Annotated in this window: 84 protein-coding genes and 1 pseudogene; 43 read left to right on the top strand and 42 right to left on the bottom strand. The window is 72.4% G+C overall.

The window, feature by feature from the left end:
• Window positions 1–244: 244 nt before the first annotated feature.
• Window positions 245–466 carry a Sec-independent protein translocase subunit TatA gene (tatA, locus tag ABZ948_RS21230; protein ID WP_359761721.1) on the top strand — a complete coding sequence of 74 codons (222 nt, stop codon included), beginning with the start codon at window positions 245–247 and terminating at the stop codon, window positions 464–466.
• Here the strand turns inward: tatA and ABZ948_RS21225 are convergent.
• Both ABZ948_RS21225 and ABZ948_RS21220 read right to left on the bottom strand, forming a co-directional pair.
• On the bottom strand, window positions 463–900 hold the full coding sequence (locus ABZ948_RS21225; RefSeq protein ID WP_359761719.1) for a DUF6114 domain-containing protein: 438 nt from the start codon (window positions 898–900) through the stop codon (window positions 463–465). The genes tatA and ABZ948_RS21225 overlap by 4 nt on opposite strands.
• Window positions 900–1571 carry a DUF6230 family protein gene (locus tag ABZ948_RS21220; protein ID WP_359761718.1) on the bottom strand — a complete coding sequence of 224 codons (672 nt, stop codon included), beginning with the start codon at window positions 1569–1571 and terminating at the stop codon, window positions 900–902. The genes ABZ948_RS21225 and ABZ948_RS21220 overlap by 1 nt, the downstream gene beginning before the upstream one ends.
• A gap of 622 nt (window positions 1572–2193) precedes the next feature.
• Between ABZ948_RS21220 and ABZ948_RS21215 the strand changes: the two genes are divergently transcribed.
• Window positions 2194–2835, top strand: coding sequence for a Tat pathway signal sequence domain protein (locus tag ABZ948_RS21215; protein WP_359761716.1), 642 nt, complete (start codon window positions 2194–2196; stop codon window positions 2833–2835).
• An 18-nt stretch (window positions 2836–2853) separates the two neighbouring features.
• On the opposite strand, the gene ABZ948_RS21210 is transcribed toward ABZ948_RS21215, so the two are convergent.
• A complete protein-coding gene (locus ABZ948_RS21210) occupies window positions 2854–3711 on the bottom strand; it encodes a lytic polysaccharide monooxygenase auxiliary activity family 9 protein (protein WP_359761714.1) in 858 nt (285 codons plus the stop codon).
• 361 nt (window positions 3712–4072) lie between these two features.
• Between ABZ948_RS21210 and ABZ948_RS21205 the strand changes: the two genes are divergently transcribed.
• From ABZ948_RS21205 to ABZ948_RS21195, 3 genes are all read left to right on the top strand, one after another.
• Window positions 4073–5872: a S8 family peptidase gene (locus tag ABZ948_RS21205; protein WP_359761712.1), complete on the top strand. Its 1800-nt coding sequence runs from the start codon at window positions 4073–4075 to the stop codon at window positions 5870–5872.
• Between the two features lie 289 nt (window positions 5873–6161).
• Window positions 6162–6809, top strand: coding sequence for a ScbR family autoregulator-binding transcription factor (locus ABZ948_RS21200; RefSeq protein ID WP_359761710.1), 648 nt, complete (start codon window positions 6162–6164; stop codon window positions 6807–6809).
• Window positions 6810–6983: 174 nt separating this feature from the next.
• Window positions 6984–8171, top strand: coding sequence for a damage-control phosphatase ARMT1 family protein (locus ABZ948_RS21195; protein ID WP_359761708.1), 1188 nt, complete (start codon window positions 6984–6986; stop codon window positions 8169–8171).
• Between the two features lie 61 nt (window positions 8172–8232).
• On the opposite strand, the gene ABZ948_RS21190 is transcribed toward ABZ948_RS21195, so the two are convergent.
• Window positions 8233–9474: an endonuclease/exonuclease/phosphatase family protein gene (locus ABZ948_RS21190; RefSeq protein WP_359761706.1), complete on the bottom strand. Its 1242-nt coding sequence runs from the start codon at window positions 9472–9474 to the stop codon at window positions 8233–8235.
• A 181-nt stretch (window positions 9475–9655) separates the two neighbouring features.
• On the opposite strand from ABZ948_RS21190, the gene cyc2 reads away from it, so the two are divergent.
• Window positions 9656–11821 carry a germacradienol/geosmin synthase Cyc2 gene (gene cyc2, locus ABZ948_RS21185; protein WP_359761704.1) on the top strand — a complete coding sequence of 722 codons (2166 nt, stop codon included), beginning with the start codon at window positions 9656–9658 and terminating at the stop codon, window positions 11819–11821.
• 293 nt (window positions 11822–12114) lie between these two features.
• Window positions 12115–12675: a PDZ domain-containing protein gene (locus ABZ948_RS21180; protein ID WP_359761702.1), complete on the top strand. Its 561-nt coding sequence runs from the start codon at window positions 12115–12117 to the stop codon at window positions 12673–12675.
• On the opposite strand, the gene ABZ948_RS21175 is transcribed toward ABZ948_RS21180, so the two are convergent.
• Entirely contained in the window at window positions 12668–13423 is a 756-nt protein-coding gene (locus ABZ948_RS21175) for a phosphodiesterase (protein ID WP_359761700.1), read from the bottom strand. The genes ABZ948_RS21180 and ABZ948_RS21175 overlap by 8 nt on opposite strands.
• A gap of 195 nt (window positions 13424–13618) precedes the next feature.
• Between ABZ948_RS21175 and ABZ948_RS21170 the strand changes: the two genes are divergently transcribed.
• From ABZ948_RS21170 to ABZ948_RS21160, 3 genes are read left to right on the top strand one after another with little or no spacing between them, the layout of a single operon-like run.
• Window positions 13619–14746: an aminopeptidase P family protein gene (locus ABZ948_RS21170; RefSeq protein ID WP_359761698.1), complete on the top strand. Its 1128-nt coding sequence runs from the start codon at window positions 13619–13621 to the stop codon at window positions 14744–14746.
• 47 nt (window positions 14747–14793) lie between these two features.
• The gene (locus tag ABZ948_RS21165) at window positions 14794–15813 is read left to right on the top strand and encodes an aminoglycoside phosphotransferase family protein (RefSeq protein ID WP_359761726.1); all 1020 of its coding nucleotides are present in this window, start codon (window positions 14794–14796) and stop codon (window positions 15811–15813) included.
• A 40-nt stretch (window positions 15814–15853) separates the two neighbouring features.
• Window positions 15854–16558 (top strand): hypothetical protein, encoded by a 705-nt coding sequence (locus ABZ948_RS21160; RefSeq protein ID WP_359761696.1) that lies wholly within the window; start codon window positions 15854–15856, stop codon window positions 16556–16558.
• Window positions 16559–16562: 4 nt separating this feature from the next.
• On the opposite strand, the gene treZ is transcribed toward ABZ948_RS21160, so the two are convergent.
• Window positions 16563–18308 carry a malto-oligosyltrehalose trehalohydrolase gene (treZ, locus tag ABZ948_RS21155; RefSeq protein ID WP_359761694.1) on the bottom strand — a complete coding sequence of 582 codons (1746 nt, stop codon included), beginning with the start codon at window positions 18306–18308 and terminating at the stop codon, window positions 16563–16565.
• A 174-nt stretch (window positions 18309–18482) separates the two neighbouring features.
• Here treZ and ABZ948_RS21150 point away from each other — a divergent pair, with 174 nt between their 5' ends.
• Together ABZ948_RS21150 and ABZ948_RS21145 are read left to right on the top strand one after the other, a co-directional pair.
• Window positions 18483–19034 carry an FHA domain-containing protein gene (locus ABZ948_RS21150; RefSeq protein WP_359761692.1) on the top strand — a complete coding sequence of 184 codons (552 nt, stop codon included), beginning with the start codon at window positions 18483–18485 and terminating at the stop codon, window positions 19032–19034.
• Window positions 19035–19279: 245 nt separating this feature from the next.
• Window positions 19280–20641 carry a M14 family zinc carboxypeptidase gene (locus tag ABZ948_RS21145; RefSeq protein ID WP_359761724.1) on the top strand — a complete coding sequence of 454 codons (1362 nt, stop codon included), beginning with the start codon at window positions 19280–19282 and terminating at the stop codon, window positions 20639–20641.
• Window positions 20642–20728: 87 nt separating this feature from the next.
• Here the strand turns inward: ABZ948_RS21145 and ABZ948_RS21140 are convergent, their stop codons facing one another.
• Complete coding sequence (locus ABZ948_RS21140) at window positions 20729–21979, bottom strand: M14 family zinc carboxypeptidase (protein WP_359761690.1); 1251 nt, start codon at window positions 21977–21979, stop codon at window positions 20729–20731.
• Between the two features lie 119 nt (window positions 21980–22098).
• A complete protein-coding gene (lpdA, locus tag ABZ948_RS21135; RefSeq protein ID WP_359761688.1) occupies window positions 22099–23541 on the bottom strand; it encodes a dihydrolipoyl dehydrogenase in 1443 nt (480 codons plus the stop codon).
• An 84-nt stretch (window positions 23542–23625) separates the two neighbouring features.
• Between lpdA and ABZ948_RS21130 the strand changes: the two genes are divergently transcribed.
• Entirely contained in the window at window positions 23626–24567 is a 942-nt protein-coding gene (locus ABZ948_RS21130; RefSeq protein ID WP_359761686.1) for a LysR family transcriptional regulator, read from the top strand.
• A 60-nt stretch (window positions 24568–24627) separates the two neighbouring features.
• Here ABZ948_RS21130 and treY read toward each other — a convergent pair whose 3' ends face one another.
• Together treY and glgX are read right to left on the bottom strand one after the other, a co-directional pair.
• Entirely contained in the window at window positions 24628–26997 is a 2370-nt protein-coding gene (treY, locus tag ABZ948_RS21125; protein WP_359761684.1) for a malto-oligosyltrehalose synthase, read from the bottom strand.
• A 127-nt stretch (window positions 26998–27124) separates the two neighbouring features.
• Window positions 27125–29257 (bottom strand): glycogen debranching protein GlgX, encoded by a 2133-nt coding sequence (glgX, locus tag ABZ948_RS21120; protein WP_359761682.1) that lies wholly within the window; start codon window positions 29255–29257, stop codon window positions 27125–27127.
• A gap of 181 nt (window positions 29258–29438) precedes the next feature.
• On the opposite strand from glgX, the gene ABZ948_RS21115 reads away from it, so the two are divergent.
• From ABZ948_RS21115 to ABZ948_RS21100, 4 genes are all read left to right on the top strand, one after another.
• A complete protein-coding gene (locus tag ABZ948_RS21115) occupies window positions 29439–30257 on the top strand; it encodes a Tat pathway signal sequence domain protein (RefSeq protein WP_359761680.1) in 819 nt (272 codons plus the stop codon).
• A gap of 61 nt (window positions 30258–30318) precedes the next feature.
• Complete coding sequence (locus tag ABZ948_RS21110) at window positions 30319–31638, top strand: copper amine oxidase (RefSeq protein WP_359761678.1); 1320 nt, start codon at window positions 30319–30321, stop codon at window positions 31636–31638.
• Window positions 31639–31740: 102 nt separating this feature from the next.
• Entirely contained in the window at window positions 31741–32982 is a 1242-nt protein-coding gene (locus ABZ948_RS21105) for a DUF5919 domain-containing protein (RefSeq protein ID WP_359761676.1), read from the top strand.
• 131 nt (window positions 32983–33113) lie between these two features.
• On the top strand, window positions 33114–33830 hold the full coding sequence (locus ABZ948_RS21100; RefSeq protein ID WP_359761675.1) for a 3'-5' exonuclease: 717 nt from the start codon (window positions 33114–33116) through the stop codon (window positions 33828–33830).
• A gap of 78 nt (window positions 33831–33908) precedes the next feature.
• On the opposite strand, the gene ABZ948_RS21095 is transcribed toward ABZ948_RS21100, so the two are convergent.
• Complete coding sequence (locus ABZ948_RS21095; protein ID WP_359761673.1) at window positions 33909–34913, bottom strand: DMT family transporter; 1005 nt, start codon at window positions 34911–34913, stop codon at window positions 33909–33911.
• A 92-nt stretch (window positions 34914–35005) separates the two neighbouring features.
• On the opposite strand from ABZ948_RS21095, the gene ABZ948_RS21090 reads away from it, so the two are divergent.
• Window positions 35006–35908 carry a LysR family transcriptional regulator gene (locus tag ABZ948_RS21090; protein ID WP_359761671.1) on the top strand — a complete coding sequence of 301 codons (903 nt, stop codon included), beginning with the start codon at window positions 35006–35008 and terminating at the stop codon, window positions 35906–35908.
• Between the two features lie 3 nt (window positions 35909–35911).
• Here ABZ948_RS21090 and ABZ948_RS21085 read toward each other — a convergent pair whose 3' ends face one another.
• The gene (locus ABZ948_RS21085) at window positions 35912–36775 is read right to left on the bottom strand and encodes a phosphotransferase enzyme family protein (protein ID WP_359761669.1); all 864 of its coding nucleotides are present in this window, start codon (window positions 36773–36775) and stop codon (window positions 35912–35914) included.
• 160 nt (window positions 36776–36935) lie between these two features.
• Between ABZ948_RS21085 and ABZ948_RS21080 the strand changes: the two genes are divergently transcribed.
• The 5 genes from ABZ948_RS21080 (at window position 36936) to mgt (ending at window position 42315) form a co-directional block, all read left to right on the top strand.
• Window positions 36936–37880 carry a carbohydrate ABC transporter permease gene (locus tag ABZ948_RS21080; protein ID WP_359761667.1) on the top strand — a complete coding sequence of 315 codons (945 nt, stop codon included), beginning with the start codon at window positions 36936–36938 and terminating at the stop codon, window positions 37878–37880.
• Window positions 37877–38710 (top strand): carbohydrate ABC transporter permease, encoded by an 834-nt coding sequence (locus ABZ948_RS21075; RefSeq protein ID WP_359761665.1) that lies wholly within the window; start codon window positions 37877–37879, stop codon window positions 38708–38710. The genes ABZ948_RS21080 and ABZ948_RS21075 overlap by 4 nt, the downstream gene beginning before the upstream one ends.
• Window positions 38710–39984: an ABC transporter substrate-binding protein gene (locus ABZ948_RS21070; protein ID WP_359761663.1), complete on the top strand. Its 1275-nt coding sequence runs from the start codon at window positions 38710–38712 to the stop codon at window positions 39982–39984. Before ABZ948_RS21075 ends, ABZ948_RS21070 begins: the two co-directional genes overlap by 1 nt.
• Window positions 39985–40248: 264 nt before the next feature.
• Window positions 40249–41028: an ErmE/ErmH/ErmO/ErmR family 23S rRNA (adenine(2058)-N(6))-methyltransferase gene (erm, locus tag ABZ948_RS21065; protein ID WP_359761662.1), complete on the top strand. Its 780-nt coding sequence runs from the start codon at window positions 40249–40251 to the stop codon at window positions 41026–41028.
• 66 nt (window positions 41029–41094) lie between these two features.
• Entirely contained in the window at window positions 41095–42315 is a 1221-nt protein-coding gene (gene mgt / locus ABZ948_RS21060; RefSeq protein WP_359761660.1) for a macrolide-inactivating glycosyltransferase, read from the top strand.
• 52 nt (window positions 42316–42367) lie between these two features.
• On the opposite strand, the gene ABZ948_RS21055 is transcribed toward mgt, so the two are convergent.
• Entirely contained in the window at window positions 42368–43318 is a 951-nt protein-coding gene (locus ABZ948_RS21055; RefSeq protein WP_359761658.1) for a zinc metalloprotease, read from the bottom strand.
• A gap of 208 nt (window positions 43319–43526) precedes the next feature.
• Between ABZ948_RS21055 and ABZ948_RS21050 the strand changes: the two genes are divergently transcribed.
• The gene (locus tag ABZ948_RS21050) at window positions 43527–43847 is read left to right on the top strand and encodes a hypothetical protein (protein ID WP_359761656.1); all 321 of its coding nucleotides are present in this window, start codon (window positions 43527–43529) and stop codon (window positions 43845–43847) included.
• A gap of 73 nt (window positions 43848–43920) precedes the next feature.
• On the opposite strand, the gene ABZ948_RS21045 is transcribed toward ABZ948_RS21050, so the two are convergent.
• On the bottom strand, window positions 43921–46170 hold the full coding sequence (locus ABZ948_RS21045) for an MMPL family transporter (protein WP_359761654.1): 2250 nt from the start codon (window positions 46168–46170) through the stop codon (window positions 43921–43923).
• A 335-nt stretch (window positions 46171–46505) separates the two neighbouring features.
• Between ABZ948_RS21045 and ABZ948_RS21040 the strand changes: the two genes are divergently transcribed.
• Window positions 46506–47060 (top strand): DUF1697 domain-containing protein, encoded by a 555-nt coding sequence (locus ABZ948_RS21040; protein ID WP_359761652.1) that lies wholly within the window; start codon window positions 46506–46508, stop codon window positions 47058–47060.
• On the opposite strand, the gene ABZ948_RS21035 is transcribed toward ABZ948_RS21040, so the two are convergent.
• Window positions 47026–47877 (bottom strand): transglutaminase-like domain-containing protein, encoded by an 852-nt coding sequence (locus ABZ948_RS21035; protein WP_359761650.1) that lies wholly within the window; start codon window positions 47875–47877, stop codon window positions 47026–47028. The two genes, ABZ948_RS21040 and ABZ948_RS21035, sit on opposite strands and share 35 nt — an antisense overlap.
• 117 nt (window positions 47878–47994) lie before the next feature.
• On the opposite strand from ABZ948_RS21035, the gene ABZ948_RS21030 reads away from it, so the two are divergent.
• A complete protein-coding gene (locus ABZ948_RS21030) occupies window positions 47995–48819 on the top strand; it encodes a GvpL/GvpF family gas vesicle protein (protein WP_359761649.1) in 825 nt (274 codons plus the stop codon).
• A 46-nt stretch (window positions 48820–48865) separates the two neighbouring features.
• Here the strand turns inward: ABZ948_RS21030 and ABZ948_RS21025 are convergent, their stop codons facing one another.
• From ABZ948_RS21025 to ABZ948_RS20955, 15 genes are all read right to left on the bottom strand, one after another.
• Complete coding sequence (locus ABZ948_RS21025; protein ID WP_359761648.1) at window positions 48866–49606, bottom strand: sirohydrochlorin chelatase; 741 nt, start codon at window positions 49604–49606, stop codon at window positions 48866–48868.
• Window positions 49607–49609: 3 nt separating this feature from the next.
• On the bottom strand, window positions 49610–50503 hold the full coding sequence (locus tag ABZ948_RS21020) for an ABC transporter permease (protein WP_037759103.1): 894 nt from the start codon (window positions 50501–50503) through the stop codon (window positions 49610–49612).
• On the bottom strand, window positions 50490–51278 hold the full coding sequence (locus ABZ948_RS21015; protein WP_359761646.1) for an ABC transporter ATP-binding protein: 789 nt from the start codon (window positions 51276–51278) through the stop codon (window positions 50490–50492). The genes ABZ948_RS21020 and ABZ948_RS21015 overlap by 14 nt, the downstream gene beginning before the upstream one ends.
• Window positions 51279–51314: 36 nt before the next feature.
• Window positions 51315–52418, bottom strand: coding sequence for an ABC transporter substrate-binding protein (locus ABZ948_RS21010; RefSeq protein WP_359761644.1), 1104 nt, complete (start codon window positions 52416–52418; stop codon window positions 51315–51317).
• A 223-nt stretch (window positions 52419–52641) separates the two neighbouring features.
• Window positions 52642–53976, bottom strand: coding sequence for a sulfate adenylyltransferase subunit 1 (locus tag ABZ948_RS21005; protein ID WP_359761642.1), 1335 nt, complete (start codon window positions 53974–53976; stop codon window positions 52642–52644).
• Window positions 53977–53978: 2 nt separating this feature from the next.
• Window positions 53979–54914, bottom strand: coding sequence for a sulfate adenylyltransferase subunit CysD (gene cysD / locus ABZ948_RS21000; protein ID WP_359761640.1), 936 nt, complete (start codon window positions 54912–54914; stop codon window positions 53979–53981).
• A complete protein-coding gene (gene cysC, locus ABZ948_RS20995) occupies window positions 54911–55447 on the bottom strand; it encodes an adenylyl-sulfate kinase (protein WP_389625787.1) in 537 nt (178 codons plus the stop codon). The genes cysD and cysC overlap by 4 nt, the downstream gene beginning before the upstream one ends.
• Before the next feature lie 38 nt (window positions 55448–55485).
• Window positions 55486–56196, bottom strand: a complete 711-nt coding sequence (locus ABZ948_RS20990; protein WP_359761636.1) for a phosphoadenylyl-sulfate reductase — start codon at window positions 56194–56196, stop codon at window positions 55486–55488.
• A complete protein-coding gene (locus tag ABZ948_RS20985) occupies window positions 56193–56372 on the bottom strand; it encodes a hypothetical protein (protein ID WP_037759109.1) in 180 nt (59 codons plus the stop codon). The genes ABZ948_RS20990 and ABZ948_RS20985 overlap by 4 nt, the downstream gene beginning before the upstream one ends.
• Window positions 56369–58066, bottom strand: a complete 1698-nt coding sequence (locus ABZ948_RS20980; protein ID WP_359761634.1) for a nitrite/sulfite reductase — start codon at window positions 58064–58066, stop codon at window positions 56369–56371. Before ABZ948_RS20980 ends, ABZ948_RS20985 begins: the two co-directional genes overlap by 4 nt.
• A gap of 130 nt (window positions 58067–58196) precedes the next feature.
• A complete protein-coding gene (locus tag ABZ948_RS20975; RefSeq protein ID WP_310591794.1) occupies window positions 58197–58280 on the bottom strand; it encodes a putative leader peptide in 84 nt (27 codons plus the stop codon).
• Window positions 58281–58405: 125 nt separating this feature from the next.
• Window positions 58406–58978, bottom strand: coding sequence for a GNAT family N-acetyltransferase (locus ABZ948_RS20970; RefSeq protein ID WP_359761632.1), 573 nt, complete (start codon window positions 58976–58978; stop codon window positions 58406–58408).
• 234 nt (window positions 58979–59212) lie between these two features.
• Window positions 59213–60544 carry a hypothetical protein gene (locus tag ABZ948_RS20965; protein WP_359761630.1) on the bottom strand — a complete coding sequence of 444 codons (1332 nt, stop codon included), beginning with the start codon at window positions 60542–60544 and terminating at the stop codon, window positions 59213–59215.
• 165 nt (window positions 60545–60709) lie between these two features.
• Window positions 60710–61987, bottom strand: coding sequence for a GAF domain-containing protein (locus ABZ948_RS20960; RefSeq protein ID WP_359761628.1), 1278 nt, complete (start codon window positions 61985–61987; stop codon window positions 60710–60712).
• Between the two features lie 247 nt (window positions 61988–62234).
• A complete protein-coding gene (locus ABZ948_RS20955) occupies window positions 62235–63869 on the bottom strand; it encodes an acyl-CoA dehydrogenase family protein (RefSeq protein WP_359761626.1) in 1635 nt (544 codons plus the stop codon).
• A 109-nt stretch (window positions 63870–63978) separates the two neighbouring features.
• Between ABZ948_RS20955 and ABZ948_RS20950 the strand changes: the two genes are divergently transcribed.
• The 8 genes from ABZ948_RS20950 (at window position 63979) to ABZ948_RS20915 (ending at window position 72659) form a co-directional block, all read left to right on the top strand.
• The gene (locus ABZ948_RS20950; protein WP_359761624.1) at window positions 63979–65130 is read left to right on the top strand and encodes a YihY/virulence factor BrkB family protein; all 1152 of its coding nucleotides are present in this window, start codon (window positions 63979–63981) and stop codon (window positions 65128–65130) included.
• A 213-nt stretch (window positions 65131–65343) separates the two neighbouring features.
• The gene (locus ABZ948_RS20945; protein WP_359761622.1) at window positions 65344–65955 is read left to right on the top strand and encodes a TetR/AcrR family transcriptional regulator; all 612 of its coding nucleotides are present in this window, start codon (window positions 65344–65346) and stop codon (window positions 65953–65955) included.
• A 47-nt stretch (window positions 65956–66002) separates the two neighbouring features.
• On the top strand, window positions 66003–66674 hold the full coding sequence (locus ABZ948_RS20940) for an enoyl-CoA hydratase-related protein (RefSeq protein ID WP_359761620.1): 672 nt from the start codon (window positions 66003–66005) through the stop codon (window positions 66672–66674).
• 111 nt (window positions 66675–66785) lie between these two features.
• The gene (locus tag ABZ948_RS20935; protein WP_359761618.1) at window positions 66786–69044 is read left to right on the top strand and encodes a molybdopterin-dependent oxidoreductase; all 2259 of its coding nucleotides are present in this window, start codon (window positions 66786–66788) and stop codon (window positions 69042–69044) included.
• Between the two features lie 218 nt (window positions 69045–69262).
• Window positions 69263–69541 (top strand): polyprenyl synthetase, encoded by a 279-nt coding sequence (locus tag ABZ948_RS20930; RefSeq protein WP_359761616.1) that lies wholly within the window; start codon window positions 69263–69265, stop codon window positions 69539–69541.
• A complete protein-coding gene (locus tag ABZ948_RS20925; RefSeq protein ID WP_359761614.1) occupies window positions 69531–70586 on the top strand; it encodes a polyprenyl synthetase family protein in 1056 nt (351 codons plus the stop codon). Before ABZ948_RS20930 ends, ABZ948_RS20925 begins: the two co-directional genes overlap by 11 nt.
• 99 nt (window positions 70587–70685) lie before the next feature.
• Window positions 70686–71846, top strand: a complete 1161-nt coding sequence (locus tag ABZ948_RS20920; protein WP_359761612.1) for an oxygenase MpaB family protein — start codon at window positions 70686–70688, stop codon at window positions 71844–71846.
• Window positions 71847–71969: 123 nt separating this feature from the next.
• Entirely contained in the window at window positions 71970–72659 is a 690-nt protein-coding gene (locus ABZ948_RS20915) for a helix-turn-helix domain-containing protein (protein WP_359761610.1), read from the top strand.
• On the opposite strand, the gene ABZ948_RS20910 is transcribed toward ABZ948_RS20915, so the two are convergent.
• Window positions 72639–73043 carry a VOC family protein gene (locus ABZ948_RS20910; protein ID WP_359761608.1) on the bottom strand — a complete coding sequence of 135 codons (405 nt, stop codon included), beginning with the start codon at window positions 73041–73043 and terminating at the stop codon, window positions 72639–72641. The genes ABZ948_RS20915 and ABZ948_RS20910 overlap by 21 nt on opposite strands.
• 201 nt (window positions 73044–73244) lie before the next feature.
• On the opposite strand from ABZ948_RS20910, the gene ABZ948_RS20905 reads away from it, so the two are divergent.
• Both ABZ948_RS20905 and ABZ948_RS20900 read left to right on the top strand, forming a co-directional pair.
• Window positions 73245–73922: a ThuA domain-containing protein gene (locus ABZ948_RS20905; protein WP_359761606.1), complete on the top strand. Its 678-nt coding sequence runs from the start codon at window positions 73245–73247 to the stop codon at window positions 73920–73922.
• 232 nt (window positions 73923–74154) lie between these two features.
• Window positions 74155–74694 carry a peptidoglycan-binding domain-containing protein gene (locus ABZ948_RS20900; RefSeq protein ID WP_359761604.1) on the top strand — a complete coding sequence of 180 codons (540 nt, stop codon included), beginning with the start codon at window positions 74155–74157 and terminating at the stop codon, window positions 74692–74694.
• Between the two features lie 37 nt (window positions 74695–74731).
• On the opposite strand, the gene ABZ948_RS20895 is transcribed toward ABZ948_RS20900, so the two are convergent.
• The 10 genes from ABZ948_RS20895 to ABZ948_RS20850 form a co-directional block, all read right to left on the bottom strand.
• Entirely contained in the window at window positions 74732–75151 is a 420-nt protein-coding gene (locus ABZ948_RS20895) for a helix-turn-helix domain-containing protein (RefSeq protein WP_359761602.1), read from the bottom strand.
• Window positions 75152–75450: 299 nt separating this feature from the next.
• On the bottom strand, window positions 75451–75873 hold the full coding sequence (locus ABZ948_RS20890; protein WP_359761600.1) for a RidA family protein: 423 nt from the start codon (window positions 75871–75873) through the stop codon (window positions 75451–75453).
• Window positions 75874–75979: 106 nt separating this feature from the next.
• Window positions 75980–76150 carry a hypothetical protein gene (locus tag ABZ948_RS20885; RefSeq protein ID WP_359761598.1) on the bottom strand — a complete coding sequence of 57 codons (171 nt, stop codon included), beginning with the start codon at window positions 76148–76150 and terminating at the stop codon, window positions 75980–75982.
• A gap of 9 nt (window positions 76151–76159) precedes the next feature.
• Window positions 76160–77203: a LacI family DNA-binding transcriptional regulator gene (locus ABZ948_RS20880; protein ID WP_359761596.1), complete on the bottom strand. Its 1044-nt coding sequence runs from the start codon at window positions 77201–77203 to the stop codon at window positions 76160–76162.
• A gap of 186 nt (window positions 77204–77389) precedes the next feature.
• Window positions 77390–78991, bottom strand: coding sequence for a glycoside hydrolase family 43 protein (locus ABZ948_RS20875; RefSeq protein ID WP_359761594.1), 1602 nt, complete (start codon window positions 78989–78991; stop codon window positions 77390–77392).
• 88 nt (window positions 78992–79079) lie between these two features.
• On the bottom strand, window positions 79080–79994 hold the full coding sequence (locus tag ABZ948_RS20870) for a carbohydrate ABC transporter permease (protein WP_359761592.1): 915 nt from the start codon (window positions 79992–79994) through the stop codon (window positions 79080–79082).
• Window positions 79994–80878 (bottom strand): carbohydrate ABC transporter permease, encoded by an 885-nt coding sequence (locus ABZ948_RS20865; RefSeq protein WP_190051526.1) that lies wholly within the window; start codon window positions 80876–80878, stop codon window positions 79994–79996. The genes ABZ948_RS20870 and ABZ948_RS20865 overlap by 1 nt, the downstream gene beginning before the upstream one ends.
• 8 nt (window positions 80879–80886) lie before the next feature.
• A complete protein-coding gene (locus ABZ948_RS20860; RefSeq protein ID WP_359761590.1) occupies window positions 80887–82224 on the bottom strand; it encodes an ABC transporter substrate-binding protein in 1338 nt (445 codons plus the stop codon).
• A 383-nt stretch (window positions 82225–82607) separates the two neighbouring features.
• Entirely contained in the window at window positions 82608–83696 is a 1089-nt protein-coding gene (locus ABZ948_RS20855) for a LacI family DNA-binding transcriptional regulator (protein ID WP_114256024.1), read from the bottom strand.
• A 433-nt stretch (window positions 83697–84129) separates the two neighbouring features.
• Window positions 84130–85143: a hydroxyacid dehydrogenase gene (locus ABZ948_RS20850; protein WP_359761587.1), complete on the bottom strand. Its 1014-nt coding sequence runs from the start codon at window positions 85141–85143 to the stop codon at window positions 84130–84132.
• Between the two features lie 630 nt (window positions 85144–85773).
• On the opposite strand from ABZ948_RS20850, the gene ABZ948_RS20845 reads away from it, so the two are divergent.
• The 7 genes and pseudogenes from ABZ948_RS20845 to ABZ948_RS20815 form a co-directional block, all read left to right on the top strand.
• On the top strand, window positions 85774–87123 hold the full coding sequence (locus ABZ948_RS20845) for an extracellular solute-binding protein (RefSeq protein WP_359761585.1): 1350 nt from the start codon (window positions 85774–85776) through the stop codon (window positions 87121–87123).
• Window positions 87120–88115: a carbohydrate ABC transporter permease gene (locus ABZ948_RS20840; RefSeq protein WP_359761583.1), complete on the top strand. Its 996-nt coding sequence runs from the start codon at window positions 87120–87122 to the stop codon at window positions 88113–88115. Before ABZ948_RS20845 ends, ABZ948_RS20840 begins: the two co-directional genes overlap by 4 nt.
• Window positions 88112–88975, top strand: coding sequence for a carbohydrate ABC transporter permease (locus ABZ948_RS20835; RefSeq protein WP_359761582.1), 864 nt, complete (start codon window positions 88112–88114; stop codon window positions 88973–88975). Before ABZ948_RS20840 ends, ABZ948_RS20835 begins: the two co-directional genes overlap by 4 nt.
• Window positions 88976–89009: 34 nt before the next feature.
• On the top strand, window positions 89010–90542 hold the full coding sequence (locus ABZ948_RS20830) for a glycosyl hydrolase family 28 protein (RefSeq protein WP_359761580.1): 1533 nt from the start codon (window positions 89010–89012) through the stop codon (window positions 90540–90542).
• Between the two features lie 26 nt (window positions 90543–90568).
• Entirely contained in the window at window positions 90569–93910 is a 3342-nt protein-coding gene (locus tag ABZ948_RS20825) for an alginate lyase family protein (protein WP_359761578.1), read from the top strand.
• Window positions 93911–93934: 24 nt separating this feature from the next.
• Complete coding sequence (locus ABZ948_RS20820) at window positions 93935–95179, top strand: alginate lyase family protein (RefSeq protein WP_359761576.1); 1245 nt, start codon at window positions 93935–93937, stop codon at window positions 95177–95179.
• A gap of 123 nt (window positions 95180–95302) precedes the next feature.
• A pseudogene (locus ABZ948_RS20815) lies at window positions 95303–96595 on the top strand (carboxylesterase/lipase family protein); the annotation flags it as partial.
• Window positions 96596–96788: 193 nt separating this feature from the next.
• Here the strand turns inward: ABZ948_RS20815 and ABZ948_RS20810 are convergent.
• Complete coding sequence (locus ABZ948_RS20810) at window positions 96789–96863, bottom strand: hypothetical protein (protein ID WP_359761723.1); 75 nt, start codon at window positions 96861–96863, stop codon at window positions 96789–96791.
• Window positions 96864–97001: the final 138 nt, after the last annotated feature.

Raw genomic sequence — 97001 nt, 5'->3', positions numbered from 1 at the left:
GGGCGTTGAGTGTCGGGATCGTCTCCGTCGTGCTGCTCATCGCCTTCGAGGCGACGGCCGTCGGTACGGCGATGCCGGTCGCCGCGCGGGAGTTGCCGGCTGCCCCGGCCCGCACCCCCGCTCCGGTGCCGCGGCGGCTGTGTCCTGCGGTTGCTGGTCACCGTCATCGGCGTCTGCTTGCCTCTCGCCCGGGGGTTGTACAGTTGCGCAATGTAGCAACTGTCGAGACGAGAGAGAGCATGACGTGCTGCGCAACGGACTGGAGCCCTGGCACCTGCTGATCGTGGCGATCGTCGTGATCGTCCTGTTCGGCTCGAAGAAACTGCCGGACACGGCGCGTTCGCTCGGCCGCTCGATGCGGATCCTCAAGAGCGAGGCCAAGGCGCTGAAGGAGGAGAACGCCGCGGACCCGGCACCCGGGACACAGGACCGGGCCCGGACCGCGGCGCCCGTGGATGCCGACTAGGGCTGTGCCGGGATCGCGGTCTTCGCCGCCCGGGCCGCCTTCCGGCGCTTGCGGCGGCTGACGCGCGGTTCCTGGTCCGGGAGCCAGCCGAAGGTGAGGCAGCTGCCGACCACGCCGAGGAGCAGGCCGACGAAGAAGCCGCCCAGGTTGGACGTCAGCCAGGTGCCCAGGGAGACCAGCACCCCGATCACCGAGTAGAACAGGCGCTGGGCGGGATTGAAGAGGACCAGCAGCCCGCACAGCAGCATCACGGCGGGGAGCAGATAGCCGGCCAGCCCCTGCATGCCGACGTGCAGGATGACGTCCAGGGACGCCTTCAGGGTGAGCAGCACCTCGGCCCCGCCCAGGGCGAGCAGCAGCCCGCCCCAGAACGGCCGGCCGGCCCGCCACCGCCGGAAGGCGGGCCGGAGGTCCCCGCGTGCGCGGCCGGGCATCAGCAACCCGACCCGCTGAAGCCCAGTTTCAGACCGGGCAGCTTGAACACACCGGCGGTCGTGGCGTAGTTGGTCTGCCGCAGGTTGGCGATGTGCACGGTGTCGGACTGCTGGCTGAAGACGCCCTTGGGGCCGCGGCCCAGCGGCCCGGCCTTGTCGAGCGTGCTGGCGTCGTTGCCGATCTCGATGTTGTTGAACGCCGCGTCGCCGGACAGCTGGGTCGAGTCGGTCGTCAGATCGCTGGCGGTGACCTTCTGCGAGCCCTCTCCCGCCCGGATGACCAGGTTCGTGCCGCCCAGGTCCACGCTCTGGCACAGCTTGGTGAGCGTCGCGTTCTTGATCACGGAGGTGACGACCAGCACCTGACCGCCGGTGTCACCCGCGTTGGGGCTGCCCTCGGCCATCTCGTCCAGGCCGCCGAACTGCGCGAAGCCGGTGCCGTTCAGCTCGGTCGCGGTGACCGTGAACGGCATGCCGGAGATGGCGAACTGCACGCCCAGCGCCCCCTCGGCGGTGAGGATCGCGAGGCCCGCGGCGACCGCGGCGGCCGGCACCGCCATCACCGCGGCCCGGCGCGCCCGGACCCGCCCGCGCCGCGCGGGGACGTCGCCGACGTCCGGGGCGACGGAGCCGTCCGGTCTTTCGGGGGTGTGCTCGGCGGAGGAGGTCATGTCTGCTCCAGGTGCATACGAGTGCGGATCGGGGTGGCACGTTGCCCTGGCGCGGACACCGACCGCGTGCGTACGTCTCCCCGCAACTCCCGGTGGTTGCAAGGGCTTTCTCGTTACGCCGCAGTAGCCGTTCAGGAAGTTACCGGGGGTTACATGAAGGGTCAAGGGAAGTGTGAACAAAGAGTGTCGATTGTGCGCCGCATGTGAGCCACCGGCACCCGCGAAGGCTCACGCCCCGCACAACTCCCTTGCAAAGCCTTGACGTTGACGGACGCCGAGGTCTACAACTCTCCTCGTCCCACCGGATCCGTGGCGCCGGATCCGCCGCGCGGCACCGACCGCGCGTCCCGGACCGCCCGTCCCGCACGGGCTCCTCACCATCCGATGCGTCCGCACGGGCTTTCCATCGCCCGCGTCCGAATCCCACGGCACGGCAGCCGTGCCGCCCGCCACCCCCCGCCCGGCCCGGCCGGAGGCCTGTCCCCGTGGCTGCCTCCGGCCGGTCACCGGCCTGCCGTCCCCGGCCCGTCACGTACGGAGAAGGCGTGACGGGCCGGCGACGGCGGACGCCGACGCGCGTCCGCCACCCTCACCCCCCGCTTCAGAGAAGAGGTACACCCGCATGCGCACGCGCACCCTCCTCGCCCTCACCACCGCCGTCGCCGCCCTGGGTCTCGCGGCCCCCGCCTCGGCGGCCGACACCCCCGTCCTGACCACCGCCGACGGCGCGGCCGTCGCGGTCGGCGACGTCCTCGACGCGTCCCTGGCGAGCGGCACCGCCGCCACCTTCTACTCCAGCGCGACCGGCACCAGCGGCATCTCCTGCACCAAGTCGGCGTTCGCCGCGACCGTCACCGACAACCCGGCCGCGCCCGGCACCGCCACCGAGTCCCTCACCTCGCACAGCTTCGACACCAGCGGCTGCACCACCAACGTCGTGGGCGTGCTCGGCGTCAGCGGCATCACCGTCGACAACCTGCCCTACACCACGAGCGTGTCCTCCGACGGCACCGTCTCCGTGACCCCGGCCCCGGGCTCCACCGTCCAGTCCACGGTCAAGCTGCGCACCCTGCTCGGCACGATCACCTGCGTCTACCAGGCCCCCGGCCTCACCGGCACGTCCAGCAACGCCGACAACAGCATCTCCTTCACCAACCAGCAGTTCACCAAGGTGTCCGGTTCGTCGCTGTGCTTCGGCAACGCCTTCTTCACCGCCAAGTACGCCCCGGTGACGAAGGGCGGCGTCGCCGTCACCGTCAACTGACGCCCCTCCTGCGCAGGTTCAGCGCCGTCGCAGTCGGACGGCCAGGGCGGCGCCGCCGGTGAGCACCAGCACCGCCGCGGCGCCGCCCGCCAGCGTGGGCGTGGACGGGCCGGAGGCCGGGCGGCCGGGCGCGGAGGCCGGCAGCGTCTCCTCCGGCTTCCCCGTGTTCTCCGGCTTCTCCGTGTTCCCCGTCTTCTCGGCGTTCTCCGGCTTCTCCGTGGTCCTCTCCGCCTCCTGGTCCGGGAAGACCACGTCCGAGCACGAGTAATAGGTGTCCGGTGTGCTGCTGTTCTGCCAGACCGTGTACAGCACGTGCCGTCCGGCGCGGTCGGACGGCAGGGTCGCCTCCATGCGGTACGCGCCGTCCGTCAGAGCCGGGTCCGTCACCTCCGCGAACGGCTTCTCGGGCAGATCGGCCCAGGACAGCGGCTCGGCCGGGTCATAGCCCGGCTTCGTCAGGTACATCCGGAACGTGCCCGTGTGCGGGATCGTCGAGACGTACCGCAGGGTCAGTCTCGCGCCGGGCGCCACCTCGGTCGCCGGCCAGTCGGCGCGGGCCAGGTCGAGGCCCCGGTAGGCGGGCAGGCCGCCGCTGCACAGCTCGCCGTCGGGGATCGTCTGCCGGTCCCGGCCGTCCACGTTCGCCACCCGCAGGTTGTCCCACGCCGTGAAGGGCGCGCCGTTCGCGGCGACGGCCGCGCGGCACGCCGCCGAGCCCGCGCGGTCACCGCCCTCCGGGGAGCAGGCCACCACCCGGCTCACGGGATCCGTCGGCGCACCGTGCGCCCGCGCCGGGCCCGCCGCCCACAGCGGCACCAGCAGCGGAGTCACCAGGGCGGCCGCGAGCGCGGTGCGGTGTGCGGTCGTACGGGGCATGCCTCTGCGTCTCCTCGGCCGGGATGGGAGCAGTCGGTCATGCAGTACGGGAAACCGGCCCGGCGCGTTCACCTCGCCACGAGCCGTTCGAAAAGGGGCCATTCACGCTCGACGGCCCGCCATAGAGGGTGGGGAGCCGGCCGGATCGAGGGTTTCCCCCGTATCCCGATGACCTTCCCTTTGCCTATCGTTCGAGCACAGCTGACCCACAGGTAACCCCGAACGGTCCGCTCCCCACTCGCGCCTGGCCGGCCATCGCGTCGCTCTTCGCTTTTCGAACCACCCCCCTCCGCTTCGACGACGAAGCGACTCCACCGCCGCTCCGCCCCAGCCCGGAGTCCGGCCACGAAAGGCAACGACCGTGCGTACCTCCCCAGAGCTCAGACGGAAGCTGATATCCGTCGCCGCCGTCTCCGTCGCCCTGCTGACCGCTGCCCCCGCCTCGGTCGCCGTCGCCCAGGAGTCCGCGCCCAGCCCCGCCGCCGTCCCGGCCGCGCAGACCGAGGCCGCCCCCGGCACCACGGCCGAGCGGCTCATCGTCGGCTACAAGTCCGGCGCCAGCGAGGCCAAGTCCAACAAGGCCGCCGCCGCCGACGCCGCGTCCAAGGCGGAGAAGACCGGCGAGGACGTCGACTTCCAGCGCCGCCTCGGCACCGGTGCCGCCCTCGTCGACCTGGGCGCCGACCCCAGCCGGGCGTCCGTCGCCGACGTGGTCGCCGCGTACGAGGCCGACCCGCAGGTCGCCTACGTCGTTCCGGACCGTCTGAACAAGCCGACGGCCGTCACCCCGAACGACACCGAGTACAGCAAGCAGTGGGACCTGTTCGAGTCCACCGCGGGCATGAACGTCCCGGCCGCGTGGGACACCACCACCGGCACCGGCGTCACCGTCGCCGTCATCGACACCGGCTACGTCGCCCACTCCGACCTGGCCGCGAACATCGTCGGCGGCTACGACTTCATCTCCGACACGGCCGTCTCCGTCGACGGCAACGGCCGCGACAGCAACCCGGCCGACCCGGGCGACTGGTACAACGCCAATGAGTGCGGCGCGGGCATCCCGGCGTCCAACTCCTCCTGGCACGGCACGCACGTCGCCGGCACGATCGCCGCCGCCACCAACAACGGCAAGGGCGTCGCCGGCATCGCCTACGGCGCGAAGATCTCCCCGATCCGCGTCCTCGGCAAGTGCGGCGGCTACGACTCCGACATCATCGACGCCATCACCTGGGCGTCCGGCGGCACCGTCTCCGGCGTGCCCGCCAACACCAACGTCGCCAAGGTCATCAACATGAGCCTCGGCGGTGGCGGCGCGTGCTCCACGGCCACCCAGAGCGCCATCAACGGCGCCGTGAACCGCGGCACCTCGGTCGTCGTCGCGGCGGGCAACGAGAACACCAACGCCTCCAGCTCGTCCCCGGCGAACTGCGGCAACGTCATCACCGTCGCCGCGACCAACCGCGCCGGCAGCCGCGCCTCCTACTCCAACTACGGCTCGGTCGTCGACATCGCGGCCCCCGGCGGCGAGACCCGCACCTCCACCGCCAACGGCATCCTGTCCACGCTGAACTCCGGCACCAAGACGCCGTCGACGGAGAACTACGCCTACTACCAGGGCACCAGCATGGCCACCCCGCACGTCGCGGGCCTCGCCGCCCTGATGAAGTCGGCCAACTCGGCCCTCACCCCGGCGCAGATCGAGTCGGCCATCAAGGCCAACGCCCGTGCCCTGCCCGGCACCTGCTCCGGCGGCTGCGGCGCCGGTCTCGCGGACGCCGCCAAGACGGTCCAGGCCGTCAAGGGCGGTACGTCGACCGGCACGACCTTCTCCAGCACCACGGCCGTCGCCATCCCGGACAACGGCTCCGCGATCGAGTCGCCGATCAGCGTCACCGGCCGCACCGGCAACGCCCCCTCGGCCCTCCAGGTCGGCGTGGACATCACGCACACCTACCGCGGCGACCTCGTCATCGACCTGGTCGCGCCGGACGGCTCGACGTACCGCCTGAAGTCGGCCGCGTCGGACTCCGCCGACAACGTGAACACCACGTACACCGTGAACGCCTCCAGCGAGGTCGCCAACGGCACCTGGAAGCTGCGCGTCCAGGACACCGCGGCGCAGGACACGGGCACGCTCAACGGCTGGAAGCTGACCTTCTGAGCCTTCTGAACCTCTCTCGGGAACGCTGAACGAGGCAGGCCGCGAACGGGCGGGCCGGCCGGTGCGGATGGGGCACCGGCCGGCCCGCCTTTACGTCTGCCCGTACAACCCCCACAGTTAGATACCGAACGCGCTGTTTTCTTTCACCAGTTGCGCTTGTTTTGCCGGATGTGCACCCGTACTCCGGCACACTGGTGTGATGAGCGCCGTCTCAGGGTGAGTTATCGTGTACGGGGGGTAAAAACAAACGGCATGACCCGTTCATTTCCGTCCCGGGAGAGTTCAGTCGATGGTGAGGCAGTTGCGAGCCGAGCAGACCCGCTCGACGATCATCACGGCCGCCGCTGACCTGTTCGACCGTCGCGGCTACGAATCGACCAGTCTCAGCGACATCGTGGAGCACGCCCAAGTCACCAAGGGCGCCCTCTACTTCCACTTCGCGGCGAAGGAGGATCTCGCCCACGCGATCCTCGAACTCCAGTCGCACACCGCCCGCCGGCTGGCGACGGAGACCGACAACCGCGGCCACACGTCCCTGGAGGCGCTGATGCGCCTCACGTTCGGCATCACCCGCATGTCCGTCGAGGACCCGGTGCTGCGGGCCGGCCTGCGGCTCGCCACCGGCGGCATCCGGCCCCGGCCGCCGCTGAGCCATCCGTTCACGGAGTGGCTGGACATCGTCACGGCCCGGCTCGTCGGCGCGGTCAAGGAGTCCGACGTCCACCCGGACATCGACATCGACGTCGTGGCCCACTCCTTGGTCTGCTTCTTCGTCGGCACCCGCGTCGTCGGCCGCTCCCGCGAGCCCGTCGCCCGCCAGCCCCGCAGGACGGCCGAGATGTGGAACATACTCATCCGCGGCCTGGTCCCGGTGACCCGCCGCGCCCGCTACCTCAGCCTGGCGGCCCGGCTGGAGCGGGAGATCGCGCCGGTGTGACGGCAGGCGCCGAGCGCTCGGTCGGTGCGAGGGCGCGCGTGGTGCCGTGAGGGGCACGCGCGGTGCCGCGCCGGGCTCGCAAGTACCGCGACGGGCACCGGATGCCGCCACGGGCTCACGGTGCCACCACGGGCTCGCGGTGCCGCGCCGGGCACGCGCGTTACGGTGAGGCACATGCCCGACACCCCCTCCGCGCCCGTGCTCCTCGGCAACCGGCCGGGCTCGTTCCCGCACAGCGTGCTGGCCGAGCGGCACCCCGCGATCATCCGGCAGGTCCGCGAGGCCTTCCCGTACGAACCCGCACAGCACCGCGCGCTCGACGAGCTGCTGGCGAACTGCACCAAGGGTGAGATCGAACCGCTCCCCGCCGACGCGCACGACCGGGACCACTGGGAGTCCTGGGGGCTGCGCGCCCACACCGGCCGGTCCTGGTTCGACGTGCCCTGGCTGTGGGCGGAGAGCTGGTTCTACCGCCGACTGCTCCAGGCCGTCGGCTACTTCGGCCCCGGCCCCTGGCAGGGCATCGACCCCTTCCGCCCCTTCAAACGGGCCGAACTCGACTCCGCCGAGACCGACGAGGAACTGGCCGCGCTCGACGACCTCGCCGGCCGGCCCGCCGCCGAACAGGAACGGGCCCTGCTCCACGGCTCCCTCTGGGGCAACCGCGCCGACCTCGGCTTCCGCCTCTCCGCCGAAGGCGCCCGGGACGCGGACGCCGCCCCCGGCCTGGTGGCCGACGACAGCGACCGCCTCTGGTCACTGCTCGACACCGCGGGCCGGAGCCCGGGCACGCTGTGCCTGGTCGCGGACAACGCGGGCCGCGAACTCGTGCCCGATCTGCTGCTCATCGCCCACCTCCTGGCGAGCGGCCGTATCGGGCAGGCCGTCCTGCACGTCAAGCCCTACCCCTACTACGTCTCCGACGCCACGACCGCCGACGTCGTCGACGCCCTGCGCCGGCTGACCGGCGCCGGGGGAGCGGCCGCCGCGTACGGACGGCAGCTGTGGTCCGCCCTCGCCGACGGCCGCCTCACTCTGCGCGCCCACCCCTTCTCCAGCGCCCCGCTGCCGTACGCGGACATGCCCGGTGATCTGCGCGAGGAGTTCGCCGCCGCGACGCTCACGATCGTCAAGGGCGATCTCAACTACCGCCGCCTGGTGGGCGACCGGCTCTGGGCCCCGACCACGCCGTTCACGGACGTCACCGCGTACTTCCCCGGCCCGGTGGCCGCCCTGCGCACCCTGAAGTCCGACGTGATCACCGGCCTCGACGGCCGGACCGAGGCGGAACTGATCGCGGCGGAGGACCAGCGCTGGCGCACCAGCGGCACACACGCGCTGATCCAGGTGCGGACGGGCTGATCCAGGTGCGGACGGGCTGAGCAAGGCACGCACGCGCTGATCCAGGCGCGGACGCCCTGGGTCAGATCACCCGTACGTCCTGCCACACCAGGCGGTGGTCCGACGTCGGGACGGTCCTGCCGTCGCCGACCAGCCGGTACAGCGGATCGCCCGGCGCCGGCCAGAACACGCCGTTCGCGCCCGGTATCAGCCCCCGGGACGGGATGACGTGGTCGACGCGCAGGTTGCCGGGGGCCGTGTCGCCGAAGTCGGCCGTGTCGAACGCCGGGTCGCCCCGGTGCGAGGTGTTCGCGCCGCCCTGGAGCCGGGCCGCCGCCACCCCGCCCGCGCTCGCCGGGGGCGTGGCGGCGGGGTGCACCGCCGGGTGCTCCAGCAACTGCCGCACGGCGTGGTCGTAGCTGTCGCCGTCGTACGGATCGGCGTTCAGGTCGCCCGCGATCACGAACCGCGCCCCGGGCCGCAGCCCGCCGCGCCGGCCACGGTCGTCGTACAGGTAGGCGCCGCGCCGCGGGCCGCCGATGTAGTCGGCCCACAGGCGGATCTCGTCGTGGTTGCGGCGGCCGTTGCGGTCCTCGGGGCCGTCGAAGGTGGGCGGAGTGGGGTGCGACACCAGGAAGTGCACGGTCTCGCGGCCGATCCGCACCGGCACGTCCCAGTGGCTCTTGGACGACAGCCGCAGGATCGCCCGGGCCTCGTCGCTGTAGTAGCCCTCGGGCATGACGTTGTCCGGCATGTCCTTCCACAGGAAGCGCTGGAAGGTGCGCACCGCGCGCGTGTCGATCGGGTGCTTCGACAGCACGACCATCCCGTACTGGCCGGGAAACCAGCCGTACCCGAAGGCGTCCTGCCCGTAGGCGTCCGAACCGGGTGTCGTCACGGCCCCGTTCCTGCCGTCGAGGTCCACGCCCGTGGCGACGCCCGTGTTCACCGGGGCGGTGAAGCGGTACGGATAGCGCACCGGGCGCGCCCCGTTGTGCCCCACGGCGAGGTAGTTCCGCAGGAACAGGCGGAGCGCCGCGCCCTGGTCGTCGTGGTCGAACTCGTTGATCAGGAGCACGTCCGGGTCGACCCGCTGGATCGTCTCGGCGGCGTTGCGCGCCTGCGCGTCGTCCGGCGTGGACAGGTCCCGGATCAGGGCGCCCTCGGCGGAGCGGTTCAGGGACGCGTTGAACGTGGCGAACCGCACGGTGCGCCCGTGCCGTTCGGCCGCCGAGGCGTTCAGGGCGGTCGCACCGGCCAGCGCCGCCCCCGCGAGCGAGGTGAGCGCGACCCGGCGCGGCAGGGCTCGGGAATGCTGCTTCATCGTGGACTCCGGTGAACGTGAGGGACAGGAGCTGCCGGCGTGTGGGCGTAAGTCTGCGCGCGTAGAGATGAACGCCACAAGGGCCCGACAGAACTCCCGACTTCATCCTCGATTCACGCGATGGTGTGATCATGTCCCGGGTCGTGGATGGCGTCGCGGGGCGCCGGGTAGGGCCCCGGCCATGACGCAGCCGTTCGAACTCCCGCACTTCTACATGCCGCACCCCGCGCGGCTGAACCCCCACGTCGACGAGGCCCGGGCGCACTCGACCGAGTGGGCGCGCGAGATGGGCATGCTGGAGGGATCCGGCGTCTGGGAGCAGGCCGACCTCGACGCGCACGACTACGGCCTGCTCTGCGCCTACACCCACCCCGACTGCGACGGCCCCGCCCTCTCCCTCATCACCGACTGGTACGTGTGGGTCTTCTTCTTCGACGACCACTTCCTGGAGATGTACAAGCGCAGCCAGGACCGCGCCGCCGGCAAGGCCCACCTGGACCGGCTGCCCCTGTTCATGCCGCTGGACCTCGCGACCCCCGTGCCGGAGCCGGAGAACCCGGTCGAGGCCGGCCTCGCCGACCTGTGGGCGCGTACGGTGCCCGCGATGTCCGAGGGCTGGCGCCGCCGCTTCGCCCTGGCCACCGAGCACCTCCTGAACGAGTCGATGTGGGAGCTGTCCAACATCAACGAGGGGAGGATCGCCAACCCCGTCGAGTACATCGAGATGCGCCGCAAGGTCGGCGGCGCCCCCTGGTCCGCGGGGCTCGTGGAGTACGCGACGGCCGAAGTGCCCGCCTCCGTCGCCGGATCCAGGCCGCTGAGGGTGCTGATGGAGACGTTCTCCGACGCCGTGCACCTGCGCAACGACCTGTTCTCCTACCAGCGCGAGGTCGAGGAGGAGGGCGAGAACAGCAACGGCGTGCTCGTCCTGGAGACCTTCTTCGGCTGCACCACCCAGGAGGCCGCCGACACCGTCAACGACGTCCTCACCTCCCGCCTCCACCAGTTCGAGCACACGGCGTTCACCGAAGTGCCCGCCCTGGCCCTGGAGAAGGGACTCAGGCCGGACGAGGTCGCGGCCGTGGCGGCGTACACCAAGGGCCTGCAGGACTGGCAGTCCGGCGGCCACGAGTGGCACCTGCGCTCCAGCCGCTACATGAACGAGAACGCCGTGCGCGGGGGCAGCCCCTGGCCGGGCTTCACCGGCATGGGCACCTCCGGCACCGACGTCCGCGCCCTGCTCGCCTCGGCCGGCGCCGAGCGGCTGCGCTCCTACACGCACGTGCCGTACCAGAAGGTCGGACCGGCGCGGATCCCCGACATCCGCATGCCGTTCCCGCTGCAGCTCAGCCCGCACCTCGACAACTCCCGCCGGAACCTGACCGACTGGGTCACCCGGACGGGCATCCTCGCCGAGGGCGTCTGGGACGCGGACAAGCTCAGGGCCTACGACCTGCCGCTCTGCGCGGCGGGCCTCGACCCGGACGCCACCCCCGAGGCCCTCGACCTCAGCTCCCAGTGGCTCGCCTGGGGCACCTACGGCGACGACTACTACCCGCTGGTCTACGGACACCGCCGCGACCTGGCCGCCGCCCGGCTGACGACGGCCCGCCTGTCCGACTGCATGCCGGTCGACGGCGGCGAACCCCCGGTCCCGGTCAACGCCATGGAGCGTGCCCTGATCGACCTGTGGGCGCGTACCACCGCGGAGATGACACCCGCGGCGCGGCGCACCCTCAAGGACGCCATCGACGTCATGACCGAGAGCTGGGTGTGGGAGCTGTCCAACCAGCTCCAGAACCGCATCCCCGATCCGGTCGACTACCTGGAGATGCGCCGGGCCACCTTCGGCTCCGAGCTCACCCTGAGCCTGTGCCGGCTGGGCCACGGCCCGGCCATCCCGCCGGAGGTCTACCGCAGCGGCCCGGTCCGGTCGCTGGAGAGCGCCGCGATGGACTTCGCGTGCCTGCTCAACGACGTCTTCTCGTACCAGAAGGAGATCGAGTTCGAGGGCGAGATCCACAACGCGATCCTCGTCGTGCAGAACTTCTTCAACTGCGACTACCCGACCGGCCTCGGCATCGTGCACGACCTGATGAGCCAGCGCATGCGGCAGTTCGAGCACGTCGTCGAACACGAACTCCCCATCCTGTACGATGACTTCCAGCTCACGCAGGAGGCGCGTGCCGCCATGGGGACATACGTGGAGGACTTGCGGAACTGGCTGTCCGGCATCCTGAACTGGCACCGCGAGGTGGACCGCTACAAGGACGCGTGGCTGTCCCGTCGCGCCCACGGCTTCCTCCCCGACCGCCCGCCGGCCGTACCGGTGCCCGCGCTCGGCTGATACGGCACTCTCCGCCCGCCGACCTCACAGGGCCGCGGGCAGCCCACAGCGGACCCGGGGAGGGCCGCACGGGCTGACCGGCCCCCTTGGGCATGGCCCGTACCGCACCTGTACGCCGGGTGCGGTACGGGCCATGCCCGTGTCCCGAGGGGCTGGAGGGCTCCCCGCATCGGCATCCGCCCGGGTCAGTCTCACTCGATCGTGGCTCATCGGGCGCCGATGTGCCGGGTAGAGCACCAGCCGTGATCGTTCCGCATCGGCGGAGGCGATCGGGCACCACCCGGAGGCGAGCCATGGAACAGACCGCGCTGCGACCCAAACCGATGCCGGGCCAGGAGCCCGACGGGGCGGCGCCGACGACGGCGAACCGCCCGGTACGGCCGCGACCGCACGCCGCCCGGCGGCGCGGGCGGCGGCTTCTCAACGTGCTGCTCGCCGGGTTCGCCGGCGCGGTCCTGGTGCTGTCCGGGATCGGCCTCGGCGCGATGGGTGCCACGGTGGTCGGCGAGGGCGGGGTCGTCGACCCGCGAGCGCGCCGCACGCCGTCGCTCCCCGGGCCCTCACCGTCCGCCGTGCCGTCCGCGCCCGTCGCCGTGACCCTCGGCGTGCAGGTCATGGACGCCCGCAAGCCCGGAGCCCTGGTCGTCGGGCTGCACGTCCCCGGTCCGGCGCAGCAGGCGGGGCTGGTGCGCGGCGACATCCTGCTCGCCTTCGGCAGCACCCGGATCGACACGGCCGCGGACCTGGTGCGCGCGGTCGCCGACGCGCGCCCCGGCCGCGAGGTCAAGCTGACGGTGCGGCACCGCAGCGGCGGCTACCAGCAGCTGACGGTCGTCCCCGCCGTCCTCACGTGACCACGCGGAAGTGGCTCGTGAGCCGTCCCGCGTCGTCCAGGACATGGAAGGCGAGCCCGGGCGGCGCGTCCCGGTCCGCGACCTGCTCGCCCTCCCAGGGCAGCCGCAGTGTCCACGTCACACCGGGCCCGACGACCAGCGGCCGGCCCGCGAACGAGGTGGCGGCGGGGGTGTGCGCGTGGCCGGTGACCAGCCCGGCGATCTCGGGCCGGCGGTCCAGCAGACCGGCCAGTCGGCCCGCATCACGCAGCCGGCAGGAGTCGGGCAGCGGGTGGTGCAGCGCCACCGGCGGGTGGTGGAAGGCGAGCAGGGCCGGAAGGCTGCCGTCGAGTTCGTCGAGGGTCGTCTCGATCCAGTCGTAGGTCTCCTCGGCCAGCTCCCCGTCGTCGCTGCCCGGGACGCTGGAGTCGCACATCAGCACGGCACCGTCGTCGAAGACCTGCACCCGGTTGACCGGCCCCTCGGCTCCCGGCAGTCCCAGCAGCCCCTTGCGGTAGGGCGCGCGGCTGTCGTGGTTGCCCGGGCAGGTCAGCACCGGGAACGGGGCGTCCGCCTCGCGCAGTCCCAGGATGCGGGCGGCCTCCTCGTACTCCGGTTCCGTGCCGTGGTCCGCGATGTCGCCCGTCACCAGCAGCGCGTCCACCTGCCCCGGCAGCTCCCACAGCCGGTCGCGCACCCGCTCGGCGCGCTCCGTCGCCCGCGCGCTCCCGTCCAGATGCAGATCGCTGATGTGTGCGAGTACGAGCACGGTCGTACGCCCCCTCGTTCGGAAAGCTCTCGGAAATCTAATGGATAGCCGAGATCTAAGCATTAGTCTTCGTGGCGGGGCAATCCACTGCTGTCCGTGGAGACGTGCGGGTGATGCCCGCAGACGGCTCGCGTCGCCCCCTCCGGCCGGGCAGGATGCTGCCCGTAGCCCCTTCGTCCGTCCTGGGAGGCCCGGATGACCGCGAGCACGGCCGCGTTCTTCACCGCCGACGACTACCGGGCCCGCATGGAGCGCGCCGCGCGGGCGGCCGCCGAGGCCGGTCTGGCGGGCCTGCTGGTGGCCCCGGGGCCCGACCTCGTGTGGCTCACCGGCTACACACCCCCGGCGGTCACCGAGCGGCTCACCCTGCTGGTCCTCGCCCCCGGGCAGGACCCCGTCCTCGTCGTCCCCGCCCTGGAGGCCCCCGACGCGCGGCAGGCGGCCGGGGCGCCCGCGCTGACCCTGCGCGACTGGACCGACGGCAAGGACCCCTACGCCGCGACCGCCGCGCTCCTCGACGCCCGGGGCCGGTTCGGCGTCAGCGACAATGCCTGGGCCCTGCACCTGCTGGCCCTCCAGCAGGCCGTGCCCGGCAGTTCGTACGCCTCGCTCACCGAGGCCCTGCCCATGCTGCGTGCCGTCAAGGACGCGGCCGAGCTGGAGCTCATGACGGCCGCGGGAGCCGCCGCCGACGCGGCCTTCGAGGAGATCCGCGAGGTCCCCTTCGCCGGCCGCCGGGAGTCCGAGGTGGCCGCGGACCTCGACCGGCTGCTGCGCCGGCACGGCCACGAGCAGGTCGACTTCACCATCGTCGCCTCGGGCCCGAACGGCGCCGACCCGCACCACGAGGCCGGTGATCGCGTCATCGACCGCGGCGACATGGTCGTCCTCGACTTCGGCGGCCTGAAGGACGGCTACGGCTCGGACACCTCCCGCACGGTCCACGTCGGCGAACCCACCGACGAGGAACGCCGCGTCCACGACGTCGTGCGCGCCGCCCAGGAGGCCGGTTTCCGCGCCGTGCGGCCGGGCGCCGCCTGCCAGGACGTCGACCGGGCCGCCCGCGTGGTCATCGCCGACGCCGGGTACGGCGAGTACTTCATCCACCGCACCGGGCACGGCATCGGCGTCACCACCCACGAGCCGCCGTACATGATCGAGGGCGAGGAGCGGCCCCTCGTGCCCGGCATGTGCTTCTCCGTGGAACCGGGCGTCTACCTGCCCGGCCGGTTCGGCGTCCGCATCGAGGACATCGTGACCGTCACCGAGGACGGCGGGCGGCGCCTGAACACCACCACCCGCGAGCTGGTCATAGTGGAGTGACGCCACCGATGTCCCCACCACGCCTCCCGAACGGCAACGGCGCGACCATGACCCAGGCACCCACACCCACCGAGGACACCGTCCGCCGACTGGTCCGGTCCCTGCTCAAGGACGGCAAGGACGGCAAGGACGGCAGGAACGGCAAGGACGGCAGGAACGGCGACGGCGGCAGGAACGGCGAGGCCGGCACGGGCGGCCCGGAGACCGGGAAGAACAGCGGCCCCGACGTCCGGCCCGCCACCGAGGGCGCCGAACCCGCCACCTGGTGGGTCGGCACCCGCCACGTGCTGCGCCTCGCCCCCGACCGCGAGGCCACCGCACGGCAGCGCCGCGAACTGCGCCTGCGCGACCTCGTCCGCCCGCACGTCCCGGTGGCGGTGCCGGCGAGCGTGGCGCACGGCGAGTGGGCGGCCGGGCTGAGCTACACGCTGGACACCAGGGTGCCGGGCGGATCGGGGGAGGAGCACGACGTGTCCGCCCTCGGCGAGGCCGACCTCGCCGGACTGCTCACGGGACTGCGCGAGGTGCCGGTGCGGCAGGCCGAGACCCTCGGTGTGCCGCGCGTCGCGCCGCGCTCCCTGGAGGCGCTGCGCCGGGCCGCCGTACGCGCCGCCGAACGCCTCGCCGAGGCCGACGAGTTCGACGCCACCCGCCTGAACCAGCTCACCCCGCCCGGCGCGGGCCAGCTCGCCGCCCAGCCCGGCTCGGCGGTCCTCACCCACCACGCCCTCACCGGCGGGCACCTCGTGGTCAGCGCCGACGGGCGGGTGCGCGGCGTCCTGGGCTGGGCCGGCGCGGTCGTCGGCGACCCGGCCGAAGACATCGCGGGCCTCGCCCTCGCCGTCGGCGCCCCCGCCGCCGTACGCGCCGCCACCCTCGCCGGCTACGGCGCCCGGCCCTGCCTGCGCGGCCTGTGGCTCGCCCGCTGCGACACCGTCGTCCACCTCGCCGAGACCCTCACCGCCGGCACGGACGCCACTGTGCGGCGGACCCGGCTGCGCCGCGCCTGGGAGCCGATCCTGCTGGAACGGGTGACGGACCTGAGGGACACCGACGACGCCCCGTAGCGGGACGGGCGGCGGGACGCCGTACGACTATCCTCCGCCCATGAAGCACACCGTCGCGGCCGTGTCGCTGGCGACCGCCGCCGCCCTCGTCTGCCTGGCCGGCTGCTCCGGCACCGCCACGGCGTCCGCGCCGGGCTCCACGGCGTCCCCCACACGACGGCCGGCCCCGGCGGACCGCCTCGCCGCGCAGCTGGTCACGGCGGGGGACCTCGGCCCCGGCTATGCCGTGCGGGAGTTCGACCCGGCCCGGCAGAAGTCCCCCTTCGCCAGGTCCGCGCAGGAGATCGCCGACGACACCTGCACCCCGCTGGCAGTCATGACGCACCAGTTGCCCCTCGGCAGGCCGCAGGCCTACCGCAGTCGCGTCGTCACCACCGACCAGGCCCCCGGCACCCGGATCTACGTCACCCTCGCCGCCTACGGCCACGGCGGTGCGGTGACGGCCATGGACAGCCTCCTCGCCGACGCCGTCCAGGGCTGCTCCCTCGGCTTCACCGCCAAGGCGAACGGCACCAGCGAGGTGTACTACCCGTTCGAGCCCGAGGACACCCCCGCGGTCGGCGACGAGGCCCTCGCCTACCGCGGCGTCGTCACGGACGAGGGCGGCGCGTCCCGGCCGATCCGCACCGCCGTCGTACGCCACGGGGACACCATCGCCGTCTGCACCGCGGTGGACGGCGCCTCCCTCGCGCGACCGGGCCTGCTCACCCCGGTGATCGAGGCGCAGGACGCGAAGCTCGGCTGACCGCTCAGTCCTGGACCAGCACCACGCCCGACTCGCCGGGCAGGTGCAGCACCCCGTCGTCCCCGGGGGTCTCGACGGGCTCCCACGCGGCCAGCACGCGCGCGTGGGGCACGCCGAGCGACAGCGCGGCCGGCTCCGGCGCCAGGTTCACCGCCACGAGGACGTCCCCGCGCCGGAAGGCGAGCCAGCGGCGCTCCTCGTCGTAGGCCACCTTGGTGTCGGCCAGGTCGGGATCGGTCAGGTCGGCCTGCTCGTGGCGCAGGGCGAGGAGCCGCCGGTACCAGGCCAGCACGCGCGCGTGGGGCTCGCGTTCCGGCTCGGACCAGTCGAGGCAGGAGCGGTCGCGGGTCGCCGGGTCCTGCGGGTCGGGCACGTCCTCCTCCTTCCAGCCGTGCGCGGCGAACTCCCGCCGCCTGCCCCGCCGTACGGCGTCCGCCAGCTCCGGGTCGGTGTGGTCGGTGAAGAACTGCCAGGGCGTGCCCGCCGCCCACTCCTCGCCCATGAACAGCATCGGCGTGAACGGCGCCGTCAGGATCAGCGTGGCGGCGCAGGCGAGCAGACCGGGGGAGACCAGGGCCGAAAGCCGGTCCCCCTGGGCGCGGTTGCCGACCTGGTCGTGGGTCTGGCTGTAGCCGAGCAGCCGGTGTCCGGCCACCCGCGTGCGGTCCAGCGGGCGTCCGTGGTGCCGTTGCCGGAAGCTCGAGTACGAGCCGTCGTGGAAGTAGCCGCCCGTGAGGGTCTTGGCGAGCCCGGCGAGGGGAGCGCGCGCGAAGTCGGCGTAGTAGCCCTGCGACTCGCCCGTCAGCGTGGTGTGCAGGGCGTGGTGGAAGTCGTCGTTCCACTGCGCGTGCAGCCCGAAGCCCCCTTCGGCGCGGGCGGTGATGAGCCGCGGGTCGTTCAGGTCCGACTCGGCGACCAGGAACAGCGGCCGGTCCACCTCCGCGGCCAGGGCGTCCACGGCCGCCGACAGCTCCTCCAGGAAGTGGCACGCGCGCGTGTCCACCAGGGCGTGCACGGCGTCCAGGCGCAGCCCGTCGAGCCGGTAGTCCCGCAGCCACGCCAGCGCGCTGCCGATCAGGTACGCGCGCACCTCGTCCGAGCCGGGCGCGTCCAGGTTGACCGCGGCGCCCCAGGGCGTGTGGTGCGTGTCCGTGAGGTACGGGCCGAAGACCGGAAGGTAGTTGCCGGACGGGCCGAAGTGGTTGTGCACCACGTCGAGCACCACGCCGAGCCCGAGTTCGTGGGCCCGGTCGACGAAGCGTTTCAGCGCCTCGGGCCCGCCGTACGGCTCGTGCACCGCCCACAGGGAGACGCCCTCGTAGCCCCAGCCGTGCGTGCCCGGGAAGGGGCACAGCGGCATCAGCTCCACGTGCGTGACGCCCAGTTCGGCGAGATGGCCGAGCCGCTCGGCCGCCGCGTCCAGGGTGCCCTCGCGCGTGTACGTCCCCACGTGCAGCTCGTACAGCACCGCCCCGGCCAGCGGCCGGCCCCGCCATGCCGCGCGCCACGCGTACCGCTCCTGGTCGACGACCGCGCTCAGGCCGTCCGGGCCGTCCGGCTGCCGGCGCGAGCGCGGATCGGGCAGCACGGGACCGTCGTCGAGCGCGAAGCCGTAGCGGGACCCGTCGCGCGCCTCGGCCTCGCCCCGCCACCACCCCACCCGTTCCGGATCGCGCTCCAAGGCGCGCGTGACGCCGTCGCACTGGAGCGTCACTCGGCCGGCCTGCGGTGCCCACACCTCGAACTGCACGGACGGTTCCCCTTCGTCTGCTCACCGTGATGTAGCCCGTCCATGGTGCGTCAAAACGCGATCAATCCGCTGGTGCATCCACCCTTTTGCGGCGGGTCTCACCGGGTACGCGCGCGTGGCGGGCGTTTTCCCGTTTCCTGGACAGCCCGCCCGCGCTGCCCGACAATCACGAGCGTGACGTCGTCCTTCGAGTTCAACACGTACCCCGCGCGGCTCTCCGACGCGGAGCGCGACAGGGCGCTGCAGGTGCTCCGCGACGGCGTCGCCGTGGGCCGCCTGTCCCACGACACGTTCATCCGCCGCATGGAACTGGCGCTCGCCGCCCGCCGCCCGGACGAGCTGGCGGTGCTCACCGCCGACCTGCCCACGGAGAGCCGGCTCTCCCGCATGGTGTTCGGCACCGTCGAGGCGGTCTCCGGGTTCACCGTACGGCTGCGCAGGGCCTGGCAGGCCGAGAAGCTGCCCAAGCTGCTGCTGCCCCACCCGGCGCACGGCCACCCGCTACGCATAGGCCGCGACCCCGCCAGCGGGCTTCGCCTGAACCACGAGACGGTCTCCCGCGTGCACGCCGAACTGCGCCACCAGGGCGGCATGTGGGTCCTGCGGGACCTCGGCTCCACCAACGGCACGACGGTCAACGGACGGCGTGTCGTCGGCGCCGCCGTCGTCCGCGAGGGCGACCAGGTGGGCTTCGGGCGGATCGCGTTCCGGCTGTCGGCCGGGTGACATCGCGACTGCCTGCCGGGTGACGTTCCGACCGCCGGCCGGATGACATCCCGGCTGTCTGCCGGCTGACTGGAAACCGAGCCCCACCTCAGCTCTGGCCTGGGGATTACCAGTTGTCGATGGCCGGGGCGTGGCTCAAATGCCTTTGCCCTCCATGGTGTTGACGTACCCCCGAAGTCGTGACTGACTGTGCGTACGCCATCTACACCTGGTGAACCGACGGCATCGCATGGGGGAGGTGTGTCCTGCCGCCCCTCCTGCGCTACCCGACCGTCGACGAACTGGGCTCCCGGGCCGCCGCCCTCGTCGCCCGCCGTCCCCGTGACGCCCGGCTGCGCCGGGTCGGCACCTCCCGCGCGGGCACGCCGATGTGGCTGCTCTCCGTCGGCCACGGCAGCCGCCAGGTCCTCGTCGTCGCCGGCCCCCACGCCAACGAGCCCGTGGGCGGTGCCACCGTGCTGCGCCTGGCCGAGCGGGCCCTGGCCGACCCGCGGCTCACCGAGGGCGCCGACGCCACCTGGAACCTGCTGCTGTGCCTCGACCCGGACGGGTCGCGCCGCAACGAGGGCTGGCTGACCGGCCCCTACACCCTCGGCCAGTACTTCCGGAACTTCTTCCGGCCCGGCTTCCTGGAGCAACCCGAGTGGCTGCCCGACGGCGCCGCCGCGGCCGCCCTGCCGGAGACCCGCGCCCTCCTCGACGTCCAGGACGAACTGCGGCCGTTCCTCCAGTGCTCCCTGCACGGCGTCGACGTCGGCGGCGGCTTCGTCGAGCTCACCCACGACCTGCCCGGCCTCGACCGGCGCCTCGCCGACATCGCCGCCCGGCTCGCCATACCCCGCGAACTCGGCGCCTACGACGCCCTGTACTGGCCCGGTCTCGGACCCGCCGTCTACCGGATCCCGCCCCCGCGCCGGGCCGACCTGGCCGCGGCCATAACGGAGGCCGCCGTCGAGTCGACGTGGTTCCACCCGGACCGGCACGGCACCGTCACCGCGGTCGTCGAGGCGCCGATGTGGGGCGTGACGGCCGTGTCGGACGGCTCCCCGCCCGCGGACCGGGACGCGGTGCTGCGGGCCGTCAGCCGCGTACTGCGCCACGACACGGCCCTCCTGCGGCAGGTGCTGGCCCGGATCCGGCCGCACCTCGCCGGCGTGCCCGACGCGGCGCGCCTGCTCGCCCCGGTCGACGACTATTTACTGGTCTGCCCCGGCCTCGCCGACGCCTGGGACCCGGACACCGGCGACGGCACGGCCCACCCCCTCCCGCCCCTGAGCAGCGCCCACCTGGCCGCCCTGCGCATCTCCGGGCGACGGCTCGCGCTGCGCACGGCCGGACTGCTGCACCAGCTCGTGCGGGCCGCCGGCCACGACCCGGCCGGGGCCCTGCCGGAGCTGGACCTGCTGATCGACGAGTGGTGCGCCGACTACCGCGACGGCTGCGGGGCGCGCTGGATCCCGGTGGCCCGCCAGGCGGAGTACCAGGCGCGCGTGGTGCTCTGCGCGTTCGAGCTGGCCGGGCGGCACCCGCGCGCGGGCTCCGGCCCGGCCGAGCCGGGTGTCGGTGTCCGGGGCGGCGGTGCCGACGCGGCGGGGATGACGCCCTGACGGGCGTGTCCGTTCGTCTGCTCGGCTTCCTTCGCTCGGCTTTGTCTACTGGGCTTGCTCTACTGGGCCTGCTCTACTGGGCTTGCTCTACTCGGTTTCCTCGCGCGCGTGCAGCGCCGCCGCGACCACCGTGCGGGACTGGTGCTCGACCTGGTGCTGCAAGGGCACCCAACGGGCGCGGAAACGTTCCGCGAAAGCATCGCTCCAGGTCGCGACGAGTTCCTCCAGCTGCTCCGCCGCCCGGTCGTCGGTCCCGCGCAGCACCCGCCGCAGCATGGCCGCCGCCCGCAGCGGCACCCGCCGCGCGAACGCGTCCACGCTGCCCACGTACGCCCGGGTGCGGTCGGCGGGCGGGGTGTGGACCAGGTCGGCGGCCAGCCCCGGCACCAGTTCCAGCCCCCACCGGGCGGCCCGCAGCAACGGCCCGTCCAGGTCCGCCAGCCGGGGCAGCGCGCCGTCGAGCACCCGCGTCACCTCCAGCGCGTCGCGCTGCAGACGGCGCGCGAGCCGGCCGATCGCCGCCGCCGGAGCCGGATGCGGCGCCGGGTCGTCCACCAAGTCGCTCGCCCACATCGGCACCTCGACCACCGCGGTCAGCCCGCCGTACCGGTGGGCGTGGTACCAGGTGCTGTGCCGCGCGTCGTCCGGCAGGCTCGGGTACGCCGGTCCGGCCTCCGGGGCGGGCATCACGTGCACGCCGGGCCCGGACGCGGGCCAGCCCGCGGCGTCCGACGCGCCGGTCTCCACCGGGATGTGCAACTCGGCCGCGGACTTGGCGAACGGCTCGGCGAGCCCGGGCACGTCCTTCGTCAACTGCACCCAGCTGCCGCCCAGATCCGTGCCGTGCAGGGTCACCTGGAGGTAGGGGCGCAGCTCGTCGATGACGCCCGTCAGGGCCCGCGTCTCGGGCGGCAGCCGGTCCGGCGGCAGCACGGACGGCGCCCACTCCGGCTGCTCGGGGCCGGCGGGGCGGAAGAAGCCGAGGTGGTAGTCGTAGAGGCTGCGCGGCGCCGGTGTCACGTGCAGGCTCGCCCCGTCGGGGTCGGCGCACAGCAGGAAGTGCCAGGAGATGCCGTCGCGCAGCTCCCGCTGCTCCAGCACCCGCCGGGCGAGCGCGAGCAGCGTGCAGGATCCGGTCGGCTCGTTGGCGTGGGCTCCGGCGACCACCAGCACGGCGCGCCGGGCCCGGCCCACGGACATCAGGTGCAGCGGTCTGCCCGCCCGCGAGGAACCCACCTGCCGCAGGGTGCACACCCCGGGGCGTTGGGCGGTCAACGCCCGGGCAGCGGTAACCAGTTCGGTCACCGTCGGGTAGCGCAGCTCCGGCAGGACACTCACCCCCGTCACATCCGCCCGAGTTCGCATTCGCAGTACCCCATGGCCGTGGTGCGGTGTCAAGGGCGCGACGGGGGAGGCTCCAGGGGGCGCCCGGAAGCACTGGCCCGGGCGGCGCGGGCTCAGTCGCCGGTACGACGTGCCCCCTGCTGGTGCAGCCCCCGTCCCGCCAGGGTCAGGAACGCCTCGCCGACCGCCTCGGACAGGGTGGGGTGCGGGTGGATGTGCGGCGCGACGTCGGACGGCTCGGCGTCCCAGCCGACGACCAGCTGGCCCTCGGCGATCATCTCCGACACGTGCGGGCCCACCAGGTGCACGCCCAGCACGCGTCCGCCGCCGGCCTCGGCGACGACCTTCACCATGCCGCCCTGCCCGTGCACCATGCCCTTCGCCACGGCGGTCAGCGGCATGCTGTTGGTCACCACCTCGTGCCCACGCGCGCGTGCCTCGGCCTCGGTCAGACCCACGGCGGCGGTCTGCGGCGAGGAGTACGTGACGCGCGGCACCGTCGCGTAGTCCACGGGCGGGGAGGGCACCCCGGCCAGCGTCTCGGCCACCAGCAGCCCCTCCGCGAACGAGGCGTGGGCCAGTCCGAGCGCCGGCGGCGGCAGCAGGTCGCCCACCACGTGGATCCCGGGCACGGCCGTCTCCAGCCGGTCCCAGTCGGCCGGTACGACGAAACCGCGCTCGTCCGCGGCCAGGCCCGCGGCGGCCAGGTCCAGGCCGTCGGTGACCGGGGCCCGGCCGACCGCAACCAGCAGCCGCTCGGCCACGACCGTGAGCGTCTCGCCCCGGGCCGTGCGCACCTGGGCGCGCACCCCGTCGTCGAGGACCTCGGCGTCCAGCAGCCGCGCACCGGCCCGGACGTCGATGCCGCGCTTCTTCAGACCTCGGGTCAGATGACGGCCGACCTCGGCGTCCTCCAGCGGCACGATCCGGTCCGCGGCCTCCACGAGGGTGACCTCGGCGCCCAGGGAGCGGTGGAAGGAGGCGTACTCCACGCCGATCGCGCCCCCGCCGAGCACCAGCACGGACACCGGGAGCCCGGGCGCGAAGAGGGCGTCGTCGCTCGTCACCACGCGCCGGCCGTCCGGGCGGAGCCCCGGGAGCGTGCGCGGTCGCGAGCCGGTCGCGAGCACCAGCCCGCGGCGCGCGGAGAGGTCCCGCACGCCGGGTTCGCCGTGCACGCTCTCCACGCGCACGGACCGCGGGCCCGTCAGCCGGGCGCTCCCCGCGATCACCCGCACGCCCGCGTGCGCGAGATGCGCCTCCACCCCCCGGTGGTTGCGGGTCACGATGTCGTCGCGGGTGGCCACCAGCGCCGGCCAGTCGACGGTGTCCAGCGTCGCCTTCACGCCCCAGCGTTCGCGCGCCTCGGCGATGGAGTCGACGAGCCCGGCCGCGTGCAGCATGGCCTTGCTCGGGATGCAGCCGCGGTGCAGGCACGTCCCGCCGACCTTGTCCCGCTCGACGAGCACGACCTCCAGACCGAGGGCCGCGGCGCGCAGGGCGGTGCTGTAACCGCCGGTGCCGCCGCCGATGACGATGACGTCGGGTGAGTCCATGCCCTCAGCCTCCGCCCGGCCTTGCCATGAGTCCAAGGCAATGTTCTTGTGGAACCCATGCAGGGCGTTTATGGGGGAGGAACGTTGAGCCTGCGGCAGATGGAGTACTTCCTGACGGTCCTGGAGGAGGCGTCCTTCACCCGGGCGGCGGAGGTCCTGCACGTCTCGCAGCCCGCGCTGTCCCACCAGATCAAGGCCCTGGAGCGGTCGGTCGGCGGCGCGCTCCTGGAACGTATGCCGCGTGGCGTGCGCCTGACCCCGATGGGCCGGGCCTTCCGGCCGCACGCCGAGCTGGCCGTGCGCAGCGCCGCCCAGGCCCGCCGCGCGGCCCGGGCCGCCGCCGGTGCGGAGGGCGGCGAACTCCATGTCGCCGCCGTGCATTCCGTCGCGGTCGGCGTCCTCCCGGACGTCTTCGCCCGCTGGCGCGCCGCCCACCCGCGCGTGCTGCTGCACCTCCACGAGTACGCCACCTCGCAGGCGCTTCAGGAGCAGGTCGAGCGCGGCACCGCCGACCTCGCCGTCGGCCCGGCACCCGCGCACTGGCCGGGCACCGTCGTGCCGGTCGGCGAGGAGGACATCGTCCTCGTGGTGCCCTTCGACGACCGCTTCGCGGGCCGTACGACGGTGACGCTGCCGGAGCTGGCCGACCGCCCCTGGGTGCGCTGCGCCATGGAGCCCGTCGTCCACGGCGAGCGTTTCCTCGACTGGGCGTGCGGCCGCGCGGGTTTCACCCCGCGCACCGCCGTGTTCACCGAGCACACCTCGACGGCGGTACGGATGGCCGCGGCGGGCGTCGGCGTCTGCGTCGCGCCCGCGCCCCTCGTCCGGGGCGCGGTGGGCGAGGGCTGTGTCGTCCTCGTCCCCGACCCGGCATGGCGGCGGACGCTGACGGTCTTCTCGCGCGTCCCCCCGACGGGCGCGGCGGAGGCGTTCGTGGACCTGCTGCGGTCGGCCTGGCCGCGCCCGGCCTTGCCCCTGGGGTCGTACGAGGACTGCTCCCAGGACGGCCCGGCGGCGGTCGCCTGAGCGCAGTCGCCCACCTTCTCCAGCCCTGAGCGCAGTCGCCCACTCTCCCCAGCCCTGCGCTCAGTCGCCCACCTTCTCCAGCAGCGCCACGGGGCGAGCCGCGAACAGCTCCGCCACGCGCGCGTGCCCCGTGAACTCCCGGCCCGCCTCCAGCACGTCGGCCCACCGCCCCGGCGGCAGCGGCAGCCGGGTGTCCCGCCAGCCCCCGGCCTCGGCGAGCCGCAGCGACAGGCGTGTCACGGCCGTCACCACCTCCCCGGACCGGGCGAACGCCAGGCAGTGCCGGGCCGCCGCGCCCTCCGCCGGCAGCGCCATGTACGTCGCGGTGTCGCCGAAGGCCTCCGGCCGTCGCGCCCGCAGGCCCAGCGCCGCCCGCGTCACCGCCACCTTGTCCGCGGAGCCGCCCCCGGACTCCTCGGGCGGGAAGCCCACCGCCCGCCGGTTGTCCGGGTCGACCAGCGCCCGGTACTCGGCCTCCGTCCCCTGGTAGACGTCCGGCACCCCCGGCATCGTCAGCTGCACCAGGGCCGTGCCCAGCACGTTGGCCCGGACGTGCGGCTCCAGGGAGTCCCGGAACGCGGCGATCCGCTCACCCGGCGCCCCGCACGGCCCGGCCGCCACGAACCGCGCCACCATCTCCTCGTACGGCGGCTCCTGCTCGGTCCAGCTCGTGTACAGGCCCGCCTCGCGCACGTGCTTGAGCAGCGCCCCCTGCACCCGCTCGGCGGACCCGGCCGCCGGGCCGAGCCCGAACACCGTCTGCCAGGCCGCCCACGCCAGTTGCGCGTCCGGCACGCCCTCGCCGGTGCGCGTCACCTCGGCGAGCACGTCCGCCCAGCGGTCCGGGCACTCCGTCAGCACGTGCAGCGCCGCCCGGACGTCCGCACTGCGCTTGGTGTCGTGCGTCGAGGCCACCGTCCCGGTCACCGGCCAGTCGCGCTGCACGCGCGCGCAGTACGCGTGGAACTCCTCCGGCGACAGGGCGGGACTCCCCGGGTTGCCGCCCACCTCGGTGGCCGACAGCAGCGGCACGTAGCGGTAGAACGCCGTGTCCTCCACGGACTTCGCCCGCAGCGCCGACGACGTCTGCGCGAACCGCGTCCGGAACTCCACCTGCGCGGGCCCGTCCCCGTACCGCCCGAGCACCAGGTCCCGTACGACGTCCACCGCGCCGGCCTCCTCAGGCACCGCGAAGGCGAGCCGCGCCTCGGCCGCGTCCTCCTCGGTGACCACGGCCGCCGCGTCGACGGACTCGTAGGGCCGGTAGACCTCCATGCGCACCAGCAGCTCCTGGAGCGCGGTGCGCAGCGCCCAGGGCGCGCGGTCGCGCAGGGCGGGCTCCGGCGAGGCCGCGCACAGCCGGGCCGCCACCCGCACCAGGCGGTCCGTCTCGGTCGCCAGCTCGTGCGTGAGGACCTTGTACGCCGCCCGCCGCACCGTCGCCTCCCACTGCCCGCCCCGGTCCGTCTGGGGGGCCGCGAAGCGCCGGTACTGGCCCAGCAGCTCCCCGAACCCGGCCGGGTCGGTGAAGACCCCGTCCACGTGCCGCAGGGCGTCGTAGCCGGTGGTGCCCGCGACGGGCCACGAGGCCGGCAGGTGCTCGCCGTCGGCCAGGATCTTCTCCACGACCGTCCAGCGGCCGCCCGTCGCCTCGTGCAGCCGCGTGAGGTAGCCGTCGGGGTCGGCGAGCCCGTCGGGGTGGTCGACGCGCAGTCCGTCGATCACGCCCTCGTGCAGCAGCTGGAGGATCTTGTCGTGGGTGCCCTCGAAGACCTCCGGGTCCTCCACCCGCACCCCGATGAGCTCCGAGATGCTGAAGAACCGCCGGTAGTTGAGCTCGGTCCGGGCCAGCCGCCACCAGACGGGCCGGTACCACTGCGCGTCCAGCAGGTGCGGCAGCGGCAGGTCCGCCGTGCCCTCGCGCAGCGGGAAGGCGTGGTCGTAGTAGCGCAGGACGTCGCCGTCGACGCGCAGCTCGTCGAGCACCTCGCCCAGCGGGCCGCCGAGCACCGGCAGCAGCACCTGGCCGTCCTGGGCCTCCCAGTCGATGTCGAACCAGCGCGCGTACGGCGACTTCGGGCCCTCGCGCAGCACCTCCCACAGGGCCCGGTTGTGGCGCGGGGACATGGCCATGTGGTTCGGGACGATGTCCACCACCAGCCCGAGCCCGTGCTCGCGCGCGGTGCGGGACAGCGCCCGCAGCCCCTCCTCGCCGCCCAGCTCCTCGCGCACGCGCGCGTGGTCGACGACGTCGTAGCCGTGCGTCGAGCCCGGCACGGCCTCCAGGACGGGGGACAGGTGCAGGTGCGAGACGCCGAGCGAGGCCAGGTACGGCACGACGGCCGCGGCTGCTCCGAACGGGAACTCGGGCTGCAGTTGCAGCCGGTACGTGGCCGTGGGCACCACCGGGTCAGGTCGCTCAGGTGTCATGGAGACGTACGTACCCGCCCCGCCGCCGTTCGTGTCATCCCCCGCGCCAGGTGCGCCGCGCGTCGCCCGGACGAGTGGCTCTTTCCGGACGACGCGGCGACGACACGGCCCCTGGGCCGCCGGCTGGCTACACCGGCCGCTGGAGCACCGTCATGCTGCGGTCCACCAGGGTCAGCCGGTCCCCGGCCTGCACCTTCGGGCCGGTGTCCGTCGGCACGCCCTCCGGGAGCGCCGTGTCGACCACGACCTCCCACTGCCGCCCGTGGTCGACCGGCACCACGAACTCCAGCGGCTTGGGCGAGGCGTTGAACATCAGCAGGAACGAGTCGTCGGTGATGCGCTCCCCGCGCGCGCCCGGCTCGGAGATCGCGTTGCCGTTGAGGAACACCGTCAGCGCCGAGGCCTGCGCCGAGTCCCAGTCCCGCTGGGTCATCTCCCGGCCCTCCGGGGTGAACCAGGCGATGTCGGACAGGTCGTCGTGGGTGCCCTCCACGGGCCGCCCGTGGAAGAAGCGCCGCCTGCGGAAGACCGGGTGGTTCCTGCGCAGCCACACCATCGCGCGGGTGAAGGCCAGCAGCTCCCCGCCCGGGGCCCCCTCGGCGTCCTCGCCGTCCTCCGGCCACTCCACCCAGGCCAGCTCGTTGTCCTGGCAGTAGGCGTTGTTGTTGCCGCGCTGGGTGCGGGCGAACTCGTCGCCGTGGCTGATCATGGGCACGCCCTGGGACAGCATCAGCGTCGCGATGAAGTTCCGCATCTGCCGGGCCCGCAGCCGCAGCACGTCCGGGTCGTCGGTGTCGCCCTCGACCCCGCAGTTCCAGGACCGGTTGTGGCTCTCGCCGTCCCGGTTGTCCTCGCCGTTGGCCTCGTTGTGCTTGTCGTTGTACGCCACCAGGTCGTGCAGCGTGAAGCCGTCGTGGCAGGTCACGAAGTTGATGGAGGCCAGCGGGCGGCGCCCGTCGTCCTGGTACAGGTCGGAGGAGCCGGTCAGCCGCGAGGCGAACTCCGCGAGCGTGCGCTGCTCGCCCCGCCACAGGTCCCGCACGGTGTCCCGGTACTTGCCGTTCCACTCCGTCCACAGCGGCGGGAAGTTCCCCACCTGGTAGCCGCCCTCGCCCACGTCCCACGGCTCGGCGATCAGCTTCACCTGGGAGACCACCGGGTCCTGCTGCACCAGGTCGAAGAACGACGACAGCCGGTCCACCTCGTGGAACTGCCGGGCGAGCGTCGCCGCCAGGTCGAAGCGGAACCCGTCGACGTGCATGTCCGTGACCCAGTACCGCAGCGAGTCCATGATCAGCTGCAGCACGTGCGGGGAGCGCATGAGCAGGGAGTTTCCGGTCCCTGTCGTGTCCATGTAGTAGCGGGGGTCGTCCGTCAGCCGGTAGTAGCGGGAGTTGTCGAGGCCTTTGAAGGACAGGGTGGGGCCCAGGTGGTTGCCCTCGGCGGTGTGGTTGTAGACCACGTCGAGGATCACCTCGATCCCCGCCTCGTGCAGCGCCTTCACCGCCGACTTGAACTCCAGCACCTGCTGGCCCCGGTCGCCCCAGGACGCGTAGGCGTTGTGCGGGGCGAAGAAGCCGATCGTGTTGTAGCCCCAGTAGTTGTTCAGACCCATGTCGACCAGGCGGTGATCGTTCACGAACTGGTGTACGGGCATCAGCTCCAGGGCGGTGACCCCGAGCTCGGTGAGGTGCTCGATGATCGCCGGGTGCGCGAGGGCCGCGTAGGTGCCCCGCAGCTCCTCCGGCAGCCCCGGGTGGCGCATCGTGAGGCCCTTGACGTGGGCCTCGTAGATCACCGTGTGGTGGTACTCGGTGCGCGGGCGCCGGTCGTCGCCCCAGTCGAAGTAGGGGTTGACCACGACCGACGTCATCGTGTGCGGCGCCGAGTCGAGATCGTTGCGCCGGCCGGGATCGTCGAAGTGGTAGCCGTAGACCTCCTCGCCCCAGTTGATCGAGCCGCTGATCGCACGCGCGTACGGGTCGAGCAGCAGCTTCGCCGAGTTGCAGCGCAGCCCCCGCTCCGGGGCGTACGGGCCGTGCACCCGGAACCCGTAGCGCTGCCCCGGCATGATGCCCGGCACGTACGCGTGCCGCACGAACGCGTCGCTCTCCCGGAGCTCGATCGCCGTCTCCGAGCCGTCGTCGTGCAGCAGACACAGCTCTACTCGGTCCGCGGCCTCCGTGAAGACCGCGAAGTTTGTGCCGGCGCCGTCGTACGTGGCGCCGAGTGGATACGCCTCTCCAGGCCAGACCTGCATGGATACGACTCTTTCAGGTGTGCGGCGCCGGTGGGGACGCCTGGGCCCCGAGTCTCCCCGAAAGTGAGGGAACCTCCTATGACTTATCTCCCTCTTACCGAGTGACCAGTGCATACGCGGTATGCCGAACCAGTGGGGCAAACACGTACTCCCGGGGCCGTTGGGGGAGTAGGGGGAAGATGTGCGCAACATAGTGCACCGCCACCTGGGCAAGGTGGTGGCCGGGACGGCCATCGCGGTGGCCGGGACCGCCGTGATGATCGGGATCACCCTGCCGGGCACGGCGGGGGCGGACGCCACGGGGGCCGGGTCGGCACAGTCCGCCCGGCAGGCGGACACGCCGGGCGGGGCGGTGGCGCCGGGCGGGGCGGTGGCGCCGGGAGTCGTCGAGGAGGCACCGGCCGAGGGGGAGAAGGGCGAGGGCCGGGACCCGCTCACCGACGACGAGCTGGAGCGGGCCGGGAAGATCGCCCTCAGCCCGCAGCTGTTCCGGAGCGGCGAGAGCGTCGACGGGGAGCGCGGCCCGCAGCGCCTCGGTATCGACCTCGCCGAACCGGAGGCCGACGAGGTCGGCGACCCGGACGCGCCCCGGCGCGCCGACGTGACCTTCTACGACTACCGGGACGACACCCTCGTCACCCGGACCGTCGACCTCGGCACCGGCGAGGTGGTGCGGACCGGCACCCAGCGCGGTGTCCAGCCGCCCTTCAGCCGTGCCGAGAAGGCCGAGGCGGCCGCACTCCTGATCGCCGACCCGCTGGGTGCGGGCCTGAAAGCCGACTACCGGGACGCCACCGGCGAGGAGCTCACCTCCCCGGACCAGCTGCAGCTCAGCGGCGCCGTCTACCGGGCCGCGCCGGGCGCCCGGCCCGCCGCGCTCGAGCGCTGCGGCGAGCACCGCTGCGTGCGGCTGTTCCCGAAGATCAAGAACGGGCCGTGGGTCGACACGAGGTCGCTGGTCGTCGACCTGAGCGCCCGCAAGGTCGCCCGCCTCGACTGACCGGCCCCTTTCGCTCACCCGTCCACCTCGCTCGCTCCTCCTGTCAGGGAGTCACCTCGTCATGCGCGTGAACAGCACCAGCACGACCCGTACCCGGGCGGCCGTGGGCCTGACCGTGGCCGCGCTCGCCGCCGGCGCCACGGCCGGCGCCGGACCGGCCACCGCCCGGCCGCAGGCCGCCCCCGCGGCGGCCGCGGCCTACTGCGGCGCCGCCCACCGCATCGAACAGAAGCTCTCCACCGGCACCACCTGGCGGATGTGCTGGCGCTACGACGGCAAGGCCGGCCTCGTCCTGGAGGACATCTCCTACCAGCCGAAGGGCGAACCCAGGGCGATCAAGATCCTCAACAGCGCCCGGCTCGGCCAGATCCACGTTCCCTACGACGACGGCAACATCGAGTACGACGACCTGACCGGCTTCGACTTCGCCCAGGGCCTGATGAACCTGGCGCCGAGCGAGTGCCCCGGCGGCACCATCAAGACGGTCAAGGTCCCCGAGGCCGTCACCGAGAACCCGAACGTCAAGGGCCTGTGCACCACCACCCGGTCCCGCGGCCACGCCTACCGCATGCAGGGCGACACCGCGAACAAGGTCTACCAGGCCGCCGGCAAGGACCTCCTCGTCTACACCGTGAACCAGGTCGGCTGGTACGAGTACATGACCGAGTGGCGCTTCCAGGACGACGGCGCGATCACCATGAACGTCGGCGCGACCGGCAGCCTGTCCTGGGACGACTACGACGCCGGCGACGGCCGCGGCTGGCCGATCGGCAAGGGGGCGAAGGCCAAGGCCACCAGCCACAGCCACAACGCCTTCTGGCGGCTCGACTTCGCCCTGGACGGCTCCACGAGGAACGGCGTCGAACAGTACGACTCGACCGTCACCGCGCCCGTCCGGGGGCAGCAGGCCCCCACCACGAAGACCACCCGCACCAAGATCACCAAGGAACTCGCCGGGGACAGCAGGAACTACCGCTGGTGGCGCGTGGTCAGCGCGGCCGGCAAGAACAAGGACGGACACGCCCGCTCCTACGAGATCGTCCCCGGGCCGTCCACCAAGTACCCGGGCCGCAGTTACACCAAGCACGACCTGTACGTCACCCAGTACAACAAGTGCGAGCTGTTCGCCAGCAACAACCCCGGCGACTGCGGGCGCGGAGCCGGCACCTCCGTCGACAAGTGGGTGAACGGACAGGCCCTCAAGCACCCCGTGGTCTGGATGAACATCGGCTTCCACCACATAGCCCGGGACGAGGACCAGCAGCCCATGCCCGTGCACTGGCAGGGATTCTCCATCGCCCCGCGCGACGTCACCGCTATGAATCCGCTCACTCCGGCCGAGCTCGGCCGGCAGAACGGGCACTGGCAGCCGCGCCGTTGAGATTGACCCTGCCCATCCGGCTGCACCGCCGACCGCTCCCGGAGTACCCTTCCTTGATCGTTGACAAGGGGAGTGCTCAGGGGAGCGGAAGGCGGTGCGCGGGTGGGCTCGGGAGGGCTGGAGCTGCCCCCTGGTGACGAGGGTCACGAGGGGAACTCCACAGACGTCCCGACCGGTGCCGTGTCCCTGGCACGGCCGATGGACGCGTCGGGCTCGATCGGTCCGGAGCTGGACTGGGGCGCCGACGCCTGGCGCGAGGTGCGCACCCGCGCCCAGCGGGCCGGGCGGGCCTACATCTGGCTGAACCTCGTCGAGCAGCGGCTGCGCGCGGTCGTCGCCGCCGTGCTGCGCCCCGTCTACGAACCCGTCCACGGCGACGACTGGGTGGTGGCCGCCGCCGGACCCGCCGGGCAGGAGTGGGTGCAGCGCGCGGTCGCGGTCCGCGAGGTCAGCCGCCGCAAGGGCTATCTGCTCGACCCGGCCGACGACAACGTCCTGTCCTTCCTCACCCTGCCGCAGCTGCGCGAGCTGATGGTGCAGCACTGGCCCTGCTTCGAGCCCTACTTCGACGACCGCCGTGACGTCGAACTCGCCCTGGACGAGCTGGAGGTCACCCGGAACGTGGTCTCCCGCAACCGGGCCCTGTCCGAGGCCGTGCTGAACCAGGCCGAGCGGGCCTCGGCCCGGCTGCTGGAGATGCTCGGCGCGGGAGGTGACGTGCCGTCCGCGCGGCGGCTGCCCGTCGACGCGGTCGAGGACCTGGTGGGCGACCGGTACGCCGACGTGGTCGCCGTCCACCCGGACCGCGTGCGGCTGATGCGGCAGTTCCCCGCCGAGGACATCTTCGGCGGCGCCCGCCGCCTCGACGCCATCGGCATCGGCCTCAACCTGCTCGTGCAGAACTTCTCCGGCCGCCGCCTGGTGCGGCTGGCCGGGTCGGGCTGCCGGGTGCGGCTGCTGTTCCTCAACCCGGCCTCCAGCGCGGTCAAGCGGCGCGAGCGCGAACTCGGCATCAAGCGCGGCGAGCTCAGCCGCGCCGTCGAGATGAACATCCTGCACATGCGCCGGGTGCGGGCCAGCCTGCGCGACCCGGGCGCCTTCGAGATCCAGGTCTTCGACGAGACCCCCCGCTTCACGGCGTACCTGGTCGACGGTGACGGGGCGGACGGCATCGCGGTCGTGCAGAACTACCTGCGCCGGACGCGCGGGATGGAGGCGCCGGTGTTCGTCCTGCGCAACGGCGGCAAGGTGGTCAAGTCGGGTGAGGCCGACGAAAGTGGACTCTTCCCCACCTATCGCGAGGAGTTCGAGGTGATGTGGGCGGATTCGCGACCGGTGTCGTGAACTGTTCCCGCTCATCCGGTGCCTCCGCGGTCGTCGTCGCGGCTGAGCGGAACGCGATCCTCTGATTGTCAGTGGTGCATGCGAGGGTGGAGCCCACTGGGGGAACGCACCACAAGAAGGGGGGCCCGCCCATGGGCTGGCACCGGGAGCTGCTGATCGGCTTCGACCTGGAGACGACGGGCACCGATCCGCGCGAGGCGCGCATCGTCACGGGCGCCGTGATCGAGGTCAGGGACGGGAAGCCGATAGGGCGCCGGGAGTGGCTGGCCGACCCCGGGGTGCCGATCCCCGAGGACGCGGTGGCGGTGCACGGCATCAGCAACGAGCGGGCGGCGGCCGAGGGCAGGCCCGCCGACCACGTGGCGGACGCCCTCGCCGACGTCCTCACCTCCTACTGGAAGACGGGCGTACCGGTCGTCGCCTACAACGCGGCCTTCGACCTGACCCTCCTCTCCGCCGAGTTGCGCAGGTACGGCCTGCCGTCGCTGCGCGACCGCCTGGGCGGCGTGGACCCGGCCCCGGTCATCGACCCGTACACGATCGACCGCTGGGTCGACCGCTACCGGCGCGGCAAACGCAACCTCGAAGCGGTCTGCGGGGAGTACGGCGTGGTCCTCGAATCCGCCCACGACGCCATGGCCGACGCCCTCGCCGCGGCCCGCCTGGCCTCCGCGATAGCCGACCGCCACCCCAAGATCGCCTCCCTCGGCCCGGCGGCCCTGCACCGCCGCCAGATCGAGTGGTACGCGCAGTGGGCGGCGGACTTCCAGAGCTTCCTGCGCGGCAAGGGCGACGCCACGGCCGAGGTCGACGGGGCCTGGCCGCTGCGCGAGCTGGCGGACGCGTGAGCCCGCGGACCCGCCGTGCCGCCCGGGGGCGTCGTGCCGCGGCAACACCCCCACGGTCCCGGCTTGCGCATCCACGCGTCAGCCTCGACCCGCAGCGCGAGGTACGTCGCGGTCTCGGAGGCCGGAGGCCCGCGCGACGGGCGGACGGCTTCGCCGGCGCCGGCGGGTTCCCGGTCGACGAGGCGGAGGCAGCGGTCCCGGTGTGCCTCGGTGCGCCCGCTCCACCGCCTGCCCCCAGTACGTACCGGCCACCATCAGGGCCGCCCCGAGGCCGGTGGAGGGCGTGAGGTGTTCGCCGCCGAGGGCGATGCCCACCGCGACGGCCCACACCGGCTCGGTGCCCAGCAGCAGGCTGGCCCGGCTGGCGGAGGTGTGCTGCACGGCCCAGGTCTGGGCCAGGAAGGCGAACACACTGCAGAACAGGGCCAGATAGACCAGCTGGGCCCAGGTCGCCGGGTCCGTGCGGACCAGTGTCGGCATTCCGGGGGCGGCGACCGGCAGGAACAGGGCCGTGCCGACGAGGGTCTGCACCGTCGTCAGCTGCAGGGGCCGGATCGCCCGCCCGGTGGTGAGGCGGCCGACCAGCACGACATGCACGGCCCGGATCAGCGCGGCGCCGAGCATCAGCAGATCGCCGAGGCGCGGCGCGTGGAAGCCGCTGCCGGACATCAGCAGCCCGACGGCCACAACGCACACGCCGGTCGCGGCGAAGAAGGAGGGCGGCAGCGCGCCACGGCGGCCGCCACGGTCGAGGAGCGGGGTGAGGACGATGGTCAGGCTGATGATGAGCCCGGCATTGGCGGCACTGGTGTGGGTGACGCCGTACGTCTCCACGACCAGGACCGCGGCCTGGGTCAGCCCCAGGGGCACACCGGCCCGCAGCTCGTCTCGCGTCCACCGGCGCGACCCGCGCCGTCGGCCGGCGACGACGCCGAGGCAGGCGAGCGCGGAGAGGGCGTAGCGGGCGAACAGCACCAGCAGGACGGGGAGCGCCGCCGTGGCCGTCTGGGCGGACAGATAACTGGAACCCCAGACGATCGCGACCAGGAGGAGTACCGCATCGGTACGGCGGGTGTCGGACACGCGCCTACGGTGCACCGGAGGCGACCATGAAGCCCAGTACCAGACTCTAAAACGATCATTTAGCGGTGCTACATCGTCCCTACACTGGGGGGATGGACGAACGGCAGCTGCGGATCCTGCGGGACCTCGGCGAACTGGGCAGTGTCACGGCGGTCGCCGAGGCGCTGCTGGTGACGCCGTCGGCGATCTCCCAGCAGTTGCGGCTGCTGCAGCGCGCGATCCCGGTGCCGCTCACCGAGCGCCAGGGGCGACGGCTGGTGCTCACCGACGCCGGGCAGGCGCTGGCGGGCGCGGCCGCGGAGGTGGAGACGGCGCTGGCCCGCGCACGGCAGGCCGTCGAGGAGTTCGTCGGACGGCCCGGGGGCGAGGTGTCGGTGGCGGCGTTCCACAGCGCGGGTGCCGCTTTCTTCCCGCCGCTACTGCGGGCGCTGACCGGTCCGGGCAAGCCGGTGCCGAGGCTGGCCGACGAGGACGTGCCGCAGGAGGACTTCCCCCGCCTCACCCGGGAGTACGACGTGGTTCTGGCCCACCGCCTGGACCACGCCCCGCCATGGCCGGACACGGTGACCGTGACGCCGCTGCTGCGCGAGCCGCTGGACGTGGCCATGCCCGCCGGCCACCCGCTGGCCGCCAAGCGTCGTGTCACCCCGCGCGACGTGGCCGACGAGCCGTGGATCACGGTGCACGAGGGGTTCCCGGTCCTGGCGACGATCGAGGCCATCGCCGCCGCGGCCGGCCGCAGGCTCCATGTCGCCCATCGGATCAACGAGTTCTCGGTGGTCGCCGAGGTCGTGGCCGCCGGGGGCGGTATCGCCCTGATGCCGCGCTGGACCATGCGCCCGCACCCGGCGCTCGTGCTCCGGCCGCTCAGCGGAGCACACGCGCGACGCCACATCGACGCCCTCTACCGCCCCGAGCGCACGGCCCGCACAGCGGTCCGCACGGTCCTCACGGAGCTGCGCCGAGCCGCCCGAAGCGTCCAGGACACCCCGTAGGCACTAGAACGGATACCACCGCACCGTCTCGTCCCCTTCCCGCAACGAAGCCACCCGCCGCCGGAACTCCGCCAGCGCCTTCGGGTTGCCCGGCGCGTGCTGGGCCACCCACGCACAACTGGCGGTCTCCCGCGCGCCGCGCAGCACCGAGCACCCCTCCCACACCCGGACGTCCCACCCGTAGGTCTCGGTGAAGGACGCGTACGCCTCGTCCGGAAGCCCGTACCGGTCGTGGGAGAGGGCCATCACCACCAGATCGTGCTCGCGCAGGTCCGAGGAGACGGTCTCCAGGTCGACCAGCACCGGCCCGTCCGGCCCGACGTGCACATTGCGCGGCAGCGCGTCGCCATGGATCGGCCCCGGCGGCAGATGCGGCGTCAGCGCGGCGGCCTGTGCGGCGAACCCGTCCCGCCGCGCGCGCAGATACGCCGCGTCCGCGGGATCGATCGCGTCGCCCGCGAGCCGCAGCCACCGTTCCACACCGCCCAGCAGATCGCGGGGCGGCAGTGCGAAGGGAGGAAGAGGAGTGGCGTGCACGACCCGTAGCAGTTCGGCCAAATCCCGCGGCTCGGCGGGCCGTACGGCATCGGGCAGCCGGTGCCACACCGTCACGGGGTGCCCGTCCACCAGCAGTGCCTCGGGCTCGGCCGCCCGCACCGCCGGTACGCCGGCCTCGGTGAGCCAGGCCGCGATGGCCAGCTCGCGGCGCGCCCGGTCGAGGAGTTCGGCATCGCGGCCCACCTTGACGACCAGGTCACCGGCGGCGAACACCGCGTTCTCGCCCAGGGCGAGCAGCCGTGCCTCCCGGGCGGCGCCGGGCAGCACCCCGGCCGCCGCCAGTACGTCTCGCGCCCGTGCCTCGTCCATCGTCCGCCTCCGTCGTCCCTGCCCGTGCCGTCGTGTTCCGGCCATCCGCCGGTCAGTGTCGCATCGGCACAGGTCGCGGTGCGTGCGCGGTGCCTTGACGAGGCACACCCCCTTCACGACCATGACGTGGCCAGTCGAGCCGTGCAAAGGGGCTGATTCCGTGACATCGGTGACCGAGGCTCCGCCACCGAGGAAACCGGCGGAACGCCGGCCCGGCGAGGACCGCCCCCGGCGGACCCTCGACCACGGCGCCTGGTTCCTGGTGCTCCCCGCCCTGATCCCCATCCTCGTCCTCAGCGTCGGCCCGCTGCTCTACGGCATCCTGCTGGCCTTCACCGACGCCCAGTCGGGCCGCACCGAGCCCACCCGGTGGATCGGCGGCCTCAACTTCCGCGACCTGCTGCACGACACGCTGTTCTGGGAGTCGTTCCGGGTCGGGCTGGTGTGGGCGGTCGGCGTGACCGTGCCGCAGTTCCTGCTCGCCCTCGGCCTCGCCCTGCTGCTCGACCAGGACCTGCGGCTGCGCTGGGCGGCCCGCGCCCTGGCGATCATCCCGTGGGCCATGCCCGAGGTCGTCGTCGGCATCATGTGGCGGCTCGTCTACAACCCGGACGCGGGCATCCTCAACGAGACCCTGCGCGACCTGGGTCTGGGCGGCGGCCGCGACTGGCTCAGCGGGCTGGCCACCGCGCTGCCCGCCGTGATCGTCGTCGGCGTCTGGGCGGGCATGCCGCAGACGACGGTCGCGCTGCTCGCCGGGCTGCAGAACACCCCGCGCGAACTGCACGAGGCCGCCGCCGTCGACGGCGCGGGCGCCTGGCGCCGCTTCCGCACGGTCACCTGGCCCGCCCTGAGACCCATCGCCCTCGCCATCACCGCGCTCAACCTCATCTGGAACTTCAACTCCTTCGCCCTGGTGTACGTGCTCACCAACGGCGGCCCCGGCGGCCGGACGCGGCTGCCCATGCTCTTCGCCTACGAGGAGGCGTTCCGCTACGGGCAGTTCGGTTACGCGGCGGCGATGGGCTGCGTGATGGTGGCCGTGATCTCGATCGCCCTGGCCGTCTTCCTGGCCGGCCGTCTGAAGGGAGGTGACGACGCGTGAGGACCGGCATCCCGGCCCGCGTCGGCCAGTACACCGCGCTGCTCGCCTACCTCGTCTTCCTCGCCTTCCCGTTCCTGTGGCTGCTGTCCATCGCGTTCAAGCCGCCGCGCGAGCTGGGCAGCCTGCATCCGACGTGGATCCCCGAGGACCCGACCCTCGCCAACTTCCGGCAGGCCTTCGACGAGCAGCCGCTGCTGCACGCGGCCCTCAACTCCCTGCTGGCCGCGCTCGGAGCGGCCCTGATCGCCGTGCTCGTCGCGACGCCGATGGCCTACGTCGTCGCCCGCCGCCGCACCCGGCTCGCCAAGGCGGTGACGGGCTGGGTGGTGGTCAGCCAGGCGTTCCCGTTCGTGCTGCTGATCATCCCGCTGTTCCTCGTGCTGAAGCACCTCAAGATGATCAACTCCGTGCCGGGTCTGGTGCTGGTGTACGTGGTGTGGGCGCTGCCGTTCGTGCTGTGGATGCTCGCGGGCTATGTGCGGGCCGTGCCGCGCGAGTTGGAGGAGGCCGCGGCGGTCGACGGGGCCGGCCGGGTGCGGACGCTGGTGTCGGTGACCGCGCCGCTGCTCGCGCCGGGCATCGTGGCGACCGGGCTGTTCGCGTTCGTCACCGCCTGGAACGAGTTCTTCTTCGCGCTCGTCCTGCTCAAGACACCGGAGAAACAGACTCTTCCCGTGGTGCTCACCCACTTCATCGGCGCCGAGGGCGTCGCCGATCTCGGCCCGCTCGCGGCGGCCGCGGTCCTCGCCACCCTGCCCTCGCTGGTCGTCTTCGCGCTCATCCAGCGGCGCATCACGGGCGGCATGCTCACCGGGGCGGTGAAGAGCTGATGCGCGCCCGCCTGCTGGCCCTGGTCCTGCTGCTGCTCCTCGCCGGCTGCTCCTCCGGCGGCACCCGCGACGACGGCCGGATCACCCTGCGCTTCCAGTCCCTGGCCTGGCAGGAGGAGTCCGTCGAGGCCAACAAGGAGCTGGTGGCGGAGTGGAACGCCGCCCACCCGGACGTCCGGGTGGAGTACGTGCAGGGCAGCTGGGACAGTGTCCACGACCAGCTCCTCACCGCCTTCGAGGGCGGCGAGGCACCCGACATCATCCACGACGCCTCCGACGACCTCGCGGACTTCGCCTACGGCGGCCACCTCGCCGATCTCACCGACCTGCTGCCCGCTCGCCTCAAGGCCGACATCCCGCAGCGCGGTTGGGAGACGACCACCTTCGGGGACGGCGTCTACGGCGTGCCGTTCCTCCAGGAACCACGCGTGCTGATCGCCAACGCGAGATGGCTCCGGGAGTCCGGCGTACGGATCCCGACCCCCGAGAAGCCGTGGAGCTGGACGGAGTTCCGCCGGATCACCGACCGGCTCAGCGGGCCGGGCAGGTACGGCGTCGCCTGGCCCCTGAAGGACCCGGTATCCGCCACCCTCAACCTCTCCCTGTCGACGGGCGGGCAGCTCTTCCACCGCGGGGCGGACGGCAAGGTGACGGTCCGGTTCGAGGCGGCCGACCAGGTGGTGCCGCGCACCATCCACGACCAGGTGGGCACCGACCGCAGCGCCTCGCCGACCACCCTGGGCAGCGGCGGCTCCGACACCCTGCCGGGGTTCTTCGGCGGCAGGTACGCGATGGTCCCGCTCGGCTTCTCCTACCGCCAGCAGATCGTGCAACAGGCCCCGAAGGGCTTCGAGTGGCGGGTGCTGCCCGCCCCGGCGGGTTCCGGCGGTCCCGCCCAGGGCGTCAGCCCGCAGACTCTCTCCATCGCCGAGGACTGCCCGCACAAGAAGGAGGCGGCGGCCTTCATCGACTTCCTCCTCCGGCCGGCGAACATGGTCCGTCTCGCCCTCGGCGACTGGATGCTGCCCACCGGCACGCAGGCGCTGAAGGACCCCGCCCTGCACACCGCGCGGCACGGCTGGGCGACCGGCACCGCCCTCGCGGCGCATCTGCGCCCGGCCCCTGCCCAGTCGGTGCGGGGCTACCCCGAGTGGAAGGACAAAGTGGCGACACCGGCCCTCCAGGAGTACTACAGCGGGGCCATCGGCCTCCGGGAGCTGCGGGAACGGCTGGAGGAGGACGGCAACCTGGTGCTCGCCCGCTACCAGCGCTGACCGGGCGAAAACCCGTTGCCCGGCGTCGCGGGCAGCGCCTAGCGTGCTGCCCGTGGGTATCAACGCGATCTACATCTCCGGTCACACCCGGGGCTGCGCGCAGACCGCAAGGACGCGCCGCGGCCCCGGAGCCCTGACCGGCCCGGGGTGCCACGCCCGCTGAGCATCGAGCCCGGCGTCCCCCCCTCTTCTTCCACCTCTGTCTTCCGGTCAGGGCCCTCGGCTGCCCTCCTCCATCTCACGGAAGACAAAGGACCGCAGGCCATGGCCCGCCCCACCGCCACCTCGCGCGCGCTCTCGCAGAACTTCCTCGTCGACCGCGCCCTCGCCGAACGTTTCGCCCGACTCGCCGTCCCGCAGGCCGGCCCGGTGCCGCTGCTGCTCGAAGTCGGCGCGGGCAAAGGCGCCTTGACCGCGCCGCTGGCCCCGCGCTGCCGCGAGCTGCGCGCCTACGAGATCGACCCGCGGCTCGTCGCCGCCCTGCGCGCCCGCTTCTCCGGCGCGCCCCAGGTCCGCGTCGTCGCCGGGGACTTCCTGGCGGCACGCCCGCCGGGTGCGCCCTTCTCGGTCGCCGGGAACGTGCCCTTCTCCCGGACCGCGGCCGTCGTGGACTGGTGCCTGCGGGCGCGCGCCCTCACCGACGCCACCCTCCTCACCCAGCTCGAGTACGCCCGCAAACGCACCGGCGACTTCGGCGGCTGGACCCTGCTGACGGTCCGGAGCCGGCCCCGCTACGAGTGGCGGCTGCTCGGCCGGGTCGGGCGGCGCAGCTTCCGGCCCGTGCCGCGCGTGGACGCCGGGGTGCTGCGCATAGAACGGCGCCGGACGCCGCTGCTGGACCCCTCGGCGTACCGGAGCTGGCGGCATCTGGTCGAGCTGGGCTTCAGCGGGGTCGGCGGTTCGCTGCACGCGTCGCTGCGCAGGGCCCATCCGCGGCGGCGGGTGGACGCCGCGTTCCGGGCCGTGCGCCTGGACCCGGGCGTGCTGGTCGGCGAGGTGGCACCGGGGCAGTGGCTGCGGCTGCACGAGACGCTGACCTCGTAGGAGCCGAACGAGTCGTGGATCGTGAACAGGTTGCACGAGACGTCTCGTCTCGCATAGGGTCGGGGCATGACCAGTCGCGCCCACATCGCCATGTTCTCCATCGCCGCCCACGGCCATGTGAACCCGAGTCTCGAGGTGATCCGTGAACTCGTCGCCCGTGGCCACCGGGTGACCTACGCGATCCCGCCGGTCTTCGCCGACAAGGTGGCGCAGACCGGCGCGGAGGTGAAGCCTTGGACCTCCACGCTGCCCTCGCCCGACGACGACCCGCAGGCGTGGGGGAGCACGCTGCTGGACAACGTGGAGCCGTTCCTCGACGACGCGATCCAGGCCCTCCCGCAGCTGATCGAGGCGTACGAGGGCGACGAGCCGGACCTCGTGCTGCACGACATCGCCTCCTACCCGGGCCGTGTCCTCGCCCACCGCTGGGGCGTGCCCGCGGTCTCCCTCTCACCGGCCATGGTCGCCTGGGAGGGGTACGAGGAGGAGGTCGCCCGGCCCCTGTGGGAGGAGCCGAAGAAGACCGCGCGCGGCCGCGCCTACTACGCCCGCTTCCACGCCTGGCTGGAGGAGAACGGCATCACCCTGCACCCCGACGCGTTCGGCGGCCGGCCCGACCGCTCGATCGTCCTGATCCCCAGGGCGCTCCAGCCGAACGCGGACCGGGTCGACGAGACCGTGTACTCCTTCGTCGGCACCTGCCAGGGCGACCGCGGCGCCGAGGGCGACTGGCGGCGCCCGGCCGGTGCCGAGAAGGTCGCGCTCGTCTCGCTCGGGTCCGCCTTCACCAAGCAGCCCGGCTTCTACCGGGAGTGCGTCCGGGCCTTCGGCGACCTGCCCGGCTGGCACCTGGTGCTCTCGGTCGGCAGACACGTCGACCCGGCCGAGCTGGGGGACGTCCCGGCCGACGTCGAGGTGCACTCCTGGGTGCCGCAGCGGGCCATCCTGAGGCAGGCCGACCTGTTCGTCACGCACGCCGGCGCGGGCGGCAGCCAGGAGGGCCTGGCCACGGCCACGCCGATGATCGCCGTACCGCAGGCCGCCGACCAGTTCGGCAACGCGGACACGCTCCAGGGCCTCGGTGTCGCCCGGGTGCTCCTGACGGAGCAGGCGACCGCCGAAGCCCTGCGCGAGGCGGCTCTCGCCCTCGTCCAGGACCCCGAGGTGGCCCGCCGCCTCAAGGAGATCCAGACGGGGATGGCCGAGGAGGGCGGCACCCGGCAGGCGGCCGACCTCATCGAGGCCGAACTGCCCGCCCGCCGGGGCGGGGCCGGCACACCCTCGTAGTCCGTCAGACCCGTAGTGCGTCCGACCCGTAGTCCGTCCGACCCGTAGTCCGTCAGACCGCGACGGCCTGGCGGGTCAAGGTGAGCCGGGCGTTGTCGAGCGTGGCGTCCATGCGCGCCGACTGGCCCTTGGTGAACATGAACATCGCGGCGTCGTCGGTGTAGTCCATGTAGTTCATGAACATGTCGCCGTTCGGTCCGTTGCCGCACGTCACACTCGGGAAATCGGGTGAACCGAGGTTCGGCCCCGCCTGGTTGGGGGTGTCCGCGACGAAGTCGCTGCCGCTGCACCCCTCCTGGTCGTCGCCCCAGATGTGCCGCAGGTTCAGCCAGTGCCCGATCTCGTGCACGGTCGTGCGGCCGCCGTCGAACGGCGCGGCGGCGGATCCGGTGGTGCCGAAGGCGGTGGGGGTGATGACCACTCCGTCCGTGGAGGCGGCACCGCCCGGGAACTGGGCATAGCCCAGCAGCCCCCTGCGCAGCCGGCAGACCCAGATGTTCAGGTAGGTGTCGGCCGGCCAGGCGTCGTGGCCGCCGCTCAGGCTGAACTTGACGAGGTCGTCCGTGCCCCATTCGGTGACCGAGGTCTGGGTGCGTGTGATGCCGTCCGTGGGGCGCCCCAGCGGGTCGGTGCGGGCGAGGTGGAACTGCAGGCGCGCGTCGGCCACCAGTTCCTGCCAGACTCCGGGCACCTTGTTGACGTCCGGGTTGCTCGCCCGGAAGTCCTGGTTCAGCACCTCGATCTGACTGTGGATCTGCGCCTCGCTCACGTTCTGCTCGGGGGTGTTGTGCACGACGTGCACGACGACCGGGATGTCCACGAGGCTCTGCCGGCCGGTGACGTGCTCCAGCTGCTCGTAGGTGAAGGCGGTGTTCTCGATCTGGGCCCGGTTCTCGGCGTACTCGGGGTTCAGGGTGAGGAGTCTGCGGTCGACCTCCATGGCGCCGCACCAGCGGCTGTAGTCGGCGGAGGTGACGCGAAGGTAGGACTGCGCATTGGACATGACGGCCCCTCGGGGAGCTGGGGGAGTGCCGCGCGACGCGGCGGCGGAACTGCGCGTTCTGGGACGCGCCAGGAGGGCCGGGTGACGCCGGGCGGAGCGGTCGGTTGCCCGTTCCCTCCGAACCCATACACTGATAATCCTAGTCGTGCTGGTAGAAGACCGGCAATTTGGATGATTCAGACGGTTTGGCGAGTGAGGTGGCCGGGTCATGCGAGAGCCCCCGCCGGGTCTGTTCCGCGAATGGATCCACTCCTACGAGGAGGACCACGAGGACGTGCGGGTGTACCGGCCGGACGGCTTCCCGTTCCCGCCGGCGCGCGGGCGCCGCGCCATGGAGTTCCGGGCGGACGGCACCTTCGTCGACCAGCCGATCGGACGCGGTGACGCCCCGGACGCCGTGCCCGGCCGCTGGCGGCTCGTGTCGGACCGTCACCTGGCGCTCACCTTCGAAGGCGCCGCCCCGGACCGGGAGCTGGAGATCGTGCGCTGCGACGAGGACGTGCTGCACGTGCGCCGGCCCGCCGGGTAAGCGACCGTGACCGGGCGCACAAGGGCCCGTTGGTTGCCCCGGCAACCAACGGGCCCTTCACGCGGCGGTGGTGTCAGACCTTGAGGGGCTCGCTCTCGTCGTCCCGCGCCGCCGGTGCGGCGACCGCCCGCGGCGTCTCGTCGTGCGTGAGGTCCGGCAGCCGGTGCAGCCACTTCGGCAGATACCAGTTGCGCTCCCCGAGCAGCGCCATCACCGCCGGCAGCAGCACGCCCCGGATGATCGTCGCGTCGATGAGCACCGCGGCCGCGAGGCCGACGCCCATCTGCTTCATCGACTGCATCGACAGCGTCCCGAAGATCGCGAACACGGCGACCATGATGATGGCGGCACTCGTGACCACCCCGGCCGTGGTGACCACGCCGTGCCGGATCGCGTCCGTCGTCGCGAGGCCCCGCAGCCGGGCCTCGCGGATCCGGGAGACCACGAACACGTGGTAGTCCATCGACAGGCCGAACAGGATCACGAAGAGGAACAGCGGCAGCCAGGTGACGATCGCGCCGACCCCCTCCGCGCCCACCAGGGACGCGCCCCAGCCGTGCTGGAAGACCGCGACGAGGATGCCGTACGCGGCGCCCACCGACAGCAGGTTCAGCACGATCGACGTCACCGCGATGGTCAGCGAGCGGAACGACAGCAGCATCAGCGCGAAGGCGAACACCACGACGAACGCGAACACCGGGACGACGGCTCCCGCCAGTTGGTCGTTGAAGTCCTTCGAGCCCGCGACCTGCCCGGTGATCGGCGCCTCGACCCCGTCGACCTTGCCGAGCGTGGCCGGACGCACCTCGTCGCGCAGCGTGTCCAGGCTGGCGCCCGCCCTGTCCTGGTCCGAGCCGCCGACCAGCGGGACGTAGACGAACGCCACGTCCTGCGCGTCGTGCAGCTTGATCTCCACCGGGCCGCGGGAGGCGCCCGAACTGATCGCCCGTTCGCGGAAGTCGGCGAGCGCGGACCGCACCTCCGGCGCGTTGATGTCGTCCGCCCTGACGACCACCTCGGCCGGCTCGGAGCCGCCCGGGAAGGCCTCGTTGAGACGGTTGTAGGTCTGCACGATCGGCAGCGAGTCGCCGAACTCCTGGTCCAGGGTGAGCTGCTGCGTCTTCATGCCGAGGGCGGGCGCCGCGACGGCCAGCAGCGCACCGGCCGCCACCACCGCGGAGATCGCCGGCCGGGCGAGGACGCGCCGCAGCACGGCCGTCCAGAACCGGCTGTCCTGACCGCCGCCCCGCTTGCGCCGCCGCAGGAACGGGATGCGGCCCTTCTCCACGCGCTCGCCCAGCAGCGACAGCAGCGCGGGCAGCACGGTCACGGAGCCCACCATCGCCACGGCGACGACCATCAGCGAGGCCAGGCCCATCGCCTCGAACTCGGCGAGCCCGGTGAACAGCATGCCCGCCATGGCCACGCACACCGTGACACCGGAGACGACGATCGCCCGGCCACTGGTCGCGGCGGCGATCCTGAGCGCCGTCCGCGCGTCCCGGCCGGCCTCGCGCTCCTCCCGCTCGCGGCGCAGGTAGAACAGGCAGTAGTCGACGCCGACCGCCATGCCGACCAGCAGCATCACGGAGTTCGCCGTGTCGCTCATCGGCATGACGTGGCTGACGACACCCATCAGGCCCATCGTCGCCATGATCGCGGTGAGCGCCAGCACCACCGGCAGCAGCGCCGCGACCAGCGCGCCGAACGCGATCAGCAGGATGCCGAAGGCCACCGGCACCGCGGAGTACTCGGCCTTCTTGAAGTCGTCCCCGAACGCGTCGGAGAACGTCTTCATCATGCTGGCGCCGCCGATCTCCTCGATCCGCAGCGCCCCGTGCTCCCGCTGGACGCCCTCGACGGCCTTCAGCACCGGCTCGACCCGCTCACCGGCCGTGTCCGACTCACCCCGCATGTCGAACTGCACCAGCGCGCTGCGCCCGTCCTTCGAGATCGTCTTCGTGTCGTACGGCGAGGTCACGTCGGTGACCCGGCCGGTCCCCTCGACGGCCCGGACGACGGCGTCGACGGCCTCCCGGAACGCGGCGTCCGTCGCCTTGAGATCCCCGCCCCTGGCCTGGATCAGCACGGTCTCACTCGCCGGCTCGTCGATCCCGGCGTCCTCGATGATCTTCGCGGCGGTGTGCGTCTCGCCCTTCAGCTGGTCGCTGTCCTTGACGTCGACCCGGCCCGCCGCCGAGCCGAGCCCCATCGCCAGGACGACGAACAGCACCCAGATGCCGACGGCGGCCCATCGGTGCCGGGCGCTCCAGCCGCCGGCCCGGGCGGCCAGGCCCCGCACCCGCGCTTCTCCGTTCCCCATGACGGGCTCGCCCCCTCGTGATCCGGCGGCGGCCCCCTGCCGCCCCCTTTCGTCTCGAAGGTATGGGCCGGATAAAGCCATCACGTCGTGCTGCCCGGTGAAGTACCGCGACCGGAACTCCTCCCGACGGCGTCGCCGTCTCCCCACTGGGGAGGAGCCCCACACACCGTGGTCCCTTACACCTATCGGCCGACATGTCCGGCTCCCCGGGTGTGTGGATCCTGGGCAGACGGTTGTGCCCCCGGTGACCGCTGAGTAATTTACGGGCCCGGGCACCCGCCCGCGGCCGTCGTGCCCACCCCCACGGGGCACGACGGCCGTCTTAGGGTGAGCGGATGACCACCACATACGCGGCCCTGCTGCGCGGGATCAACGTGGGCGGCAGCAGAAAGGTCCCGATGGCCGATCTGCGCACGCTCCTGACGGACCTCCGCTACGGCGACGTCCGCACCTACCTCCAGAGCGGACAGGCCGTCTTCTCCTCCGGCCACGGCGACGAGGAGTCCCTGGCCGCCGAGATCACGCACGCCGTCGAGCAGCACTTCGGCTTCGGCGTCGACGTGATCGTGCGCGACCACGCCTACCTGAAGTCGATCGTCGACGCCTGCCCGTTCCCGGCCGCCGACCTGGAACCCAGGCAACTCCACGTCACCTACTTCTCCGCGCCCGTCACCCCCGAGCGCTTCGCGGCGATCGACCAGGCGGCCTTTCTGCCCGAGGAGTTCCGCCTCGGCGACCGCGCGCTGTACCTGTACGCCCCGAACGGCCTCGGCCGCTCCAAGCTGGCCGAGCAGTTGTCGAAGCCGCGCCTCACCAAGGACGTGATCGCCACGTCCCGCAACTGGAACACGGTGGTCAAGCTGGTGGAGATGACGGCGCCCGCAGCGTGACCCTCCGGTCCCCGAGGTAGGGCGAGTAGGAAGTGATCTCGGCCGGCACGGACAGGCGTGAGCCCTCGTGGAACCGCTGCAGGCCGACCGCGTCGGCCGCTTCGAGGTCGTCCTCGGTGAGCGGGGCCCGGCCGAGGAACTCCGGACCCCAGCCGTCCCACGGCAGCAGCTCGACCCCGTTCACCGCGGCCAGGTCGCGCACCACGTTGCCCCACACGAACCACAGCCCCCGCAGCCCGTCGACGCCGCTCAGTCCGAAGCCCATCGGATCCGCCCGCCCCGCACGGCAGGCCCGCCAGGCGTCACCGGCCACCACGAAGGCGTCCCGCCCCACGTCCATCGGGTCGAACGGCACGTCGTACCCCGCGTGGACCTGCGCGTCCGCCAGCCGCCAACTCCCGTCGGGCGCGCGGTACTCGGTGACCCAGTGGTCCTCGTACCAGCCGTCGGCCAGGTAGGTGGCGAACCCGCAGCGCGGCCGCGCCGGCGTCCCCGTGGCCCGCAGCAGCGAGCACAGCAGGAGCGAGAAGTCCCGGCACGTCCCCACGAACCGCCCCTCAGGCGCCCGCTCTTCGGTCAACGGACCGTCCCCGCGCTCCCGAAGGATCCGCAGGATCTCCGTGACGTAGCGGGACTCGGCGTCGTGGTGCAGCCGCTCCTCGGGGATGGTGTATCCGAGGAGTCCGCCCTCCCCGCGGTGGATGATCAGGCCCCGCACCATCGCCGCCAGCCGGCGCGGCTCGCGGGGCAGCCCCCTCGTGTCGAGGCGGCCGGGATCGCTGTACGGCGTCTGCCGCAGATACAGGTCGTCGTCCATGGACGAGACGCTCGCCCCTGCCCCAGGGGCAAGGTCAACCCCTCCCTGAACGCTCCGGCCACCGACCCCGTACCTACGGACGGCACGAGAACACAGTCTCGCGAGAGGAATCGCACCGTGACGGTCGACCTCGTCTACGCCTACGCGGTCCTGCGCCGCACCCCCGAGGCCGGCGCGGCGGTGGCGCACCTGCGCGGGGTCGCCGGAGAGCCCGTCCACCTGGTGGACCCGGCCACGACCACGTCGCAGCTCGCCTTCGCCGTCGGCCACGTCCCGGCCGCCGACTACGACGACGCGCCCCTCAAGACCCACCTCGACGACCTGGACTGGCTGGAGTCCACGGTCCGCTCCCACCACGCCGTGGTGGCCGCACTCGTCGCCTCCGGCGCCGCCGTCCTGCCCCTGCGCCTCGCCACCGTCTACCCCGACGAGGCCGGCGCCCGCCGGGCCCTCGACACCCGGCGCGGGTACTTCCTCTCCCTGCTCGACCGTCTCACCGGCCATGTGGAACTCGGCGTCAAGATCTACGCCACCCCGGACATCACCCCGCCCGAACCCGCCGCCGCGACACCGCCGGACCCGGCCACCGGCCTCGGTGTCGGCCGCGCCTACCTGGCGATCCGCCGCCGCAGACAACGCCGGAACGAGGAGGCCTGGCGCACGGTCGCCCAGGCCGCCGCCCGCCTCACCGAGACCGCCGCCGCCCTCTCCGTCGACCGTGTCGCCCACACCCCCGAACGCGGCAGCCTGGCCGGCTCCGCCCCCGGCACCAACGTGGGCAACGACGCCTACCTGGTCCCCAGGGACCGCGTGGACGCCTTCCGCACGGGCATCCTGACAGCCGCCCGCGCCACCCCCGGCCTCCGCGTGGAGGTCACCGGCCCCTGGGCGCCGTACTCCTTCGCCCTCCAACCGGAACCGGACGAGGAACCGGCCGCGTGAGCCGCGTCCGGGACGGCAGAGCCGTCTTGGGGCGTTGCCCGTGCGTTCAGGCGCTCACGGCCGCCAACGCCGGTAGCCCCGCCGCCTCGTACCGCTCCAGCACCACCCGCGCCACCTCCGGCGCCGCACCCAGCACGTCCGCCAGGACGTCCGCCTGTGCCGCGCCCCGGGCGATGCGGTCCGGGAGGAAGCCGGGGGCGAGGACGTAGGGCGCGACGGCCACGCGGGCGCAGCCGGCGGCGCGGAGTTCGCGCACGGCGTCCTCCGTGCGGGGAAGGGATGCGGAGGCGAACGCAGGCCGCACGGCGCACCAACCGGTGTGCCGCCACTCCCGCGCGATTTCTGCGATCACTGCGATCGCCTCCGGGTCGGTGGACCCCGCCGAGGCCAGGACGACCCCGGTCGAGGACTTGTCGGCGGGCGTCAGGCCCGCCTCGTACAGGCGCCGTTCCAGGGCCGCCAGCAGCAGCGGGGACGGGCCCAGGACCTCCGCCTGGCGGATCCGCAGCTGCGGGGGCGCGTCCGCGAGGACCGCCGGGATGTCCGCCTTCGCGTGGAACGCCCTGGTGAGGAGGAGGGGCAGGGCGACGACGTCGCGGACGCCCTGCACCGCCAGGGACTCCAGAACCCCCTGCACCGAGGGGACGTTGAAGTCCAGGAAGCCCGTCTCCACCCGTACGTCGGGGCGCATCGAGCGCACCCGGCGCACCAGGGCGTGCACCGTCGCGGCGTGCCGCGGGTCACGGCTGCCGTGGGCGATGACGAGGAGGACAGGCTTGTTGATCATGGGTCACTTCACCAGCAGTCCGCGGCTGCGCAGCACCCACCGCTCCAGCGGGCTGAAGATCAGCAGGTCGATCGCGATGCCGACGATCAGGATGAGCAGGATCGCCTCGAAGACCATTGCCATGTCGCTGGCGTTGCGGCCGTTCTCCAGCAACTGGCCGAGGCCGACGCCGAGGTCGGGGAAGGACGCGATGATCTCGGCGGCCATCAGGGAGCGCCAGGAGAAGGCCCAGCCCTGCTTCAGGCCCGCCACGTAACCGGGCAGCGCGGCGGGGAGCACGATGTGCCAGGTGCCCTTCAGGCCCGTGGCGCCCAGCGTGCGGCCCGCGCGCAGGAACAGCGGCGGCACCTGGTCGACGCCCGACACCAGACCGTTGGCGATCGACGGGACCGCGCCGAGCAGGATCACCGCGTACATCATCGAGTTGTTCAGGCCCAGCCAGATCACCGCGGGCGGCACCCAGGCGACCGACGGCAGGGACTGCAGACCCGACAGGATCGGGCCGATCGCCGCGCGGACGAACTTCACGCGGGCCACGATCAGGCCCAGCGGCGTGCCGATCAGCAGGGCGAAGCAGAAGCCGAGCAGGCCGCGCGAGACGCTGGTCCAGATGTAGCCGAGCAGCTCGCCCTGGAGCCACGCCGTGTGGACGACGTCCCACACCGCGGACGGCGCGGGCAGCTTGGTCGGGTCGTCGACGACCTTGAACGAGACGAGCGCCTGCCAGACCGCCAGCACCAGCGCGACGGCGAGGACGGGCGGCAGGATCTTCTGGGTGAAGGTCTGCCGGAACGGGGTCCGGCTCGTCTGCCGCGTCTCCAGCGCGTCGAGGCCCGCCTCCAGCCCGGCGAGATCGCTGCCGTCCTTGGCGACGGTCGTCGAATCAGTGCTGGCCATGACGGCGGATCTCCCCACGCAGTTCTTCGGTGATCTCGACGGACAGCTCCGCGACCGCGGTGTCCTCGATACGGCGCGGATGCGGGATGCCGACCGTCCACTCGCGCGCGACGCGCCCGGGACGGGACGACAGCAGCACCACGCGCTGCGCCAGCCGGACCGCCTCGCGCACGTTGTGCGTGACGAACAGGACGGACAGCTGCGTCTCGCGCCAGATGCGGGTCAGCTCGTCGTGCAGCACGTCCCGCGTGATGGCGTCGAGCGCCGCGAACGGCTCGTCCATCAGCAGCAGCCGGCTCTCCTGGGCGAGCGCCCGGGCCAGCGCGACGCGCTGGCGCATACCGCCCGACAGCTCGTGCACCCGCTTGCCGTACGCGCCCTTCAGACGGACGAGCTCCAGCAGCTCCTCCGCCCGGCCGCGGCGCTCGGCCTTCGGTACGCCCCTGAGCTTCAGGGCGAGTTCGATGTTCTTGCCCGCGGTCAGCCACGGGAACAGCGCGTGCTCCTGGAACATCAGCGCCGGGCGGCCGTCCGTGGTGATCTCGCCGGTGGTCGGCCGGTCCAGGCCCGCCACCAGGTTGAGCAGCGTGGACTTGCCGCAGCCCGAGGCACCCAGCAGGGTGACGAACTCGCCGGGCGCGACATCGAGAGTGATGTCGTCCAGGACGAGCTGCTGCCCGGCGGGGCCCGCGAACGACTTCGAGACGTGTTCGATCCGGGCGGCGTGCGTGGCCGCCTCGGTGCCGTCGGCGGCCTTGGCGAGGGTCGTGGCCATGGTCGTCACCTCCTGGGAACTGATCGGGATGCGGGCTTACCGGGCGCCGAGACCGGCGTCGTCGACCGTGGGCTCACCCTCGGCCTTGAGGACCTTGTTCAGCGGGATCAGGTCGTAGATCCCCTTCAGGTCCGGCTGCTGCAGCAGTCCGGCCTTCACGGCGTGCTGCGCCTCGGTGTTGAGGGTGGAGGCCAGCGGGTCGTCGGTGAACCGGATCGACTTCCACGCCGGGTCCAGCACATCGGCGGGCAGCGCCTTGCCGGTCTCCTGCTCCAGGAGCTTGTTCGCCGCTTCCTTCGCCGCGTCCGGGTTGGCGTTGATCCATTTGTTCGTCTCGACCGAGCCCTTGAGCACGGCCTCGACGACCTTCGGGTACTTCTTCAGGAACTCCTGCCGCACGATGACGTTCGTGATCACGAACTTCTTGTCCGGCCACAGCGTCGACTCGTCGAGCAGTTCCCTGCCGCCCTCGGCGACCAGCTTCGACGCGGTCGGCTCCGGCACCCACGCGCCGTCGATCGACCCCGCCTTGAAGGCGTCCGGGGTGACCTTGTTGTCGCTGCGGACGACCGTGACGTCGCCCTTGCCGCTCTGCGGGTCGACCTTCCAGCCCTGCTCCGCGGCCCAGTTGAGGAACGCCACGTCCTGCGTGTTGCCGAGCTGCGGGGTCGCGATCCGCTTGCCCTTGACGTCCTTCAGCGACTTGATCTTGTCCGGGTTCACCACGAGCTTCACGCCGCCGGAGGCCGAACCGCCGATGATGCGCAGGTTCTTGCGGCCCGACTTGACGTAGCCGTTGATCGCCGGGGACGGGCCGATCCAGCCGATGTCGATGGAGCCGGAGTTGAGCGCCTCGATCTCCGAGGGGCCGGCGTTGAAGACGGCCGGCTCGACCTCGGTGGCGCCCAGGGCCTTCTGGAAGAAGCCCTTCTCCATGCCCACCAGCGCCGTGCCGTGGGTGAGGTTCCCGAAGTAGCCGATCTTGACTTTGTCGAGACCCTCGATCTTCTTCGCCCCGGCGGCGACCTTGGCGGTGCCGTCGTCCTTGGCCTGGGAGCCGTAGCCGCAGGCGGCCAGCGTGAGCAGGGGCAGCGCGGCCACGACCGCGAGGCCGCGGCGGAGGGCGGGTGATGCAGGCACGGGAGGTGTTCCTCTCGGAGGCCCGGCGGTCACGGTCCGATCAGGTCGTGGCCGGGTGGTCGGCGGGTTTTCGTCTACGGCGGTGCGGGCTGCGGGCGCGCGGGCAGTGCGCGTACGTCAGCGCGCACATCGCGCCACTCCGCCCTGCCCGCTGCCGAGCGCACCGCTGCCGACGCGGCCGCCCTCCTTCGCGAACATGGAGTAGAAGTCGGGGGCACTCATGTCAGAAGTCCCACCCGTCGTCCTCGGCCTCGTCCTTGACGGGCTCGGGGGCGGCGAAGGACTCGCCGACCATGCCGGCCGTCAGGGTCGTGCCGTCGTTCGGGTCGATCAGGATGAACGAGCCGGTGCGCCGCGAGTCGGCGTAGGAGTCGACCGGCAGCGGCTCGGCGGTACGGACCTTCACCCGGCCGATGTCGTTGGCGACGAGCTGTCCCGGGTGCGGGTGCAGGGACAGGTCGTCGAGCGTCAGGCGGGACGGGATGTCCTTGACGATCGCCTTGACCGTGCGCGTGCCGTGCTTGAGCAGCACCCGGTGGCCGACGGTCAGCGGGGCGTCCGCGACGTGGCAGACGGTCGCCTCGATGTCCTGCGTGGTCGCGGGCGCGTCCTTGCTCGGCACGATCAGGTCGCCGCGCGAGATGTCGATGTCGTCCTCCAGCAGGAGGGTCACCGACTGCGTCGTCCAGGCGACCTCGACCGGCTCGCCCAGCAGGTCGATGCCGGAGATCTTCGAGGTGCGGCCGGACGGCAGCACCGTGACCTCCTCGCCCACGTGGAAGGAGCCGGCGGCGATCTGGCCGGCGTAGCCCCGGTAGTCCGGGTGGTCCGCGCTCTGCGGCCGGATCACGTACTGCACGGGCAGCCGGGCGTGGCAGTGGCTCAGGTCGTGGCTGACCGGCACCGTCTCCAGGTGCTCCAGCACCGTCGGGCCGCCGTACCAGTCCATGTTGGCGGACGGGTCCACGACGTTGTCGCCGACGAGCGCCGAGATCGGGATGGCGGTGACCTCCGGGACGCCCAGCTCGGTCGCGTACGCCGTGAACTCCTCGGCGATGGCCGCGAAGACCTTCTCCTCGTAGCCGACGAGGTCCATCTTGTTGACCGCGAGGACGACGTGCGGGACGCGCAGCAGGGCGGCGATGGCGGCGTGCCGGCGGGTCTGCTCGACGACGCCGTTGCGGGCGTCGACCAGGATCACCGTCAGCTCGGCGGTGGAGGCGCCGGTGACCATGTTCCGCGTGTACTGCACGTGGCCGGGGGTGTCGGCGAGGATGAACCGCCGCCGGGGCGTGGCGAAGTAGCGGTACGCCACGTCGATGGTGATGCCCTGCTCCCGCTCGGCGCGCAGGCCGTCCGTCAGCAGCGCGAGGTCCGGCGCCTCCTGGCCGCGGCTCGCGGAGGCGCGCTCCACGGCCTCCAGCTGGTCGGTGAGGACCGACTTGGAGTCGTGCAGCAGCCGGCCCACCAGGGTGGACTTGCCGTCGTCGACGGAGCCGGCGGTGGCGAACCGCAGGAGGGTCGTCTCCGAGAGTTCCTCGGTGGTGATGGTGCTCATCTCTAGAAGTACCCCTCGCGCTTGCGGTCTTCCATCGCGGCCTCGGACATCTTGTCGTCGGCGCGGGTGGCGCCACGCTCGGTGAGCCGGGAGGCGGCGATCTCCACGATCACCTTCTCGATCGTGTCGGCGTCGGAGTCCACCGCGCCGGTGCAGGACATGTCACCGACGGTCCGGTAGCGCACGAGCCGCTTCTCGACACTCTCGCCGTCCTTCGGCCCGCCCCACTCGCCGGCGGTCAGCCACATGCCGCTGCGCCGGAACACCTCGCGCTCGTGCGCGTAGTAGATCTCCGGCAGTTCGATGCCCTCGCGGGCGATGTACTGCCACACGTCCAGCTCGGTCCAGTTGGACAGCGGGAACACGCGGACGTGCTCGCCGGGGGCGTGCCGGCCGTTGTACAGGTTCCACAGCTCCGGGCGCTGGCGGCGCGGGTCCCACTGGGAGAACTCGTCGCGCAGCGAGAACACCCGCTCCTTGGCGCGGGCCTTCTCCTCGTCGCGGCGCCCGCCGCCGAAGACCGCGTCGAACTTCTCCGCCTGGATCTTCTCGGTCAGCGGCAGCGTCTGCAGCGGGTTGCGGGTGCCGTCCGGGCGCTCCTTGAGCACACCGCGGTCGATGTAGTCCTGCACGGAGGCGACGTGCAGCCGCAGCCCGTGCCGGGCGACCGTGCGGTCCCGGTAGTCGAGGACCTCGGGGAAGTTGTGCCCGGTGTCCACGTGCAGCAGGGAGAACGGCACCGACGCCGGCCGGAAGGCCTTCAGCGCCAGGTGCAGCATGACGATGGAGTCCTTGCCGCCGGAGAACAGGATCACCGGCCGCTCGAACTCGCCCGCCACCTCGCGGAAGATGTGCACCGCCTCGGACTCGAGGGCGTCGAGGTGGGACAGCGCGTAGGGGCTGTCGGTCTCCTCGGACACGGTGGCGACGGTCGTCATGCCAGTCCCCTTTCGGTCAGCAGGGCGTACACCGACGCCGCGGACTCCTGCACGGTCTGGTTCTGCGACTCGATGCGCAGATCGGGCGACGCGGGCGCCTCGTACGGGTCGTCGACCCCGGTGAGCCCCGTGAGCTCGCCCGCGGCCTGCTTGGCGTACAGGCCCTTCACGTCCCGCTCGCTGCACACCTCGACCGGCGTCGCCACGTGGATCTCCAGGTACGGCGTGCCGTTCGCCTGGTGGCGCTTGCGCACCGCCTCCCGGCTGTCCTGGTAGGGCGCGATGACCGGGACGAGGGCGAGCACGCCGTTGCGGGCGAGCAGTTCGGCGACGAAGCCGATGCGCTGCACGTTGGTGTGCCGGTCCTCGCGGCTGAAGCCGAGGCCCGCCGAGATGAACTCGCGGATCTCGTCGCCGTCGAGCACCTCGACGCGGTGGCCCTCGGCGCGCAGCCGGCCGGCCAGCTCGTGGGCGATGGTGGTCTTGCCGGCGCTCGGCAGACCCGTGAGCCAGACGGTGGCTCCGGTCGTCACGTCGGTCTCCTGAATCGTCTGGGGCGTCTGAGTCGTCGTCATCCGTGCAGCCCGCACTCGGTCTTGCTGCGGCCCGCCCAGCGGCCGGCGCGCGCGTCCTCGCCCTCCAGCACCCGCCGGGTGCAGGGGGCGCAGCCGACGGAGGCGTAGCCGTCCATCAGCAGCGGGTTCGTCAGGACGCCGTGCTCGGTGACGTAGGCGTCCACGTCGTCCTGGGTCCAGCGGGCGATGGGCGAGATCTTGACCTTCCGGCGCTTCTCGTCCCAGCCGACCACCGGGGTGTTCGCCCGGGTCGGGGACTCGTCGCGGCGCAGACCGGTCGCCCAGGCCTGGTAGTCCTTCAGGCCCTCTTCCAGCGGCTGGACCTTGCGCAGCTTGCAGCACAGGTCGGGGTTGCGGTCGTGCAGCTTCGGGCCGTACTCGGCGTCCTGCTCGGCGACCGTCTGGCGCGGGGTGAGCGTGATGACGTTGACGTCCATCACGGCGTCCACCGCGTCACGGGTGCCGATGGTCTCCTCGAAGTGGTAGCCGGTGTCGAGGAAGACGACGTCGACGCCGGGCATCGCGCGGGAGGCGAGGTGGGCGACCACGGCGTCCTCCATCGAGGAGGTCACGCAGAAGCGCTTGCCGAACGTCTCGGCGGCCCACCGGAGGATCTCCAGCGCGGAGGCGTCCTCCAGGTCGCGGCCCGCCTGCTCGGCGAGCGCCTTCAGTTCGCCGGTGTCGCGCTCTTCCTGAACCGTCGTCATATCTGTGCCCCTCCGGTCTCGGATCGCTTCACTCCCTGGGCCAGCAGCCCCAGGAACTTCAGCTGAAAGGCTCGACTGCACGCCGCGCATTCCCACGCGCCGTGCCCCTCCTCGCTGGGCCTCAGGTCCTCGTCGCCGCAGTAGGGGCAGTAGAAGGGGGCCGCGCGCTCGCTCACGACAGGGCCTCCTCGTCGGCACGGGCCGCCCAGGTGGCGAACCGCTCGCCGTCCTCGCGCTCGGCCTGGAACCGCTTCAGGACGCGCTCGACGTAGTCCGGCAGCTCGTCCGAGGTGACCTTCAGGCCGCGCACCTTGCGGCCGAAGCCCGCCTCCAGACCGAGGGCGCCGCCGAGGTGCACCTGGTAGCCCTCGACCTGCTCGCCCTGGTCGTTCAGGACCAGCTGGCCCTTGAGACCGATGTCCGCGACCTGGATACGGGCGCAGGCGTTCGGGCAGCCGTTGATGTTGATGGTGATCGGCTCGTCGAAGTCCGGGATGCGGCGCTCCAGTTCGTCGATCAGCTGGGAGCCGCGGGCCTTGGTCTCGACGATGGCCAGCTTGCAGTACTCGATGCCGGTGCAGGCCATGGTGCCGCGCCGGAACGGGGAGGGCTTGGCCGTGAGGTCCAGCGCCTCCAGGGACTCGACGAGGGAGTCGACCTGCGCCTCCTCGACGTCGAGGATGATCATCTTCTGCTCGACGGTGGTCCGGACCCGGCCGGAGCCGTGCGCCTCGGCGAGGTCGGCGATCTTCGTCAGGGTGGTGCCGTCCACCCGGCCGACGCGCGGGGCGAACCCGACGTAGAAGCGGCCGTCCTTCTGCCGGTGGACACCGATGTGGTCGCGCCAGCGCTGGAGCGGCTGGGCGGGGGCGGGGCCGTCGACCAGCTTGCGCTTGAGGTACTCGTCCTCCAGCACCTGGCGGAACTTCTCCGCGCCCCAGTCGGCGACCAGGAACTTCAGGCGGGCGCGGGTGCGCAGCCGCCGGTAGCCGTAGTCGCGGAAGATGCCGATCACGCCCGCCCAGACGTCCGGCACCTCGTCCAGCGGCACCCAGGCGCCGAGCCGGACGCCGATCTTCGGGTTGGTGGACAGGCCGCCGCCGACCCACAGGTCGAAGCCGGGGCCGTGCTCGGGGTGGACGACGCCCACGAAGGCGACGTCGTTGATCTCGTGCGCGACGTCGAGGAGCGGGGAGCCGGAGATCGCCGTCTTGAACTTGCGCGGCAGGTTGGAGAACTCCTTGCTGCCGATGAACCGCCGGTTGATCTCCTCGATGGCGGGGCTGCCGTCGACGATCTCGTCCTCGGCGATGCCCGCGACCGGCGAGCCGATGACCACACGGGGCGTGTCACCGCAGGCCTCGGTGGTGGACAGGCCGACGCCCTCCAGCCGGTTCCAGATCTCGGGCACGTCCTCGATCCGGATCCAGTGGTACTGGACGTTCTGCCGGTCGGTGATGTCGGCCGTGCCGCGCGCGAACTCCTGCGAGATCTCGCCGACGACCCGCAGCTGCCGGGTGGTCAGCGCCCCGCCGTCGATGCGGACGCGCAGCATGAAGTACTCGTCGTCCAGCTCCTCCGGCTCCAGGATGGCCGTCTTGCCACCGTCGATCCCGGGCTTGCGCTGGGTGTACAGACCCCACCAGCGCATCCGGCCGCGCAGGTCGTTCGGGTCGATCGAGTCGAAGCCCCGCTTGGAGTAGATCGTCTCAATGCGTGTCCGCACATTGAGACCGTCGTCGTCCTTCTTGAACTGCTCGTTGCCGTTCAGCGGGGTGAAGTGTCCCGCGGCCCACTGGCCCTCACCGCGGTGACGGCTCACCTTGCGGCGGGGAGTCGCGGCGGCAGGCTTCTGCGGGGTGGCGGCCATGGTTGATACGTCCTTCGGGACAGGCGGGAAAGCGGCTCTGACCTGCGCGTGCAGGGCGCATGGGCATACCGCGCGTCATTGCGCGGGAATGAGACGAGAAAGGGGGATGTCGGGCGCTGCGTGAGTGCTCTCAGCGCGCCGGACAGATGGCGCTGGACATGCGGCCGAGGTCGACGTGCCGTCGACTCACCAAGGCGATTCCAGTTCCAGACATGACGGAAGCGTGTCACGGCGATCTGGACACAGTCCAGCTTCGTCCAAGATGCGGACACCCTTGTCTCGCAAGGCAAGACAAGGGTGTCCTTGGTCACATCGGCCCGCTCGGGGTGTCCGGCCAGGTCAGACGGGGAACGCCCCAGGCCACGGCCCCGGAGCGGCGGCCTCCGGCTCCTCCTCGACCTTGGTGTCGAACAGCTTGAAGCCCCGGCGCTGGTAGTTGCCCATGGCGTGCTCGCCGTCCTTGCTGCACGTGTGCAGCCAGACCCGCTTCGTCGGGGTCAGTCCCGCCCAGCGGTCGGCGAGGTCCCAGGCCCGGGCCGTGCCGTACGACAGCAGGTGGCCGCCGATGCGCCGGCCCCGGAAGGCGGGGAGCAGTCCGAAGTAGACGATCTCCACGACCGCGTCGTCCTGCGCCTCCAGCTCCACGTACCCGGCGGGCGTGCCCCGGTCGTACGCCACCCACGTCTCCACGCCCGGCCGCTGCAGATGCTCCAGCCAGCGGGTGTACGACCAGGTGAGCCGGTCCGTCCAGCGGATGTCGCCGCCCACCGACGCGTACAGGAACCGGCTGAACTCGGGCGAGGGCACCTCGGAGCGGACGATCCGGACGTCCCCCTCCGGCGCGGCGGCCGGCAGCAGGTCGGTCGGGGCGGTCTGCTCCAGGGACCAGGTGGTCACGGCGATGGTGGTCATGCGGGCCAGACAATCATCCGGCCCACCGACCTGTCGATCGCTCCGGCCCGGCGCCGGCCGGCCCGGCGCCGTGCCGATCGGTCGGTCCGGTGCGCTGTTGGCCGGCCGGGCACCATGTCGATCGGTCGGTCCGGTGCGCTGTCGGCCGGCCCGGCGCCGTGCCGATCGGTCGGTCCGGTCCGCCGCCGGCCGGCCCGGCGCCTCTGTCGATCGGCTGCTCCGGGCCGGCGCCCGTCAGCCCAGCGCCCTGTCGATCGAGGTCAGCGGCAGCGCGAACAGCATCCGCCCGGACTGGGACCAGACCTCCCCGGTCTCCTTCCAGTAGGACAGGGAACCGGACCCGCCGGACAGGGAGTCGGACCCGCCGCTCCAGCAGTGGCGGGTCTCGTCGCTCCCGCACTCCGTCGCCCGTGCGCTCCCGGCGTCCTGGCGCCACAGCGTCCCGTGCCCGTCCGAGGTGCCCGGGGCGCGGTCGAGGTACCAGCCCGAGCGGTGCGCCAGCACGCCCCGCACCTCGGCCGTTCCCGTCTCGTACGCCTCGACCGGGTTCGCGCGCCCGCCGGAGCCGGTGGCGAGCAGCCCGGACCGGGCCGGGTCCGCGCTCAGCGGGTAGCGCCACAGCCGGGTGGGCCGGTCGGCGTCGGCGGGCACCCACTCGCCCGCGACCAGGCTGTCGGGTGAGGTGCTGCGGTCCAGCGAGACGGTCGCCGGGCGGGGCACGCCGGCGCCGCCGGGCAGGGTGTAGGAGCCCACCGCGGGCAGCACGTACCGGGATCCGTGCGCCGCCCAGCCGCCGCGCACCCGGCCGACCGCGTCGGACTCGACGGTGGCGCGCTGGATGCGGTCCATGTCGTACACGTACAGCGCGTCCCGGTCGCCCTCCCGGGTCGTCACCAGCAGCTTGTCCTGATACCAGACCATGCCTGACAGCGGGGACACCAACCCCCGGTAGTCCCGCCCGCCGTCCACCGGGACGGCCAGCAGGGCCCAGCTGTAGCGGAGCCGGGCGGAGTCGTCCGCGTCGACGAAGGCGACCTTGGCCAGGCCCCGCTCGGGTGCCGGGCCGTCCATCGAGCCGCCCCCGCCGCCGCGGGTCCAGCCGGAGAGGATCACGCGGTGCTCGCCCCAGCGGCCGTCGTCGTCCGCGTCGCCCGAGGTCGTGACCGCGCCGGGCCGCCAGCCCCGGGTGTCGGCGGCGTCGAAGCAGTACGCGCGCGTGGCCGCCGGTTCGACCGGCAGGGCGTGCTTCTCGGTGGTCGAGCAGCCGGCCGCGTTCCGCAGCGGGCGGTCGGCGTCGTCCAGCACCGCGTCCACACCGACGGGCCGGCCCATCTGCGAGGCCAGCCGGTCCAGCCACGGCTCGGGCACCCGGTGCTCGGCCAGCGGCAGCCGCCCGGCCGCGGTGGACACGCCGATCGGCTGCAGCGCCCCGTCGGCGTCGGCGACGGTGGCCTGTGAGGCGCTGATCGCAGTGGCGGCGGCGGTGAGCGCGAGGGCCGTCCCGGCCAGGGTCGCGCGCAGCGCCCTGCCCCGCCTGCGCCGCCGGTGTCTGCCGCGATGCTTCATACCGTCCTCCCGAGGCGGGTCAACTGCGCCTGTTGGTCCGTACGTTGACGGAGGAGCAGGTGGGGTGGCCCGTAGGGGGATGCTACGGCAGGTGGGCGGGGTGGCGGACGAAGACCTCGCAAATATGCGGAAGACGTACCCCGCGGAGTGGCTCCGCGCGGGAGTTCAGGGCGCCGGTGCGGACGTGCGCTGCCGGGTCACCGCCGGTGCCGTCGAGTGCGGCAGCAGGTCGCGCGGGTCGTCCGGGAGCAGCACCTCCACCTCGGCGTCCTCGGCGAACCGGTACGGCCGGTGCTCCAGGAACGCCCCCAGATACCGCCGGACCCGTGACATCTCGGCCCGCACGGTCACCGTGCGGGCCGGGTCGCCGAACAGGTCCTGGGCCAGGCCCGCCGCACTGCGCCCGGCGGGGTGGAGGGCGAGGAGGTACAGCAACTCGGCGTGCCGCGGGCTCAGTTCCCGGGCCCAGGAGCCGGGCCCGCCGGAGACCGCCACGGACCAGCGGCGCGCCCGTCTGAGGTCCAGCACGATCCGGGTCGCCCGGCGCGGCGCCGGCTCGTCGTCGGCGGCCCGCACCAGCCAGCCCCCGGCCAGCGGCTCCAGCGAGCACAGCCCGAGCCCCGGCAGCCATCTCAGGCCCGCCGACGGCGACTTCGGCAGGGCGACGCGCCGCACGTACGGCATCCCGGCGACCGCGGCGGTCCAGCCGTCCGGATCGACGACCAGGGCGCGCCCGCCGAGCCGGGCCAGCACCGGCGCCGCCACCGCGCGCAGCCGCTCCAGCGACTCCAGGTGCATCTCCCGCAGCCGGGCCTCGGCCAGCTTGGCGACCGAGTCGACCCAGGCGAGCGTGGCCGGATGCATCGTCTCCAGCGGCCCGCTGACGTCCACCACGCCGAGCAGCCGGCCGTCCCGCGGATCCGTCAGGGGAGCGCCCGCGCAGGTCCAGCCGGCCTGGGAGCGCACGAAGTGCTCGGAGGCGAAGACCTGCACGGGCCGGCGCACCACCGCCGGGGTGCCCAGGCCGTTCGTGCCGACGACGTCCTCGCGCCAGTCCGCGCCGAGTTCGAACCCGAGCCCGTCGGCCTTGCGCAGCACCGGCGGGCTGCCCTCGCGCCACAGCACCCGGCCCTCCTCGTCGGCCACGACCATGATGTGGTGGGCGACGTCAGCGGCCGCCAGCAGCCCCTCCCGCAGCACCGGCAGCACATGGCGCAGCGCCGACGTCTCGCGCCGCCGCTGCACCTCCTCGCGGGAGAGCAGATCCGCCCGGAAGTCGTGGTCCGGGTCGACGCCGCTGCGCAGCATGCGCTCCCAGGACTGCTCGATCACGGGGCGCGGCGCCACCGGTGCGGGCTGCCCGGAGAGCCGGGCGGAACGGACCTCGCTGAGGACCCGGGCCGCCCGCGTGGTGTCCACGGCGGCCAGGTGCGTGACGTCCATGCGCGTGCGCCCCCCGACTGGTCTCTGACTGTGTGTCTCATAGTGCCGCCTGCCCGGCGGGCGCGCGGCCCAGTCCGCCCACAGTCAGCAGCAAGTTGCAACCCCCTGCAACCCTGGTGTGACGGCGCGGCCGTGGCCGAAACTTGAGCGGCGCCGTCCCGAGCGGCGTTCAGTGGCTCGAACGGGCCAGTGCGGCGGGGGTGGTGCCGTGTCGGCGCAGCACCACCTCCGCTCCCGCCCGCCCGGATCAGGACACGGGCCGGGCCCGCTCCACCACCGACGCCAGGTCCAGGGTGTGCGGCAGCGTACCGAAGGCCGCGCCCCCGTCGCCGCCGAGGCGGGCCGCGCAGAACGCGTCGGCGACCTGCGGTGGTGCGAACCTGACGAGCAGCGACCCCTGGAGCACCAGCGCGAGCCGCTCCGCCAGCCGCCGCGCCCGGCCCTCCACGCCCTCCAGATCGGCCAGTTCGGTCAGCAGGTTCTTGATGGCCGCGTCGAGCCGGTGGTCCGCGCCGCGCGCCTGCCCGACCTCCCGCAGGTACGCGTCCAGCGCCCCCGGCTCCCGCTGCAACGCCCGCAGCACGTCGAGCGCCTGGACGTTGCCCGCGCCCTCCCAGATCGAGTTCAGCGGCGACTCGCGCACCAGCCGGGGCATCCCCGACTCCTCGACGTACCCGTTGCCGCCCAGGCACTCCGCCGCCTCCACCGCGACGGACGGACACCGCTTGGTCACCCAGTACTTGGCGGCCGGCACCGCGATCCGCAGCAGCGCCCGCTCCTGCTCGCCGCCGTCGTCGTACGCCGCCGCGAGCCGCAGCGCCAGCGTCGTCGCCGCCTCCGACTCCAGCGCCAGATCGGCGAGGACGTTGCGCATCAGCGGCTTGTCGACGAGCTTCCCGCCGAACGCCTCGCGGTACGCGCAGTGGTGCACCGCCTGCGCCACGGCCTGGCGCATCAGCCCGGCCGAGCCCAGCACGCAGTCGAGCCGGGTCGCCGCGACCATCTCGATGATGGTGCGCACCCCGCGCCCCTCCTCGCCGACCCGGCGCGCCCAGGTGCCGTCGAACTCGACCTCGGCGGAGGCGTTCGACCGGTTGCCGAGCTTGTCCTTGAGCCGCTGGATCAGGAACACGTTGCGCGTGCCGTCCGCCAGCACCCGCGGCACCAGGAAGCAGGTCAGCCCGCCCGGGGCCTGCGCCAGCACCAGGAAACCGTCGGACATCGGCGCCGAGCAGAACCACTTGTGCCCGGTCAGCTCGTACGTCCCGTCCTCGGCGAGGGGTTGCGCGGACGTGGTGTTCGCCCGGACGTCGCTGCCGCCCTGCTTCTCCGTCATGCCCATCCCGAACAGCGCCCCGGCCTTCAGGTGCGCGGGCCGCAGTTCACGGTCGTAGACCATGGACGTCAGCCGCGGCTCCCACTCGGCGGCCAGGTCCGCCTCCGCGCGCAGGGCGGGGACCGCCGCGTGGGTCATCGACAGCGGGCAGCCGTTGCCGGCCTCGACCTGCGTCCACACCACGAAGGCGGCGGCCCGCCGGAGATGCCCCGCGGGCCTTCCCCAGGCGGCGGTCAGACCGGCCGAGACGCCCTTGCCGAGCAGCCGGTGCCAGGCCGGGTGGAACTCCACCTCGTCGACGCGGTGGCCGTACCGGTCGTGCGTGCGCAGCCGCGGCGGGTTCTCGTTCGCCTGTGCGCCCCACTCCTGCACCTGGGCCGAGCCGGAGGTCCGCCCGAGGGCCGACAGCTCGCCGAGCACCTCCTCGCGCAGCGCCGGCTCCAGGTGCCGTTCGACCGCGGCGGACAGGGCCCGGTCGGCGGAGAAGACGTCGTACCCGACCAGCGGGGGGACCTGGTTCGTCACGGGGTGGGTGCTGCCAGCCATGCTGCGAACCTACCCCGCGGTACCACCTCGGTCACCAGCGAACCGGGCCGGGCGCCGCGGAGACGGCCTGTGGGTGAGTGGGGCCGGACACGACGGATACCGTTAGGGGGTGCAGCCAGCAAGTGAAACCCCCGACACACCCTCCGGGCGCCTCCACCGGGCGCGTGCGCTCTACCGGAACGTCTCCAAGCGCAGGACCGCCTGGCTGTTGCTCAAGGACACCGTCAACTCCTGCATCGAGTACCGCATCCTGGGCCTGGCGGCCGAGGCCGCGTTCTTCACGCTGCTGTCCGTGCCGCCGCTGCTGCTGAGCATGATCGGACTGCTCGGCTACGTCGACGCCTGGACCGGCGCCGACACCATCCAGAGCCTCCAGACCAACATCCTGGAGGCCTCCCGCACGGTGCTGTCCGACCGGGGCGTCAAGGAGATGGCGGAGCCGATCCTGCACGACGTGATGAAGGGCGGCCGGCCCGACGTCATCTCCATCGGCTTCCTGTTCGCCCTGTGGTCCGGCTCCCGCGCGGTGAACGTCTTCATCGACACCATCACCGTGATGTACGGCCTCGACGGCGTCCGCGGCATCGTCAAGACCCGCCTGCTGGCCTTCCTGCTGTTCATCGTCGCCCTGCTGATCGGCTCCGTCGCCCTGCCGCTGATGGTGGCCGGGCCCGACGCGGTGGTGCGGATCGTGCCCTGGTCGACGACCGTCGTGCAGGTCCTCTACTGGCCCGTCGTGATCCTCCTGTCGATCGCCTTCCTGACGACGCTGTACCACGTGTCCGTCCCCGTCCGCTCCCCGTGGATCGAGGACGTGCCCGGCGCGCTGGTCGCCCTCGGCATGTGGGTGCTCGGCAGCTTCCTGCTGCGGATCTACCTGACCAGCACGGTCGAGGGCCCCACGATCTACGGTTCGCTCGCCGCGCCCGTCGCCGTGCTGCTGTGGATCGGCGTGTCCGCGTTCGCCGTGCTCGTCGGCGCCGCGGTCAACGCCGCCATCGACCGGGTCTGGCCGGCCGCCGCCACGGCAGCGGCCCGCGAGGCCAACGAGCGGCTGCGGCAGGCGCAGGTCGCCGAGTACGTGGCCCGCACCGCCGCCCGGGGCGAGGCCGACCCCGACATGCCCTCGGAGTTCCCGGAACGCTGGTCCCGCTTCCTGCCGCCGGAGGACGTCACGGCCCGGCTGCGCACCCACACCAAGCCCACCCACGCGAAGAGCGGCCACGGCAACGGAGAGGGACAGCCCCCCGCCGAGAAGTGACCGGCGCCGCTCTCACACCGTCCTCCTTCGCGGGCCCCCCGAAGCCGGCCGGCGCCTCGCCGTAGGCCCGCGTCGACACGGCCCGGAGGATTCCCCGTCAACGGATTCGACGACGTTCGCCGTCCCTCTTGCATGTTCTATGGCATACCCCATAAGTTACCGACAGGTAGCCCACGTGGTGGGCCGTATGGCCATGCGGAAGGTGGTGAGCGGATGAGTCCGCGCAGGAGTGACAGCCGCGACCGGATGATCCTCAGCGCTGCCGCTCTGCTGCGTGAGTACGGAGCGAGCGCGACCAGCATCGACCGGGTGCTCGCCCACAGCGGAGCTCCTCGGGGCTCGGTGTATCACCACTTCCCCGGCGGGCGGGCGCAGCTCATCGACGAGGCGGTGGCACTGGCGGGGGACTTCATCGCGGGGCTGATCGACGCCGCGACGCAGGCGGACGATCCGGTGGCGGCCGTCGACGCGTTCTTCCGGTTGTGGCGTGACCGGCTCGAGGAGAGCGGCTTCCGGGCCGGCTGCCCGATCGTGGCGGTGGCCGTGGAGACCAATGACGACGCGCCCCAGCTCGCCCGTTCCGCCGCCGCCGTCTTCGCCCGCTGGCAGGAGGCCCTCGCGGCCCTCTTCCTGAGGCACGGCCTGAGCGAGGAACGCAGCCGCAGGCTCGGTGCCTTCATCATCGCCGCGGTCGAAGGCGCGGTGATCATGTGCCGCGCCGAACAGAGCACCGCCCCGATCGAGGCCGCCGCCGCCGAGATCCACGACCTGCTCCTGTACGCCCTGCGCGACCGCCCCGGTGCCGGATCCGGTCCCCGGCCGTAGCCCGCGACCGCCCAGCCGCTTCACCCGCATTCTTCGAAGGAGTCGCCATGCCCTCGCTCGACCGTCAGGACAACGTCTTCGTCCTCGACCTCGGAGACGGTGAGAACCGCTTCCACCCCGACTGGCTCACCGCCGTCGGCGCCGCGCTCGACGAGGTGGAGAAGGCGGAAGGCCCCCGCGCCCTGGTCACCGCCGCCACCGGCAAGTTCTACTCCAACGGGCTCGATCTGGACTGGCTGTTCGCCCACGCCGACCAGCACCAGGACTACGTCGTCTCCGTCCACGAGCTGTTCGCGCGAATGCTGTCGCTGCCGGTCGTCACGGTGGCCGCGCTGCAGGGGCACACCTTCGCCGCCGGCGCGATGTTCTCCCTCGCCCACGACTTCCGCGTCATGCGCGCCGACCGCGGCTACTGGTGCCTGCCCGAAGCGGACATCAACATCCCCTTCACCCCCGGCATGTCCGCCCTCATCCAGTCCCGGCTCGCCCCGCAGACCGCGCACGAGGCCATGCTCACCGCCCGCCGCTACGGCGGCACCGACGCCGCGGCCGCCGGCATCGTCGACCAGGCGGTCGGTGAGGACGCGGTGCGCTCCACCGCCGTCGAGATCGCCCGGGCACAGGTGAACAAGGCCGGTGACACCCTCGGCACCATCAAGGCCCGCATGTACGCACCGGCCCTCGCCACCCTGCGCGACACCACCGCCCCGCTCGGCTGACCAGCACCTCACCCACCGCACCCACCTCACCCACCGCACCGAGCCGCGCCCCGGGCGCTTCCCCCGGGGCGGGGCTGCCCCAGCTGCCCACCGCATGAGGAGACAAGGCCGATGACAGCCGACACCGCCTGGCACAAGAGCGCCTGCATCCTGTGCGAGAACAACTGCGGCATCCAGATCCAGACCGACGGCCGCCGCTTCGCCAAGATCCGCGGCGACAAGGAGCATGTCGCCACCGCCGGCTACACCTGCAACAAGGCCCTGCGTCTGGACCACTACCAGAACGGCGGCGCCCGGCTGACGACCCCGCTGCGCCGGGAGGCGGACGGCACCTTCACCCCGATCGACTGGGACACCGCCATCCGCGAGATCGCCGCCCGGCTGAAGACCGTACGGGACACCCACGGCGGCGAATCGATCTTCTTCTACGGGGGCGGAGGACAGGGCAACCACCTCGGCGGCGCCTACAGCGGCGCCCTGCTACGCGCCCTCGGCGCCCGCTACCGCTCCAACCCGCTCGCCCAGGAGAAGACCGGCGAGGGCTTCGTCGACGCCCACCTCACCGGCGGACACACCACCGGAGACTTCCAGAACGCCGAAGTCTCCCTCTTCCTCGGCAAGAACCCCTGGCAGTCCCACGGCGTCCCGCGCGCCCGCACCGTACTCAAGGACATCGCCAAGGACCCCGCCCGCACCATGATCGTCATCGATCCGGTGCGCACGGAGACCGCCGACCTCGCCGACATCCACCTCCAGGTGAGGCCCGGCACCGACGCCTGGTGTCTGGCCGGCCTCCTCGGCATCCTGGTCCAGGAAGACCTCCTCGACCACGCCTTCCTCACCGCCCGCACGACCGGCGCCGACACGGTGATCGAGCAGCTCGAAGCGGTGGACGTCGCCCGCTGCGCGCGGACCTGCGGCGTGGACGAGGACCTGCTGCGTCGGACGGCACGCAGGATCGGCACCGCCTCCAGCGTCGCGACGTACGAGGACCTGGGCGTGCAACAGGGTCCCAACAGCACGCTGGTGTCCTACCTCAACAAGCTGACCTGGCTGCTGACCGGGAACTTCGCCAAGCCGGGCGCCATGCAGCCGCACTCGTGGATCGCCCCGCTGGCCCGCTACTCCACCAGCCCGCGCCGCACCCCCGTCACCGGCGCGCGGATGCCCGGCGGCCTGGTGCCCTGCAACGTCATCGCCGAGGAGATCCTCACCGACCACCCCGACCGCTTCCGGGCGATGATCATCGAGTCGTCCAACCCGGCGCACTCCCTGGCCGACTCCGCCGCATTCGCCCGGGCGCTCGCCGCGCTCGACCTGGTCGTCGTCATCGACATCGCCCTGACCGAGACCGGCCGCCGCGCCGACTACGTGCTGCCGGCCGCCTCCCAGTTCGAGAAGTGGGAAGCGACCTTCTTCACCTTCGAGTTCCCCCACAACACCTTCCACCTGCGCGCCCCGGTACTCGACCCGCTGCCCGGCACTCTGCCCGAACCCGAGATCTACGCCCGCCTCATCCGCGAACTGAACGCCGTCCCCGGCAGCAGGCTGACCGTGCTGCGCACGGCGGCACGCCTGGGCCGCACCGCCTACAAGGTCGCCTTCGCCGCTCTGGCCGCCGTCGACAAGAGCACCTTCGCCATGGCTCCGTACCTGCTGTACGAGACCCTCGGTCCCACCCTGCCCGCAGGCGCCCGGTCCGCCGCGGTGCTGTGGGCGCTCGCGCAGCGCATCGCCAAGGAGTACCCCGCCGCCACGCGCCGGGCCGGACACGCGAACGCCGACGCCCTGTTCGACGCCATGCTGGGCGGCCGCTCCGGCATCACGTTCACCGAGGACGAGTACGACCACGCCTGGAACTACGTGCCCCATCCCGGCCACCGCATCCCGCTGCCCATCCCCGAACTCCTCGCCCTCCTCGCCGACCTGGACACCACCCCGGCCGTCCACACCACCGAGGACTTCCCCATCGTCCTGGCCGCCGGCCAGCGACGGGCCTTCACGGCGAACACGATCTTCCGCGACAACGCCTGGCGCAAGCGCGACCAGCAGGGCACGCTGCGCGTCAGCTCGCAGGACGCCGAACAACTCGGGCTGTCCGACGGCGTCCTCGCCCGCATCACCACGCATCGCGGCACCGCCCGGGCGGTCGTCGAGGTCGACGACCGCCTGCAGCCAGGGCACGCGGCCCTGCCCAACGGCTTCGGCCTCGACCTGCCCACCGAGGGCGGCGGCACCGAGCGCACCGGCGTCGCCCTCAACACCCTCACCGACCTCACCTGGCGCGACCCCATCGCCGGCACCCCCTGGCACAAGCACGTCCCCGCCCGCATCGAGCCCCTTCCCGCGGCTCCTGGTGGAGGTTCGTAGGTAACGCCGAGGCGGGGGACGACGGGGTGGTTGAACCGTTTGGTGCCCCGGGCGCGTTCGGCCACGTCCACTCGGCTGCAGCGGAGGTGCCCCGTACGGCCGATCGATGTCGTCGCTCGATCGTGACTTCTTCCGTGCTCGTGCCCGGTAGGACGCGATGCTCGAACGAACGGCGTATGACCGGCGCCGTCGGCAGGTGCTGTGGGTGGGGGAAGAGCATGACGCGAGAAGCGGGGCGGCACGGGGGAGCGGGCGAACAGGCGGTGCTGCTGGTGGCCGGAGCGGCCGACCTGGCACTGAGCACGCTGGGTTCGGCCGTGGGGGCGGTGCGGGGTTTGTTGCGCCGCTCGGACGCCGCGGAGCTGGCGGCGCAGGCCGAACAGGATCTTTCGGCGCGTGGGCGGCTGGTGCTGGACCGGTACGCGGCCGTCCCCCCGGCTCACCTGGAGATCCTTGCCCGGCACGTGCTCGCTCGCAAGAGCACCGATGATGACTGACCGGTGGGAGCCGGCCGCGTTCAAGAGCCGTGTCGACGAGGTGGTGCGCCGCTTCGTCGCCCAGGAGGCCGACCGGTTCGCCGCGATCGATCCGCTTCTCGGCCCGGTGGCCGAGCAGGTGGAGGCCGCGGTCGCGGAGGGCAAACGGCTGCGAGCGGCGTTCTGCTACTGGGGCTGGCGCGCGGTCGGGCAGCCGGACAGCGATGCGCTGGTGCGGGCGGCGGCGTCCATGGAACTCGTGCACGCCGCCGCGGTCGTGCACGACGACCTCATCGACGACAGCGCCCTGCGGCACGGGCGCCCGACGGCCCATGTCGCTCTGCGCGGTGCCGTACGAGGTCGTCCACGCGCCGCGGCGGCGGCGAGGTCGCTGGCGATGCTGGTGGGGGACCTGCTGATGGCGCTTGCGGGGCAGTTGTTCACCACCAGCGGCCTGCCCGCCGCCTACCTCGCCCGCGCTCGGCCCCTGTGGTCGGTGATGGCCCGCGAACTCGTCGCGGGCGAGTGCCTGGAGATCCTGCGTACCGGAGCCGGCCCGGACACGACCGCGTCGCTGAAGGTGGTCCGCTACAAGACGGCCAAGTACACCGTCGAGCAGCCCCTGCTGATCGGCGGTGCCCTGGCCGGCGCCGGCGCGCGGCTGCGTGACGGCTACTCCGCGTACGGGCTGCCGCTGGGCGAGGCGTTCCAGCTGCGGGACGACCTGCTCGGCCTGTTCGGGGACCCGGAACGCACCGGCAAGGCCAACGCCGACGACGTACGCGGCCACCGGCCCACGGCGCTGCTGGCGGAGACCTGGCGCCTCGCCCAAGACGCGGACCGCGAGAGGCTCCACGCCCTGCTGGGCCGTCGCCGTCTGGACGCGGACGCTCTGGACGCGGTCCGCGAGGTGATGCGCCGGCTGAGGGCACCGGACCGCGTCGAGGCCATGATCAGCGCACGCGTGGAGGAGGCGCTCGGCGCCCTGCACGAGCTGGATGCACCCGCGCACGCCGACGCTGCCCTGACCGCGCTGGCGCGGTCAGCCGCGGACCGCCTCCGCTGACCCCCGACACCCGCCGGAGACGACGCCAGCGGTCCCCCCGGGGGCCGCTGCCCCACCCGCCGCTCGCGCACGATCCCATGGAAGACAAGGAGCCCCGCCATGACCTGCACCGAGGCATCGATGGACGCCCTGCGGCAGGCCGGTGACGAACTCGCCGACGCCACCGTCGCCGCACTGTTCGAACGCGGCCAGGTGGGCACGTTCAACACCCTGATGCGCTACGTCTCCACCGCCGGCGCTCCCCTTCCGGACGGTCTGCCGGACGTGGCCCGCGAGTACCTGGAGGCCACGCGCGTCCCGCCGTCGTGGGTGGACTGGTCGGAAATGGAGAAGGCCCGGCTGTTCTTCATCGACAACAACGTGCACATCTCCACCGCGCTGTCCTTCGCCGCCATGCCCGCCTGTTACGTCGTCCCGCACGTGGCGAAGCTGCTGTCGGCCACCCACGGGCTCAAGTACCCGTCCAAACGGATGGCGGAGACCGGCCAGTTCACCGTCTACCTGATGCAGCCCGACGCCTTCGAAGCCGGCAGCCGCTTCATCCCCGCCGCCCAGAAGGTCCGCCTCCTGCACGCCTCCATCCGCCACCACCTGGGGCGCGAGAAGGGCTGGGACACCGCGGGACCAGGGGTGCCGATCTGCCAGGAGGACATGATCGGCGGGCAGATGTTCTTCTCCCTGCTCGTGCTGGACAGCCTGCACCGCCTCGGCATCCACATGTCGCAGGAAGGCGCGGAAGCCTACTACTACGCCTGGCGGGTGGTCGGTGCCATGCTCGGCGTCGACCAGGACGCGGTCCCCAGGTCCCTCGACGAGGCCCGCCAGTTCCTCGACCTGTACATGATCCGGCACATGGGGCCTTCCGACGAAGGCGCGCATCTGACCCGCCAGCTCATCGACCTCTACGAGGAGGTCGTGCCCGGCACCCTCTTCGACCCGATCGTCTCCGCGCTGATCCGCCACCTCATCGGCGACACCTGCGCCGACTGGCTCGACGTGCCGCACACCCCATGGGACACCGTCGTCAAGGCCGTGCCCCATCTCCTCGGCGTCCTGGAGACCATCGAGGACCGCTCACCTCTCGGAGCCTGGGCACTGGACCGCCTCGGCCACCTCACGACCGTCTTCGAGCTGTCCTCCCTCACCCGCGGACGCGTCATGCACTACGCCATCCCCGAACAGCTCAAGAAGGACTACGGCATCCCCAGCGCGGTGCCCCGCACCCGCCGATGGACCCCACCGACCGCCACCCTCGCTTGATCACCACGTCGTTGCCCGAGCGGAGGCGCGCTCACCGGTCAGCCTCCGGGCGGTGGTCAGCACCGGGGAGGTGTGAGACACGGTCCAGAGGCGTCCGCGCGTCGGCGGCGTAGCCTGGAGCACGTGTACGCGGAGCGGGAGTCGCGGCTCGCCGGGGCGGTGGTGTGGACCAACACCCCGGAGCCGTCCGGCGTGGGGCGGGTGCTGCCCGACGGCTGCATGGACCTCCTGTGGCACGACGGGCGGCTGCTGGTCGCCGGGCCCGACACGCGGGCCCACCTCACGGACGGCGGGGGCGGCCCCTGGTGCGGCATCCGCTTCTCCCCGGGCACGGCCCCGGCGCTCCTCGGCGTACCGGCGCACGAGCTGCGCGACCGCCGGGTGGAACTCGCCGACCTGTGGCCGGCCCCGGAGGTACGGCGCCTGGCCGGCCGGGTGAACGCCGCCCCCGACCCGGCGAGCGGCCTGGAGGACCTGGCCCTGCTGCGGGCGGCCGGTGCCGAGCCCCCCGACCCGCTGCTGCGGCAGGTCGTCGCCGCCCTCGACGCGGGCCGCCCGGTCGCCGCGACCGCCGACGAACTCGGCGTCGGCGCCCGCCGCTTGCACCGGCGGTCGCTGGCCGCCTTCGGCTACGGCCCCAAGACCCTGGCCCGCATCCTGCGGCTGCGCCGCGCCCTCACGCTGGCCCGCGACGGCACGCCCTTCGCGGACACCGCCGCCCGGGCCGGTTACGCCGACCAGGCCCACCTCGCCCGCGACGTCCGGGAGTTGGCGGGCCTGCCGCTGGGGGAGCTACTCGGCCGCAGCGGCTAGCGGCGCGAACAGGTCCACGCCGTTGCCGTCCGGGTCGAGCACCACGGCGTACCGCTGCCCCCAGAAGGCGTCCCAGGGCTTGAGCTCGCCGTGGCAACCGGAGCCCACCAGTTCCTCGTACAGCGCGTCCACCTCCTCCGGCCCGTCACACCGCAGGGCGAGCGAGGTCCGGCCCCCGCCCGAGGGCGGCTGCCACGCGGGCAGGAAGGACCGGACGGTCTCCTCGGTGTCGAGCATGAGCCGCAGTCCGCCGGGCAGTCCGGCCTCGGTGTGCGGCTGCTGCCCGGCGTCCTCCGGGAAGGCGAACCCGAGCCGGCGGTAGAAGGCGACGGAGGCGGCCATGTCGGAGACGACCAGGCCGATGGCATCGAATCGTGCGGTCATGGGCCCACCGTAGGCAGGCCCGCGTCGACCGGTCTTGAAGGAATCGGACACCGGCCCGCGACCACGTCTCGGACTCCGTCGACGTCCGCGGCGCGGCCGCGACCCTCGCCCGAACGCCGCCGGCCCGCGGGCGGTGACCGAAACTTTTCGGGCACCGGTGGGCCCTCCGGGGCGGCCCGAGGTCTCCTAGGGTCGGATGCCATGGCACCACGACTGCTCGTCTACACCCGCACCACCGGCTACCGGCACGAGTCCATCCCGGCCGGCGTCGCCGCCCTGCGCACCCTCGGCGACTTCGACGTCCACGCCACCGAGGACCCGGCGGCCCTGGAGCGGCCCCTCGGCGGGTACGCGGCGGTGGTGTTCCTCTCCACCAGCGGCGAGGTCCTCACCCCGGCCGGCCGGGAACGGCTCGCCGCGTACGTGGAGTCGGGCGGCGGCTTCGTCGGCGTGCACGCGGCGGCCTGCACGGAGTACGACTGGCCGTACTACGGCGAGCTGCTGGGCACGTGGTTCGCCCGGCACCCCCTCCACCAGCCCGGCCGGGCCGTCGTCGAGGACCACGACCATCCGGCGACCCGGCACCTGCCCGCCGTCTGGGACTTCACCGACGAGTGGTACGACTTCCGCACCAGCCCGCGCGGCAGCGTCCGCGTCCTGGCCACCGCCGACGAGTCCTCCTACGAGGGCGGCGGCATGGGCGCCGACCACCCCCTGGTCTGGTGCCGCGACCACGGCCGGGGCCGCGTCTTCTACACGGCCCTCGGCCACGCCCCCGAGGCCTACGCGGACCCGGCGTTCCGGGCGCACCTCCTGGGCGGCATCCTCTGGGCGGCCGCGCTCCCGCTGCCCCTGCACCACCGCACCGGGACCGCGTGACGCCCGGCGGGCGCGCACGGCCTGCCGGCCCGTCCCGGCCCACACGGGCCCGCGACGTCCCACCCGCGGCTGGGACGTCGGTGGCCCGGGCCTGAGCCGTCCCTGGGCGGTCCGTGTACGGCGGCAGGGCTCGCCGTGGCCGCCGCCGGGCCGTGAGGCTGTGCCGAGCCAGACGAGACGAGCCGCCCCAGGGGCGACCCGCGGGGGACGGCGGTTCGGAAAGGAAGTCCGCATGAACATGCGCAATCGGGCCACGGCGATGGTGACGGCCGCGCTGCTGGGGGCCGGGGGCACCGGCATCGCCCTGGCACCGTCGGCGAACGCCGCTCCCGCGTACTTCGGCATCGACGGCGGCGGTGCCGTGGCCAACGACTGGGAGGACGAGGAGAACCTCGGCGTGGAGGCGTACTCCAAGGGCAACGCCATCGCCCTGTGGGAGACCGTCCTGTGGGCGGACGGCGCCCTCTGGGAGGACGACGAGGGGGAGTGGCGGCCCTTCAAGAAGAGCCAGATCGACGGGTCGTTCGGGCCGGAGACCGAGTCGGCCACGCAGTGGTGGCAGAGCCGCCACAACCTGCCCGAGACGGACGGCACCGTCGTCAGCGAGAGCTGGGACTTCGCCCAGACCCGGCTGCAGCTCCACCCGGGCAACATCGTCCAGTACAAGGGCATCGTCCGGAACGTCAACTTCAAGCGCGTGAGCGGCAAGTACCAGGTGAAGCTCAAGTACGTCGGGCCCTGGAAGCCCGCGCACTACCGCACGGTCGGCTGAGAACGCCGTGTTCACCGGGAGCGGGTGGCCTGCGCGGTCACCCGCTCCTCGCGGGCAGCACCCACAGCAGCCCCGCCAGCAGCACGGCGATGACCGCGAAGGAGACCAGCGCCGCCGCACGCCAGCGCCGGTACTCGGCGGCGGGGCGGGCCGCGGCGTCCACCGCCTGCCCGGCCGGACCCGGCAGGCCGCGCGGCCACGTCTGGTCGGCCAGGTCCCACAGCGCCAGCAGCCGCGCCTGGTCCGCCCCCGCCACCCGGCACAACGCCTGCACCGCCCCCCTCGGCGGCTGCTTGGCCCCGCTGAGGTACCGCTGCCACGACGACTTGCTGTACGCCGTGCGCCGCGCCAGCTCGGCCAGGCTCAGACCCGTGCGGTCCTTCAGCGCCCGCAACTGCTCGACCAGGTGCCGCGCCTCCCTCGGCAGTACGTCCGGAAGCGGCCGCCAGCGTGTCATGGTCGTCCCCCAACTGCCCACCCCTGGGCCCCGGCCCGCCCCGCCGCATCGTTCGACGCCGACCCGTCCCGGCCAGTTCCCGCCCCGGCAGGGCGCGCGGCGCGCACATGGAGCGCGAAACCGACGGCCGGCGCCGGGGAAGGGCGGGGCGGGGTGCCGCCGGGTGGCCGGTGGCCGGCCCCTGGCCCTCGTACAACCCGCCCCGCGCGCCCACCTTGAAGCCCGAGCAGCACCCCCGCCCCTAGCCCGAGCAGCACACGGGACGGCCGGCCCGCGGCCCTCAAGCCGGCCGCCGGACCTCAGGCCGTGGCCGTACCGGCAGGCCGTACCGCGACCGCGTCGACCTCGAACAGCATCCCCGGGAGGGCCAGGGACGCGACGCCGCTCAGGGTCTGGGCCGGGAGGCGGTCCCCGAAGCGGGCGTGCAGGGCCTTGCCCAGGATCTGCAGTTTGTCGAGGTCGTGGTCGACGATGAACGTGCCGAGACGCACGACGTGCTCGTAGCCGAGCCCGACCCCCTCCAGCGCCGACCGCAGCCGGTCGAAGGCGAGTTCCACCTGGGCGGCGAAGTCGCCCGGCACCGGCGTGCCGGTGGCGTCGGAGGCGTACTGTCCGCCGATGTATACGGTTTCACCGGGGGCCGACACGGCGTGGCTGTAGCCGAACGGCGTGGGGTCGTGCAGGGTGGCCGGGTTGGTGATCGTGCGCGAGTCGCGCGTCATGGCCGGGCGGTCCTTTCACGGAAGACGGCCGCCGCCCCACCGGCGGCGACCCGGACACCCCTGCCAACTCCCTCCGCCTGTACGGGCATTCCCGGCTCCGCCCCCGTCAGCGCACCCGTGTGACGAACGCCTGCCGGTCGCCGAAGCGGCCCTCGCCCGTGAGATCCAGCAGGTCCCCGTCGAAGGCCACGACACGGCCGCGGGCGTCGAGGGTCGGATGGGCCGCGGGCCGCTGGTTCACCGTGCCGTCGGACCGTCCGCGCCCGCGCGGGCCCATGGCCCGGTCCTACCTGCGCGGCGCCGCCGTGCTCGCCCGTTCCACCAGCCGCGTCGACAACTCCGTCCGCGTGCTCTCCGGTTGGTGGCCGTCCATCATGCGCAGCAGCGACCGCAGGGCCGTCGCGGCCATCTCCGACAGCGGCTGGCGGACGGTGGTCAGGCCGGGGGAGGCCCAGCGGGCCTCGGGCAGGTCGTCGAAGCCCACCACACTCAGGTCGTCCGGGACCCGCAACCCCCGCTCGGCCAGGGCCTGGTACACCCCCAGCGCCATCCGGTCCGAGCAGACGAACACGGCCGTCGGCGGCTCGGGCAGGTCGAGGAGTTCCAGCATGCGGCGGTGGGCCACCCCCTCGTCGAAGCCGGCGTGCCGGACGTACTCGGCGCGGTTGCGGATCCCGGCCGCCGCGAGCGCAGAGCGGTACCCGGCGACCCGCGCGCTGCTGCACATGGTGCGCCGGGGGCCGGCGATGACGGCGACGCGCTCATGGCCCAGGGACAGCAGATGCTCGGTGGCCGTCAGACCGCCCTGCCAGTTCGCCGCGCCCACCGACGCCACGCCCTCCGGCGGCTCCTGCACGGGGTCGATCATCACGAACGGGATGCGGTGCTGCTCCAGCCAGGCGTACTGCGACTCGCTCAGCTCGGCCAGGTTGAACAGCACCCCGGAGGACCCCCGCGCGACCAGCTTGTCCAGCCAGCCGCGCTCCGGACGGCCCACCCGGGAGCGGGTCAGCGCCGCCGACACCACGACCTCAAGACCCGCGTCGTGCGCCGCCTCCTCCACGCCGTGCAGCACCGCGCCCGACCAGGAGCTCTCCAGCGAGTGCACGACCAGGTCCACCAGCCGGGGCGCCTTGGCCGCGTCGAAGCGGGGTCTGCGGACGTAACCGAGCCGGTCGAGTGCCTCGGTGACCCGGCGGCGCGTCTCGGGCGCCACGTCCTCCCGGCCGTTGACCACCTTCGACGCGGTCGGCACCGACACCCCCGCCTCGCGGGCCACGACCGCCAGCGTCGGACCGGCCGCCACGCTCGCACTCGCCGTACGGACCATCGAAGAACCCACCTCTCCGGCCCGCCCGAGGGCCGTGGAAAGTTTCGACCAGCGCTTCCCGCGGCGGCGCGAAGCCCGACCGGACAGAAAGCGCTTCCTACTGTAGGTGGGGCGCAGGACGGCGGGAAGACAGATGAATTCACGGGTTCACGCCGGTCAAAACTTTCGAAACCCCGAACAACGGGCTCAGCCGGGTGTGCAGACCAGCCGGAAACCGGTGAAGTCCGCCGTGAACGCCGCGTCGACGAGGTCCCGCGCGTGGATGCCCGCCATGGCGCCGGTGAACCGCAGCCGGGAACCGTGGTCGTCGGACAGCCGGCTGAAGTCCAGCGCCGGCCCGACGGCCGTGCGCACCCCGTCGCGCACGTACCAGAACCGGGCGTCGGCGCCCTCGACCGTCACCCCCAGCGTCACCGGCGCGTCCGCCGCCACGTCCACGACCGCGACCTGCCGCGGGCCGGCCTCGTCCCGCTCCACCAGACTGAGCACCGTACGGCCGCCCCCGCCCGCGGCGGCCCGCCACTGCTGGCCGCGCTGCGGCTCGCCCCAGGGCTCCGCCCACGTCAGGTCCAGACTCAGATACGCCTCGGGGTTGTACCAGAGCACCAGCCCGGCGGCCTGCGTGAAGGTGACCGGCCGTGCCTCGACGGTCACTTCGGCCTCCGCACGGTGCTCGGTGACACGCTGGGCCAGCAGGCTCGCCGCCCAGCGGGACTCCGGCCCGTGCCGGCCGCGCAGCCGGATCCAGCCGGGGCGGACCGCCGTGTCGGCCCAGGACGGGTCCGGCGGCTCGCGCAGGGTGCTCCACGGCCAGGACAGATCCGCCGGCCGGCCCGCGGACGGCAGGGGGTGCGGGGTCGTCGGTACGTCGACCTCGACCGCCGGATGCCAGCCCCCGTGCCGCAGCCGGGGCCAGCCGTCCGCGTCCCAGGTCACGGCCTGGACCGCGGTCTCCCGGCCGAGGGTGCAGCGGCGGCCCCGCGGGGTGTGCAGCGGACGGGCCGTCAGATGGCCGAGCAGCCACTGCCCGTCCGGCGTCTCGACCAGCTCGCCGTGCCCGGCCTTCTGCAGCGGCAGGGCCGGGTCGTCCCGGGTCGTCAGCAGCGGCAGCACGTCGAGTTCGTACGGCCCGGTCAGCTCCTTGGCGCGGGCCACCCGCACCCCGTGCTCCCAGCCCGTGCCGCCCTCCGCGAGCACCAGGTAGTACCAGCCGTCGCGCCGCACCAGCTTCGGCCCCTCCACCAGCCGGTCGTGCTGGAGCAGCAGACGCGTGTCCCCCACGGGTTCCAGCGTGTCCCGGTCCAGCTCGGTGAGGACGATCCCGGCGAACCGCTCACCGCCGGGCCGGTGGTCGTTCTGCAGGTTCAGCAGCCACAGCCGGCCGTCCTCGTGGAACAGGGCCGGGTCGAAGCCGTGGCTCGCCACCCGGCGCGGCGCGCTCCACTCGCCGCCGATGGCGTCGGCCGTCGAGACGTACGTGTCCAGGTCGAAGTACGGCGTGCCGACCGAGCGCACGACGGTGTACGTCACCCAGAACCGTTCCCCGTCCCAGCTCAGCGACGGTGCCCAGACACCGCCCGAGTCGGGCACGCCGGCCAGCGAGTTGCCGGGGACGGCCCCCTGGACGTGCCCCGCGTACTCCCAGTGGGCCAGATCGCGGGAGCGGTGCAGCGGGATCGTCGGGAACCACTCGAAGGAACTGGTCGCCACGTAGTACCAGTCGCCGACCCGGACCAGCGAGGGGTCGGGGGCGAAGCCGCGGAGGACGGGGTTGCGCAGGACGGTCACGCGGGGACTCCCGGGGAGGTGGGCACCCGGGGGCCGCGGGGAGTCAGGGTCACCCGCGGCCCCCGGGAGACGGGGGAGGGCAGGAAGGTCACTTGAGGGCGCCGAGCGTCACACCGCTCCGCCAGTAGCGGCGCATCGCGACCATCATGATCGCCATCGGCACGATGGAGAGCAGCGCGCCGGTCAGCACCAGGCCCGTCAGGTCGATGCCGGACTCCAGGCGGGTGCCGGTCCAGTTGTACAGGCCCAGGTTGAGCGTCCAGTTCTCCTTGCCGCGCAGCACGGTCAGCGGCAGGAAGAAGGCGTTCCAGGTGTTCACGAAGGCCAGCAGGAACACCGTCGCGCCGCCCGTCGTCATCATCCGCAGCACGATGCTGAAGAAGATCCGCAGCTCCCCGGCGCCGTCGATGCGCGCCGCCTCGAGCAGCTCGTAGGGGATCGTCGCCTCGGTGTACACCTTGGCCAGGTACACGCTGAACGGGTTGATCAGGCAGGGGATCAGCATCGCCCACGGGGTGTCGACCATGCCGAGCGCGGAGAACAGCAGGTACAGCGGCAGCGTGAGCAGCGCGATCGGGATCAGGAACGAGCCGACGACGCACGCGAAGATGACGTTCCGGCCGGGGAAGTCGAAGCGGGCCAGGCCGTAACCGGTTGCGAGCGCGATCAGCGTGCCGCCCAGCGAGCCGACCCCCGCGTACAGGAACGAGTTGGCCGTCCACCGCAGGAAGATGCCGTCCTGGTAGGTGAAGACCTGCTCCAGGTTGTCCCACAGGTGCCAGCCGGAGAACCACAGGCCGTTGCTCTGGTACAGCGCCGTGCGGTCCTTGGTCGCGGCGACGATCAGCCACCACACCGGGAACAGGCTGTAGACACTGGCCAGGATCAGCCCGACCAGCAGGAAGCGCTGGCCGCCCCGCCCGCGGGAGGCCGCGTCCGGGCGGGTCAGGCGCCGGACGCTGCGGACGGGGGGCCGCTCGGTGGTGTGCTCGGTCAGCACCATCAGTCGGCCTCCTTCGAGGTGAGCCGGTAGAAGAGGAAGGAGGCCACGCCGAGGATCAACGCCAGCAGCACGGACAGGGCGGCCGCGTAGTTGTAGTTGCCCGCGTTGAACGCCTGGTTGTAGATGATCATGATCGGGGTGAAGCTGTCGCTGACCGTCTGCGGGGTGATGTTCCGGAACAGCGCCGGCTCGTTGAAGATCTGCAGCATCTGGATGATCGACAGCAGACCCGTCAGCACCAGCGCCCCGCGCACGTACGGGATCTTGATGCTGCGCGCGATCCGCAGCTCCGAGGCGCCGTCCAGCCGGGCCGCCTCGAACAGCTCGCGGGGCACGCCCTGCAGCGCCGAGTAGATGATCACCATGTTGTAGCCGATGCCGTGCCAGGTCAGCAGGTTGCCGATGGACGGCCACACCATCGACGGCGCGAAGAAGTTCCAGTCGAAGCCGAGCGCCTTGCCGATCGGGGTCAGCGGGCCGACGTCCGGGCTGTAGAGGTTCACCCACACGATCGCCGCGACCACGCCGGGGATCATGTACGGCACCAGCAGCAGGATCCGGAACCGGCTCGCCGCCCTGGAGGTGAGGGCGTCCAGGAACAGCGCCAGCAGCAGGCTGATCAGCAGCATGAACGGGATCTGGACACAGGCGAAGAGCACCACCCGCAGGATGGAGTTCATGAACGCCGAGTCCGTGAGCCCCTGGGTGTAGTTGTCGAGCCCGACGAACTCGGTCGTGGCGCCGCCGAGCCCCAGCCCGGACTGCTTCTCCGTGTACAGCGACTCGTAGACGGCGTAGCCGATCGGGAGCAGATAGAGAAAGACGAAGCCGAGCTGGAAGGGCACCGTGAACGCGGCACCCTTCCAGCGCATGGAGCGAATCATCGAATGCCTCAGCCCTTGACGCTGATACCGCGGGACTTCAGGTCCTTGACCGTCCACTCCTGCATGTGCGCGAGCAGGTCGGTGACCTTCTGCTCCTTGGCTACGACCTTGGCCCAGCCGGCCTGCAGCTCGGTGAACATCGCGGTCCAGTTGGGGCCGAAGGTCCAGTCGGTGGTGACGGTGCCCAGGCTGTCGGTCACGACCTTCTGCGCGGGCTCGTAGTTCTTGCCGAGCAGCTTCTGCGAGATCGACTCACCCACGTAGGAGTCGCTGTCCTTCAGCGCCGGCATCACGCCGTTGCCGGTCTCCGGGCTCGCCATCGTCTTGACCGCGTCCTGGTTCGTCGACATCCACAACGCCGCCCGGGCCGCCTGCTCCTGGTTCTTGCACTGCTCGGTCACCAGGGTCACGCTGCCGGTCAGGTTGGTGCCGGCCGGCGTCTTGGGCGCCTCACCCTTGTAGGTCGGCCACGGGGCCAGCGCCCAGTCGCCGAAGGACTTCGTGAAGTTCTGCACCATGCCGGCCATCTGCCAGGTGGAGATCTGCCGGGTCGCGGTGGCACCGGTGTCGTAACTGCGCTGCACGGCCGCGTAGTCGGCGAAGGACAGCTTGGCGTTCAGGTCGTTGTCGATGATCTCCTGGATCACCTTCGCGGCCTGCAGCGTGCCCTCGTCCTGGAAGTTCACCTTCCAGGCGTCGCCGTCGATTGAGTACCAGTGCGCCCCGGCCTGCATGGCGAGCACCTCCAGGGTGCTCGGGTCCTCACCGGCGTAGTTGGTGATCTTGATGCCGTGCTTCTTCAGCTCCTTGCCCGCGGCGATGAAGTCGTCCCAGGTGGCCGGGGGCTCAAGACCGTACTTCTTGAAGATGTCCGTGCGGTAGATCGTGAACTGGGGCGCCGAGCTGGTCGGAACGCCGTACATCTTGCCCTGCACCTGCGCGCTCGCCCAGGAGCCGGTGTTGAACTTGTCCTGCTCGCCCTCGACGTACCGCGTGATGTCGGCGAGCGCGCCCTGCGAGACCCAGCTGGTGACGTACTCGGCGGTGTTCTGCACCAGGCAGGGGGCGTTGCCCGCCTTCACCGCGTTGGTCAGCTGCTTCTGCATGGTCAGCTGGTCGGTGACCTTGGTGTACTTCAGCTGGACGTCCTTGTGCGCGGCGTTGAACGCCTTGACGACCGCCTCCTGGCCGTTGGCCCAGCCCCAGAAGGGCAGGGTGACCGGGCCCGACTTCGCGGCGGCGTCGTCACCCGAGCCGGATCCGCCGCAGGCGGAGAGCAGACCTGTCAGCGCGATACCCGCGACTGCGGCGGAGGCGAACCTTCTCCGGGGGCTGGTGAAGTTCATCTGACCGTGATCCTTCGGAATAGGGCGTTCTCAGAACGAGAGGACGGCGGCGGCTCGGTGGTGCTGGCCAGGAACGGCGGCCGGAAACCGTCGGCTCGCGGTTGCGGGGGGTTCGGCCAAGCGGAAGCAGAAGCTGTAGTAAGCGGTTGCTGGGAAGGTAGGCGGGCGGCCCGGCTCTTAGCAAGAGGTGCGCAGCAATTTGTTTCGGCGGGTTGTCCGCCGGGTTATCCGCGGGGGACGCGCCGGATCTACGGGTGCCGCCCGCATACGCGCAGGTCAACGCAGTGTCGAACCCGACCGCCCGGGGCTCGGCGGACACGGCGACGAGACCCCGAACAGGCGGCAAAGAAGCTGGAAAACGGTTACGTAACGACCTCTACGCGTTATCCGTGCTGGGCCGGTGGCCGGACCGAGTTGCGAACCACGACATGGGTGCCCAGCACCAGGTGGTCGCCGTCCGCGCTCTTGCGGCGGCCCGCGCCGCCCTCGCGCCGGTCGGCCACCGCCCGCAGCGCCACACGGCCCATCTCCTCGTACGGCACGTGCACGGTGGTCAGTTGGGGCGTGAGCTGGGAGGCCAGCGGGATGTCGTCGTAGCCGACGATCGAGACGTCCTCCGGCACCCGCAGGCCCGCCGCGCGCAGGGCCTGCATGGCGCCCGCGGCGACGACGTCCGTCCCGGCGAGCACCGCCGTGAAGTCCGGCGTCTCGTGCAGCGCCGTCTCGACGGCCTCGTAGCCGTGTTCGTAGTCGTAGTGGCCGTGCCGCACCAGGCCCGGGTCGAACGGCACCCCGTACGCCTCGAACGCCCGCTGGGCGCCCCGCAACCGGCCCTGCGCGGTGGTCAGTTCGGCGTGCCCGGGCAGGACGAGGACGCGCCGGTGGCCGGCCGAGAGCAGATGGCTGGCCATCGCGTAGGCGCCGCCCTCGTTGTCGTAGTCCACGGTCGTCGCCGGGACGTCGCCCTCCAGCGGGGGCCTGCCCACCAGCACCAGGTGCGAGCCGGCCGCGTCCAGGGAACGGGCGAAGCGGGCCATGCGCAGCTGGTACTCGTCGTAGTCGTAGGCGCCGCCGAGCAGGATCACGGCGGCCACGCCCTGCTGGCGCATGAGGTTGACCAGGGCCAGCTCCCGCTCCGGGTCGTCGCCGGTGGTGCCGACCAGCGAGAGCCAGCCGCGCAGCGTGGCGGCGCCCTCGACGCCCTTCGCGACGTGCGCGAACGCGGCGCCGGTGATGTTGTTGATGAGGATCGCCACCGTCGGTGTGCCGCCGCCGGCCAGCGAGCGGGCGTGGGCGTTGGTGACGTAGTCCAGGTCGCGGACCACCTTCATCACCCGGCGGCGCAGCTCCTCCGACACCGGGTAGTTGCCGGACAGCACCCGCGAGACGCTGGCCACGGAGACGCCCGCGCGTTCCGCGACGTCGCGGATGGTCGCCCGGCCGGCGTCGTTCGTCGCCTTGCGCTGACTCACCCTTGCGGCTCCTTCACGGTAGTGGCCCGGCCCGTCGCGGTCCGGTCGGTGGCGGCCCGGCCGATGGCGGGCCCCCGGTCCGTCGCGGCCGGTGGACTGCCCGCGGAACGCGGTCCGGTCCGTCGTGCCCGGGCCGTCGCGGCCCGGCCCGGTGCGCGGTCCGGTTCGGCCGCGCCGTCCGGTCCGGCCACGAACCGTCCGCCGCGGTCGGGGTCCGCCGCGCCGTCCGGTCCGGTCGCGAACCGGTCCGCCGCGGTCCGGACGTCGCCCGCCCGGTCGCGCCGGTTGCCGGGGTCGCGCCCGCTCCGGTGCGGAAACCGTATCCCATCGTCACTCCAGGCTGGAGGGCCTGTGGACGACGGCCCGGGGCTCCGGTCCGCCGTCGGGTCCGGCGGGGGCGCCGACGGGCGGGAGGATCCGCCCGCCACGGGGGTCACGCCACCCGCGCGAGGTCCGCGTGCCGCACCTCGTGCTCCGGCGGCAGGCCCGCCACCAGGCGCTCCAGTTCCTCCACGACGATGCGGCCGAGCCGCTCCAGTTCGTTGCCGAGGGACCCGGCGATGTGCGGGGTGAGGAACACGTTGGGCAGGTGGTAGAGCGGCGACCCCGCGGGCAGCGGCTCCGGGTCGGTGACGTCGAGGACCGCGCTGAGCCGGCCGGAGACCAACTCGTCGGCGAGCGCCTCGTGGTCGACCAGCGCGCCGCGGGCGGTGTTGATGAGCACGCCGCCGTCCCGGACCAGGGCGAGCCGGTCGCGGTCGAGCATGTGGTGGGTCTCGGGGATGTCGGGGGCGTGCAGGCTCACGATGTCGCTGTGCCGGAGCAGGTCCTCCAGTGACAGCGACTCGGCGCCGAGGGCGGCGGCCTCGGCGGGGCTGACGTACGGGTCGTGCAGCAGGACGGTGAGGTCGAACGGCCGCAGCAGCTCCAGCAGCCTGCGGCCCACGCGGGAGGCGCCGATGACGCCGACGCGGCGGCGCAGGTTCCCGGTCGCCGCGGTCTCGGCGGGGCCCGGGTAGGCGTGGGTGCGGCGGAAGCGCTCGCGGTGGTCGAAGGCGTCCTTGCCCGCCAGCAGGATCATCGCGAGCGTGTACTCGGCGACCGGCAGGGCGTTGCCCGTCACCGCGCTGGAGACGGTGACCCCGCGTTCCCACAGGGCCTCGCCGACCAGCGAGCGGACGGACCCGGCCGCGTGCAGGACGGCGCCGAGCTTCGGGGCCGCCGCGAGGACGCCGGCGTCCAGGTGGGGGCAGCCCCAGCCGGTGATGAGCATCTCGGCGGAGGCCAGGGTGCCGGCCGCGGCCGGATCGGCGAAGTCCCGCACCACCACCCCGGGGTCGATGTCGGCCGTGCGCCTCAACCGCTCCATCAGCGGCGGAGGAAAGAGCAGCGGGAGGTGCACCGGGTCCATCGCGAACACGGCCCGCGGCAGCTGGGGGCTGGGCATGACTCTCCTGGAGCTGTGGACGGAAACTGTTTCAGAAAGCGCCTTCTACCGTAGATCCGCCGGGAAGCGGCGGTCAATCGCCAGGGCCGGGGGTAACTCCGAAGCCGCCGGATCGGTTCAACGACCTCGCCGGAAGTACGTAGTGACGGGAGAAGGCGCGCTGGGGGCGGTCTGCCGGGGTCGCGGTCCGTCGCCGAGCCCCCAAGCAGATGACCCGGCGGTGAGCCGCGGTCATGGCTCGGTTGCGGAAATCGATTACTGATGTTTCGACGGCCTGGAGCCGGGCCGGTGGACGTCGTTGCCGGGGTATCACTGCCCGGAAGGCCTCTGTGGCAACCGGTTCCCGGAATGGTTGCCGACCGAGCTGTGGGTCCGCGCCTGGTCGAGGTCGCCGCTGCTGTCGCCCCGCGGCTCGACCGCGACGGTAGAAACCGGGCGTTTCCGGTCACCTGTTGCATGACGTCGACGTTGCACAGTCTTTTCGAAAGTTCGCCGGGGCTCTTGACGCGCCATCCTGACCGGAAGAAGCTCTGCCCCACGTACAACAACCGGTTGCCGAGCAGACCCTCACGGTCGGCTCTCCGGCATAGAGCCGGTATTTCGAACAGCAGAGCAGGAGGTGGTGCGTTCATGCACCCACGTGCTGGTGCTTCCCTGAGCCGCCGCCGATTCCTCGCCCTCTCGGCAGCCGGCGCCGCCACGGGCGCGGCTTCGCTGAGCGGCTGCGCGATGCAGGTCTCCACCGGCGTCAGCGGCGGCGGGGAGACCGTCACGCTGATGGTCAAGCCCGACGACCTGTCCCCGGAGCTGGTCCGGCAGGCCCAGAAGGACATCGGCGTCAAGATCGTCACGGTGCGGTACGACATCACCAAGCTGATCGGCATGATGACCAACGGCGCCCCGCCCGACCTGGTCCGCGGTGTCGGCGCCACCGACGCGCCCTACTTCGCGGCGCGGGACGTGATGCAGGACCTGGACCCGTACTTCGCCCGGAGCACCGTCCTCAAGGTCGACGACCTCGACCCGGTCAACGACCTCTGGCGCTACGACGGCCGCACCCAGGGCAAGGGCCCCCGCTACGGCATGGCCAAGGACTTCTCCCAGGACTCCATGTTCTGGTACAACACCGCGCTCTTCGACGACGCCGGTGTCGACTACCCGCCGGAGACCGAGCCCGTCACCTACGAGGAGTGGCTGGAGAACGCCGAGCGGCTCACCCGGCGCAAGAACGGCCAGACGACCGTCTTCGGCGGCAGCTACAACGGCGTGTCCACCCCCAACCTCCTGGCGAGCCTGACCGCCACCGCCGGAGGCAGCCTCTTCAACGACGACTTCTCCCGGATCGACTTCACCACCCCGGAGGCCCGCAAGGCCCTGGCCTGGTACATCGAGTACGGCCGGCGCAGGGTCGGCCCGAGCATCGTCCAGCCGGACCCCAACACCTGGGACGGCCCCACCTTCCAGGCCAACCGCATGGCCATGTCCAACTCCGGCTACTGGCTCGGCGGCCTGATCAACGCCGACAAGAAGCTGGCGCCGCACGCCCGCCTCGCCCCGGCCCCGGTCTTCGAGGGCGGCCGGCGGGTCAGCCCCTGCCAGGCCGGCACCGGCCTGTGGATGCCGAAGAAGGCGAGGAACAAGGACGCCGCCTGGCGGGTCTTCGAGTGGTTCTTCGGCGAGGGCCCGGCCAAGGCCCGTGCCTCCAGCGGCTGGGGCATCCCCAGCCTGAAGTCGCTGCGCCCGCTGATGCCCGCCCAGGAGGACTACCAGAAGCGGGCGCTGAAGGTGCAGAACGCCGAGCTGGAGCACTTCTCGGTGATCGCCTACACCCCCTACGCGACGGCGGACTCGCTCTACGCCCTGTTCAACCAGGAGGCCCCGGCCGCGATGAACGGCCGGATGTCCGTCGACACCCTGGCGGGCCGCCTGAACTCGCTGATGAACGAGCAGCTCAAGCGCGGTAAGGAGCAGGTGGGATGACGGTCGACCAGATATCCCTCGCGGACAGGCCCGGCCCCGCCGCGAGCACCCGACGCGCCGCCCCGGACCGGCGGCCCCGGATCTCCATGACCGCGCGCAGGCACCGCGCCTTCTACCTGTTCACCTCGCCCTGGATCATCGGTTTCCTGCTGCTGACCGTCGTCCCGATGGCGTACGCGCTGTGGCTGAGCTTCACCACGTACGACGGGATCTCGCCGCACTGGCGGTACGTCGGCCTCGGCAACTACACCGAGCTGTTCTCCGACCCGCAGACCTGGAACTCCCTGGGCCGCACGGGCCTGTTCGCCCTCACCTCGGTCCCCCTGTCGATCATCGCCGGGCTCGCGCTCGCCGTGCTGGTCAACCGGCCGGTCAAGGCGCGCGGGCTGTTCCGCACGCTGCTCTACCTGCCGGCGGTGGTGCCGCCGGTGGGCGTCGGCCTCACCTTCAAGGCGCTCTTCGACCAGAACTCCGGTGCCGCCAACGGCGTCATCACACTCTTCGGATTCGACGCGCTCGGCTGGCTCGCCGACCCCTACGCCCGCTACGTGCTGCTGATGAGCGTGTTGTGGGCGGCCGGAAACGTCATGATCATCTCGCTGGCCGGGCTCCAGGACGTGCCCCGCGAGCTGCACGAGGCCGCCCGGATCGACGGGGCGAGCGCCTGGCGGACCTTCCGCAGCATCACCGTGCCGCTGCTGTCGCCGGTGCTGCTCTTCCAGACGGTCACCGGCGTCATCGCGTCCGTGCAGACCATCATGCCGCTGCTGCTCACCCCCGACGGCACCACGGCGGGCGTCACCGCGCTGCCGCAGTCGAACTACCTCTACATGATGCACGTCTTCTCGCAGTACTTCGCGCTCGGCCGCTACGGCTACGCCTCCGCGCTGCTGTGGGTGCTCTTCGTGCTGATCCTCATCGCCACCGGGCTCATCTTCAGGTTCACGTCCGGCGTGGTGTTCTACAACGTCGACCCGGAGGCGAAGAAGTGACCGCCACCAGTCCGCTCCCCGACTCCGCGCCCCGGGTGCGGATCCGCGTCAACCGCCTGGTCCTCTACACGGTCCTCGTCGTCATCACCGGGCTTTTCATCGGCCCCTTCGGCTGGCTGATCCTCAGCGGCCTGAAGACCCCGGCGGAGCTGGCCGCGTCCCCCGTGCACTGGCTGCCCACCGACTTCCAGTGGCACAACTTCGCCGACGCCTTCCACCTGATCGACTTCCTCGGCTACGCCCGCAACTCCCTGATCATCGCGCTCATCTACGCCACGCTCGTCACCCTCAGCTCGGCCTGGGTGGGCTTCGGCTTCGCCCGGCTGGACGCCCCCGGCAAGAAGACGCTGTTCGGCATCCTCATCGGCTCGATGATGCTGCCCCAGATGATCACCCTGCTGCCGACCTACCTGATCTTCGCCAAGCTCGGCATGGTCGACACGTACTGGCCGTGGGTGCTGTGGGGGCTGGCCGCCGCCCCCTACCTGGTCTTCCTCTTCCGGCAGTTCTTCGCCGGGCTGCCCCGGGAGCTGGAGGAGGCCGCCATCGTCGACGGCTGCGGCTACGGCACGATCTTCTGGCGGATCTTCCTGCCGCAGTCCTGGCCCGTGCTCTCCGCGAGCTTCGTCATCGCCTTCACCTGGTCCTGGGGTGACTACATCGCCCCGCAGCTGCTGCTGTCCACCGACAAGTCGACCCTGGCCGTCGCGGTCATGACGACGTACGTCACCTCGGCCGGCACCCCGGTCGCCAACCTCCAGGCCGCGGCATCCGTGATGTACGTCGTGCCGATCCTGCTGATCTTCCTGATCGCCCAGCGCGGGTTCGTCGCCGGGATGTCCACGACCGGACTGAAGTAACCCTCTTACCGAATCTTTTTGCAAGGAGTTGCGCATGAACACTCCCCTGTCACGCCGGACCACCCTCCAGGCCGCCGGTGTCATCGCTGCCGCCGGCCTGGCCGGCAGCATCGCGGGCACCGCACCGGCCGCCGCCGCGGAGGAGACCGGCACCGCCGGCGACAGCGTCGTCATCCACCCGACCCTTCCGCAGGTGCCCGTCAACAACTCCTTCACCGTCAAGGTCCGGCCGCTCGGCGGCACCTGGCAGAAGCTCGGCGTCTACCTCGCCAGACTCGCACTGATCGACGCGAACACCGGCAGCAACAGAGCCCAGAACTCCTCCTGGGCCGCCTTCGACTTCTCCGGCACCGTCGAGGTCGAGGTCACGTACAACCCGGGCGGCGGCGAGAAGGTCCGCATCCGCCCGGACTCGTACGGCATCAAGCCCGAGGTGCTCGGCAGCACCGCGCGCTTCACCCTGGACCGGCCCCGCAACCTCGTCGTCCAGATCGACGACAAGATCTTCGACTGCCTGCACCTGTTCGCGAACCCGATCGAGGAGAACCCGCCCGCCGAGGGCGACAAGCACGTCATGTACTTCGGGCCGGGCCTGCACACCCACCCGGACCGGACGCTGCGTGTGCCCAGCAACACCACCGTCTATCTGGCGCCCGGTGCCGTCCTCACCTCCAACGTGATCTTCGAGAACGTGGAGAACTCCCGGCTGACCGGTCGCGGCGTGCTCTACAACTCCCCCGTGGGGGCGATGTTCATCCGCAAGTGCGAGAACGTGACCATCGACGGCGTCACCATCCTCAACCCCCGCTACGAGAACGTCCGGGTCGCCGAGTCCCGGAACCTCACCATCAAGAACCTGCGCGCCTTCAGCCACCAGGGCTGGGGTGACGGCATCCAGCTCTACTGCTCCGAGAACGTCACGATCGACGGCTGCTTCCTGCGCACCTCCGACGACTGCGTCGCTCTCTACACCCACCGCTGGGACTTCTACGGCGACACCCGCAACATCACCGTCAAGAACTGCTCCCTCTGGGCCGACGTCGCCCACCCGATCAACATCGGCGTGCACGGCAACTCCGAGAACCCGGAGATGCTGGAGAACCTGCGCTACGAGAACATCGACATCCTCGACCACCGCGAGCCGCAGGTGACCTACCAGGGCGCCATCGCCTTCATGGTCGGCGACAGCAACCTCGTCCGGGACGTCAGGTTCGACGACATCCGCGTGGAGGACTTCCGCTGGGGCCAGCTCATCCACCTGCGGGTCGAGTACAACCCGAAGTACAACACGTCGGCAGGCCGCGGCATCGAGTCCGTCTACATCAAGGACCTCAGCTACAACGGCAAGAACGCCGACCTCTCGATCATCGCCGGCCTCGACGCGGAGCACGCGATCAAGGACGTCACCTTCGAGAACCTCCGCGTCAACGGCAGGGTGATCGCCGACAGCACGGGCAAGCCGAAGTGGTACCTGGCCTCGGACGGCGTGCCCATGTTCGTCAACGAGCACGTGACGAACCTGAAGTTCCTCACCACCGCCGAGGCCGCGGCGGCCGCCGCGTCATGAGCGCCGAACCCCTGAGAGCAACGCCCATGAGAACGACTCCCGCACCGAGCCGCCGGGGCTTCCTCGGCGGCGCGGCCGCCCTGCTGCTGGTGTCGGGCGCGAGCGGCCTGCTCGCGTCCGGCACCGCCCGGGCCGCCACCCAGGACCCCACCGGCCTGCGCGCCTTCACCCACCCCGGGCTGCTGCACAGCGCCGACGACCTGGCCCGGATGAAGGCCGCCGTCGCCGCCAAGGAATCCCCCGTCCACGACGGTTTCCTCGCCCTCGCCGCCCACGCGCGCTCCAAGGCGACCTACGCCATCCAGAACACCGGCCAGATCACCTCCTGGGGCCGTGGCCCCACCAACTTCCAGAACCAGGCCGTCGCCGACTCGGCCGCCGCCTACCAGACCGCGCTGATGTGGTGCATCACGGGCGAGCGTGCCTACGCCGACAAGTCCCGCGACATCCTCAACGCCTGGTCGGCCTCCCTGCAGGCCGTCACCGGCGCCGACGGGCCGCTCGGCGCGGGCCTCCAGGTCTTCAAGTTCGTCAACGCCGCCGAACTGCTCCGGCACAGCGGCTACGACGGCTGGGCGAAGGAGGACATCGCCCGCTGCGAGGAGTCGTTCCTGCGCGTCTGGTATCCGGCCATCTCCGGCTACATGCTCTACGCCAACGGCAACTGGGACCTGACGTCCGTCCAGTCGATCCTGGCCATCGGCGTGTTCTGCGAGGAGCCCACCCTCTTCGAGGACGCGCTCCGCTTCGCCGCCGCGGGCGCGGGCAACGGCAGCGTCCGCCACCGCATCGTCACCGACGCCGGCCAGGGCCAGGAGTCCGGCCGCGACCAGGGCCACGAACAGCTCGCGGTCGGCCTGCTCGCGGACGCCGCGCAGGTCGCCTGGAACCAGGGCGTCGACCTGTACGCCTTCGACGGCAACCGGCTGCTGAGGAACGTCGAGTACGCCGCCCGCTACAACCTCGGCGGCGACGTCCCCTTCGTCCCCGACCTCGACCGCACCGGCAAGTACGTCAAGAAGACCGTCTCGGCCGTCGGACGCGGCAACCTCCCGCCCATCTACGAGATGGCGTACGCGCACTACGCCGGCGTCCGCGGCCTCGACACCCCCTACACCAAGGCGGCCGTCTTCCGCGGCACCGGCGGCGCCCGGGTCGTCGAGGGCAGCAACGACGACCTGCCCAGCTGGGGCACCGTCACCTTCGCCGGCACCAAGGCCCCCGCCCCGGCCGTACCCACGGCACCGGCCGGTGTCACGGCGGTCGGCACCGACAAGTCCGTCAGCGTGGCCTGGCTGCCCTCGGCGTGGGCCGAGTCGTACACCGTCCTGCGGGCCGACAGCGCCGACGGGACGTACCAGGAGGTCGCCACCGGTCTCGCCGACCCGGCGTACACCGACCGCGACGCCCACCCCGGCAAGACGGCGTACTACCGGGTCACCGCCACCAACTCCCAGGGCCGCAGCGCCCCTTCACCGTGGGCGGCGGCGGTCCCCGGGCTGCCCGAGCCCTGGGCGACGCGGGACGTCGGGGACGTCCGGATCCCCGGCTCGGCGGTCTTCGACGGCGAACGGTTCCTGCTGGAGGCCTCCGGCACCGCCGACACCCACCGCCTGGCCTACCTGCCGCTGCGCGGCGACGGCACGATCACCGCGCGGATCGTGTACCCGCTCAGCTCCCAGTACTCCAGGATCGGCGTCACCGTACGGGCCGGCCTGGACGCGGACGCCGCCCACGCCGCCATGCTGATCCAGGGCCTGCCGCTGCACACCTGGAGCGGTGTGTGGTCCGTACGGGCCAGGGCGGGGGAGCGGGTCAGGGGGACCGGCAGCACGCCCGTGCCGCCCTCCCAGCAGCAGACGATCACCACCAGCGCCGCCTTCCCGATCTCCTCGCTCGGCGCGCTGCCCGAGTCGGCGACCCCGCTCAAGGCCCCCTACGTCGAGGGCGCGGGCGACGGCTACCGGCTGCGCATGCCGTACTGGGTGCGCGTGACCCGCCGGGGCGACCGCTGCACCGGCGCCATCTCCCCGGACGGCATCCGCTGGACCGAGGTCGGCTCCACCGGCGTCGACCTCGGCGCCACCGCGTACGTCGGCCTCACCCTCACCTCCTGCCTCGGCGTCGACGAGGAGTACGCCGAGACCGGCACGGGCGCCTTCGACAACGTCAGCGTGGTCTCCCGGACCGCCGGCGAGATCTGGACCGTGCCGCGCCCCGCCCGCGCCGCCGGCGACCTGCGGGCCGCCGCGGGAGCCGACGCGGTCGAACTGGCCTGGACCGACCCGGACCTCGCCGCCCGCTACAAGGTGCTGCGCGCCACCGCCGCCGACGGCCCGTACGAGACCATCGCCACGGGCATCGGCCCGGTCGGCTTCGGCACCCGCGTCCGGTACGCCGACGCCACCGGCACCCCCGGCACGACGTACCACTACGCCGTCGCCAAGACCAACGTCGCGGGACGCGGCCCCCTGTCGCCGTCCGCCGTGGCGACGACGCCGATGCCGTCGCAGCCCCAACTCACCTCCTCCACAGCGGCGTTCGCCAACAAGGGCGTGCCCTTCAAGCACCTCCTGCGGGCCACGCACGAACCCGTGCGGTTCACCGCGGACGGGTTGCCCGACGGCCTGCGCGTCGACCGGCGCACCGGCCTGATCTCCGGAACGCCCACCGAGACGGGCGAGTTCGAGGTCACCACCACGGCGGGGAACGCCGCCGGAGACGCCACCGCCACCCTCACCCTCACGGTCGGCACCCCGCCGCCCGCGCCCTGGACCTACGGCGACCTGGGCGACGTCGTCCTCGACGACCGCGCCTACGGCACCCTCGGCGTGGTCGCCGTCCGCACCCCCGGCAGCACCGCCCACCAGGACGGGACGTTCGTGGTGCGGGGCGCCGGGACCGACCTCACCGTCAACAACCAGGGCATGACCGGCCAGTTCGTCCGACGGCCCGTCACCGGGGACTGCGAGGTCACCGCCCGCCTGCTCTCCCGCGCCGGAGCCGCCGGCGACCGGGTCGGCCTGCTCATGGCCAAGTCCCTGTCGCCGTTCGACCAGGCGGCCGGGACGATCGTCACCGGCGGCACCAGCGCCCAGCTGATGCTGCGCCCGACCGTCGCCGGACGGTCCACCTTCACGGGCAACGCGGCGGTCACCGCCGGCTGCCTGCTGCGGCTGAAGCGCACCGGGACGCACTTCACCGCATCCGCCTCGACCGACGACGGCGCCACCTGGACCCCCCTCGCCGAGGGAGACATCCCCGGCTTCGGTGACGCCCCCTACTACGTGGGTCTCGTGGTCTGCTCCCGCAGCCCCCTGACCCACAGCACCACCGAGTTCGGCGAGGTGAGCATCACCCCCATGTAGTACTCCACGGAACGGAGACACAGCATGAGCCGCACATCCCCCCACACGCACCACGAGGGCGGCCAGGTGAGCCGCCGCGGTCTGCTCAGGACCGCCGGCGGCCTCACCGCGGCCCTCGCCCTCGGCGCCACCGCCACCACGGCCGACGCCGCACCCGCCACCTTCACCCACCCCGGCATGCTCCACAACTGGGGCGACATCAACCGCGCCAAGGTCAGGGTCGCCGCGGGCGACGACCCCTGGCTGTCCGGCTGGAACAGACTGACCGGCAACTCCCACTCCCAGTCCACCTGGACCGCCAGGCCGCAGTCCGTCGTCTACCGCGGATCGGGCTACCCCGAGAACTACACGCTCCTCTACAACGACATCGCCGCCGCCTACCAAAACGCCCTGCGCTGGCAGGTCGCCGGCACCGCCGCCAACGGGGACTGCGCCGTGCGCATCCTCAACGCCTGGTCCAACACGCTCACGTCCATCCAGGGCAACGCCGACCGGTTCCTCGCCGCGGGAATCTACGGCTGGCAGTTCGCCAACGCCGCCGAGCTCATGCGCGGCTACGCCGGGTTCGACCTGAACAGGTTCAAGCAGATGATGCTGAACGTGTTCTACCCGATGAACAACCAGTTCCTCACCGGCCACAACGACGCCTGCATCACCAACTACTGGGCCAACTGGGACCTGTGCAACATGGCCTCGATCATGGCCATCGGGATCCTGTGCGACGACGGCGCCAAGTACGACCAGGCGGTGAACTACTTCAAGACCGGCGCCGGCAACGGCTCCATCCAGCACGCGGTGCCGTTCCTGTACCCGGGCGTCGAGGGCTACGACCTCGGCCAGTGGCAGGAGTCCGGCCGCGACCAGGGCCACACCATGATGGGCATGGGCCAGATGGGCGCGATCTGCGAGATGGCCTGGAACCAGGGAGACGACCTGTACTCCTACGACGGCCGCCGCTTCATGAAGGCCGCCCAGTACGTCGCCAAGTACAACCTGAACATGAACGTGCCCTTCACCACCTACACCTGGGGCAGCGGCCAGAACTGCTCCCAGCAGTCGCACACCGCGATCAGCTCCGTCTCCCGCGGCCAGGTCCGCCCGGTCTGGGCGATGCTCCATTACCACTACGGGCGGCGCCTGCTCCTCGACGACAAGTACATCGCCCAGATGTGCTTCTCCGTCGCCCCGGAGGGCGGAGGGGGTGACTACGGCACCACCAGCGGCGGCTTCGACCAGCTCGGCTTCGGCACACTGATGTACGCCAAATAGCGGGCCACCTGTCCCAAGTGTTCGCCAAATGGCGGCCAAGTCGGCTCGTGTGCCGGAATACCGACGAGCGATGTGGTGCTCTGGTGTTCCCGGTGCACGAGCGCGGCGAAGGGCTGGTGGGCGATGACGGCAGACCAGGCGGACCCCGTGGTCACGACCCCGCACGGCGCCGTGCGCGGCCGCTACGAGCGCGGAGTCGCGGTCTTCCGCGGCATCCCGTACGCGGCGCCTCCGTTCGGCCCCCGCCGCTTCCGCCCGCCCGTGCCCCTGAAGCCCTGGGAAGGCGTCCGCGACGCGGGCGCCTTCGGCCCCACCCCGCCCAAACCGCCGTACTCCGACGCCTTCGCCCACTACCTGTCCGACCCGGTCGTCCCCGGCGACGACTGCCTCAACCTCAACGTCTGGACCCCCGACCCGGACCCCGCGGCCCGCCTGCCCGTCCTCGTCTGGCTGCACGGCGGCGCCCTGACCCGGGGCTCCTCGGCCGTACCCGTCTACGACGGCCACGCCTTCGCCCGCGACGGCGTGGTGTGCGTGTCGGTCAACTACCGGCTCGGAGTCGAGGGCTACGGCCTCTTCCCGGACACACCCCCGAACCCGGGCCTGCGCGACCAGATCGCCGCCCTCACCTGGGTGCACGAGGCCATCGAGGCCTTCGGCGGCGACCCCGGCCGCATCACCCTCTGCGGCCAGTCCGCCGGGGCGATCAGCATCGGCGCCCTCGTCGCCGCCCCGCAGACGCGGGGGCTGGTCCCACGGGCGGTCCTGCAGAGCGGACCGCCCGAGGCGTCCGAGCGGGCCAAGGTACGGCGGATGGTGCGCCGGATGGCCGCCCGGCTGAAGATCCCCGCCACCGCCGAGGCCTTCGCCGCCGTCGACCGCGACCTGCTGCTGCGCACCCAGGCCGAGGTGGGCAGGCTCAGCAGCCCGGTGGTCGGCGGCCCCGCCTTCGGCATCGTCGTCGACGGCGACGTCGTCCCGCGCGACCCCCTGGACGCGCTCGTCGAGGGCGCCGCCCCGGGCGTGGAACTGCTGATGGGCTGGACCCGCGACGAGTACCGGCTCTGGCTGGTCCCGGGCGGCCTGCTGGACCGCGTGGACCGCCTCGGGGCCGTCGCCCTGGCCGGTGCCATGGCCCGCTGCCACTGCGGCAGCGAGGTCCCGCGCGGCTACCGCGCCCTGCACCCCGAGGCCGGCACGGCGGAGATCGTCGGCCAGCTCGTCACCGACCACCTGCTGCGCATCCCCCTGCACCACCTGGCCGACGCCCGCCCGGAACCGTCCTACGTCTACGAGTTCGCCTGGCCCTCGAACCTGCCCGGCCTCGGCGCCTGCCACGCGCTGGAACTCGGCTTCGTCTTCGACACCGGGGAGGTCCCGGAGTCCCGCAAGCTCGCCGGGGAGGGCGCGCCGCAGGAGCTGGCGGACGCGATGCACGGCGCGTGGGTCCGCTTCGCGACGGACGGCGACCCGGGCTGGGAACGCTGGGACGACCGCCACCCGGTCAGGGTCTTCGGAGACCGCGCCCCGGACGCGCCGGACGGCCTCGCCTACACCGCCCACGGCCCCCGGGACCGCGAACTCGCCCTGTGGGCGGCCGACGCCGCCGTCACCTCCCCGGACTCCACACCGGCATCGGACCCCGACGGCGATGCGCCCACCCGCAGTACGGAACTGCGGTCAGCCGTACGGCGACTCCGCCGCTCCGGCGCGCTCCGCCGGCATTAGGGCCTGTCGTTTGGATCAGATCGCAGACGCGGGGCCTGGCACGCGCATCTGCCGCGTTGTCGTCGGTTGCCGATGCTCCGCATCGCCGCCCTCC

Source organism: Streptomyces olindensis (genome assembly GCF_040645895.1).
Classification (GTDB): Bacteria; Actinomycetota; Actinomycetes; order Streptomycetales; family Streptomycetaceae; genus Streptomyces; species Streptomyces olindensis.
The sequence above is the reverse complement of the archived record's forward strand: the minus strand, read 5'-3'. Positions and strand labels throughout refer to the sequence as shown.

Coding starts and splice junctions, on each gene's coding strand:
- ABZ948_RS20940 (WP_359761620.1), top strand. CDS start 66,003: ATGCCCTCGCTCGACCGTCAGGACAACGTCTTCGTCCTCGACCTCGGA.
- ABZ948_RS20925 (WP_359761614.1), top strand. CDS start 69,531: ATGATGACTGACCGGTGGGAGCCGGCCGCGTTCAAGAGCCGTGTCGAC.
- ABZ948_RS20830 (WP_359761580.1), top strand. CDS start 89,010: ATGAACACTCCCCTGTCACGCCGGACCACCCTCCAGGCCGCCGGTGTC.
- ABZ948_RS21090 (WP_359761671.1), top strand. CDS start 35,006: ATGGACGAACGGCAGCTGCGGATCCTGCGGGACCTCGGCGAACTGGGC.
- ABZ948_RS20870 (WP_359761592.1), bottom strand. CDS start 79,994: ATGGTGCTGACCGAGCACACCACCGAGCGGCCCCCCGTCCGCAGCGTC.
- ABZ948_RS20860 (WP_359761590.1), bottom strand. CDS start 82,224: ATGAACTTCACCAGCCCCCGGAGAAGGTTCGCCTCCGCCGCAGTCGCG.
- ABZ948_RS21195 (WP_359761708.1), top strand. CDS start 6,984: ATGCCCGACACCCCCTCCGCGCCCGTGCTCCTCGGCAACCGGCCGGGC.
- ABZ948_RS21015 (WP_359761646.1), bottom strand. CDS start 51,278: ATGGCCACGACCCTCGCCAAGGCCGCCGACGGCACCGAGGCGGCCACG.
- ABZ948_RS21220 (WP_359761718.1), bottom strand. CDS start 1,571: ATGACCTCCTCCGCCGAGCACACCCCCGAAAGACCGGACGGCTCCGTC.
- ABZ948_RS21210 (WP_359761714.1), bottom strand. CDS start 3,711: ATGCCCCGTACGACCGCACACCGCACCGCGCTCGCGGCCGCCCTGGTG.
- ABZ948_RS20840 (WP_359761583.1), top strand. CDS start 87,120: ATGACGGTCGACCAGATATCCCTCGCGGACAGGCCCGGCCCCGCCGCG.
- glgX (WP_359761682.1), bottom strand. CDS start 29,257: ATGCAGGTCTGGCCTGGAGAGGCGTATCCACTCGGCGCCACGTACGAC.
- ABZ948_RS21225 (WP_359761719.1), bottom strand. CDS start 900: ATGCCCGGCCGCGCACGCGGGGACCTCCGGCCCGCCTTCCGGCGGTGG.
- ABZ948_RS20910 (WP_359761608.1), bottom strand. CDS start 73,043: ATGACCGCACGATTCGATGCCATCGGCCTGGTCGTCTCCGACATGGCC.
- cyc2 (WP_359761704.1), top strand. CDS start 9,656: ATGACGCAGCCGTTCGAACTCCCGCACTTCTACATGCCGCACCCCGCG.
- ABZ948_RS21070 (WP_359761663.1), top strand. CDS start 38,710: ATGCGCGCCCGCCTGCTGGCCCTGGTCCTGCTGCTGCTCCTCGCCGGC.
- treY (WP_359761684.1), bottom strand. CDS start 26,997: ATGACACCTGAGCGACCTGACCCGGTGGTGCCCACGGCCACGTACCGG.
- mgt (WP_359761660.1), top strand. CDS start 41,095: ATGACCAGTCGCGCCCACATCGCCATGTTCTCCATCGCCGCCCACGGC.
- ABZ948_RS21160 (WP_359761696.1), top strand. CDS start 15,854: ATGAAGCACACCGTCGCGGCCGTGTCGCTGGCGACCGCCGCCGCCCTC.
- ABZ948_RS20955 (WP_359761626.1), bottom strand. CDS start 63,869: ATGGCTGGCAGCACCCACCCCGTGACGAACCAGGTCCCCCCGCTGGTC.
- ABZ948_RS20990 (WP_359761636.1), bottom strand. CDS start 56,196: ATGACGACGGTTCAGGAAGAGCGCGACACCGGCGAACTGAAGGCGCTC.
- ABZ948_RS21020 (WP_037759103.1), bottom strand. CDS start 50,503: ATGGCCAGCACTGATTCGACGACCGTCGCCAAGGACGGCAGCGATCTC.
- ABZ948_RS21055 (WP_359761658.1), bottom strand. CDS start 43,318: ATGTCCAATGCGCAGTCCTACCTTCGCGTCACCTCCGCCGACTACAGC.
- ABZ948_RS21085 (WP_359761669.1), bottom strand. CDS start 36,775: ATGGACGAGGCACGGGCGCGAGACGTACTGGCGGCGGCCGGGGTGCTG.
- ABZ948_RS20960 (WP_359761628.1), bottom strand. CDS start 61,987: ATGGACGTCACGCACCTGGCCGCCGTGGACACCACGCGGGCGGCCCGG.
- ABZ948_RS21170 (WP_359761698.1), top strand. CDS start 13,619: ATGACCGCGAGCACGGCCGCGTTCTTCACCGCCGACGACTACCGGGCC.
- ABZ948_RS20935 (WP_359761618.1), top strand. CDS start 66,786: ATGACAGCCGACACCGCCTGGCACAAGAGCGCCTGCATCCTGTGCGAG.
- ABZ948_RS21190 (WP_359761706.1), bottom strand. CDS start 9,474: ATGAAGCAGCATTCCCGAGCCCTGCCGCGCCGGGTCGCGCTCACCTCG.
- ABZ948_RS20920 (WP_359761612.1), top strand. CDS start 70,686: ATGACCTGCACCGAGGCATCGATGGACGCCCTGCGGCAGGCCGGTGAC.
- ABZ948_RS21045 (WP_359761654.1), bottom strand. CDS start 46,170: ATGGGGAACGGAGAAGCGCGGGTGCGGGGCCTGGCCGCCCGGGCCGGC.
- ABZ948_RS20825 (WP_359761578.1), top strand. CDS start 90,569: ATGAGAACGACTCCCGCACCGAGCCGCCGGGGCTTCCTCGGCGGCGCG.
- ABZ948_RS20965 (WP_359761630.1), bottom strand. CDS start 60,544: ATGAAGCATCGCGGCAGACACCGGCGGCGCAGGCGGGGCAGGGCGCTG.
- ABZ948_RS21005 (WP_359761642.1), bottom strand. CDS start 53,976: ATGAGCACCATCACCACCGAGGAACTCTCGGAGACGACCCTCCTGCGG.
- ABZ948_RS20945 (WP_359761622.1), top strand. CDS start 65,344: ATGAGTCCGCGCAGGAGTGACAGCCGCGACCGGATGATCCTCAGCGCT.
- ABZ948_RS21100 (WP_359761675.1), top strand. CDS start 33,114: ATGGGCTGGCACCGGGAGCTGCTGATCGGCTTCGACCTGGAGACGACG.
- ABZ948_RS21035 (WP_359761650.1), bottom strand. CDS start 47,877: ATGGACGACGACCTGTATCTGCGGCAGACGCCGTACAGCGATCCCGGC.
- lpdA (WP_359761688.1), bottom strand. CDS start 23,541: ATGGACTCACCCGACGTCATCGTCATCGGCGGCGGCACCGGCGGTTAC.
- ABZ948_RS21215 (WP_359761716.1), top strand. CDS start 2,194: ATGCGCACGCGCACCCTCCTCGCCCTCACCACCGCCGTCGCCGCCCTG.
- ABZ948_RS21025 (WP_359761648.1), bottom strand. CDS start 49,606: ATGATCAACAAGCCTGTCCTCCTCGTCATCGCCCACGGCAGCCGTGAC.
- ABZ948_RS20895 (WP_359761602.1), bottom strand. CDS start 75,151: ATGACACGCTGGCGGCCGCTTCCGGACGTACTGCCGAGGGAGGCGCGG.
- ABZ948_RS21040 (WP_359761652.1), top strand. CDS start 46,506: ATGACCACCACATACGCGGCCCTGCTGCGCGGGATCAACGTGGGCGGC.
- ABZ948_RS20930 (WP_359761616.1), top strand. CDS start 69,263: ATGACGCGAGAAGCGGGGCGGCACGGGGGAGCGGGCGAACAGGCGGTG.
- ABZ948_RS20820 (WP_359761576.1), top strand. CDS start 93,935: ATGAGCCGCACATCCCCCCACACGCACCACGAGGGCGGCCAGGTGAGC.
- ABZ948_RS20890 (WP_359761600.1), bottom strand. CDS start 75,873: ATGACGCGCGACTCGCGCACGATCACCAACCCGGCCACCCTGCACGAC.
- ABZ948_RS20845 (WP_359761585.1), top strand. CDS start 85,774: ATGCACCCACGTGCTGGTGCTTCCCTGAGCCGCCGCCGATTCCTCGCC.
- ABZ948_RS20980 (WP_359761634.1), bottom strand. CDS start 58,066: ATGGCCGCCACCCCGCAGAAGCCTGCCGCCGCGACTCCCCGCCGCAAG.
- cysD (WP_359761640.1), bottom strand. CDS start 54,914: ATGACGACCGTCGCCACCGTGTCCGAGGAGACCGACAGCCCCTACGCG.
- ABZ948_RS20975 (WP_310591794.1), bottom strand. CDS start 58,280: ATGTCTGGAACTGGAATCGCCTTGGTGAGTCGACGGCACGTCGACCTC.
- ABZ948_RS20850 (WP_359761587.1), bottom strand. CDS start 85,143: ATGCCCAGCCCCCAGCTGCCGCGGGCCGTGTTCGCGATGGACCCGGTG.
- ABZ948_RS20880 (WP_359761596.1), bottom strand. CDS start 77,203: ATGGTCCGTACGGCGAGTGCGAGCGTGGCGGCCGGTCCGACGCTGGCG.
- ABZ948_RS20900 (WP_359761604.1), top strand. CDS start 74,155: ATGAACATGCGCAATCGGGCCACGGCGATGGTGACGGCCGCGCTGCTG.
- ABZ948_RS21180 (WP_359761702.1), top strand. CDS start 12,115: ATGGAACAGACCGCGCTGCGACCCAAACCGATGCCGGGCCAGGAGCCC.
- ABZ948_RS21165 (WP_359761726.1), top strand. CDS start 14,794: ATGACCCAGGCACCCACACCCACCGAGGACACCGTCCGCCGACTGGTC.
- ABZ948_RS21050 (WP_359761656.1), top strand. CDS start 43,527: ATGCGAGAGCCCCCGCCGGGTCTGTTCCGCGAATGGATCCACTCCTAC.
- ABZ948_RS21200 (WP_359761710.1), top strand. CDS start 6,162: ATGGTGAGGCAGTTGCGAGCCGAGCAGACCCGCTCGACGATCATCACG.
- ABZ948_RS20970 (WP_359761632.1), bottom strand. CDS start 58,978: ATGACCACCATCGCCGTGACCACCTGGTCCCTGGAGCAGACCGCCCCG.
- ABZ948_RS21110 (WP_359761678.1), top strand. CDS start 30,319: ATGCGCGTGAACAGCACCAGCACGACCCGTACCCGGGCGGCCGTGGGC.
- ABZ948_RS20885 (WP_359761598.1), bottom strand. CDS start 76,150: ATGGGCCCGCGCGGGCGCGGACGGTCCGACGGCACGGTGAACCAGCGG.
- ABZ948_RS20905 (WP_359761606.1), top strand. CDS start 73,245: ATGGCACCACGACTGCTCGTCTACACCCGCACCACCGGCTACCGGCAC.
- erm (WP_359761662.1), top strand. CDS start 40,249: ATGGCCCGCCCCACCGCCACCTCGCGCGCGCTCTCGCAGAACTTCCTC.
- ABZ948_RS20865 (WP_190051526.1), bottom strand. CDS start 80,878: ATGATTCGCTCCATGCGCTGGAAGGGTGCCGCGTTCACGGTGCCCTTC.